Origin of the sequence: Mesorhizobium sp. M1334 (genome assembly GCF_040317995.1) — a bacterium.
Classification (GTDB): domain Bacteria; phylum Pseudomonadota; class Alphaproteobacteria; order Rhizobiales; family Rhizobiaceae; genus Mesorhizobium.
Map to the genome: position 1 here is coordinate 502,547 of NZ_JAMYLM010000002.1, position 107,692 is coordinate 610,238.

The 107,692-nt window shown below is 62.6% G+C and carries 120 protein-coding genes, 2 tRNA genes and 4 pseudogenes (2 of these 126 cut by a window edge); 58 read left to right on the forward strand and 68 right to left on the reverse strand.

All coding sequences use genetic code 11. The features are described 5' to 3' along the window. On the reverse strand, positions 1-1,003 hold the 5' portion of the coding sequence (gene aroB, locus NKH17_RS05890; RefSeq protein WP_352899425.1) for a 3-dehydroquinate synthase. The gene continues 140 nt to the left of window position 1, outside the view; the window shows 1,003 of its 1,143 coding nt (coding positions 1-1,003); its start codon is at positions 1,001-1,003; its stop codon lies off the left edge, out of view. Then, positions 1,000-1,602, reverse strand: a complete 603-nt coding sequence (locus NKH17_RS05895; RefSeq protein ID WP_254816620.1) for a shikimate kinase — start codon at positions 1,600-1,602, stop codon at positions 1,000-1,002. The genes aroB and NKH17_RS05895 overlap by 4 nt, the downstream gene beginning before the upstream one ends. Positions 1,603-1,763: 161 nt before the next feature. Between NKH17_RS05895 and NKH17_RS05900 the strand changes: the two genes are divergently transcribed. The 5 genes from NKH17_RS05900 to NKH17_RS05920 all read left to right on the forward strand — a co-directional run bounded on the left by NKH17_RS05900 (position 1,764) and on the right by NKH17_RS05920 (position 5,690). Beyond that, positions 1,764-1,913, forward strand: a complete 150-nt coding sequence (locus NKH17_RS05900) for a hypothetical protein (protein WP_023677884.1) — start codon at positions 1,764-1,766, stop codon at positions 1,911-1,913. Further along, complete coding sequence (locus NKH17_RS05905; protein ID WP_352899428.1) at positions 1,910-2,827, forward strand: site-specific tyrosine recombinase XerD; 918 nt, start codon at positions 1,910-1,912, stop codon at positions 2,825-2,827. The genes NKH17_RS05900 and NKH17_RS05905 overlap by 4 nt, the downstream gene beginning before the upstream one ends. A 99-nt stretch (positions 2,828-2,926) precedes the next feature. Further along, positions 2,927-3,877: an acetyl-CoA carboxylase carboxyltransferase subunit alpha gene (locus NKH17_RS05910; protein WP_352471457.1), complete on the forward strand. Its 951-nt coding sequence runs from the start codon at positions 2,927-2,929 to the stop codon at positions 3,875-3,877. Between the two features lie 209 nt (positions 3,878-4,086). Next, positions 4,087-5,415: a L,D-transpeptidase family protein gene (locus tag NKH17_RS05915; RefSeq protein ID WP_352899431.1), complete on the forward strand. Its 1,329-nt coding sequence runs from the start codon at positions 4,087-4,089 to the stop codon at positions 5,413-5,415. Between the two features lie 5 nt (positions 5,416-5,420). Beyond that, positions 5,421-5,690, forward strand: a complete 270-nt coding sequence (locus NKH17_RS05920) for a sulfurtransferase TusA family protein (protein WP_352899434.1) — start codon at positions 5,421-5,423, stop codon at positions 5,688-5,690. A 38-nt stretch (positions 5,691-5,728) separates the two neighbouring features. Here the strand turns inward: NKH17_RS05920 and NKH17_RS05925 are convergent, their stop codons facing one another. Continuing rightward, positions 5,729-6,862: a CobW family GTP-binding protein gene (locus NKH17_RS05925; protein WP_352899437.1), complete on the reverse strand. Its 1,134-nt coding sequence runs from the start codon at positions 6,860-6,862 to the stop codon at positions 5,729-5,731. Positions 6,863-6,866: 4 nt separating this feature from the next. Beyond that, positions 6,867-8,045, reverse strand: coding sequence for a D-alanyl-D-alanine carboxypeptidase family protein (locus NKH17_RS05930; RefSeq protein WP_352899443.1), 1,179 nt, complete (start codon positions 8,043-8,045; stop codon positions 6,867-6,869). A 270-nt stretch (positions 8,046-8,315) separates the two neighbouring features. On the opposite strand from NKH17_RS05930, the gene NKH17_RS05935 reads away from it, so the two are divergent. After that, positions 8,316-9,479 carry a M20 aminoacylase family protein gene (locus NKH17_RS05935; protein WP_352649282.1) on the forward strand — a complete coding sequence of 388 codons (1,164 nt, stop codon included), beginning with the start codon at positions 8,316-8,318 and terminating at the stop codon, positions 9,477-9,479. Positions 9,480-9,494: 15 nt separating this feature from the next. Here the strand turns inward: NKH17_RS05935 and NKH17_RS05940 are convergent, their stop codons facing one another. The 3 genes from NKH17_RS05940 to NKH17_RS05950 form a co-directional block, all read right to left on the reverse strand. Beyond that, entirely contained in the window at positions 9,495-9,785 is a 291-nt protein-coding gene (locus NKH17_RS05940) for a hypothetical protein (RefSeq protein ID WP_352649281.1), read from the reverse strand. 136 nt (positions 9,786-9,921) lie between these two features. Continuing rightward, the gene (locus tag NKH17_RS05945) at positions 9,922-10,446 is read right to left on the reverse strand and encodes a hypothetical protein (RefSeq protein WP_352476237.1); all 525 of its coding nucleotides are present in this window, start codon (positions 10,444-10,446) and stop codon (positions 9,922-9,924) included. A gap of 127 nt (positions 10,447-10,573) precedes the next feature. Further along, the gene (locus NKH17_RS05950; RefSeq protein WP_352801865.1) at positions 10,574-10,900 is read right to left on the reverse strand and encodes a DUF1330 domain-containing protein; all 327 of its coding nucleotides are present in this window, start codon (positions 10,898-10,900) and stop codon (positions 10,574-10,576) included. 173 nt (positions 10,901-11,073) lie between these two features. On the opposite strand from NKH17_RS05950, the gene NKH17_RS05955 reads away from it, so the two are divergent. Continuing rightward, positions 11,074-11,766 (forward strand): winged helix-turn-helix transcriptional regulator, encoded by a 693-nt coding sequence (locus NKH17_RS05955; protein WP_352457625.1) that lies wholly within the window; start codon positions 11,074-11,076, stop codon positions 11,764-11,766. Positions 11,767-11,811: 45 nt separating this feature from the next. Here the strand turns inward: NKH17_RS05955 and NKH17_RS05960 are convergent, their stop codons facing one another. Further along, positions 11,812-13,074, reverse strand: a complete 1,263-nt coding sequence (locus NKH17_RS05960) for an ISNCY family transposase (RefSeq protein ID WP_352902485.1) — start codon at positions 13,072-13,074, stop codon at positions 11,812-11,814. A gap of 93 nt (positions 13,075-13,167) precedes the next feature. Here NKH17_RS05960 and NKH17_RS05965 point away from each other — a divergent pair. Beyond that, positions 13,168-13,244: transfer RNA gene (locus tag NKH17_RS05965), tRNA-Arg, on the forward strand. Between the two features lie 309 nt (positions 13,245-13,553). Here NKH17_RS05965 and NKH17_RS05970 read toward each other — a convergent pair. Both NKH17_RS05970 and NKH17_RS05975 read right to left on the reverse strand, forming a co-directional pair. Next, a pseudogene (locus tag NKH17_RS05970) lies at positions 13,554-13,975 on the reverse strand (RidA family protein). A 109-nt stretch (positions 13,976-14,084) separates the two neighbouring features. Continuing rightward, positions 14,085-14,933: pseudogene (locus NKH17_RS05975) on the reverse strand (SDR family oxidoreductase). Between the two features lie 97 nt (positions 14,934-15,030). Between NKH17_RS05975 and NKH17_RS05980 the strand changes: the two are divergent. After that, entirely contained in the window at positions 15,031-15,933 is a 903-nt protein-coding gene (locus NKH17_RS05980) for a LysR family transcriptional regulator (RefSeq protein ID WP_352902487.1), read from the forward strand. Between the two features lie 192 nt (positions 15,934-16,125). Here NKH17_RS05980 and NKH17_RS05985 read toward each other — a convergent pair whose 3' ends face one another. Continuing rightward, positions 16,126-16,509 (reverse strand): VOC family protein, encoded by a 384-nt coding sequence (locus NKH17_RS05985; RefSeq protein ID WP_352902489.1) that lies wholly within the window; start codon positions 16,507-16,509, stop codon positions 16,126-16,128. A gap of 224 nt (positions 16,510-16,733) precedes the next feature. On the opposite strand from NKH17_RS05985, the gene NKH17_RS05990 reads away from it, so the two are divergent. The 3 genes from NKH17_RS05990 to NKH17_RS06000 all read left to right on the forward strand — a co-directional run bounded on the left by NKH17_RS05990 (position 16,734) and on the right by NKH17_RS06000 (position 22,169). Then, positions 16,734-19,010, forward strand: coding sequence for a hybrid sensor histidine kinase/response regulator (locus tag NKH17_RS05990; RefSeq protein WP_352970345.1), 2,277 nt, complete (start codon positions 16,734-16,736; stop codon positions 19,008-19,010). A gap of 387 nt (positions 19,011-19,397) precedes the next feature. Next, positions 19,398-21,143 (forward strand): adenylate/guanylate cyclase domain-containing protein, encoded by a 1,746-nt coding sequence (locus NKH17_RS05995; protein WP_352476231.1) that lies wholly within the window; start codon positions 19,398-19,400, stop codon positions 21,141-21,143. 444 nt (positions 21,144-21,587) lie between these two features. Beyond that, entirely contained in the window at positions 21,588-22,169 is a 582-nt protein-coding gene (locus tag NKH17_RS06000) for a dienelactone hydrolase family protein (protein WP_352902493.1), read from the forward strand. 304 nt (positions 22,170-22,473) lie between these two features. Here NKH17_RS06000 and NKH17_RS06005 read toward each other — a convergent pair whose 3' ends face one another. Beyond that, positions 22,474-23,430 (reverse strand): alpha/beta fold hydrolase, encoded by a 957-nt coding sequence (locus tag NKH17_RS06005; protein WP_352902496.1) that lies wholly within the window; start codon positions 23,428-23,430, stop codon positions 22,474-22,476. 205 nt (positions 23,431-23,635) lie between these two features. Here NKH17_RS06005 and NKH17_RS06010 point away from each other — a divergent pair, with 205 nt between their 5' ends. Continuing rightward, positions 23,636-24,628 (forward strand): hypothetical protein, encoded by a 993-nt coding sequence (locus tag NKH17_RS06010; RefSeq protein WP_352902497.1) that lies wholly within the window; start codon positions 23,636-23,638, stop codon positions 24,626-24,628. Position 24,629: 1 nt separating this feature from the next. Beyond that, positions 24,630-26,105 carry an FAD-dependent oxidoreductase gene (locus NKH17_RS06015; protein ID WP_352902500.1) on the forward strand — a complete coding sequence of 492 codons (1,476 nt, stop codon included), beginning with the start codon at positions 24,630-24,632 and terminating at the stop codon, positions 26,103-26,105. Between the two features lie 24 nt (positions 26,106-26,129). On the opposite strand, the gene NKH17_RS06020 is transcribed toward NKH17_RS06015, so the two are convergent. Together NKH17_RS06020 and NKH17_RS06025 are read right to left on the reverse strand one after the other, a co-directional pair. Then, the gene (locus tag NKH17_RS06020; protein ID WP_352902502.1) at positions 26,130-26,600 is read right to left on the reverse strand and encodes a YbhB/YbcL family Raf kinase inhibitor-like protein; all 471 of its coding nucleotides are present in this window, start codon (positions 26,598-26,600) and stop codon (positions 26,130-26,132) included. A 49-nt stretch (positions 26,601-26,649) separates the two neighbouring features. Further along, positions 26,650-27,087: a DUF2267 domain-containing protein gene (locus tag NKH17_RS06025; RefSeq protein WP_352505043.1), complete on the reverse strand. Its 438-nt coding sequence runs from the start codon at positions 27,085-27,087 to the stop codon at positions 26,650-26,652. Positions 27,088-27,159: 72 nt separating this feature from the next. Here NKH17_RS06025 and NKH17_RS06030 point away from each other — a divergent pair, with 72 nt between their 5' ends. Next, complete coding sequence (locus NKH17_RS06030; protein WP_352902505.1) at positions 27,160-27,774, forward strand: Hsp20/alpha crystallin family protein; 615 nt, start codon at positions 27,160-27,162, stop codon at positions 27,772-27,774. Positions 27,775-27,850: 76 nt separating this feature from the next. On the opposite strand, the gene NKH17_RS06035 is transcribed toward NKH17_RS06030, so the two are convergent. Next, positions 27,851-28,279 (reverse strand): CBS domain-containing protein, encoded by a 429-nt coding sequence (locus tag NKH17_RS06035; RefSeq protein WP_502895512.1) that lies wholly within the window; start codon positions 28,277-28,279, stop codon positions 27,851-27,853. Positions 28,280-28,565: 286 nt separating this feature from the next. Between NKH17_RS06035 and NKH17_RS06040 the strand changes: the two genes are divergently transcribed. The 3 genes from NKH17_RS06040 (at position 28,566) to NKH17_RS06050 (ending at position 30,611) form a co-directional block, all read left to right on the forward strand. Beyond that, the gene (locus NKH17_RS06040; protein ID WP_352902507.1) at positions 28,566-29,324 is read left to right on the forward strand and encodes a phosphoribosyltransferase; all 759 of its coding nucleotides are present in this window, start codon (positions 28,566-28,568) and stop codon (positions 29,322-29,324) included. Then, complete coding sequence (locus NKH17_RS06045) at positions 29,311-29,988, forward strand: dienelactone hydrolase family protein (protein ID WP_352476221.1); 678 nt, start codon at positions 29,311-29,313, stop codon at positions 29,986-29,988. Before NKH17_RS06040 ends, NKH17_RS06045 begins: the two co-directional genes overlap by 14 nt. 122 nt (positions 29,989-30,110) lie before the next feature. Beyond that, a complete protein-coding gene (locus NKH17_RS06050; protein WP_254816596.1) occupies positions 30,111-30,611 on the forward strand; it encodes a DUF6496 domain-containing protein in 501 nt (166 codons plus the stop codon). Between the two features lie 74 nt (positions 30,612-30,685). Here NKH17_RS06050 and NKH17_RS06055 read toward each other — a convergent pair. The 3 genes and pseudogenes from NKH17_RS06055 to betI all read right to left on the reverse strand — a co-directional run. Further along, positions 30,686-30,858, reverse strand: a pseudogene (locus NKH17_RS06055) (aspartate aminotransferase family protein); the annotation flags it as partial. Positions 30,859-30,885: 27 nt separating this feature from the next. Next, the gene (locus NKH17_RS06060; RefSeq protein WP_352902510.1) at positions 30,886-32,187 is read right to left on the reverse strand and encodes a flavin monoamine oxidase family protein; all 1,302 of its coding nucleotides are present in this window, start codon (positions 32,185-32,187) and stop codon (positions 30,886-30,888) included. 76 nt (positions 32,188-32,263) lie between these two features. Then, a complete protein-coding gene (gene betI, locus NKH17_RS06065; RefSeq protein ID WP_352902518.1) occupies positions 32,264-32,959 on the reverse strand; it encodes a transcriptional regulator BetI in 696 nt (231 codons plus the stop codon). Positions 32,960-33,312: 353 nt separating this feature from the next. Between betI and NKH17_RS06070 the strand changes: the two genes are divergently transcribed. Further along, positions 33,313-33,573 carry a hypothetical protein gene (locus NKH17_RS06070; RefSeq protein ID WP_352902512.1) on the forward strand — a complete coding sequence of 87 codons (261 nt, stop codon included), beginning with the start codon at positions 33,313-33,315 and terminating at the stop codon, positions 33,571-33,573. Positions 33,574-33,615: 42 nt separating this feature from the next. Here the strand turns inward: NKH17_RS06070 and NKH17_RS06075 are convergent, their stop codons facing one another. The 4 genes from NKH17_RS06075 to NKH17_RS06090 form a co-directional block, all read right to left on the reverse strand. Then, the gene (locus NKH17_RS06075; RefSeq protein WP_352737986.1) at positions 33,616-34,674 is read right to left on the reverse strand and encodes a dipeptidase; all 1,059 of its coding nucleotides are present in this window, start codon (positions 34,672-34,674) and stop codon (positions 33,616-33,618) included. A gap of 184 nt (positions 34,675-34,858) precedes the next feature. Further along, the gene (locus tag NKH17_RS06080) at positions 34,859-35,158 is read right to left on the reverse strand and encodes a GNAT family N-acetyltransferase (RefSeq protein WP_352687334.1); all 300 of its coding nucleotides are present in this window, start codon (positions 35,156-35,158) and stop codon (positions 34,859-34,861) included. After that, complete coding sequence (locus NKH17_RS06085; protein WP_352902514.1) at positions 35,151-35,786, reverse strand: alpha/beta hydrolase; 636 nt, start codon at positions 35,784-35,786, stop codon at positions 35,151-35,153. Before NKH17_RS06085 ends, NKH17_RS06080 begins: the two co-directional genes overlap by 8 nt. A 10-nt stretch (positions 35,787-35,796) precedes the next feature. After that, complete coding sequence (locus NKH17_RS06090; protein WP_352476214.1) at positions 35,797-36,729, reverse strand: VOC family protein; 933 nt, start codon at positions 36,727-36,729, stop codon at positions 35,797-35,799. Between the two features lie 209 nt (positions 36,730-36,938). Here NKH17_RS06090 and NKH17_RS06095 point away from each other — a divergent pair, with 209 nt between their 5' ends. After that, the gene (locus NKH17_RS06095; protein ID WP_352902516.1) at positions 36,939-38,531 is read left to right on the forward strand and encodes an alkaline phosphatase family protein; all 1,593 of its coding nucleotides are present in this window, start codon (positions 36,939-36,941) and stop codon (positions 38,529-38,531) included. A gap of 51 nt (positions 38,532-38,582) precedes the next feature. On the opposite strand, the gene NKH17_RS06100 is transcribed toward NKH17_RS06095, so the two are convergent. Continuing rightward, entirely contained in the window at positions 38,583-39,941 is a 1,359-nt protein-coding gene (locus tag NKH17_RS06100; protein ID WP_352476211.1) for a PRC-barrel domain-containing protein, read from the reverse strand. A 254-nt stretch (positions 39,942-40,195) separates the two neighbouring features. Between NKH17_RS06100 and NKH17_RS06105 the strand changes: the two genes are divergently transcribed. After that, positions 40,196-41,116 carry a diacylglycerol/lipid kinase family protein gene (locus NKH17_RS06105; protein WP_352898269.1) on the forward strand — a complete coding sequence of 307 codons (921 nt, stop codon included), beginning with the start codon at positions 40,196-40,198 and terminating at the stop codon, positions 41,114-41,116. A 44-nt stretch (positions 41,117-41,160) separates the two neighbouring features. On the opposite strand, the gene NKH17_RS06110 is transcribed toward NKH17_RS06105, so the two are convergent. Next, entirely contained in the window at positions 41,161-41,334 is a 174-nt protein-coding gene (locus NKH17_RS06110; RefSeq protein ID WP_352898266.1) for a hypothetical protein, read from the reverse strand. Positions 41,335-41,477: 143 nt separating this feature from the next. Between NKH17_RS06110 and NKH17_RS06115 the strand changes: the two genes are divergently transcribed. Further along, positions 41,478-43,004 carry a sensor histidine kinase gene (locus NKH17_RS06115; protein ID WP_352898263.1) on the forward strand — a complete coding sequence of 509 codons (1,527 nt, stop codon included), beginning with the start codon at positions 41,478-41,480 and terminating at the stop codon, positions 43,002-43,004. 42 nt (positions 43,005-43,046) lie between these two features. On the opposite strand, the gene NKH17_RS06120 is transcribed toward NKH17_RS06115, so the two are convergent. Further along, on the reverse strand, positions 43,047-43,526 hold the full coding sequence (locus NKH17_RS06120; RefSeq protein WP_352898260.1) for a hypothetical protein: 480 nt from the start codon (positions 43,524-43,526) through the stop codon (positions 43,047-43,049). 10 nt (positions 43,527-43,536) lie between these two features. Continuing rightward, positions 43,537-43,863 (reverse strand): ElaB/YgaM/YqjD family protein, encoded by a 327-nt coding sequence (locus NKH17_RS06125; RefSeq protein WP_254816582.1) that lies wholly within the window; start codon positions 43,861-43,863, stop codon positions 43,537-43,539. 283 nt (positions 43,864-44,146) lie between these two features. On the opposite strand from NKH17_RS06125, the gene NKH17_RS06130 reads away from it, so the two are divergent. Beyond that, the gene (locus NKH17_RS06130) at positions 44,147-44,467 is read left to right on the forward strand and encodes a response regulator (protein WP_502894191.1); all 321 of its coding nucleotides are present in this window, start codon (positions 44,147-44,149) and stop codon (positions 44,465-44,467) included. 29 nt (positions 44,468-44,496) lie between these two features. On the opposite strand, the gene NKH17_RS06135 is transcribed toward NKH17_RS06130, so the two are convergent. Both NKH17_RS06135 and NKH17_RS06140 read right to left on the reverse strand, forming a co-directional pair. Beyond that, positions 44,497-45,048 carry a sigma-70 family RNA polymerase sigma factor gene (locus tag NKH17_RS06135; protein WP_023678544.1) on the reverse strand — a complete coding sequence of 184 codons (552 nt, stop codon included), beginning with the start codon at positions 45,046-45,048 and terminating at the stop codon, positions 44,497-44,499. A 3-nt stretch (positions 45,049-45,051) separates the two neighbouring features. Then, positions 45,052-45,255 (reverse strand): NepR family anti-sigma factor, encoded by a 204-nt coding sequence (locus NKH17_RS06140; RefSeq protein WP_023678543.1) that lies wholly within the window; start codon positions 45,253-45,255, stop codon positions 45,052-45,054. Positions 45,256-45,470: 215 nt separating this feature from the next. Here NKH17_RS06140 and NKH17_RS06145 point away from each other — a divergent pair, with 215 nt between their 5' ends. From NKH17_RS06145 to NKH17_RS06170, 6 genes and pseudogenes are all read left to right on the forward strand, one after another. Next, complete coding sequence (locus NKH17_RS06145) at positions 45,471-46,265, forward strand: response regulator (protein ID WP_352898257.1); 795 nt, start codon at positions 45,471-45,473, stop codon at positions 46,263-46,265. A 239-nt stretch (positions 46,266-46,504) separates the two neighbouring features. Beyond that, positions 46,505-46,669 (forward strand): DUF1328 domain-containing protein, encoded by a 165-nt coding sequence (locus tag NKH17_RS06150; protein WP_023678541.1) that lies wholly within the window; start codon positions 46,505-46,507, stop codon positions 46,667-46,669. A gap of 192 nt (positions 46,670-46,861) precedes the next feature. Beyond that, positions 46,862-47,896, forward strand: a complete 1,035-nt coding sequence (locus NKH17_RS06155) for a sensor histidine kinase (protein ID WP_352898255.1) — start codon at positions 46,862-46,864, stop codon at positions 47,894-47,896. Positions 47,897-48,026: 130 nt separating this feature from the next. Next, a complete protein-coding gene (locus NKH17_RS06160) occupies positions 48,027-48,197 on the forward strand; it encodes a hypothetical protein (protein ID WP_254816578.1) in 171 nt (56 codons plus the stop codon). A gap of 53 nt (positions 48,198-48,250) precedes the next feature. Beyond that, positions 48,251-48,457 (forward strand): annotated as a pseudogene (locus NKH17_RS06165) (hypothetical protein); the annotation flags it as partial. Between the two features lie 82 nt (positions 48,458-48,539). Next, a complete protein-coding gene (locus NKH17_RS06170; protein ID WP_006328050.1) occupies positions 48,540-48,785 on the forward strand; it encodes a YMGG-like glycine zipper-containing protein in 246 nt (81 codons plus the stop codon). A 99-nt stretch (positions 48,786-48,884) separates the two neighbouring features. Here the strand turns inward: NKH17_RS06170 and NKH17_RS06175 are convergent, their stop codons facing one another. From NKH17_RS06175 to xylF, 4 genes are all read right to left on the reverse strand, one after another. Beyond that, positions 48,885-50,507 carry a CHASE domain-containing protein gene (locus tag NKH17_RS06175; RefSeq protein WP_352898252.1) on the reverse strand — a complete coding sequence of 541 codons (1,623 nt, stop codon included), beginning with the start codon at positions 50,505-50,507 and terminating at the stop codon, positions 48,885-48,887. 129 nt (positions 50,508-50,636) lie between these two features. Beyond that, the gene (locus tag NKH17_RS06180; protein ID WP_254816576.1) at positions 50,637-51,437 is read right to left on the reverse strand and encodes an ATP-binding cassette domain-containing protein; all 801 of its coding nucleotides are present in this window, start codon (positions 51,435-51,437) and stop codon (positions 50,637-50,639) included. A gap of 15 nt (positions 51,438-51,452) precedes the next feature. Beyond that, positions 51,453-52,817 (reverse strand): sugar ABC transporter permease, encoded by a 1,365-nt coding sequence (locus tag NKH17_RS06185; RefSeq protein WP_352898250.1) that lies wholly within the window; start codon positions 52,815-52,817, stop codon positions 51,453-51,455. Between the two features lie 143 nt (positions 52,818-52,960). Then, the gene (xylF, locus tag NKH17_RS06190; protein WP_352898248.1) at positions 52,961-54,001 is read right to left on the reverse strand and encodes a D-xylose ABC transporter substrate-binding protein; all 1,041 of its coding nucleotides are present in this window, start codon (positions 53,999-54,001) and stop codon (positions 52,961-52,963) included. A gap of 283 nt (positions 54,002-54,284) precedes the next feature. Between xylF and NKH17_RS06195 the strand changes: the two genes are divergently transcribed. After that, the gene (locus NKH17_RS06195) at positions 54,285-55,529 is read left to right on the forward strand and encodes an ROK family protein (protein WP_352898245.1); all 1,245 of its coding nucleotides are present in this window, start codon (positions 54,285-54,287) and stop codon (positions 55,527-55,529) included. Between the two features lie 9 nt (positions 55,530-55,538). Here NKH17_RS06195 and phoB read toward each other — a convergent pair whose 3' ends face one another. The 6 genes from phoB to pstS are packed head-to-tail and all read right to left on the reverse strand — an operon-like array spanning position 55,539 to position 60,747. Then, positions 55,539-56,228, reverse strand: coding sequence for a phosphate regulon transcriptional regulator PhoB (gene phoB / locus NKH17_RS06200; RefSeq protein WP_031212149.1), 690 nt, complete (start codon positions 56,226-56,228; stop codon positions 55,539-55,541). A gap of 16 nt (positions 56,229-56,244) precedes the next feature. Continuing rightward, positions 56,245-56,952 (reverse strand): phosphate signaling complex protein PhoU, encoded by a 708-nt coding sequence (gene phoU, locus NKH17_RS06205; RefSeq protein WP_254816572.1) that lies wholly within the window; start codon positions 56,950-56,952, stop codon positions 56,245-56,247. A gap of 32 nt (positions 56,953-56,984) precedes the next feature. Continuing rightward, the gene (gene pstB / locus NKH17_RS06210; protein ID WP_254816571.1) at positions 56,985-57,788 is read right to left on the reverse strand and encodes a phosphate ABC transporter ATP-binding protein PstB; all 804 of its coding nucleotides are present in this window, start codon (positions 57,786-57,788) and stop codon (positions 56,985-56,987) included. Beyond that, complete coding sequence (gene pstA / locus NKH17_RS06215; protein WP_023720929.1) at positions 57,785-58,636, reverse strand: phosphate ABC transporter permease PstA; 852 nt, start codon at positions 58,634-58,636, stop codon at positions 57,785-57,787. The genes pstB and pstA overlap by 4 nt, the downstream gene beginning before the upstream one ends. Before the next feature lie 3 nt (positions 58,637-58,639). After that, entirely contained in the window at positions 58,640-59,629 is a 990-nt protein-coding gene (pstC, locus tag NKH17_RS06220; protein WP_254816570.1) for a phosphate ABC transporter permease subunit PstC, read from the reverse strand. Between the two features lie 59 nt (positions 59,630-59,688). Next, positions 59,689-60,747 carry a phosphate ABC transporter substrate-binding protein PstS gene (gene pstS, locus NKH17_RS06225; protein WP_352476192.1) on the reverse strand — a complete coding sequence of 353 codons (1,059 nt, stop codon included), beginning with the start codon at positions 60,745-60,747 and terminating at the stop codon, positions 59,689-59,691. 653 nt (positions 60,748-61,400) lie between these two features. Here pstS and NKH17_RS06230 point away from each other — a divergent pair. Beyond that, positions 61,401-61,754, forward strand: coding sequence for a hypothetical protein (locus tag NKH17_RS06230; protein ID WP_254816568.1), 354 nt, complete (start codon positions 61,401-61,403; stop codon positions 61,752-61,754). Between the two features lie 84 nt (positions 61,755-61,838). On the opposite strand, the gene NKH17_RS06235 is transcribed toward NKH17_RS06230, so the two are convergent. Then, positions 61,839-62,810 carry a DUF2865 domain-containing protein gene (locus tag NKH17_RS06235; protein ID WP_352801832.1) on the reverse strand — a complete coding sequence of 324 codons (972 nt, stop codon included), beginning with the start codon at positions 62,808-62,810 and terminating at the stop codon, positions 61,839-61,841. A 327-nt stretch (positions 62,811-63,137) separates the two neighbouring features. Between NKH17_RS06235 and NKH17_RS06240 the strand changes: the two genes are divergently transcribed. Continuing rightward, positions 63,138-63,353, forward strand: coding sequence for a hypothetical protein (locus tag NKH17_RS06240; protein WP_352649246.1), 216 nt, complete (start codon positions 63,138-63,140; stop codon positions 63,351-63,353). A gap of 34 nt (positions 63,354-63,387) precedes the next feature. Here the strand turns inward: NKH17_RS06240 and tolA are convergent, their stop codons facing one another. From tolA to NKH17_RS06260, 4 genes are all read right to left on the reverse strand, one after another. Further along, positions 63,388-63,792, reverse strand: a complete 405-nt coding sequence (gene tolA, locus NKH17_RS06245; RefSeq protein WP_352801830.1) for a cell envelope integrity protein TolA — start codon at positions 63,790-63,792, stop codon at positions 63,388-63,390. Positions 63,793-64,148: 356 nt separating this feature from the next. Further along, a complete protein-coding gene (locus tag NKH17_RS06250) occupies positions 64,149-65,012 on the reverse strand; it encodes a glutathione S-transferase family protein (RefSeq protein ID WP_352898237.1) in 864 nt (287 codons plus the stop codon). A 27-nt stretch (positions 65,013-65,039) separates the two neighbouring features. After that, the gene (locus NKH17_RS06255) at positions 65,040-65,621 is read right to left on the reverse strand and encodes a VOC family protein (protein ID WP_352801826.1); all 582 of its coding nucleotides are present in this window, start codon (positions 65,619-65,621) and stop codon (positions 65,040-65,042) included. A 405-nt stretch (positions 65,622-66,026) separates the two neighbouring features. Next, positions 66,027-66,467 carry an SRPBCC family protein gene (locus tag NKH17_RS06260; protein ID WP_023678521.1) on the reverse strand — a complete coding sequence of 147 codons (441 nt, stop codon included), beginning with the start codon at positions 66,465-66,467 and terminating at the stop codon, positions 66,027-66,029. Positions 66,468-66,576: 109 nt separating this feature from the next. Here NKH17_RS06260 and NKH17_RS06265 point away from each other — a divergent pair, with 109 nt between their 5' ends. After that, the gene (locus NKH17_RS06265; RefSeq protein ID WP_352801824.1) at positions 66,577-67,644 is read left to right on the forward strand and encodes an adenylate/guanylate cyclase domain-containing protein; all 1,068 of its coding nucleotides are present in this window, start codon (positions 66,577-66,579) and stop codon (positions 67,642-67,644) included. A gap of 514 nt (positions 67,645-68,158) precedes the next feature. On the opposite strand, the gene NKH17_RS06270 is transcribed toward NKH17_RS06265, so the two are convergent. The 3 genes from NKH17_RS06270 to NKH17_RS06280 all read right to left on the reverse strand — a co-directional run bounded on the left by NKH17_RS06270 (position 68,159) and on the right by NKH17_RS06280 (position 69,111). Further along, positions 68,159-68,233 (reverse strand) — tRNA-Glu (locus tag NKH17_RS06270). Positions 68,234-68,323: 90 nt separating this feature from the next. Then, complete coding sequence (locus tag NKH17_RS06275; RefSeq protein WP_352801777.1) at positions 68,324-68,731, reverse strand: VOC family protein; 408 nt, start codon at positions 68,729-68,731, stop codon at positions 68,324-68,326. Next, positions 68,728-69,111 carry a fimbrial protein gene (locus tag NKH17_RS06280; RefSeq protein ID WP_254816559.1) on the reverse strand — a complete coding sequence of 128 codons (384 nt, stop codon included), beginning with the start codon at positions 69,109-69,111 and terminating at the stop codon, positions 68,728-68,730. Before NKH17_RS06280 ends, NKH17_RS06275 begins: the two co-directional genes overlap by 4 nt. Before the next feature lie 26 nt (positions 69,112-69,137). Here NKH17_RS06280 and NKH17_RS06285 point away from each other — a divergent pair, with 26 nt between their 5' ends. The 3 genes from NKH17_RS06285 to NKH17_RS06295 all read left to right on the forward strand — a co-directional run bounded on the left by NKH17_RS06285 (position 69,138) and on the right by NKH17_RS06295 (position 72,192). Next, on the forward strand, positions 69,138-70,178 hold the full coding sequence (locus NKH17_RS06285) for an RluA family pseudouridine synthase (RefSeq protein ID WP_352801775.1): 1,041 nt from the start codon (positions 69,138-69,140) through the stop codon (positions 70,176-70,178). A 187-nt stretch (positions 70,179-70,365) separates the two neighbouring features. Beyond that, positions 70,366-71,277, forward strand: a complete 912-nt coding sequence (gene rpoH, locus NKH17_RS06290) for an RNA polymerase sigma factor RpoH (RefSeq protein ID WP_352898232.1) — start codon at positions 70,366-70,368, stop codon at positions 71,275-71,277. Positions 71,278-71,658: 381 nt separating this feature from the next. Continuing rightward, complete coding sequence (locus NKH17_RS06295) at positions 71,659-72,192, forward strand: hypothetical protein (RefSeq protein ID WP_352898229.1); 534 nt, start codon at positions 71,659-71,661, stop codon at positions 72,190-72,192. Between the two features lie 200 nt (positions 72,193-72,392). On the opposite strand, the gene NKH17_RS06300 is transcribed toward NKH17_RS06295, so the two are convergent. The 4 genes from NKH17_RS06300 to NKH17_RS06315 form a co-directional block, all read right to left on the reverse strand. Further along, on the reverse strand, positions 72,393-73,265 hold the full coding sequence (locus NKH17_RS06300) for an MBL fold metallo-hydrolase (RefSeq protein ID WP_352898226.1): 873 nt from the start codon (positions 73,263-73,265) through the stop codon (positions 72,393-72,395). A gap of 152 nt (positions 73,266-73,417) precedes the next feature. Next, a complete protein-coding gene (locus tag NKH17_RS06305; protein ID WP_254816555.1) occupies positions 73,418-74,077 on the reverse strand; it encodes a peroxiredoxin in 660 nt (219 codons plus the stop codon). Positions 74,078-74,364: 287 nt separating this feature from the next. Next, complete coding sequence (locus NKH17_RS06310) at positions 74,365-74,730, reverse strand: cell division protein ZapA (RefSeq protein ID WP_254816554.1); 366 nt, start codon at positions 74,728-74,730, stop codon at positions 74,365-74,367. Between the two features lie 4 nt (positions 74,731-74,734). Beyond that, complete coding sequence (locus tag NKH17_RS06315; RefSeq protein ID WP_006200774.1) at positions 74,735-75,007, reverse strand: DUF4164 domain-containing protein; 273 nt, start codon at positions 75,005-75,007, stop codon at positions 74,735-74,737. A 260-nt stretch (positions 75,008-75,267) separates the two neighbouring features. On the opposite strand from NKH17_RS06315, the gene tkt reads away from it, so the two are divergent. The 3 genes from tkt (at position 75,268) to NKH17_RS06330 (ending at position 80,530) form a co-directional block, all read left to right on the forward strand. Continuing rightward, positions 75,268-77,259: a transketolase gene (gene tkt, locus NKH17_RS06320; protein WP_352896429.1), complete on the forward strand. Its 1,992-nt coding sequence runs from the start codon at positions 75,268-75,270 to the stop codon at positions 77,257-77,259. Positions 77,260-77,417: 158 nt separating this feature from the next. Further along, complete coding sequence (gene gap / locus NKH17_RS06325; protein WP_023678507.1) at positions 77,418-78,428, forward strand: type I glyceraldehyde-3-phosphate dehydrogenase; 1,011 nt, start codon at positions 77,418-77,420, stop codon at positions 78,426-78,428. A gap of 218 nt (positions 78,429-78,646) precedes the next feature. Further along, complete coding sequence (locus NKH17_RS06330) at positions 78,647-80,530, forward strand: potassium/proton antiporter (protein ID WP_352805066.1); 1,884 nt, start codon at positions 78,647-78,649, stop codon at positions 80,528-80,530. Positions 80,531-80,702: 172 nt separating this feature from the next. On the opposite strand, the gene NKH17_RS06335 is transcribed toward NKH17_RS06330, so the two are convergent. Next, positions 80,703-81,620: a polyprenyl synthetase family protein gene (locus tag NKH17_RS06335; protein ID WP_352898217.1), complete on the reverse strand. Its 918-nt coding sequence runs from the start codon at positions 81,618-81,620 to the stop codon at positions 80,703-80,705. A 79-nt stretch (positions 81,621-81,699) separates the two neighbouring features. On the opposite strand from NKH17_RS06335, the gene NKH17_RS06340 reads away from it, so the two are divergent. The 3 genes from NKH17_RS06340 (at position 81,700) to NKH17_RS06350 (ending at position 83,381) form a co-directional block, all read left to right on the forward strand. Next, positions 81,700-82,458, forward strand: a complete 759-nt coding sequence (locus tag NKH17_RS06340) for a biosynthetic peptidoglycan transglycosylase (protein ID WP_352650819.1) — start codon at positions 81,700-81,702, stop codon at positions 82,456-82,458. Between the two features lie 139 nt (positions 82,459-82,597). Then, positions 82,598-82,780, forward strand: a complete 183-nt coding sequence (rpmF, locus tag NKH17_RS06345; protein ID WP_006203806.1) for a 50S ribosomal protein L32 — start codon at positions 82,598-82,600, stop codon at positions 82,778-82,780. 199 nt (positions 82,781-82,979) lie between these two features. Beyond that, the gene (locus NKH17_RS06350) at positions 82,980-83,381 is read left to right on the forward strand and encodes a hypothetical protein (RefSeq protein ID WP_023720966.1); all 402 of its coding nucleotides are present in this window, start codon (positions 82,980-82,982) and stop codon (positions 83,379-83,381) included. A 10-nt stretch (positions 83,382-83,391) separates the two neighbouring features. On the opposite strand, the gene NKH17_RS06355 is transcribed toward NKH17_RS06350, so the two are convergent. The 3 genes from NKH17_RS06355 to NKH17_RS06365 all read right to left on the reverse strand — a co-directional run bounded on the left by NKH17_RS06355 (position 83,392) and on the right by NKH17_RS06365 (position 84,752). Next, positions 83,392-83,823 carry a GlcG/HbpS family heme-binding protein gene (locus tag NKH17_RS06355; protein WP_352650780.1) on the reverse strand — a complete coding sequence of 144 codons (432 nt, stop codon included), beginning with the start codon at positions 83,821-83,823 and terminating at the stop codon, positions 83,392-83,394. 97 nt (positions 83,824-83,920) lie between these two features. Then, complete coding sequence (locus NKH17_RS06360; protein ID WP_352650781.1) at positions 83,921-84,151, reverse strand: hypothetical protein; 231 nt, start codon at positions 84,149-84,151, stop codon at positions 83,921-83,923. A 76-nt stretch (positions 84,152-84,227) separates the two neighbouring features. Further along, positions 84,228-84,752, reverse strand: coding sequence for a winged helix-turn-helix transcriptional regulator (locus NKH17_RS06365; protein WP_352650783.1), 525 nt, complete (start codon positions 84,750-84,752; stop codon positions 84,228-84,230). 96 nt (positions 84,753-84,848) lie between these two features. On the opposite strand from NKH17_RS06365, the gene NKH17_RS06370 reads away from it, so the two are divergent. Then, a complete protein-coding gene (locus NKH17_RS06370; protein WP_352650785.1) occupies positions 84,849-85,700 on the forward strand; it encodes an alpha/beta fold hydrolase in 852 nt (283 codons plus the stop codon). Positions 85,701-85,749: 49 nt separating this feature from the next. Beyond that, positions 85,750-86,406, forward strand: coding sequence for a glutathione S-transferase family protein (locus tag NKH17_RS06375; RefSeq protein ID WP_352650787.1), 657 nt, complete (start codon positions 85,750-85,752; stop codon positions 86,404-86,406). 143 nt (positions 86,407-86,549) lie between these two features. Here NKH17_RS06375 and NKH17_RS06380 read toward each other — a convergent pair whose 3' ends face one another. The 3 genes from NKH17_RS06380 to NKH17_RS06390 all read right to left on the reverse strand — a co-directional run bounded on the left by NKH17_RS06380 (position 86,550) and on the right by NKH17_RS06390 (position 88,406). Continuing rightward, positions 86,550-86,837, reverse strand: coding sequence for an ArsR/SmtB family transcription factor (locus tag NKH17_RS06380; protein WP_254816544.1), 288 nt, complete (start codon positions 86,835-86,837; stop codon positions 86,550-86,552). 31 nt (positions 86,838-86,868) lie between these two features. Next, a complete protein-coding gene (locus NKH17_RS06385) occupies positions 86,869-88,116 on the reverse strand; it encodes an MFS transporter (protein WP_254816543.1) in 1,248 nt (415 codons plus the stop codon). A gap of 95 nt (positions 88,117-88,211) precedes the next feature. Next, a complete protein-coding gene (locus NKH17_RS06390; RefSeq protein WP_352650789.1) occupies positions 88,212-88,406 on the reverse strand; it encodes a DUF1192 domain-containing protein in 195 nt (64 codons plus the stop codon). Between the two features lie 124 nt (positions 88,407-88,530). On the opposite strand from NKH17_RS06390, the gene NKH17_RS06395 reads away from it, so the two are divergent. The 3 genes from NKH17_RS06395 to NKH17_RS06405 all read left to right on the forward strand — a co-directional run bounded on the left by NKH17_RS06395 (position 88,531) and on the right by NKH17_RS06405 (position 90,848). Further along, positions 88,531-89,541 (forward strand): NAD(P)H-quinone oxidoreductase, encoded by a 1,011-nt coding sequence (locus NKH17_RS06395; RefSeq protein WP_352650790.1) that lies wholly within the window; start codon positions 88,531-88,533, stop codon positions 89,539-89,541. 128 nt (positions 89,542-89,669) lie between these two features. Next, positions 89,670-89,810 (forward strand): DUF1127 domain-containing protein, encoded by a 141-nt coding sequence (locus NKH17_RS06400; RefSeq protein ID WP_023720976.1) that lies wholly within the window; start codon positions 89,670-89,672, stop codon positions 89,808-89,810. 342 nt (positions 89,811-90,152) lie between these two features. Next, positions 90,153-90,848 (forward strand): DUF1013 domain-containing protein, encoded by a 696-nt coding sequence (locus tag NKH17_RS06405; protein WP_254816540.1) that lies wholly within the window; start codon positions 90,153-90,155, stop codon positions 90,846-90,848. Between the two features lie 107 nt (positions 90,849-90,955). Here NKH17_RS06405 and NKH17_RS06410 read toward each other — a convergent pair whose 3' ends face one another. The 3 genes from NKH17_RS06410 to NKH17_RS06420 all read right to left on the reverse strand — a co-directional run bounded on the left by NKH17_RS06410 (position 90,956) and on the right by NKH17_RS06420 (position 92,404). Then, positions 90,956-91,675 carry a helix-turn-helix transcriptional regulator gene (locus NKH17_RS06410; protein WP_254816539.1) on the reverse strand — a complete coding sequence of 240 codons (720 nt, stop codon included), beginning with the start codon at positions 91,673-91,675 and terminating at the stop codon, positions 90,956-90,958. An 18-nt stretch (positions 91,676-91,693) separates the two neighbouring features. Next, on the reverse strand, positions 91,694-92,095 hold the full coding sequence (locus NKH17_RS06415) for a hypothetical protein (protein ID WP_352476167.1): 402 nt from the start codon (positions 92,093-92,095) through the stop codon (positions 91,694-91,696). A 141-nt stretch (positions 92,096-92,236) separates the two neighbouring features. Beyond that, positions 92,237-92,404 carry a hypothetical protein gene (locus NKH17_RS06420; protein WP_254816537.1) on the reverse strand — a complete coding sequence of 56 codons (168 nt, stop codon included), beginning with the start codon at positions 92,402-92,404 and terminating at the stop codon, positions 92,237-92,239. A 203-nt stretch (positions 92,405-92,607) separates the two neighbouring features. Here NKH17_RS06420 and NKH17_RS06425 point away from each other — a divergent pair, with 203 nt between their 5' ends. Continuing rightward, positions 92,608-92,769, forward strand: a complete 162-nt coding sequence (locus NKH17_RS06425; protein ID WP_008873884.1) for a hypothetical protein — start codon at positions 92,608-92,610, stop codon at positions 92,767-92,769. Between the two features lie 114 nt (positions 92,770-92,883). On the opposite strand, the gene NKH17_RS06430 is transcribed toward NKH17_RS06425, so the two are convergent. The 7 genes from NKH17_RS06430 to NKH17_RS06460 form a co-directional block, all read right to left on the reverse strand. Continuing rightward, positions 92,884-93,615 carry an SGNH/GDSL hydrolase family protein gene (locus NKH17_RS06430; protein WP_352476166.1) on the reverse strand — a complete coding sequence of 244 codons (732 nt, stop codon included), beginning with the start codon at positions 93,613-93,615 and terminating at the stop codon, positions 92,884-92,886. Positions 93,616-93,701: 86 nt separating this feature from the next. Next, the gene (locus NKH17_RS06435; RefSeq protein ID WP_254816535.1) at positions 93,702-94,439 is read right to left on the reverse strand and encodes a DUF899 domain-containing protein; all 738 of its coding nucleotides are present in this window, start codon (positions 94,437-94,439) and stop codon (positions 93,702-93,704) included. 151 nt (positions 94,440-94,590) lie between these two features. Next, the gene (locus NKH17_RS06440) at positions 94,591-95,616 is read right to left on the reverse strand and encodes a class I fructose-bisphosphate aldolase (RefSeq protein ID WP_352476164.1); all 1,026 of its coding nucleotides are present in this window, start codon (positions 95,614-95,616) and stop codon (positions 94,591-94,593) included. 140 nt (positions 95,617-95,756) lie between these two features. Beyond that, on the reverse strand, positions 95,757-96,953 hold the full coding sequence (locus tag NKH17_RS06445; RefSeq protein ID WP_352476163.1) for a phosphoglycerate kinase: 1,197 nt from the start codon (positions 96,951-96,953) through the stop codon (positions 95,757-95,759). A gap of 161 nt (positions 96,954-97,114) precedes the next feature. Beyond that, positions 97,115-97,969 (reverse strand): lytic transglycosylase domain-containing protein, encoded by an 855-nt coding sequence (locus NKH17_RS06450; protein ID WP_352476162.1) that lies wholly within the window; start codon positions 97,967-97,969, stop codon positions 97,115-97,117. A gap of 4 nt (positions 97,970-97,973) precedes the next feature. Continuing rightward, positions 97,974-99,227: a flavodoxin-dependent (E)-4-hydroxy-3-methylbut-2-enyl-diphosphate synthase gene (gene ispG / locus NKH17_RS06455; protein WP_352801750.1), complete on the reverse strand. Its 1,254-nt coding sequence runs from the start codon at positions 99,225-99,227 to the stop codon at positions 97,974-97,976. 207 nt (positions 99,228-99,434) lie between these two features. Further along, a complete protein-coding gene (locus NKH17_RS06460) occupies positions 99,435-99,614 on the reverse strand; it encodes a YdcH family protein (RefSeq protein WP_254816530.1) in 180 nt (59 codons plus the stop codon). Between the two features lie 239 nt (positions 99,615-99,853). On the opposite strand from NKH17_RS06460, the gene NKH17_RS06465 reads away from it, so the two are divergent. Then, positions 99,854-100,057, forward strand: coding sequence for a YdcH family protein (locus NKH17_RS06465; protein WP_023678480.1), 204 nt, complete (start codon positions 99,854-99,856; stop codon positions 100,055-100,057). Between the two features lie 32 nt (positions 100,058-100,089). Here NKH17_RS06465 and NKH17_RS06470 read toward each other — a convergent pair whose 3' ends face one another. Then, positions 100,090-100,893 (reverse strand): IclR family transcriptional regulator, encoded by an 804-nt coding sequence (locus NKH17_RS06470; RefSeq protein ID WP_352805043.1) that lies wholly within the window; start codon positions 100,891-100,893, stop codon positions 100,090-100,092. 128 nt (positions 100,894-101,021) lie between these two features. On the opposite strand from NKH17_RS06470, the gene NKH17_RS06475 reads away from it, so the two are divergent. From NKH17_RS06475 to NKH17_RS06515, 9 genes are all read left to right on the forward strand, one after another. Next, entirely contained in the window at positions 101,022-101,903 is an 882-nt protein-coding gene (locus NKH17_RS06475) for a transporter substrate-binding protein (protein ID WP_254816528.1), read from the forward strand. 68 nt (positions 101,904-101,971) lie between these two features. After that, on the forward strand, positions 101,972-102,637 hold the full coding sequence (locus tag NKH17_RS06480; protein WP_352714346.1) for an amino acid ABC transporter permease: 666 nt from the start codon (positions 101,972-101,974) through the stop codon (positions 102,635-102,637). A gap of 1 nt (position 102,638) precedes the next feature. Then, positions 102,639-103,289, forward strand: a complete 651-nt coding sequence (locus NKH17_RS06485) for an amino acid ABC transporter permease (RefSeq protein ID WP_254816526.1) — start codon at positions 102,639-102,641, stop codon at positions 103,287-103,289. A 4-nt stretch (positions 103,290-103,293) separates the two neighbouring features. Continuing rightward, entirely contained in the window at positions 103,294-104,088 is a 795-nt protein-coding gene (locus NKH17_RS06490; protein ID WP_254816525.1) for an amino acid ABC transporter ATP-binding protein, read from the forward strand. Positions 104,089-104,122: 34 nt separating this feature from the next. Further along, positions 104,123-104,581, forward strand: a complete 459-nt coding sequence (locus NKH17_RS06495; RefSeq protein WP_352504994.1) for a RidA family protein — start codon at positions 104,123-104,125, stop codon at positions 104,579-104,581. 26 nt (positions 104,582-104,607) lie between these two features. Next, positions 104,608-105,813 carry an aminotransferase class V-fold PLP-dependent enzyme gene (locus NKH17_RS06500; protein WP_352801744.1) on the forward strand — a complete coding sequence of 402 codons (1,206 nt, stop codon included), beginning with the start codon at positions 104,608-104,610 and terminating at the stop codon, positions 105,811-105,813. A gap of 166 nt (positions 105,814-105,979) precedes the next feature. Then, on the forward strand, positions 105,980-106,927 hold the full coding sequence (locus NKH17_RS06505; protein ID WP_352801742.1) for a metallophosphoesterase family protein: 948 nt from the start codon (positions 105,980-105,982) through the stop codon (positions 106,925-106,927). Positions 106,928-106,938: 11 nt separating this feature from the next. Further along, positions 106,939-107,286: a cupredoxin domain-containing protein gene (locus tag NKH17_RS06510; protein WP_352898198.1), complete on the forward strand. Its 348-nt coding sequence runs from the start codon at positions 106,939-106,941 to the stop codon at positions 107,284-107,286. Between the two features lie 25 nt (positions 107,287-107,311). Further along, positions 107,312-107,692 carry the 5' portion of a sigma-70 family RNA polymerase sigma factor gene (locus tag NKH17_RS06515; RefSeq protein WP_352801740.1) on the forward strand. The gene runs 180 nt beyond the window's last position, so only the first 381 of its 561 coding nucleotides appear in the window; the start codon lies at positions 107,312-107,314; the stop codon falls past the right edge of the window.

Below are 107,692 nucleotides of genomic sequence, written 5' to 3' on the forward strand. Positions count from 1 at the left end.
TCTTGTCCTGGGTGATGAAGGAGAACAGCTGCTCGGCGTCGGGCAATTCGCCCGGAATGTCGGCCATGCGCCAGGGCAGGCCGACGGCGCGAAGATGCGCCTCGACGCGCGCCGCATCGTCGGGGCTCGCCAAATTGAGCCTTGAGGAAAAGCGGTGCGCCAGCGCCATGCCGATGGCGACGCCTTCGCCATGCACGAGCCGTGCGCCGTCATAGCCGGTCGCCGCCTCCAGTGCATGGCCGAAGGTGTGGCCGAGATTGAGCAGGGCGCGGTCGCCGGTCTCGAACTCGTCGCGGGCAACGACGTCGGCCTTGGCACGACAGGCCTCGGCGATGGCGGCAGCCCGCTCCGGCCCGCCGGCAAACACTTGGCGCCAGTTTTCTTCCAGCCAGGCGAAGAACTCCGGCCGGTCGATCAGCCCGTATTTGGCCAGTTCGGCATAGCCGGCGCGAAACTCGCGGATCGGCAGCGTGTCGAGCACTTCGGTATCGGCCAGCACCAGCTTGGGCTGGTGGAACACCCCGACGAGGTTCTTGCCGCGCTTGCTGTTGATGCCGGTCTTGCCGCCGACGGAGGAATCGACCTGCGCCAGCAGCGAGGTCGGAACCTGCACGAAATTCATGCCGCGCCGCGCGATGCCGGCGGCAAAGCCGGCCAGGTCGCCGATGACGCCGCCGCCGAGCGCGATGACGACGTCGCCGCGCTCCAGCTTGGCGGCCAGCACGCCGTCGACCACCTCTTCGAGGTGCGCAAAGCTCTTGGTCTTTTCGCCTGGCGGCAGCGTGATGGCGGCATGTTGGATGCCACCGCTTGCCAGGCCGGCCGCAAGCGTTGCGAGATGCGCGCTAGCGACGTTTTCGTCGGTGACGACCGCCGCCCTTGTGCCCGGCAGACAGCGCGAAATCTCGGCGCCGGCACGTGACAGCAGGCCGGGGCCGATCAAAATGTCGTAGGCACGCTCGCCAAGCCCGACTTCGACAGAGACCGTTGCATCAGCGCTCACGACCGCACCTCATCGATGTCGGCAACACCGAGATGGGCGCGCAGCGCGTCCACCACCTCGGCAGCAATGATCTCCTTGCGGTCGTCGCGGGTCGGCACGGTGACATCGGCCGCGGCGTAAACCGGGTAGCGTTCCGCCATCAGCCGTTCCAGCACGGCGCGCGGATCGGCGCTTTTCAGCAGCGGCCGGTTCTGCTTCTTGGAAACGCGCTCCATCAACAGATCGATTTCGGCCTTCAGCCATACCGAAACGCCATGGCTGGCGATCGCCTCGCGCGTCTGCGCGTTCATGAAGGCGCCGCCGCCGGTCGACAGCACCTGCGGCCCGTGCTCCAGCACACGCAGGATGACGCGCTGCTCCAGTGCCCGGAACTCCGCCTCGCCATAGCGCTCGAACAGGTCCGGGACGCTCATGCGCGAAACAGTTTCGATCTCCTGATCGCTGTCGATAAAGGGCAGCGCCAGCATCGCCGCCACCTTGCGGCCGATGGCCGTCTTGCCGGCGCCCATCAGCCCGACAAAGACGATGGAACGGCCGCCCAGCCGGCCGAGCAGCGCGGCATGGCTCTCGCCCGGAGGATTTGCTGGTAGCGCGTTCATGCTTCTAGGGCCTCTTTGCCGGCGTATCGACATCAAAAGCCTGTTTACGTCAAGCGTAACGCACCCAAGACCGGATATGGCTTCTCCCTTGAATTGCCCGGATTGGCGTCTCATAAGGACACAGGGTTGGAAATGCAGAATAAGACGACGGGCGAAAATTAATGCCAACACTGTTTCGCTTTGTCGTGACGCTCGCGATTCTGGCCGGCATTGTCTATGGCGCGATGTTCGCCTTGGTCATGTTCGTCGAGCCGAGAAAGGCGGAAATGAGCGTGCGTATCCCTCCGGAAAAGCTCAATCCGAAAAAATGAACAGCGCCGCCCGCATCGAAGCCTTCCTGGAAATGATGAGCGCCGAGCGCGGCGCCGCCGAAAACACGCTTTCGTCCTATCGCCGCGACCTCGAGGACGCTTCCGCCGGGATCGCCGGCGGACTTGCCGGTGCCACCAGCGCCGACATCCGTGCCTATCTCGACGACATCGCCGCGCGCGGCTTTGCCGCCACCTCGCAGGCGCGCAAATTGTCGGCGATCCGGCAGTTCTTCAAGTTCCTCTATGCCGAGGGCCTGCGCGGCGACGATCCGACCGGCACGCTGGACAGCCCGAAGAAGGGCCGGCCGCTACCGAAAACGATGAGCGAAGCCGACACCGGCCGGCTGCTCGACCGCGCCGCGCAAGAGGCGAAGGACCCCTCCATGCATGACGGCGACACGCTCGCGGCGCTGCGCCTCCACGCACTGGTCGAGGTGCTCTACGCCACCGGCTTGCGCGTTTCGGAGCTGGTCGGCCTTCCTGTGACGGTGGCGCAGCGCGACGACCGCTTCTTCATGGTGCGCGGCAAGGGCAACAAGGAGCGCATGGTGCCGCTGTCGGCCAAGGCGCGCACGGCGATGCGGACCTGGCTTGCCGCACGGGCGGCGGTGCCGGCTCTTGCCGACAGCCCGTTCCTGTTTCCGGCCGCCGCCGACAGCGGCTATCTCTCGAGACAGGTCTTTGCCCGCGAGCTGAAAGCGCTTGCCGCGCGGGCCGGCATTGCCGCGGCGAATATATCGCCGCATGTGCTGCGGCATGCTTTCGCCAGCCATCTGCTGCAGAACGGCGCCGATCTCAGGGCCGTGCAGCAGCTGCTTGGCCACGCCGATATTTCAACGACGCAGATCTACACGCATGTGCTGGAGGAGCGGCTGATGCGTCTGGTCAACGATCATCATCCGCTTGCCGACTAGGCGTCATGTCGCTATGTGAGAACGACGTTCCACCGCGCCCAGCCTGCATTTTCAGGCTTGCGTCAGTCATTGCCTTCCGACTTGCCGGTCCGCCCAAGAATGTACAATTACCTCGATTTCGAAAAGCCTGTACAGGATCTCGAAGGCAAGATCCTCGAGCTGAAGAAGCTTGCCGAGAACGGCGAGGCGGTCGATGTCGGCGATGAGATCGCCCGTCTCGAGAAGCGCTCGCGCGATGCGCTGCGCGACGCCTACAAGGCGCTGACGCCGTGGCAGAAGGTGCAGGTGGCGCGCCATCCGGACAGGCCGCACTGCATCGACTACATCAAGGGCCTGCTTACCGATTTCACGCCGCTCGCCGGCGACCGCAACTTCGGCGAGGACCAGGCGATCGTCGGCGGCTTCGCCCGCTTCCGTGGCGAGCCGGTGGCGATCATCGGCCAGGAGAAGGGTTCCGACACGGCAAGCCGGCTGAAGCATAATTTCGGCTCGGTGCGGCCGGAGGGCTACCGCAAGGCGGTGCGGCTGATGGAACTCGCCGACCGCTTCCAGATCCCGTTGCTGACGCTAGTCGATACTGCCGGCGCCTATCCCGGCGTCAACGCCGAAGAGCGCGGCCAGGCGGAGGCCATCGCCCGCTCAACTTCGGCCTGCCTTGGCCTGAAGGTGCCGTCGATCTCGGTGGTGATCGGCGAAGGCGGCTCGGGCGGCGCCATAGCGATCGCCACTGCCAACCGCGTCTACATGCTCGAACACGCCATCTATTCGGTGATCTCCCCGGAGGGCGCCGCCTCGATCCTGTGGCGCGACACCACGCGGTCCAAGGATGCGGCGACCAATATGAAGATCACGGCGCAGGATCTGCTGGAGCTGAAGATCATCGACGCCATCATTGCCGAGCCGCTCGGCGGCGCCCATCGCGCCCCTGAAACGGTGATCGCCGCCACCGGCGACCTCATCGCCAGGACGATGAAAGAATTCTCCGGCGCCAACACCGACTTCCGCGAGCATCGCCGCGAGAAATACCTGGCGATGGGCCGCAATCTGTAACCAACCCAGTCACGCGGCCTGAAATGTGGCGGCGTGAACCAGTTTCGCCACAAAAATGCCGCTGCATTCGGCTCAGTGGGCTTGCCGTAAGGGGACGCGCCGCATGCTTGCGGTAAGGAATTTTCAAGGTTAACGGGCTTAGAGTCCGTCAGTGGTCGGTTTAGCAGCTGCGGCATCCGCGGCGCAGAGATGAAGCGATAGCCATATCCATGTTTGCCAAGCTTGCCCGCACCGGAGTTCTGATCGCTGCGATCGGCGTCGCCGGCTGCAATGACGCTTCGATGAAGGATTTTGCGCCGCAAGCCAACAAGCCGCTGCCGGACAAGATCCTGGCCGAAATGAAAGCCAAGGGCATGGTCCGCACCTCCTCGGTGATGGCCCGCATCTTCAAGGAAGAAGGCAAGCTCGAAATCTGGAAGGCCAAGACCAACGGCCGCTACGACCTGGTCGCGAGCTACGACATCTGCAAATGGTCGGGCAAGCTCGGCCCGAAATTCACCGAAGGCGACCGCCAGGCGCCGGAGGGCTTTTACACGGTCCGCCCGGCACAGATGAACCCGCGGTCGAATTACCACCTGTCCTTCAATATCGGCTACCCCAACGCCTATGACCGTGCCAATGGCCGCACCGGTTCCAACCTGATGGTCCATGGCGCCTGCTCGTCGTCTGGCTGCTATTCGATGACCGACGCGCAGATCGAGCAGATCTACGCTTTCGGCCGAGACGCCTTCCAGGGCGGCCAGACCGAGTTCCAGATCCAGGCTTTTCCGTTCCGCATGACTGCAGCCAATATGGCGCGCTATCGCAACGACCCGAACTACGAATTCTGGAAGATGCTAAAGGTTGGCTACGACAATTTCGAGGTCACCAAGGTGCCGCCGAAAGTCGACGTCTGCGAGAAGCGCTACGTGTTCAACCAGGTTGCAGCCGACGGCTCGACCTTCAATCCGACCGGCCCCTGCCCGCCGACCACCCAGCCCGATTCGCTGAAAAGCGCCATCAACGCCTATCAGAGCACCTATGAGGCGGCCTTCAACGGCGCCATAAAGGCCAGCGTGCCGGCGCCCAAGCCGACCATCGCCGGGATCAAGGAAGCCAGCATCGTTTCCGACTGGTCGAAACGGCGTGCGCGCGGCGAACGCGTGCCGATCGAGCCGCCCTCGCTCAACCCGGACGGCACGGTGACCGAAACAGCGCGCATGGGCCGCGTCGATTCGCCGGCGGGCCGCAAGATGGCGGCGCTCGACGCCGAAAAGGCTGCCCAGCAGAAGGCCGAGGAACAGCGGCTTGCCGCGATAGAAGCGGCGAAGGCAGCGAAAGCGGCAGCCAAGGCGCAAGCGCTGGCCGAGAAGGAAGCCGCCAAGGCGCAGGCATTGGCCGAAAAGGATGCTGCCAAGGCGGCGGCCGAAGCGCCTGTCGCGACCGCAACCGTCGCGCCATCCGCGGAGGCCGTTCCGGTCGCGGAAACGCAGGCTGCGGACGCCGAAAGCACGGCGACACGGCTGAAGAAGAAGCTGCTCGGCATGTTTGGCGGCTGAGGTTCATGCTTGAACAGGAAGATGGAGGCCAACAAGACAGGCCCTCAACCAGCCCCGCCGCCGTCTACGACCTCAAAGGCTTGAACTGTCCGTTGCCCGTACTCAAGGCAAAAAAGCGCCTGGCCGCAATGCAGCCGGGCAGCCGCTTGTGGCTCGAAACCACCGACCCGCTCGCCGTCATCGACATTCCCGCCTTCTGCGCCGAGAGCGGCCATCGGCTGATCGAAACGACGGCGATGGCAGGTGGCCACCGCTTCCTGGTCGAGCGCGGCTGAGCGCTTGATCTTCCCCCTCGAGGGGAAGATCAGCCGCTTCACCGCCCGGCGATGGCCAGCGGATTGCTCTCCAGTGCCGCCCGGTCCGGCGTGTCGATCGACGGCTGGTTGGTGAAGGCGGCGAACAGCCTGCGGACATAGTCTTCCGGCATGTCGAGCGTGATCAGCACCAGCCTGGTGCCGCGCTGGCTGTCCGGCCAGGCCGGCAGTCGCACCGGCGGATGCAGGATCTTCTGCACGCCATGGATAACCAGCGGACGCGACGGGTCTTCTGCAAGCTCGATGACGCCCTTCATCCGCAACAGGCGCTCGCCATGCGCCGAGCGCAGCAGATCGAGGAACATCTCGATTGCCGAAAACGGCACCGGCCCGTCATGAACCAACGAATGCGAACGCACGCGGGAATCGTGCCTATGGCCATGACCATGGTGATGGTGATCACCACCATCATGCCCGTCGTCATCATGCCCGCTGTGGTCATGCCGGCTATGGTCATGGTCGTGGCCGGCTTCTTCGCCCAGCCAACGCTGCACATCGACCGATTTGGTGGCCGGATTGTAGAGGCCGCAATCGAACAGGGTCGCCACGCTTGGCTGGCTCGCGTCGAGCACCACGGCGCCCGGGTTGAGCTGCCTCAGCCGCGCCCGCAACGCCTCGACATCGCCTGCATCCGTGGCCAGGTCGGCCTTGCTGAGCACGATACGGTCGGCGACCGCCACCTGCTTCACCGCCTCGACATGGGCATCGAGCGTCGTATTGCCGTTGACGGCATCGACCAGGGTGATGACGCCGTCGAGCCGGAAGGCCTGGACCAGGGCCGGGTGCGCCATGATCGACTGCAGCACGGGGGCGGGATCGGCGAGCCCGGTGGTCTCGACCACGACGCGGGCAAGCCGGTCGATGCGGCCGGTCTGCAGCCGGTCGACGAGGTCGGCCAGCGTGTCGACCAGCTCGCCGCGCACCGTGCAGCAGAGGCAGCCGTCAGAGAGCTGGATGATGCCGTCGGAGGCCTGCTCGACCAGGAGATGGTCGATCGCCACCTCGCCGAACTCGTTAATGATGACGGCGGTGTCGGCGAGCGCGGGATCCCGCAGCAGCCGGTTGAGCAGCGTCGTCTTGCCCGCACCGAGAAAGCCGGTGAGCACCGAAACGGGGATCGGGAAGCCGGCCATCAGGCTAGTTCAACGCCTTGGCCGGCTGCTGGACCTGCGCGGCAGTGGCGGATCCGGCCACAACAGGCTCGGCGCCGGCCGGCGCCGCCCGGTCCGGCCGCCATGTCGGCAGCGGCACGTCGGCATATTCCTGCCCGGAGGCGTCGAGCATCGCCTTCGGCTTCGGCCCCGTGGCGCCGCCGAGGCCGACGGCGATCAGCGTCGGCACATGGTCGAGCTTTTCCTGATAGGGCGACTTCGGCACGTCCTTGCCCTTGTCGCCGACGGCGGGTGCTGCTTCCGACTGCTCGTCGGCCGGCTTCTTCTTGCAGATTTCGTCATTCATATCGTTGGCCGACATAGTGTCGCCATAGGCGGGCAGCGCCGCGACCGTCAGCCAGCTCGGCGCCGGTGTTGCAAAGCCCTGGTCGAGCAGTTTTGCCGCCGTTTCGGCGCGGGTAATGGCTGACCGTTCGCCGAGCACTACGGCGACCAGGGTGCGGCCGTTGCGGGTCGCCGAGCCGATCATGTTGAAACCGGACGAGCAGACGAAACCCGTTTTCATGCCGTCGGCGCCCGGATAGCGGCCGATCAGGAGGTTGTAGTTGGAGATTGCCTTTTTGCCGACGGCAAGGCCTTCGATCGAGAACCAGGGGGCATATTGCGGAAATTCCTTACGGATCGCCATCACCAGCAAAGCGAGATCGCGCGCTGTCGTATACTGGTCCGGCGAATAGAGCCCGTTCGGATTGACGAAATGCGACCCGCTCATGCCGAGCCGCCGCGCCTCGGCGTTCATGCGTTCTGCAAAGGCTGCTTGCGAACCGCCGATATTCTCGCCGACCGCCATGGCGATATCGTTGGCCGATTTGACCAGCATCATCTTCAGCGCGTTGTCGAGCCGCATCACCGAGCCCGGCTTGAAGCCCATCTTGCTCGGCGGCTCGCCGGCCGAATGTTTCGTTACCTTGATCGGCGAATCGAGCTGGACCTCGCCCGCGGCAATCGCCCGAAACGCCACATAGGCGGTCATCAGCTTGGTCAGCGATGCCGGGTACCAGCGCCTGAACGCCTCCTGGTGCTGCAGGATCTTGCCGCTGTTCAGGTCGAACAGGATGGTCGGATTGGCCAAGGCAGGCCCGGCCAGCGTCGGAAGCACCACCGCGCCCGCCACCAACAGTTTGAGGAAATGCCTGTAGCGCATCATGAAAACCGAAATAGCCTCTTGCCGCAGTCGCACCTGGCTCCGTAAGATTTCGTTACACGATCGCCAGGATAATGGTCCGGCCCTCTGTTCCCGGACCACAGTCGCGGTGCTATTTACTCTATGTGACGTCAACATGGCAAAGTGCTGCCGATCACAATGTGGAAGCAGCAGCACAATGCAAAGCAGCGTGCATGGTTGCAAGGCAGCAGGCACAATTGCAAAGCAGCAGGCCAAGAGCGCCTGCTCCAACAGCGAAATGGAACCATCATGCCGATCCTGAACCGAGCCGCCGAAATGCAGGACGAGGTGGCCGGCTGGCGCCGCCATTTGCACCAGACGCCGGAGCTGAATTTCGACGTCTTCAAGACCGCCGCCTTTGTCACCGAGAAGCTCAAGGCGTTCGGCTGCGACGACATCGTGACGGGTTTGGGCAAGACCGGCGTCGTCGGCATCATCCGCGGTCGCCACGGCGGAGGCTCGACCATCGGCCTGCGCGCCGACATGGATGCCCTGCCGCTCAACGAGATCACCGGCAAATCCTATGCCTCGACGGTCCCCGGCAAGATGCACGCCTGCGGCCATGACGGCCACACCGCGATGCTTTTGGGCGCCGCCAAATACCTCGCCGAAACGCGCAATTTCGCCGGCTCGGTCGCGGTCATCTTCCAGCCGGCCGAAGAGGGCGGCGGCGGCGGCAACGAGATGGTCAAGGACGGCATGATGGAGCGCTTCGGCATCTCCAAGGTGTTCGGCATGCACAACATGCCGGGCCTGCCGGTCGGCCAGTTCGCCATCAGGCCGGGCCCGATCATGGCGGCGACCGCCGAATTCACCATCACCGTCAAGGGCCGGGGCGGCCACGCGGCGATGCCGCACGGCACCATCGATCCGATCGTCATCGCCAGCCAGCTCGTCGGCGCATTGCAGACGATCGCCTCGCGCAGCACCGATCCGGTCGAGGCGGTGGTCGTCTCCGTGACGAAATTCCATGCCGGCGACGCCTACAACGTCATTCCCGAGAGCGCCGAGATCGCCGGCACGGTACGCACGCTGAAGAAGGAGGTTGCCAAGAAGGCCGAAGAACGCATCCGCGCGCTTTGCCAAGGTCTGGGCGCTGCCTTCGGCGCGACAATTGAGGTCGACTACAACGCCAACTACCCCGTCACCTTCAACCATCCCGAAGAGACGGTCTTTGCCAGCGACATCGCGGCCGACGTCGCCGGCGACAGCCATGTGCACCGCGCCATCCAGCCGGTGATGGGCGGCGAGGATTTCTCCTACATGCTGGAAGCGCGGCCGGGCGCGTTCATCTTCATCGGCAATGGCGACACCGCCGGTCTGCACAACCCGGCTTACGACTTCAACGACGAGGTCATCCCGCACGGCATGAGCTATTGGGTGAAGCTGGCGGAAACGGCGCTGGCGGCGTAGCCGTTCGGCATTGGCTTACGGCCCGCTCTTCGGATCCTCGACCTCCAGCGCTTCCATGACCGGCGCCAGCTCGTTGTCGTCGGCGGGTTGCGGTTCTTCGCCTGTCCTCGCCTTCTTCAGGGCTGCCTCAATCGCCTCCTGGATGTTGCCGAGTTCGTCTTCGCGAACCTCGTGGCCATAGCCGGCAGCGTCGGCATCCTGCTCGAATTGCTGCGCCAGAACGGCGACGCTCACTTCGCTCTCGGTCGGCAAATTGCCGACATTCTCCTGCAGCCAGGTTTCAAAGAACTCTTTTGTGGCGCTCATGCGGGTCTCTCCTTCGGGACACTAAAGCGCGCTGGCATCCCGAAAGTTCCGCTATCTGAGCCGTCTTTGCGCCCGTTGCTGGCTGTCCCGCAATTCAGAGCGGCCAGGCGGCGATGGCGCCGCCTGGCTCGGCTGCTTACTGGCTGGCAGCAGTCGTCGGTTCGCACGACACGTTCGGGTTCATATCGGCGAACGCGCCGGTCGGGTTGCCCTTCCAGGCCCAGACATGCAGCTCGTAGAAAGGTCCGAGGCCATAGCGGTTGGGCGCGCTGTTGAAATTGAACAGATGTCCATCGAGCGAGGCCGGGCCTTTCGAGGTGATGTATTCGACCGCGATCAGTTTTAGCGTGCCGTCGGCCATCGGCTCGTACATGACGGCTTCAGGCTTGGCGACATCGACCGCGTCGTCCTTGAGGTAGCCGGGATTGACGTAGTGGATGCCCATGGCGCCGCCGGTGATGCCGCTGGCGCAAGGAATGGGCGCATAGCCCTCGGCGGTCGCCGCCGCCACATTCTCGAAGCGGCTGTTGGCGGCGCGCACCTTGTCGGCCAGCGGATTGGGACCGGAGGTGGGGGCTGCCTGATGCGCCTGCGCCAACGCAGTGCAGGCCGACAGCAGCGCCACGGCAGCGAGGAACTTGTTGCGAAAGTTGATTGTCATAGTCATTCCATTCTTCTTGAAAAGCACAGCCCGGCCGGCCGCCGGAAGTAAGGAGGTCCGGCAGGTGGGCGCTGTGGCTGTTGTTGCTGGGAGATCCCTGCCCCGATGCGCCGAATGCAGGGGGAGATCATCCCTTCGGCAAATACGGGATGGTTCCGGCCAGATCGGAATTGTCGATCATCTGGAAACGGCTGTCGCTACCGCCCTGACGGGCCGAAACGAAGGGTGCGTAGGCAGGATCGTCGGTAAAGGCGCGCGCCGCGGCCTCGGTCGGGAACGCCATCAAGGCAATCAGGGTGGTGTCGAGCGGCTTGCCTTCGAGCGTCTTCACATTGCCGCTGCGCGACAGATATCTGCCGCCGTGCTTGTGGACGAGGTCGTGGACCGACGCGGCATAGGCCGGCATCCACTTTGGGTCCCTCACCTTGATGTCTGCGATAACGTAAGCGGTCATGGGTTATGTCTCCTGGTCGTGCACAGGGGTATCCCGTGCAGCGGCAGAGGGGTCGCATGGCAGGGCCGGCGCCAGCCAGTCCGCCATCTGTACTGGGCCGGTACAGTTTCTGTACTCGCCGCGTTGCCGGGAAAGGCCTATGGTTCCGGCGGAGTTTGAGGGAAGGCAACATCGTGACCCAGTCCGGATACAAACAGTTCTGCCCGTTATCGATGGCCGCGGAGGTGCTGTGCACCCGCTGGACCATGGTTCTGCTTCGCGAATTGGTGGCGGGCTCGACCCGTTTCAACGATCTGCGCCGCGGCGTCCCCAAAATGTCGCCGACCCTTCTGTCGCAACGCCTCAAGGAACTCGAGCTGGCCGGGATCGTCGAGCGCAAGGAGGTACGCGGCGAGAAAGGCATCTTCGAATACCGGATGACCGAGGCAGGCAGGGATCTGCGTTCCGTCGTCGAGGCGATGGGTTTTTGGGGGCAGAAATGGGTCGAGTCGCGGCTGTCGCTGAAGAACCTCGATCCGTCGCTGCTGATGTGGGACATGCGGCGCAATCTCAACGCGTCGCCGCTGCCCGACGGGCGCACGGTGATACAATTTCTGTATCAGGAGCTCCCCGCCTCGAAACGGTCGTGGTGGCTGATCGTCGAGAAGCACGGCGAGGTCGACCTCTGCTGGTACGATCCGGGCTTCGATGTCGATCTCTACGTCTCGACCGACCTGCACACGATGACCGAAATCTGGATGGGGCTGATCACCGTCGAGAAGGCCGGGCCGAAAGTCATCTTGACGGGCGACCAGGATATCGCCCGTAAAATGCAGACCTGGCTCGGCCTGAGTCCGTTCGCGGTGGAGCCGAAGCGAGCGGCCTAACTGCCCCTGTCGGTAGCAAATCAAGTTGTCCGGTTTGGTAGCACATCATTTGTCCGCTTCAGTTTTGCGTCGAAGCGGTTCACGCGGCTTGCCCGGTGCGGCAGGTTTCTTGGATTGTGGCGCCGTCGGGCGTGTATCGGGCGATGCGGCGGGCCCGTGGAAGACCGCGAGCGTCCCATCGGGGTATTGCCTGACCTTGACCGCGGCTTTGACGAAGTGATGTCGGATCGGGCTGTGCGGGAGTTGTAATCGCATGCGCGCGAAGGCGAGTGTGTTGTCGCGGGCAACGACGCGCTCCTCCTCGATGCACAGGATCTGGGCCAGTTGCTGTGGGTCGGCGGCGACAAAGGCGCTGTCTTCGATCGCGGGCGGTTTGGCAAAGCGGGCATTGTGAGCTGGCAGATAGGTCTGCGCGATGAAGCGGTTGGCGGCCTGGATATCGGCAATGCCGGCCAGCGCCAGTTCTTTCGGCAGCCGATCCTGCAAGGTCGAGAACATCCGCTCGGAGCGCCCCCTGGCTTCAGGCGAATAGGCCGGGATATGCTCGATGCCGAGGTGCCGCAGCGCTCGCCCGACCTGGGTCAGCCGGCTCTTGTCGACCGCCTCACCGGCCTTGAGCGTCACGAAATAGTGGCTGCCGCGATCGCTGTAGAGGCTAGACGGCAATCCCTTGGCGACAAAAGTCTCCAGAAGTCCCTGAAAGCTCGACGCCGTGCCTTCCTCCTCAATCAGGAAGGCCGAATAGATCGTGCTCGTGGCGTCGTCCAGCGTCACGATCAGATCGAGCATCGGCTGACCCTCCAGCCAGGCATGCCGGCTGCCATCCTGGTGCAGCATCATCCCCTCACACGGCTTCCTTTCGCGTTTGCGCCGGTGAGCACCGCGCCACTTGGCTCGCTCCACCAGGCCCGCCGCGTGCAGCTGCGTCTTGATGAAGGTGTAGCCCCAGCTGAAGTCGTGATCGCGTATCAAGTGCTCGTGGAAATGCTTCACATTCCACCCCAGGTAACGATGACGATAAAGCTCCAGCATCTCCTCAATCGCTTCCGCAGGCACCCGACGCGTCGAAATCTTGCCCAGCCGGCGGTCGCGTAAGCCATCCTCCCCAGCCTCTTCGTACCGGTCGCGGTAACGTCGAAATTGCCGCTCCGACATGCCCAGCAACTCGCCTGCCTCCATCATCGAAAGATCGCCGCCATTCCAGCGCCTCAAAACGTCTCGAAACTTCTGCATTCTCCGGCCCTGTAGCCATGCCGTCCGTCTCATCCCCAGCCTCCCTTTGGCTGGCGATAAAACCGGACAACTCATGTGCTACCTAATCCGGACAACTCATCTGCTTACGACAGCGGCCTAACTGCCCCTTGGCGAAACGTCCCGAAGCGGTTATGTGTCGGGCCGCGTGGTCCCGTAGCTCAGTAGGATAGAGCGGCAGATTCCTAATCTGTAGGTCACAGGTTCGATTCCTGTCGGGATCACCAAAGTTTTCAATAACTTAGTGAATTGGTGCCGTACTTTTTTGCCAATTAGTACGGCACCTCGTCTATGGCACGAGCGCCGAGGGTTATTGGACCTCTGAGGAAGGTGATTGTCTACTGTTCGCACGAAGGGACGATCACGCTTGGCGGGTCAATTACAGCAATCGCCCCATCAAAACTCCCTTGCGGCTGATTGGAGTTAACGTCCGCTCCGGGTTGGGAGTTGATGGCAGCTATCCTTGAACCAGCCCCTTTGACCGAACGGTCTGAAATCGGCCCAAATCGCCGATGCAGAAATTGCAGTATGAACGATCATCGCTTGTCCGCTGGCTGACCGCTTGTCGTCAAAGGGATGCGGGCGATGACCTTGATCTCGAAATCGAAACCCGCGAGCCAGTTGACGCCCACCGCCGTCCAGTTCGGATAGGGAGGTGCGCCGATCTCTTCCGCGCGGACAGCCAGCACCGTTTCGATCTGTTCGTCCGGGTTGGTGTGGAAGGTGGTGACGTCGACAACGTCATCGAAGCTACACCCGGCGGCGGCCAAGACCTCACGCATATTGGCGAGGCCCGCCGAACCTGATCCTCGAATACGGGCTCAGGCGAGCCGTCCTGACGGCTCCCGACCTGACCCGACACGAAGAGAAGATCGCCAGAGCGAATGGCCGCGGAATATCGATGAATATCGTATAACGCGTGGCGTTTGGCCGGGAAAATGGCGTCACGTGCAGGCATTTCGTGTTCCTTTCTGTCTTAATAACGGCGCCGGGCCGGAGCCTGGGGCATCAACGGGCGGAGCTGCATGCCGGTGGCCTGCGGCTCTGGATCGGCGGGACAGGTTGGGTCACAGCCGCGCCAGCTCCTCGTCGGTGAAATCCGCCGCAACCGCGATGTCCTTCTGCCTGTCGAGTTCCTCGACGCGCCCGCCGAGTGCCTTGCGGATGCCGGCATAGGCCTCGGCACCAAGCACCAGCCGTTTCGGGAGCGGACCATCCTGATCGGCAAGCCGGATCATTGCGTCCGTCATGCGGTCGGGGTCGCCCTTAATCACCCATGAGACACCCAGCGCCTCGCGGATCTGACCGGCGGGTGTTCCCTCATAGGCCGCGAGCGGCTTGGTCCGCGCGAGATTGCCGCCGAACCCGGTCCGCGCCGGCCCAGGCTCCACAAGGCTGAATTCGATGCCGAAGGGAGCAGCCTCCTGCGCCACGGACTCGACGAATCCCTCGATACCCCACTTGGTCGCGTGATAGAGGCTGAAAGCCGGATAGGCGATCTGGCCTCCCTCGCTCGATACCTGTAAAATCCGGCCGCCACCCTAGCTGCGCAGATGCGGCACCGCCGCCCGGATGAGTGCGATCGAGCCGATGAGATTGGTGTCGATGATGTCCCGGACCTGCACATCGCCAGCCTCTTCAGCCGCGCCGAGCAGGCCATAGCCAGCATTGCTGACGACGATGTCGATCCGAGCGGATGCCGCGAAGGCGCGGTCGACCGCGGCGCGGACCGAGCTCTGGTCCCTGAGGTCCATTGCGACGATGCGGAGCCGTTCGGGGTAACTTGCACGCAGGTCGGGAAGTGCGTCCTCGCTGCGGCTGGCACCGACGACGCGGTCTCCCCTGATCAGGGCCTTCTCCGCCAGCAGCCGGCCTAGACCGGAAGACACACCCGTTATGAGCCAGGTCTTTTCCATTTCTCATTTCTCCAATTGATCCAGGCAGGAGATAGGGCAGTCGCATTGCGCGCATTAGCCGTTGAAATCGGCATGGGATAATGCAAGATCCCCATCAATGCCCCGCCCGTCGCTCAACGATCTCACCGCCTTCGTCGCCGTTGCCACACACCGCGGCTTCCGCCGCGCAGCGGACGAGATCGGCACGGCACCTTCCACATTGAGCCATGCGATGCGTGCGCTCGAGGAACGCATGGGCGTGCGACTTCTGAACCGCACCACACGCAGCGTCTCGCCGACAGAAGCCGGGTTCCGGTTGCTCGACCGTCTTCAGCCGGCGCTCGCCTCGCTGGACGAGGCGCTCGACAGCGTCGCGGGGTTCCGGGGCAATGTCGCGGGCACGGTCCGCATCAACGCACCGCGATTGGTGGCCGGGCTTCTCGTTCGCCGGGTCCTTCCGCAGATGGCGGAGCGCCATCCGGACGTGACCGTGGACATCGTCGTCGAGGGGCGGCTCATCGATATCGTGTCCAGCGGGTTCGATGCCGGCGTACGCCTCATCACATCAATTCCCAAAGACATGATCGCCGTGCCGTTTGCACGCGCGTTGACGTTCATCTGTATCGCGTCGCCCGCCTATCTCGATCGCTTCGGGGAGCCGGGAACGCCCGAGGAATTGCAACGCCACCATTGCATCGGCCACCGTATGCCCAGCGGCAAGCTCTATCGATGGGAGTTCGAACGCGCAGGCCAGGAACTGGTGATCGGGGCAAACGGCCCCATCGTCCTTGATGACGAGGAACTGATGGTCGAAGCCGCAATAGAGGGTCTGGGCATCGCCTATGTGGCGGATTGGGCCGCCGAAGCGGCGGTGTCCGATGGCCGGCTACGCAAGGTCCTGACCGCGTGGACGCCAGCACCGGAAGAAGTTGCGGTCTACTACCCCGGACATCGAGCCGTACCGCCCGCACTGCGAGCTTTTCTCGACGTAGTCAAAGACCTGCGGAAGAAAGAACCTTAACTGGATCACGAAGCCGACGCCCTCGCGCGGAACAGCCGCTCTGCGGACAAAGCTATCCTCGCCACCGGTTCCTTGGCCATACGCGTCTGACGTTAGTCCGTGTGTCTGAGCTCGGCTGTGTGGGCGCCTACCCACTGCGTAAGACATGGCGCAGGACAAGGACGCCTTTGACGCTAACTCCTTGGCCGATAATCAGGCGGTGACTGGCTGCATCAGTTCGAAGATGTTGCCCCAAGGATCGGAGAAGAACGCGATGCGACTGCTGATCGCCGGAACATCGAATGGCTCATGCACGATTTTCACGCTACGGCGCTTCAACTCGGCAACGGCCTTGTCGACGTCCTCCAGGCGAAGACAAAGGTGATGCCACCCCGACAGGCCGAGGCTGGCGCCAAGATCCGCGTATACGGGGCGCTCGGCAGCGCCGGGGCCTGCCAGAAGTTCAAGGCGGAAGCCGTCATCCACTGCCGGCGAAAGAAAGACGAAGGTCATATCGTCGCCAGAAGGTACGGTATCCACGACTCTGAAATCCAGCTTTCCGGTGTACCACGAGATCGCGGCATCGCGGTCAGGCACTCGGAGCAAAGAAGGGTCGCATCAGGTCATAGCGCGAACGGCAGGTTTCGAAAAGCGCCATGAGGGTCAGCAAATGGCGCTCCTTGTCCTGCTGGTGCAAGCGTTTCCCCACCCCCGCACCGTACTGCGGTCGGATTCAGGCATCTTGCCGGAACTCACGATAATCGTCATCCTTGCCAGCCCGACGGCCAGCGTTCCGACCGGTCGTCACGGAGTGCCCGCCCTTGCAAGAAGACGATGACGGAAACGCATTCCAAGAGGCGATCCTCGCTTCGGTGGTTCGCTCATCGCTCGACTGCGTGATCGTCACGGACGAAGCCGGATTGGTTGTGGAATTCAACGCGGCGGCCGAGGCGACCTTCGGCTATTCGCGCGCTGAAGCGGTCGGCAGACAGATCTCGGAGCTCATTGTCCCGCCGCATCTGCGCAAGGCGCACGCAAACGGGCTTGCCGCCTATCTTGCGGGTGGCGCCCCGCGGTTGCTCGGGCGTCGCACAGAGCAGACTGCCATGCGAGCGAACCGCACCGAGTTTCCGGTGGAACTCACGATCACCGAAGCCCGGAGCGGCAAACGTCGTTTCTTCACGGCGAGCTTGCGCGACCTGTCGCAGCGCCACGCTGCCGACGCAGCTCTGCGTGCCAGCGAAGCCCGCTTGGCGGCATTCATGAAGCATGCTCCCGTAGGCATGTACCTGAAGGATACCGACGGACGCTATCTGGTCGCCAATCCGGAAATGGGAAAGGTCTTCGGCCGGCCAGCCGAGAGCGCGATCGGACTAAGCGCGGCCGACATTTTCGGGCCGCAGGAGGCCGCGATGATCGCGGAAAACGATCGCCGCGTGCTGGAATCGGGACAGGCGATTGCAATCGAGGAATTTCTAAGCAACGCGGTCGATTATGCCTGGAGCCTTGTCGTTCGCTTTCCCGTGCTGTGGGCCGATCAGCAACAGGCGCGCATCGGCGGCTTCGATATCGACATCACCGAGCAGAAGCGCGCGGCCGAGCGCCTGCAGCAAAGCGAGCGGCGCTTCCGAGACCTCACTCACCATCATCCGGTTCCGGTCGTGTTCATAGACTCGCGAACGAGGCACCTGATTACCGCAAATCCCGCCTTCCGCGAGATCATGGGTATAGGCCCGCGTGACGAGGACCGCTTCCGCCAGCACCGCTGGTTCGCCACACGGGAAGACTATCGGCGCCTCAAGGCCCTGTCACGTCAGCAGCCGCGCGCCGACGGCGTGGAGGCTCAACTTCGGCGTCTGGACGGCTCCGTGTTTCCCGTGTCGCTGAGTTGGCGCCACATCGAGATGGACGACCGACCGGTGATCGTCGGCAGCATTCTTGATCTCACCGCAACCAAGGCGGCTGAAGCCGAACTGGCGCGGTCGCGCGAGGCATTGGCGCAGAGCGAGCGGCTCAATGCACTTGGTTCGCTGCTTGCCGGCGTTTCGCACGAACTCAATAACCCCTTGGCGGTCGTCGTCGCGCAGGCCCAGTTGCTGGAAGAATTTCTAGCCGGAACCGCCCACGCACAGCGGGCCGGCAAGATCAGACTCGCCGCCGAGCGCTGCGCGCGCATCGTGAAGACTTTCCTGGCAATGGCGCGACAACGCCAGCCGGAGCGCCGCAGTACCGACGTCAACGATCTGATCCGCGCAGTTCTTGACATCGCCGGCTACGGTTTGCGCACGGCAGGCATCGAGGTGCAATGCCGGCTCGCCGAGGCCCTGCCGCCTTTGGAAGTCGACCCTGACCAGATGCATCAGGTGTTCTATAACCTGATCGTCAACGCGCAACACGCCCTGCAGGAGATACCGGCACCGCGGCGGATCGAGATCGAAACGTCGCTTGAAGGCAATGACCTCCAGATCGTGATCGCCGACAATGGCCCCGGTGTGCCCGCCGAGATCCGGAACCGCATTTTCGATCCGTTTTTTACCACTAAGGCTCAGGGTGCGGGCACCGGGATCGGGCTCGCTTTCTCGCTCGGCGTGGTGCAGTCGCACAATGGACGGCTGACCCTGCTTGACCGTGCGGACGGCGCGCATTTCCGGTTGCTGTTGCCGGTGGAGGCCTGCACTTCGTCAGATTCAATCGAAGGTGTTGCGGCTCACTCGGTCGCGGACATCGGTTGTACCGCCCTTGTGGTCGATGACGAGCGGGAGGTTGCCGAAACGGTGGCAGAACTACTAGAGGCTGAAGGTTTTGCCGTCAGGATCGTCGAGGACGGCGCCGGCGCCAAGGCAGCGCTGATGAGTGCTGTTTTCGATGTGATCTTTTGCGATCTGCGGATGCCGAACATCGACGGCCCCGCCTTGTTCGACTGGGCCTGTCAGGCAACCCCGGGCATGGCGGAGCGATTCGTTTTCGTTACCGGCGACACGCTCGGCGGCGCTGCGGCGCGCTTCCTAGAACGGGCCGGTCGACCAGTTGTCGAGAAGCCATTTTCGCGCGATTCTATCCGCCGGGCACTAAGCTCGTTGGCAGACGTTCCGCGCTAGCCAAGCGCGAACGTCTGGTGATGCCCGATGCGCTTAGTAGGCATCTCGCTGTTACATCGCGGTGACAAAAGCACCGCCACGGTGGCGTCAACCGGTTACCAAGGGCAGTAAATATCTCCGGCCTTCTGGGAGGAGTGGCGTGTCAGCGTCCCCAGAGGCTGCGTGGGCGTATCGCCGGTTGGCTGTTAGCGCGGCGACTGGATCGCTCCACGCCTCGCAAGCGGGATAGCGAAATCTCGTGAAGGCAAAGTCGAGCTGCGTTTTCCGTTCTGTATCGGCGACCGGCGGCGACTGGGAGAGACGGATACCATGCACATGGGGCGTCTGGAAGGTGCCAGGACATGGACGCGGGGCGGCCCGCGCGCAGGCGCTTGGTCGAGCGGTGCAATGACCACGCAGCGCCACCTCGCAGCGATCATGGTTTGCGACGTGGTCGGCTATTCGCGCCTGACGGAGCGCGACGAGCGCGGTACGCTCGAGCGGCTGAAGATCTACCGCAAGGACCTGCTCGAACCGCTGGTCTCTGAGCACCGGGGTCGGATCGTCAAGCTCACCGGCGACGGCATGCTGTGTGAGTTCGCGAGCGTCGTCAACGCGGTGGCGTCGGCGATGGCGATCCAGCAGGCCCTGGCAGAACACGAGGCGGAGATGCCCGAGGAAGAGCGGATTCGCTTTCGCATCGGCGTCAATCTCGGCGACGTGGTCTGCGAGGAGGACGGCGACCTCTACGGCGACGGGGTCAATATCGCAGCCCGCCTCGACGGCATCGCCGACCCCGGCACCGTGGTCGTCTCAGGCACCGCCTACGACCACCTTCAGGGCAAGCTCGACTGCAGCTTCACGCCGCTCGGCAATCTGCGCCTCAAGAACATCGAGCGGCCTGTGCGCGCCTACCGCGTCGAGACCGACGCCGGCGCCTCGGTGGCTGCATCGCCTCCGCTGCCCGCGAAACCCTCGATCGCGGTTCTGCCTTTTACCAACATGAGCGGCGATCCCGACCAGGAATACTTCGCCGACGGACTGGTGGAGGACATCATCACGGGATTGAGCCGGGTGAACTCCTTCTTCGTGATCGCCCGCAACTCGTCCTTCACCTACAAGGGCCGGGCGGTGGACCTGCGCCAGGTCGGGCGCGAGCTGGGCGTCCGCTACGTGCTCGAAGGCAGCATCCGCAGAGCAGGATCGCGGGTGCGCATCAGTGGGCAGTTGGTGGACGCGATCAGCGGACACCATGTCTGGGCCGACCGCTTCGAGGGCGACGTGAGCGACATCTTCGACCTGCAGGACAAGGTGACCGAGAGCGTCGTCGGCGCTGTCGAACCGAGCATCCGGCTGCAGGAGATCAAGCAGGCGCGCATGAAGCCGACCGACTACATCGGTGCCTACGACCTCTACCTTCGTGCGCTGCCGCGCTTCTACAGCATGACGCGCGAAGGCTTCGCCGACGTGCGCCGGCTCACCAACGAGGCGCTCAGCATCGACCCAGACTTCACCCTGGCGAAGGCACTCGGTGCCTATATCCGCAGCCTGTCGGTGAGTCAGTGCTGGCACGAGCCCGACGATATCCGCGTCGCCGTGCGCATGGCCCGCGAGGTGCTGGCGGACGCGCGAGACGACCCGACAAGCTTGCGTTTCGCCGCGCAGGTCATCGCCTACAGCGCCAAGGATTACGAGACGGCGCTGGACACGATCGAACGGTCCCTGCTCCTCAACCCCAATTCGGCGCAGGGCCATACGGGCAGCGGCTGGGTGAACGCCCATTCCGGCCACCCCCTCGTTGCGATCGAGCACTTCCACAGGGCGATGCGGCTGAGCCCGGTCGACCCCGAGAAGGGCATCGCGCTCTCCGGCATCGGGATGAGCTACCTGATGCTCGAACGCTACGAGGAAGCGCTTGCTTGGGGAGAACGAGCGCTGCGCGAGATGCCGAATTACGGCTCCTCGCACCGGGTGGTGATCATGGCGCTGGTCAAACTCAACCGGCTGGACGAAGCGCAGGCGGCGGCGCGGCGGCTGATGGAGGCGTTCCCGACCTACACGCTCGGCCTGCAGAAGCAGATCAACCCGTGGCGGGACAAGGTGTTCGCCGAGCACTATGTCGAAGCGTTGGGTATTGCCGGCGTGCCGGAGTGATCGTCGCGGTTGCAAAGATGCCCTCTCCTGCGCGTCACGTCCGGCCAGGCGACGCGCCCCTTGATCCCGCGTCGCTTCAGGAAGGATAGTTCTCTGGCCGGCTTGTCGAGGCGCGTAGAGCAGCTGTGAACAGCCGGCGAGCTCTAGTGGCACTTTCGTAGGATGGCGTTTCGTAGTGACCCCAAAATTGACCTTGGCGGAAATTCGAACCAAGACACTACCGCCGCGGTGCGTCCGTCTGGCGGACGCAGGTAACGCCGGAAGCATTTTCGTCGCCGCCTATCTGTTGGTGTAGATCGGCCCTCGCGTCGTCACGCCGGGAAAAGACGATGCGCCGAGGCTTGTCATCATTTGGAAGTTCTTCGATGCACAGCGAAATCGCTTGCAGTTCTGCGAAGCGATTCGCAATTGTCGCCGCAATCCACGTCCCACCTGGAGGCTCCCATGGCCGAGGTCCTGCTGTTCCACCACGCACAAGGGTTGACTCCCGGGGTGCGCGCGTTCGCTGATGACCTGCGGGCAGCCGGGCACACCGTGCATACGCCGGACCTGTTCGACGGACGCACATTCCAGAGTATTGACAAGGGTCTCGCCTACATCGGTGAGATCGGGTTCGACGACATGCGGGAGCGCGGCGTCCGCGTCGCCGGCGAACTGACGCCCGAGCTCGTTTACGCCGGATTCTCGTTCGGCGTACTGCCGGCGCAGAAGCTCACACAGACACGACCCGGTGCCTGCGGAGCCCTGCTCTTCCACTCCTGTCTGCCGATTAGCGGCGAGTGGGCGTTCGGACCCTGGCCGGACGGCGTCCCGGTCCAGATCCACGGTATGGATAACGACCCGATCTTCATCGGCGAGGGCGATATCGACGCCGCTCGCGAGATCGTGGAGAAGGTCGAGGACGCGGAGCTGTTCCTCTATCCCGGCGACCAGCACTACTTCGCCGACAGCTCGCTGCCGTCGTACGACGCGGCTGCCAGCGCACTACTCACGCGGCGGGTGCTCGAGTTCCTGGACCGTGTCTGACCATGTCGGCGAGGGCCTTATTGAGGAGTATTGGCAGTTCTCGTCAAATCTCCATAGGGTCGAATTCGCGATCACCACCCGCGCGTTCGTTCCCTGGAGGGCTTCCGGACGCCGGCCCCGGCGCACGGCACCTCTCACAGAGGGCCGGCATCTCCTCCAAGATCTGGCAAGGCATTTACTCGAACAAGTGGCTGCTTTGGGGTCTCGGTGCTGGTTGCCGTGAATGTCAGCTACAGGCAGCGTAATATGCTGATGAAGGTACAAACTCCTAATCTGTAGGTCACAAGTTCAATCCCTGTCGGGATCACCACGTTTTCAACAGGTTACCTGACGGTTGCGTCGGTGCTCGGCTGTGAACGCGTGCGAGGAAGTCGCGCACCAACGCAAGCGCCTCATCGAAATGGGTTTCCAGTAGCCAGTGGCCGGCGCCATCGAGGAGATGGAGCTCTGCTTGCGGCAAGTCGCGCTTGTAGGCGCGGGCCGATGCGGCCGGCATGTAGCCATCCTTAGGACCCCAGACGATCAGTGTCGGTGGTTGCCGTTCGCGCAGATAAGCCTGGTATTTCGGGAACCAGGTGAGGTTTGCCTCCAGCTTCTCCATCAGGCCGACCGCGAGCCGCCGACGGGGCGGCGTGTCCATCAGAGGCCAATGGAGTTTCCACAGATCCGGTGGCACGCGCTCGGCCACGACCTCGCCAACCTCACCGATGAACTCGTGCCGGAAGCCCTCCTCGCTCACCGCTTCTTCCAGCGGGCGATGCTTGTCGGGCGTCTTGTCGTTCCAATACGCCTTGATGGCTGCGTATTTCGGGCCGAGCACGTCTTCGTAGATGTCGCCGTTCTGGATGATAAGCGCGGCAACGCGCTCCGGATAGGCGATGGCGTGGCGCAATCCGATCTGCGAGCCGTAATCGTGCAGCCAGAGCGCATAGTGGGACAGGCCGAGCGCGTCCGCGAAAGCCGCCAAAAACCCGGCATAGTTCTCGAAATCGTAGCTGAATGCAGCCATGTCGGGCGTAGCGCTATAGCCGAAGCCAGGAAAGTCCGGGGCGAACGTGTGCCAGCGATCGGCCAGTCCGGGCATCAGCCTTCGAAACTGATAGGAGGAACAGGGATAGCCGTGCGGCAGCAGAAGCACGGGAGCATCGGCCGGGCCTTCCTCGCGAAAGAAGACAGTAATTCCGTTAACTCTGATTTGGCGGTGTCGCAACTTTGCCTCCTCGATTGAAAGGCTCCGAAAATGACTGGTAACCTCCCGCATCCCGTTGTGAGCGCCTGGACCCGAAACTCATGATCAGGTCGAGGGTTCCCGGTCGCGGCGGTGGAAGCGACCAAGGAACCCCGCCGCCGATCAGATCGTTTGGCGATATCTGGCCAGATCAACCTGAGGCAGATATGCCGCATGCTCGCAATCGCATGGAACCGAACATCGGCAAAGTCTGCCGTGGAATTCGGGGCTTGGCGCAATGCTGCGTGACGTCGATTATGTCCTGCAAAAACTCGACTGGATGCGCGCCGAAGGCATCTGGCCCAACGGCTTGCGATATCTGTGGACCGATGCATTCGGGGTCGTGCTCTATGTCTCGCTTTATGCGGAACTTGGCGAAGAGCGCTGGCTGGACGAGGCCGAGCGGCTGGTGGTGGATGTCGAGCGTGTGCTCGGCCGGCGGCGCGGATTGAGGATCGGCGAAGCGCCGGATCGCGACGGCCAGTATTTCCACTATCTGGCGATGTGGCTGTTCGCCTTGGCGCGTCTCGGCGATCTGAAGCCGGAATACCGCGAGCGCGGCATTGCGCTGGCGCGGGCCATTCACCCGGCATTTGTGGTCCCCGGCCGCGGCGTGATCTGGAAGATGCAGGAGGATTTGAGCGGTCCTTACCCCGGCTACGGTCTCGGCAGCATGGATGCCTATGACGGCTACGTCTCTTATCGCATGCTCGACGAAGAGGAACTGGCGCCCGAGATCGCACAGATGCGTGAGCTGATGGAGCGCGATTGGCGCACACTCGACGTCGACCAGGACCTCGGCCTCGGCATGATGCTGTGGCTCGCCCATTTCTCTCCCGACGAGCCGTGGGCCGAGGCCCAGACGAGGCGTTCGCTGCGAACCCTGGAAACGATGTGGGTCGACCCGCCCGGTTATTTCAGCCGCGCGCCATGGCTGCGCGATACCAAGTTCGCCTTCACCAATTACGGCGTATCGCTCGGCCTGCAAGCCGCCGGCATCTGGCCGGGGCGTGTCGATAGGCTGAATGCCTTCTTCGAGGACTGGCGCTCCGGCGACGAATACGACCGCGAGGCGATCACCTGGGTGATGGCCTGCACCTCGCGCCTTCCCGGTGCTTTTCTGACCCGGGATGGCGGGACAATGACTGAAAGAAGCAACCAAGCTCGGGAACGTTCCCCTGCTGGCGCGGTTGTCGATGGAAGTGCATCGAGACGCAAGGAGCGCGGTTGAAATGGCCATTCTCTTGGGAAAACCGGGAAGCTGTTGGGTAGCGGCAGCCAGATCCACGAACTATCCCCAGCTCGAAGGTTCGATCCGTGCGGACGCCGTTGTCGTGGGTGCTGGAATTGTCGGGCTGACGACGGCGCTTCGCCTTTGCGAGGCAGGCCGGTCGGTGGTCGTCGTTGAAGGCCTGCGCACGGGCGGACAGGTGACCGGCCGCTCGACGGCCAAGATCACCACGCAGCATGCACTGATCTATCGTCATCTCATCGACACTGTCGGCCGGGAGTTGGCGCAGGTCTACGCCGATGCGAATTCCGCCGGCGCCCGACAGATCCGCGATTGGGTTCGCGAGTACGCCATCGCCTGCGATCTCGAGAGCAAGGACGCCTACACCTACACCTGCGATGAAAGCCGGCGCGCGGAGGTCGCGGCCGAGGCGGAGGCCGCGCGCCAGGTCGGGCTGGAGGCCGAGATCCTCGACCACGCGCCGCTGCCTTTCGAAACGGCCGCCGCGCTACGGTTTTCTGACCAGGCGCAGTTCAATCCGGCGATGTATCTGGTTGGCCTGGCGGAAGCGGTGACGGCCCGTGGCGGTCGGATCTTCGAAAACAGCCGCGCCACCTCGATCGACGAGGCAAGCCGCTGGCGCATCGTCACCGATGGCGGCGCCGTTGATGCCGGGCATGTCGTCGTCGCCACCAACATGACGGTGAAGAGCCCCATCGGCATGGCGAACCGGACGCAACCGCGCTGCCACACCGCCATGGCCTTTCGGATCGACGATCCCCTCACTGTCGACGGCATGTTCATCGGCATCGACGATCCGACGCATTCCATCCGCACGGGCCACGATGCCGAAGGGCCGCTGCTGGTCACGCTCGGCCCCAAGTTCAACACCGGCTGGGACGGCGACGTGGCCAAGCGGTTTGTCGAACTGGAAAAATGGGCAAGAAAGAACCTTTCGGTCGGCGACGTCGCGTGGCGCTGGTGCAATGAGGATTATGATACGGCCGACAGGATTCCATATGCAGGCGAGCCCGATCCCGCCAAGGCAGCCGGCTTCCACATTGCCACTGGCTTCAACGCCTGGGGCATCACCAACGGGACGGCCGTGGGCGCGATGATCGCCGACCTGATCTGCGGCCGCCCGAGCCCATGGCAAAAACTCTACGATCCGGCCCGGCCCTATCCTGAGGACTTCCACAAGAACGGCCGCAGTCAATCGATCGTCTCGAGCACCCACGACATTGCGCCTGGTATGGGGGGCGTGATCGTCAGGGGAGACGAAAAGATTGCGGCGTGGACAGACACCGAAGGTGCACTCCAGGCGGTTTCGGCGACTTGCACCCACAAGGGCTGCACCGTAACCTGGAACAATGCGGACCACACCTGGGATTGTCCCTGCCACGGCTCGATCTTCGCGGCCGACGGTTCGGTCATCCACGGCCCTGCCCGAAAACCGCTTGCCCAGATTACGTTGTGAAGGCGGCGACCGACGCCGCCCGCGTCACGCCGGCCGTTCGTAGGTTCCGACCAACTCCGTCTCCTCCAATGCGTGTTTCTGGGCTTGCTTCCAGACCTGATGCACGCCCGCCTGTCCCGGTACGCTGAGGCTCGGCACATCCAGCGCGGCCAGCCGGAAATGGTAATGATGGACGCCATGGCCTACGGGCGGCTGCGGGCCATCGTAATAGGCATTGCCGAAATCGTTGGTACCTTGCCTGAGTGCCGACGGACCGGGCTTGCCGTCTGCCGCCTCAGCGAGTTCACCGGCATCGGGCGGGATGTTGAATACCGCCCAATGTCCGAAAGTCCCGCTTGGCGCATCGGGATCCAGCACGACAAGAACAAGGCTCTTGGCATCATCCGGAACACCGGACCACTTCAATGGCGGCGAGACGTTCTGGCCGTCACGCGTATACCTTTCGGGAATTTTTCCGCCTGCCGGGAACGCCGGGCTGATAAGGGTGAGTGGCATTGCTGTTTCCCCAAGAAGATTGCGACCAAGAAACCCGCGCCGGCGCCGTTCACGCCGCTTGCTGAGCTTCGGCGACGCGTCTGATCTCTCCTGGCAGGGATTCCCAGACCTTGTGCATCTGTCCTTCTCCGACATGATGGGCAAGCACCTTGGACACGGCCCTGAATGCATCCTTGGAATCGACCGGACGGGTGAATTCAAGCTCCGCCTTGATCTTGGCCAGAAACTCGTCGAGCGACCGCACCTTCTCGGGGGCCTTGGAAGGTTGATATTGGTCATAGAAGGCGCCGCGCACCAGAATCGGCAGCTGCGAGCCGAGGTGGGCTGCAAGATCCGGCTGCATACGGTCGCGCAGGGCGTGCAGCACCGCTCCGAGAACGTGCCAGGCGACCTGCCGATCCGGTCCGATCTCGTCCATGATCTCGTCGAGCCAGATGTTCGTGGTCTGCAGTGTCTTGTCGAATACGTCGAGTCCGGTGGCGTTCATCGAATCCTCCTTCCGTTCAAATCCGATTACGGCGGATGTGACCAAACAGTCCTACCTGCCGGTTGTTCCCCGATGCGCATTCCGCGGTTTTTCGGACCGCCTTTCCCGGCCGGCGTGCGGAACATCCTCATGGGCGGACGAGTTTTATTTGCTGTCGCCGATCACATGGCGGCGAGCAATGCAAATAGGAAAAACAGGAGAAGAACCATGGCAAACCGTGACTTGGCGTCCTGGCCGCCATCCCGAAGTCTTTATCCATCCGGACGAGATCCGCTTACGTCATTCCACCGGCAGATCGATCGCCTGTTCGACGACTTCTTTGCGCCAATGGCCGAAGCGACTACGGCCGGCGATCTTTGGCCGAGCGTCGACGTATATGAAACAGACCAAGCCTATAAGGTCACCGCCGAATTGCCGGGGCTCGAGCAGAAGGACGTTGAGCTCAAGCTGCGCGACAACACCCTCTCCATCACGGGCGAGAAGCGTTCGGAGCACAAGGAAGGCGTTGGCGGCCGCACCTATAGCGAACGCAGTTATGGCCGGTTTCAGCGGACCATCTCCCGGGATGCGGAGGTCGATGCCGACAAGGTGCAGGCCACTTTCAAGAACGGCGTTTTGGCTGTCGCGCTTCCGAAGAACCCCGCAGCAAAGGACAAGACACGCCGCATTGAAGTGAAAGCGCGATAGTTGCCAAGCTGAAGGCTGCCTGAGCAGGCGGTGCTCAGCTAAACGGCGAGCGCGGTACAACCTGCGGGCAAGCGCCCTAGCGCCGGGGATTGTCCGTCGCCTCGGAAACGCCTTCGAGAGCGATTTTGGCGGCTTCCTCATCGGTCCGCCCGAGGTCGGCCAGGGCGATGACGCCGACGAGGCGCTTGTCGTGGTTGATCACCGGAAGACGACGCACCTGATGCTTGGCCATGATCTTCGCCGCATCGGTGATATCGGCGTCGTCGAAGCACCAATAGACATGCTCGGACATGACCTCGCGGACGGTCGTGTTGCCGGCTGAGCGCTCCTCGGCGACGCCGCGCATCACGATGTCGCGGTCTGTCACCATGCCGACCAGCCTGTCATTCTCGCCGACCGGAAGGGCGCCGAGATTGTCGGCCCGCATTTTCCGGGCGGCATCCCTAATTGTCGTGTTCGGGCCGACCAGTTCGGTCCGACGGCTCATGATCTCCTGAACTTGCATGGGATATTCCTCTCTCTGACTGCTGAGGCAACAAGCCGCCAACCGCGCCTGCTGCTGCGCATCGCGAGATCGCCAGCTATCCTGACGAGGCATGTACGGATCACGATCTTCTCGATCCGCGCGCGAACGCGCCTCCCGGCACCTCGCGATCGAAACTATTCTTGGAACGTCCCGGCAGCGAGCGAGTTCCAAAATGATACCGGTGCCGCAGCCATCCCACGGGATGTGGCCGCAGGTTGGTGAAAGAACATCCACCGGGAAAACAGATGCACGCGGATTGAAGGTCATGGCTGTCCTCTTTTCAGATCGCCGCGAGGCCGGGCGGCGGCTCGCCGGGGAGCTCGTTCGCTTTGCCGGCCGCGACGACGTGATCGTATTGGCGCTGCCCCGAGGCGGCGTGCCGGTCGGCTACGAGGTCGCGCAGGCACTCAAGGCACCACTCGACGTCTTCGTCGTGCGCAAGCTCGGCGTCCCCGGCCACGAGGAACTGGCCATGGGGGCGATCGCGCCCTCCGGCGTACGTGTCCTGAACGACGAAATCGTCAGCGGTCTCGCGATCCCGCCATATGTCATCGACGCGGTCGCAGCAAAGGAGGAAAAAGAGCTTCTGCGCCGCGAGCACCTCTATAGGGCCGGGCGACCCCCACCGCAGTTGAATGGACGGACCATTATCCTCGTGGATGACGGGCTTGCGACCGGATCGACCATGCGGGCCGGAATCAAGGCGCTGCGAAAAAACCACGCCGCCCGTAAGTCGCGGCCGTTCCCGTCGGTAGTCCCGACACTTGCGACGCGATGCGGGCGGACGCCGACGAGGTCGTTTGCGCGACGACACCAGAGCCGTTGCTCGGTGTCGGGCGCTGGTACGTGGATTTCTCGCAGACGAGCGATGAAGAGGTCCGCGCGCTCCTCGCCAGGTCCGTGCCCAAGCCTGCAGCTTCCGACAAGACTGCCGCTTCCGAAGAGGAGTTGGCTGGGCACGCGGGCGCGGGTCCGGCGCGCGGCACCAGATCGCCATAGCGGAGGTGGATATGGACCGGCATAGCGAGCACGTCGTTCATGTTCCCGCGGGGCCTGTCACGCTTGAGGGCAATCTTTCGTTGCCCCCGGATGCTCGCGGCCTCGTGCTCTTCGCCCATGGCAGCGGAAGCAGCCGCCACAGCCCGCGCAACCGCTACGTGGCCGCAAGGCTGAACGAGGCGAACCTCGCCACCTTCCTCGTCGACCTGTTGACGGCCGAAGAGGAGCGGATCGACCAGGTCACGGCCGAGTTGCGCTTCAATATCGGACTGCTCGCCGATCGGCTGGTCGGCGTCACGGATTGGCTCGCCGCCTCCCCGGACACGTCGGGGTTGCGTCTTGGCTATTTCGGCGCGAGCACGGGCGCCGGTGCCGCCCTGGTGGCGGCGGCCGAGCGGCCCGACCAGGCCGCGGCGGTGGTTTCGCGTGGTGGCCGGCCCGATCTCGCAGCGCTCGCCCTGCCGCGCGTCCGGGCGCCGACCTTGCTCGTCGTCGGAGGCGCGGACACGCAAGTGATCGCACTCAACCGCTCGGCTTTGGTGGCGCTCCGCGGCGAGAAGGAGCTCGCCATCGTCCCTGGCGCGACACATCTGTTCGAGGAGCCCGGCGCCCTGGACGAAGTCGCGGATCTCGCTACCCAATGGTTCTTGCGCCATCTGGTTTCGGACAGATCGGCGTCGACGTCCTGACAGCCGGGGCTTGGATCACCAGTCCCGGGATCATTTGCGTCCTCAACGCGTTATGATCCTCATAAGACCGCGCGCAGCTGCAACCCGAATGGCTGTCGCAACCCGTATGCGGGAGAAAGACAATGCCGGACAAGAAAACCATCGAGAAGGCCCGAAAGGACAAGCGCGAGGGCAAATCGCCGAGCACCCAGGCCGGCGAGTTCGTGCACGAGGAGATCGATAAAATCCGCCGCGGCGAGCACGGCGCGCGATCGACCCAGCAGGCCATCGCCATTGGACTTTCCGAGGCAAGACGCGCAGGCGTAGACCTGCCCCCGCCCAAAAAGGGCAAGGTGAAGGAAAGCACGCGCAAGAGCGCCGAATACGCCTATGAGGCCGGCCAGGGCGAACGCACGCCGAAACGCCGCCCGCGGGTCTCGAAAGCTGTCTCCAAGGTGCTCGAGCACGAGCCGAAGAGCACGGCGTCGCACGAGGCGCTCTCGCAGCAGGCCAAGCGTGCGGCCTCGCGCCGGACGGCTGAGGAGCGCTCGGCCGCCGCGAAGAAGGCCGCCGAGACGAAAGGCGCCAGCGGAAGGAAGCAGGCGGCGCAGAAGGCCGCCAGAACGCGGGCACAGCACGCATAGTTCAAGGCGGCAGTTCGCCTCCTGGAAACCCGATATGGCCCAACGGCCGGCGAGATCGCCGGTGATAAACGCCTACCCCGCCACACCCCTTCCCGGCGCAGATAGTCCATCGTGCGCGAAATGCCTTGGCGCAGGATCGACGCCATGTCGTCGATCTGCTCGCGCGTGATGATCAGCGGCGGGACATGACGCACATATTGATCAGCGGCCTGACCAGCAGGCCGAGCTCGCGGCAATGCGTGTCGATCCCGCTCGGCAGCTTGATCCGCCTCGCTTATGACCCCGAGGCTCTGCTGTCGATGGCCGACTGAATAATTTTTCGGGCAGCAATGCGGCCGGCGACGATGGCGCCCTCGACATAGCCCGGAAATGACGGCGACAGCTCCGACGAGGCAAAATGGACCGGCGGAGCGCCCGCACGGATAATGCGTTCGGCATCCGTTGCCGTCGCATCGACGATCAGATCGCTGTAACCGCCGCCGCTCCAGCGATCCCCAGTCCAGTCGCGATAACTGAGATCGATAATGCCGGCCGCCTCGATACCGAGCGCCTGTTCCAGCCTTGACGTCACCTTTGCGCGTAACGCCGCGTCGTCCAGATCCCGCCAGCGCTGCGCCAGCGGCCCGCCGATGAAGACGACAAGTGCTGCATGATCCTCGTCGCTGCTGGCATCGCAGGCAAAAAGCCCGTGCGGGTCGCGCCACATCACCATGCCGCTCAAGCCCCTGTCGCGCCAGAAAGCCTTGGGGTAGCGTACCAGCATCTTGATCACCGCGCCGCTTTGCCAGACGCCTAGGGCCGTCTTCAGCACAGCCGGCAGCGGCGGCACGAAATCCACTCTCGAGGCCATCATCGGCGGTACGGCGACCAGTACCGCTCGTGCCTCGATCGCGCCGGCAGGCGACACGACGCGAACCCCTCCCGGCCCGTGCTCAATGGCCTCGACAGCTGTATTCAGCCGCAGTCGATCGCCGAGATCCCGCGCAAGATCATCCGCCAGCGAATGCATGGTTTCGCCCATGAAATACTGCAGCTCCGACACCTCATTGGTGATGCGGCGATCATTGTCGATCAAGTACCACAGCGGCAGCCTTTCCATTGCCAGGCACCACAGGCCCTCGATCATCGACCGAAACGCGGCCTTCGCATCGTCGGGATCGGCCTGGCGATCGAGCCATGCCGCGACCGTCGAGCCGGCAATGGTCGGGTCGTTCGGTGCGATCGCGTTCATCCGCTCGCGCATTCGCATCGCGGTGCCGTAAGTGCGCCCGGCTTGCGCCTCGCCCATTCGCGGCTGCGTGACGAATTCGCCTGCGACATGGGTCTCGACCAATGTCTTGCCGCGCGCTCGTACCAGCGCCATTAATTCCGGCATGTCTTCGCACAAGAACTGGCCGCCGCTGTCGATCCGCTCGCCGAGCCCGTTCTGCACAGCTTCGACGCGGCCGCCGACACGGTCGCGGGCTTCGAGCAGCACGACATCGATGCCGGCGTGGTCCAATTCACGCGCGGCCGACAGGCCGGTGAAGCCGGCGCCGACGATCGCCACATCGGCTCGTTCGATCTTGAACTTCATTAGCCGGCCTTGATCTTCTCGAATGTCAGGGGCCGGATCATTGTCTTCATTGCTGGTCCACCCTCTTTTTGATGGTTCACGCCGGCCTGGCACCGCGGGCTGCGAAGTTCGGATAGTGCTTGGGGAATGCCGCAGACAGGAACTCATTCGCGGCCTGCAGCGCCGTCTCGCGTGTGGCGTCCTCGGTGCCCATCATCAAATGCAGCCACAGACCATCCAGCATGGCGCTGAGCGCTAGCGCCATGACTTGTGGCTCATAGGCATAGAAGCCGCTCTGCTTGAGCGCCGCGCAAAGATCGATGAAGATGTTCTGGTAGACGGCATCGCGTGCGCTGCTCAGCGCCTGATATTTCGGTCGCGATTTGGCCTCGCCCCAGAAGGCACACCAGGCAGCCAGCTTCCGCTTGTTGCAGATCGAGCGGTCGAAATCGGCCGCCACCAATGCCTGCAGCTGGCGGGCGGGATCATCGCCGGCCTTTTGCAAGGCGCTGCGCCAATGCGCCGAATACTCGTCATGCATGTACTGCAAAGTGGCGACGAGCAGCTTCTCCTTGCTCTCGAAATGGAAATTGACGATGCCGCGCGACAGGCCGGCGCCGTCGGCGACGTCGGCCATAGTCGTTTCCGAATAGCCGCGCTTGGCCAATGAATCGATAGTCGCTTCGATCAGTTGAACCTGCCTTGTCTCTTTCGACGCTTTGCGGCCGCGCTTATCGGAATCGCTTTTTCGCGCCGGTTCGAGGAGGGCTTCGCGCGCCTCTGTTGTCTTCATCGGGTAACGGTCTCCAGCATCGCCGGCTAGCCGACCGGCTTCGGCCGCGAAGATCAGTGGGGCGGTGTTTGCCACTGTCAAGCACCTTCTGCATGGCTGCCCATATTCGAATGTTCTCGTCGAGATTGCATCCTTGGAGAGAACGACGTCGAAGGCGCCATCGGCGAAAGGCAGCGATCCCGGCACGCGGACCAGATCAGCGCCGCCGAGTCCGCCTGCAGCGGACCTTGGGTCGAGATCTACGCCAGGCGCGAGCTGCAATATCAAAAGCTGCTGAAGCGTGCCAAACTGGTGCCGCGGCTGGTCATCAAGCTCGGCCGCCGCACTGCCAATCCGCCTGCGGATTTCTGAATATGACCGATGACATCGACAGTCACGAAATCGACGCTGAAGCCGCCGAACAGTGGCAGCTGGTCAACACGCCGCTCGGCGAAAAATGGTCGGGCCGCACCCGCTATGCCGCGGCCATGTTCTTCTACAAGCGCGGCGAGATGAGCGCTGAAACGCTGGAGGTCTACCGCATTTGTGCGAGGCTGGATTCGACCGATCCGCTGCCGATCATCCGCGACCGCGGCATTGGCCAGGACTGGCTTAAACGCATGGGTTTCGAATAGTCCGCCTCCAAACTGTGTTCCGGACAAGCCGGCATCACCCGCTTAGCCGATGGTCTTCTCCAAGATGCCGAGCCAGTTGCGATAGGCGATCTTCTCGATCAGCGCGCGCCCGAAGCCGCGCGCCGCGAAAGCGTCGAGCAATCTTGGCAGGCCGGCAACGTCGCCTATCACGGCCGGGATCATGGCGCCGTCGAAATCCGAGCCCAGGCCGACGCCGTCTTCGCCCAGCGCCTGCAGCAGCGAATCGACATGGCGCACCATGATGTCGAGGCTGGTGTCGGCGTTCATCCTGCCGTCCTCACGCAGGAACCCGGTGGCGAAGTTAAGCCCGACCATGCCGCCGGACTCGCGGATCGCGCCGAGCTGCCATTCGGTGAGGTTGCGCGAATGGCCGCAGATTGCGTGCACGTTGGAATGGGTCGCGACCAGCGGTGCGTCGCTGATCTCGACGACGTCGCGGAAACCTTTTTCGTTGAGATGCGAAAGATCGATCATGATCTTCAGCTGGTTGCAGGCTTTCACCAGCGCCTTGCCGGCATCGGTCAGCCCCGGCCCTGTATCGGGCGACGAGGGGAAGCGGAACGGCACGCCGTGGCCGAAGGCATTGGGACGGCTCCAGACGATGCCGAGCGAGCGCAGGCCGGCTGCGTGGAGAACGTCGAGCAGGGTGAGCTCAGGGTCGATCGCCTCGACCCCTTCGATATGAAACACCGCCGCAATCGAGCCTTGCGCCATCGCCTTTCTCACATCGCCGGCGCTGCGGCAGACGGTAAGCGCCGAAGCCCGCTCCAGCCTGAACAGGATCGAGGCCATCGCTACGGTGGAGTTGAGCGCATCGGCGCGCGGAACCTCGGGCGGCAAGGGCTCGCTGTCGCTCGGCGCCAGGGGCACCGTACCGCGTTTGGATTTCTCGGCAGGCGGCGGGAAGATCGCGAACATGCCGCCGGCAAATCCGCCTTTCTTCGCGCGCGGCAGGTCGATATGGCCACCCGGTGTCCCCTCGACGAACAGCTTTTCGACATCCGCATCCTTCGACTGGTAGAGCCTGAGCAGCGTGTCGTTGTGGCCGTCGAAGACGGGAACGAGATCGGATTCGGTCATGGGGGGCCATTCGGTTGAAGTGGTCGGGCGCAGAAGGCGAGCCGGTTGTTGCCAATACTTAGGCAAGACGGGCGCTCTGCGCAAATCCCGCATGTTTGCCTTGTGTTTGTAAGCCGCCAATGGTCGAAGGGGCACGCGGTAAAGCCGCGCACCCTTTCTCTGTCATTCATCGAGGGGCTGTCTCTTACCGCTTCAGCACGTCCGCCCATTCCGGATGGCGGCGGAACTGAGCATTGGCGAACGGGCAAAGCGGGATGATCGTCTTGCCCGCCGCACGCGCATCCTCGACGGCACGGGTGACCAGGCGAAGTCCCGCGCCCTGGCCGCGAAATGCATCCGGCACTTCTGTATGGTCGATGATGATCTGGTGCTCGCCGATCTTGGTGAAGGTCATCTCCGCCTCGGCGCCGTCCGGCCCACGCAGGAAGTAGCGGCCCTTCGAGCCGCGGTCCTCCAGTTCAATTTCCGGCAATAGGTCAGACATGGCTTGCGGTCCTTTCATCCGACGCCACGGCGAACAGCTGCCGCGCCGCCTCGATCTCGCCCGGCCGCACCTCATGGCCGCCGTCATGCCACTCGACTGTGACATCGGCGCCATCGGCGCGCAAATAGGCTTCGAGCCGCGCCGTCAAATTAGGCGGACAGATCGGGTCTCGCCTGCCGGCGGTGACCAGGATGCGGCTGCCGCCAAGGCTGCCCCTGACCTCCGGCTGGAACGGGATCAGCGGATGCATCAGCACCGTTGCGTCGAACAGCGACGGCTCGGCAAACAGCACCGAGGCCAGGATGTTGGCGCCGTTGGAATAACCGAGGCCTAGCACCGAAGATGGCTTTGCCGCCTCGACATGCGCCTTGACGAAGCCGGCCATCTTGTCCGTCGCTCGCGTGAGGTCGCCGATGTCGTAAACGCCCTCGCCGGTACGACGAAAAAAGCGTGCGGCGCCTTGTTCCGAGACATCGCCCCGCGGGGCAACGATCGTTGCTTGCGGCGCAAGATCGCGCCCAAGCGACAGAAGCTGATCCTCGTCGCCGCCAGTGCCATGGAAGACGAAGAGCAACGGTCCGCCCGGCGAACCGGGCAGCACCTTGTGAATATACGAATCCTTGCTCATAACCTTGCCCTCAGTCTTCCAGTTTCTGCAGATGCTGCTCGAGATAGGGCCGCAAATGCTGGTGTTGCGACGGCAGTTTCAGCGCCTCGCCGAGATGGGCGGTATCCTCGTCGCGGTCGAAGCCCGGCTCGTTGGTGGCGACTTCGAACAGCACGCCGCCCGGTGTGCGGAAGTAGATCGCCCAGAAATAATCGCGGTCGATCACTGGCGTCACCTGATAACCTGTATCGAGCAGCGCCTTGCGCACTTCGAGCTGCTTGGCGCGGTTCTCGACGGCGAAAGCGACATGGTGGACAGAGCCGGCGCCGAGATTGGCGAAGCCGGCCCCTGGCAGCGATTCGATATCGACCACATCGGCGCCGTTGCCGTTCTTCACCGCCAGCCGCCTGACGTTGCCGGATTTGTCGACCTCCTCATAACCCATGAATTTCAGCAGCTCTTCGGTGGCGCCGCCATCTTTCAGCCTGAGCGACACCGAGTGGAAGCCGCGGATCGCCTCGTCGGTGGGGATGCCACCCTTGGCCCATGGCGCACGGCTGTCCGCTCTGTCCTCGACCAGCGCAAACCCGTCGCCGTCGGGACCGGCGAACGCAAGGCGCTTCTCGCCGAACGTCTCCTCGCGGGACAGCCCGGTGACACCTTGCTCGGCAAACCGTTTCTCCCAATAGCCGAGCGTGCCCTCGGGCACCGAATAAGCGGTGGTGCCGACTTCGCCGACTCCATGGCGGCCTTTGCCGATGTTCGGGAACGGGAAGTAGGTCATCACCGAGCCGGGCGTGCCGACCTCGTCGCCGTAATAGAGGTGGTAGACGTCGGGTGCGTCGAAATTGACGGTTTTCTTGACCCGCCGCAGGCCGAGCGTCCCGGTGAAGAATTCATTATTCTGGCGCGCATCGCTGGCCATCGAGGTGACGTGATGCAGGCCCTTGACCTGGTCGAGCATGTCTGTTGCTCCTTTCCTTGTGTCGGTGCGGCCCTTGCCGCTGTCCACGCGAATATGAGCATCCGCCTCCTGGCCGCAAAGGCGGCAAACACAGAATGGACTGTGCTGTTAAAGTGAACGATGAAGCAGGTTCTGTTCACCATTCGGCAAACTGGACCGGCTTGCATACGCGCCGAAATTGCGCTCCATGAGCGACGCATGTAGCCAGCATGAGGATACAGCGGTTGAGTGGAAAACGCCCCAACATTCTCCTGATCACCTGCGACCAATGGCGCGGCGGCTGTCTGTCAGCTGCTGGGCACAAGGTGGTAAGGACGCCGAATGCCGACGCGCTGGCTGCCGAGGGCGTTTTGTTCCGGAAGCACTATGGCGGCGCCGCACCTTGCTCGCCGGCGCGCGCCTGCCTCTACACCGGCCTTTACCAGATGAACAATCGTGTCTGCCGCAACGGCACACCGCTCGACGCCCGCCACGGCAACATAGCGCTCTGGGCGCGCGCCCTCGGCTATGATCCGACGCTGTTCGGTTATACCGACACCGCGCGCGACCCGCGCACGCTGGCGCCTGGCGACCCGCAGCTGAAGAGTTATGAAGGCGTGCTGCCGGGCTTTACCGTGCGCCAGCTTCTGCCCGAGCACCAGAGGCCCTGGCTGTCATGGCTCAAGGCGCGCGGCGTCGATGCCGGCGCCGGCTCCCCCGACATCCACCGCCCGGCGGGCGAAATCCTGGAAAACGACGGCGAGATCAGCAACGCCCCGCCAGCCTATTCGAAGGATGAGACGCCGTCGGCCTTCCTGGCTGGCGAATTCATCCGCTGGGTCGGCGAGCAGGAGCACGATGCGCCGTGGTTCGCGCACCTTTCCTTCATCAGCCCCCATCCGCCCTTCATCGTGCCGGCGCCTTACAACACCATGTACGATCCGGCCGTGGGCCCAGCTTTTGACCGCGCCGAAAGCTGGCAGGCCGAAGCAGCAAGCCACCCCTATCTCGCCTATGAATTAGACCGGCAGGAACGGTCGAAATTCCGCCCCGGCTCGGAGGGTAAGGTGCGCGACTGGAGCGACGATAGTTTTCGCCGCATCCGGGCGCTCTATTACGGCATGATCTCGGAGGTCGACGCGCAGCTTGGCCGTGTCTGGCAAGCGGTCAAGGCGGCCGATGCATGGGACGACACCGTCATCGTGCTGACCTCAGACCACGCCGAGATGATGGGCGATCATTTCATGCTGGGCAAGGGCGGCTTCTTCGACGGCAGCTTCCATATTCCGCTGATCATTCGCGATCCGCGCCGCCGCAAGGCTGCCGGCAGCAGTGTCGACCGCTTCACCGAGGCAGTCGATTTGGCACCGACCTTGCTCGAGCTCACTGGGCTCGAGCTCACCGGCGGCGAAGTGCTGCCGCATCTCGACGGCCGCTCGCTGGCGCCTTTCCTGGGCGCAACGGAGCCGGACGATTGGCGCGATGCGGCGCATTGGGAGTTCGATTTCCGCTCGATCGCCGATGGTGATGCAGAACGCTATTTCAGTATCGGTCCGCGTCAGTGCAATCTCGCCGTCATCCGCACCCAAAAGTTCAAATATGTGAATTTCGGGGGCGGCCTGCCGCCCTTGCTCTTCGACCTGGAAAAAGATGCCGGCGAGCTGACCAACGTCGCTGACGACCCAGCCTATCTGCCGGTGCGGTTGGAACTTGCCGAAAGGCTGCTTGCCTGGCGGGCCGAGCATCTCGACCAATCTCTGGCGCTCGCCGAATTGACGGACAATGGCGTTGCCGGCCATGTCGCCGGCTTTCCCTCGACATAAACAAAGCCCGCGCCGTTGCCGGCGCGGGCGTCTCTGTCGACCTGTGTGCTGCTAGCGCATGATCATGCGCTGTTTGTCGCGGTTTTGCGCATAGCTGGCCTTGTCATAGGGGGCCTGCGCTTCGAGCTGCTCCTTGGTGAAGTTCGTGTAGAGATAGCGCTTGCCGTTCTTGTCGGTCATGAATTTCAGGTTGTCCATGCCGACCGCCACCTCCTTCTCGCCGACACCGAGGAACCCGCCGACATCGATAATGACTGCATCGACCTTTTTATCGGCGCCCAGCACGATATCGCCGATCTCGCCGACGTTGACATCGTTGGCGCCGTAAACGGTCGTTCCAACCAGATCCTCGGCCCGGATCTGGCCGATCGGCATTTCAGTCAACGTCGACTTGTCGATCGACCCGGTCTTGGTCTGGTCGGCCGTTGCGGGCGCTGGGGCGTTTTGAGCCGTCTTGCCGGCCTGGTCGGCGTTATTGGTCGTCGCAGTGTTGTTGGTCGACGCGGTGTTGCTGGCCATCACGGTAGGCGTGACGGTGGCAGGCGCATTGGCATCGTTCGAAGCAGTGGATGCCGGCGCCGGATCATAGGCCTTGCGGTTGAAGTCCGGCTGCGCCTGCAGCTCTTCCTTGGTGGTTTGCGCGACCAGCCAGCGATCGCCGTTCCTCTCGGCCCACTGCGCCTTGTCGAAATCATAGGCGACGTTCTTTTCGCCGATGCCGAGGAAGCCGCCGACGCCGATGATCAGCGATTGCGCTTTGGCTTCCTTGTTGATGACGATGTCGTTTACGTCGCCGATGTTTTGGGCGTCGTCGCCGGTGCCGTTATAGACGGTCTCGCCGATGATATTGGTGGCGAGATTGCCTTCGGCGCGCTTCACTGGCTCAGCCGGCGCGGCAGGCGCTGGCGTTGTATTTTGCGCGCTGGTGGAAGCCGAAGGGGCGGCGGGTGCCGCATTATCGGCCGAAGCTGGCGGCGGAGGCGGATCGTAAGGCTTCCGGTCGAAATCCGGCTGAGCCGTCAACTCATCCTTCGTCGTCTGAGCTATCAGCCAGCGGTCGCCGTTTTTTTCTGCCCATTGCATCTTGCCGTAGTCGAAGGCGACATTCTTGGTTCCGATGCCCAGGAATCCGCCGACGCCGATGACGACGGATTTTACCTCGCCGCGCTCGTCGAAGACGATGTCGCTGACGTTGCCGATATTCTGGGCATCTGCGCCGGTGCCGTTATAGACGGATTCGCCGATGATGTTGGTAGCAAGGCTGCCCTCGGCCCGTTGCACCGGAGCGGCTGGAGCGGGGTTCTCTACTGCGGGTGGCTGCGCCGGCGCCGGGGTCGTCGCCGACTGCGCAAAGGCACCCGTCGCAATCAATGTTGCGACTGCTGTCGTGGTTAAAAGGGTGCGGATCATCTTAGTGTCTCCTCGTCGGTGATTTCGTGCACGCCCTGCCCGACTGGCGTCACTGCGGGCGCAGCGTCTTCTGCATGTTCACAACGTTGTGACCACACTGTTGTTCCGAAAAAAGCCGTGGTGCACCCGGTACGATGTCAATGGTTCTCGGATTCACCGCGCTGGTCGAAAGGAACATTTTCTCGGCCGCGCCGTTCCATTCCCGGCTGGGACCCCGTCCCGGCCGGATAGGTGCTGGAAAAAATGGAACGGCCATGCGGTTTGCAGCGGTGCTGAACAAGGACGGCGGCACCCTGCGCACCATCGATCTTGAGGCCTTCGCCAGTCGGATGCGCAGCACGCTTGAGACTGCCGGCCACTCGATCGATATCGAAATCGTTGCCGGCAAAGATATCGTCGCCACACTGGACGGCGTAGCTTCCAGGCGCGGCATCGACGCCGTGCTGGCCGGCGGCGGCGACGGCACCATTTCGGCCGCGGCAGCCCGTTTGATGAATGGGGAGAAGGCACTGGCAATTCTGCCGGCTGGCACAATGAACCTTTTTGCGCGCGGCCTCGGTATTCCGCAGACCCTCGATGCGGCGCTGAAATCGTTTGCCGACGGCGAGGTGATAGCGATTGACATTGCAACAGCCAACGGCCGGCCTTTCGTGCATCAATTCTCGATCGGCATGCATGCCAGGATGGTGCAACTGCGCCAGAAGATGGAATTCGGCTCGCGGCTGGGGAAGATGCGTGCCTCGGTGCGAGCCGCTTGGGCAACGATCAACAACCCACCGGCAATGAACGTAACGCTGACGATCGGCGAGGCCGAGATCAAAACCCGGATCACCGGTATTGGCATCACCAACAATCTGTTTGGCGAGGGCCACCTGCCCTATGCCGATGATCCGGCAGGCGGCGTGCTGGGCATCTATGTCACCGTGGCACGGCGGCGCGGCGAATTGATCAGGTTCCTCTTTGACGTCGCCCGTGGGAAATGGCGCGGCAACGAGCATGTCGAAATCCATCAGGCAAACCGCGCCGTTTTGAAAATCCATTTGACGAACAGGAAAGTTCAGGCCGTCATGGACGGCGAACTGGTAAAGCTCGATCGCGAGACGACCGTCGAAATCCATCCGCGCGCGTTGAATGTTCTCGTCCCGGCGCGCGCCGCCGAGGCAAAGGTTGCCTGATGTGGGGTTGCGTGATGCGAGCTGGCACGAGCGATGGGGAGAACCTAGCCGCTGGGCGTGTTGCCCTGTTCGGTCTTCGGCGTCTCGATCATCCAGCCGTAGATTTCGGCGACGCCCCAGGCGATAAAAGCCAGCAGCAGCGCGGCGATCAGGATACGAAGGACATGCTGACCCCGCCGCCCTTGACGGGCTTTGTTTTCAGGAATGGTTTTTGGCATTGTCTGGCTCCATATTTGGCGCCGGCAGGCGTAACTGGCGGGGCGTTGGCTGGTAACGGTCCCCCGCAGCGAAAGTTCCGGCTCTGCAAGGCGGCAAACGGGCCGGTTGGCCTGATCAATCAAAGCCGGCCACTGGGGGCATAGTGGACGACAATAGCCAGAACACGCCGGGCCTGCCGGCCGATATTCGCCGTGTGGTGGGCGCAGCGGACCGTCTTGCCGTGCTGCACGGCCTCGACGCGCTGGACAGGGCTGCCGACCCTGATTTCGATCGCATCGGCGGTCTTGCCGCTTCGGCGATGCAAACGCCTGTCGCACTGATCACGCTGCTCGACGCCGAGCGGCAGTGGTTCAAGTCCTGTATCGGCCTCGACCAGACCGAAACCGCAACCGAGACATCGTTCTGTGCCTATGCCATCGCAGCCGGCAACGTGCCGATGGTGGTGGCCGACGCGGCGGCCGATCCGCGGTTCAAAGCCAATCCGCTGGTCACCGGCGAGCATCATATCCGCTTTTACGCAGGCGTGCCGATCATGATCGACGGCGCGCTGATCGGCACGCTGTGCGTGCTCGACCGGAAGCCGCACGCACATCCCTCCTCTGTCCAGCTCGACCAGTTGTCGGCGCTGGCTGGGCTCGCCGCCAGCCTGTTCACGCTGAAGGACGCAACCCGCAGCGCGGCGATCGCCAAGGCCGCATTGGTTCGAGAGGAAAAGCGGCGCGCTATCGCGCTCGATGCGGCTTCGCTTGCCAGCTGGGCATGGGATATCCGCAGCGACATGATCGACTGCGACGTCCTGCTGCCCGAATTGTTCAACCTGCCGAAGTCGAACAGGCTGAGGGCGCGCGACATCCTGACCGCCATCGACCCGCGCGACGTTCACCAGACCGAAACACGCTTTCGCGACGCGCTGACCGGCAGCGATGACTATTTTGGCGAATACCGTGTCAGAGGCCTCGATCCGCCACGATGGGTCGCAACGCGCGGCCGCGTCATAGAGCGCGACGGCGAGGGCAAGCCGACGCTGATCTTCGGCGTCAATTACGACATTACTGAACGCAAGCTAGGCGACGAACGCCAACGGCTGTTGCTGCGCGAGCTCAATCATCGCGTCAAGAACACGTTGGCAACTGTACAGGCGCTGGCCACGCAGACCGTTCGCCATGCCCGCCAGCCAAGCGAATTCCTCGGCGCCTTCAGCGCCAGGCTGCAGGCACTGGGCGTTGCGCACAGCCTGCTGTCGGACCGCGAGTGGCGCGGCATCGGCATCCGCGAGCTGGTGCAGATCGAGGTAAAGCCGTTCCAAGCCACCGGACAATCGCGGATGGCGATCTCCGGCGCCGATGTCTTGCTCTCACCCGACCAGGCAGTCGGACTCGGGCTGATCCTGCATGAACTGGCAAGCAACGCACTGCAATACGGGTCGCTCTCGGTTTCTTCCGGAAAGGTCGATCTCGATTGGAAGGTACAAGGCAGGAAGGGTGCGCGGCGTCTGTTGCTGGCCTGGCGCGAAAGCGGCGGACCGCGGGTTGCGCCGCCCGAACGCCATGGCTTCGGCTCGATCCTGATCCGCCGCAGCCTGGCCAAGGTCATTTCCAGCGAGGTGACCCATGAATTCCGGCCGGATGGCGTGGTCGCGGAAATATCGATTCCGCTCGAAGATTTGTAACGCCAGCATTTTGCGACCGGCGCCAGAATCGTTTGTCCCGAACTATTCGCGTTTGCCGGTATCCGGATCATCCGAGCCGCGCTTCACGTTCTCGCGGTAGATGGCGTAGGCAGCGAGTGCTATCGCCGGGCCGAGAATGGCGCCCAACCCGCCCTTCGCCAGGCCACCTTTGCCCTTGAGCAGCGCCGGCAGCACGGCGAGTGCCGCAGTGATGCCGATAGCCTTAATGTCGGCGTTGCGTCGCTTCGCCCGGCGCCTGGCGCGCGAGCCGGCCGACATGCGGTAGGCGAGCAGGATGAGACCGGCGATTGCCAGAAAGCCGATCCCGAAGCTCAGGCAAGCTGCCATCGGCCCATAGCGGGCCGCCGCCCAGATATAGGCCGCCCCGACGAGGAAGCCGAGGCCGCACAGCGCCGCGAGCGCTGCGACCGAATAGACAATCGCAGCGACGCGCACGCGTTGCACCGCCGCAATGGTTTCGCCCGAGGCAAGGCCCGAGATCAGCGATGCAAGCATTCCCATGCGTGCAGAACTAGCGGCGCGCGAGAAGCGCGAAGAGGAATCCGACGCCTGCGGCGATCGCTAGCGAAGTCACCGGTTTTTCGCGCATATGCGCTATCATCTGCGCCTCGATGTCCCTGGCGTTGGTGCGCAAGCTATCGAAGGCTGCCTCGCCCTGGGTTCGCAACTGCTCGACGCTTTCGGCGGCGACTCGCCGCGCTGCCCCGTAGCCATGTTCGCCAGTTTTGGCCAACAGCTTGGTAAGTTGATCGATGTCGGCCTTCAATTGTGCGATGTCGGCCTCAATATCGGAATTCGTGCGGGCTTCGTTCCCGGCCTTACCTGCGGCAGTCGCCATTGCTTCACTCTCCATGATTTTGCTCGGTCGAAACGCCCGACAGACCCCAAGGTTCCGGCACGAACCTCTTCTAACCCTATCTCCGGCAGCGCGCGTTGCAAATGCCTTGCATGGGCCGAGGCCGACGCATCCGCGCCGGCACGTCTTTTTTAAATGACAGCATGCCAAATAACGATCATGACTTCCCTCGTTTCACGATACGCATCTAAGGAGATATTGCTGCGTGCGCGCATCACTTGACGGTTTGCGGATTCTTATCCTGGAAGATGAGTTCCTGATTGCCATGGATATCGAGCAGCTTTGCCGCGACTACGGCGCGCTCAATGTGGTCATCGCCCGTGATCTGACCGAGATCGAACAGCAAGACGTTGCCGCGCAGTTCGATGTGGCCATAGTCGACCTCATGCTGAGCGGCGTTTCGACGCTCCAATTTGCATCGCGGCTGCGTGAAGCGGGCATCCCGTTCGTCTTCGCGTCCGGCTATTCGGATACGAACGAGATCAAGAAATCCTTTCCCGGCGTCAGACTGGTCACCAAGCCCTATTCGGGAGACGATCTCGTCGAGGCAGTGGCGGCGGCCTGCAGGCGAACGCCTCTCCGCTGAGGCGCGGAGCGGTTCGAACACGCCGCGCTTCACGCAGCCGTCGACCCGGTTACCTGAGCCGAAATTGCGTCCGGGCCATACTCGTCTTCACCGGAGATCTTCAGGATTTCCTGCAGCCGTGTGCGGGCGCGGCTGACGCGGCTCTTGATCGTTCCGACGGCGCAGCCGCAGATCTCGGCCGCTTCCTCGTAGGAGAAGCCCGACGCGCCGATGAGGATAATGGCTTCGCGCTGGTCTTCTGGCAGCAATTCGAGCGCGCCGCGAAAGTCTTCGAGGTCAAGCTGGCCGTGCTGGGCCGGGTGAACGGCAAGCCTGGCCGTCATGACGCCATCGCTATCCTGCACCTCGCGGCCGCGCTTGCGCATCTGCGAATAGAATTCGTTGCGCAAGATCGTGAACAGCCATGCCTTCAGATTGGTGCCGGGCTGGAAGCTTTCATGCTTGTCCCAGGCCTTGACCAATGTTTCCTGCACCAGGTCGTCGGCCTTGTCGGCGTTTTGCGTCAGCGACACGGCAAAAGCCCGCAGGCTCGGGATCGAGCCGAGCAAGTCGGTCTTGAAGCCCTGGGAGACGGCCGCCATGCCTCAGTCCTTCTTTTGTACAGGTTCGGCCTTTTCCAACTGGCTGAGCAGTTGGGCGAAGCGATCCGGCACATTGTCGGAGACCAGCTCGTCGTAGTATTGTTTGAGTTTGCGGCCGATTTCCGAGTTCGGCCCAAGCGGGTCGCGGGAAGCAGCCCGGCGCCCGTTGCCAACGCCACCCATGGTAGCTTTCGTCATGTTCTTCATTCGCCCTTTTGTCCCAGCCTTAAGCCGCCCTTCAACACATAACGCAAGGCAAGCGGCAGCCTCGTCTGGTTGCCCAACCCGCCCTTAAACGCCAGCCCATATACTTAGTTCCGCATGATCGGAACTTTTTCGCAGAACCTGCGTTTTCAACCTTGGGCCCTGCGAACCGTTTTTAGCTGTAACATGCATCACGTCATATGAGGGAGACGTCCAATATGAGCCTATCAGCAACCATCGCTCCGCACCTGCCGTTCCTGCGTCGCTTCTCGCGCGCTGTATCCGGATCGCAGGAGAGCGGCGACGCGCTGGTCGCCGCAATGCTCGAGGCCATCATTGCCGATGTCGACATCTTTCCGAACGCATCGAACGACCGCATCGCGCTCTACAAGGTCTTTGCCAAGCTCTTCACCTCAGTGGCCATTCGCGTTCCGCAGGAGCATGCCCAGTCGGCATGGGAACAGCGTGCCGCGGCCAATCTGAATGCAATTGCGCCTCGTCCCCGCCAAGCCTTTCTGCTGGTCGCGGTTGAAGGCTTCAGCGAAGACGAGGCGGCGGAGATTCTCGACGTCGACGAACAGGAATTCTCCGAACTTCTCGTGCAGGCGAGCAACGAGATCTCCCGCCAAGTGGCAACCGATGTGCTGATCATCGAGGATGAGCCGCTGATCGCCATGGATATCGAGGAAATGGTCGAAAGCCTCGGCCACCGCGTCGTCGGAACGGCGCGCACCCACGCCGAGGCGGTGGCGATGTTCGGCAAGACGCGGCCAAAGATGGTGCTTGCCGATATTCAGCTTGCCGACGGCAGTTCGGGCATCGCGGCCGTCAATGAGATCCTGTCGTCCACCTCGGTGCCGGTGATCTTCATCACCGCCTTTCCCGAGCGCCTGCTCACCGGCGAGCGGCCGGAACCGGCTTTCCTCGTCACCAAGCCGTTCAACCCGGATATGGTCAAGGCTCTTATCAGCCAGGCCCTGTTCTTTGACCGGCACGCGAAAGCCGCGGCATGAACATCGGGCGGCCGAGTTGCCGCCGCCAGGGTGTGGGATAGCCACTCCTCTTGGACCAGATGGGGCGTGACGCCGGCTTAACACACGACAGCCAACTGCTGCCGAACCTGACGAGGACCTTTTCGCACACATCGCAGCAATTCCGGCCGCAACGATTTTCAGCATCGTCTTTTTCGGGAAATGGTGGAACAAACGGAGGCGAATCACGTTTTCACCGCAGCATTGGAAGGAGATGGATCATGCTTTACTGGGCGCTCGTATTTCTAGTCGTGGCGATTATCGCCGGTGCGCTTGGTTTCGGCGGCATCGCTGGCACCTCGGCCGGCATAGCGCAGATATTGTTCTTCATCTTTCTCGCCTTCCTGATCATATCGCTAATTGCCGGCCTGATCAGACGGGCGTGAATGCGAAGCGGCCATTCAAGCGAACACTGGAAGCCGCACCCCTCAAACGGTTTCCAGCCACCGCCGGGCAGTGTCCTCTAACGGGATGCCGCTCGGCGGACCGCTTTTTAGGGCTTGATCCGCAGCTCCTCCTTTTGGAACCCATTTTACCCTGAGCCGTTCAGCTCGACGTGGGTTGAGCAAAATTGACCGATGCGTTCCAGAGTCGGAAAAATGAAAGACCGCGGCCAGAGTGATGAGATCATCGCTCCGCATCCCGCCGAAAGCGGAATGCAGCTTGGCCGAGCCCTTCTTCACGCTTTGCACAATGCCGGGGTTTCCGTTCTATACCAAGATCGCGAGATGAAAACTGTGTGGGCGCGCAACATGCGCGCACCATGGACTTCCGATGCCTCCGACAACAACGGCATCTTGCCGCCGGCGCAGGCAGAGCGTATCGGCGCTGCCAAGCACGACGTCATCGTCTCCGGCAATCCTCAACATCTCGAACTCAGCGTGCCGGCCGATGATGGCGCCCGCTGGTTTCAGGTGTGGATCGACGCCGACCGCAGCGACACCGGCGCGGTGCAGGGCATCGTGACCACAATGGTCGAAACAACCGAGCAGAAACGCCGGGAGCAGACGCTGAAGGCGCTGCTGCGTGAAGTCAGTCATCGCTCCAAGAACCTCTTGGCCATCATCCAGAGCATCGCCACCCAGACGGGCCGTTATTCCGGCAGCATTGACGATTTCCTCACGCGTTTCCGGGGCCGATTGCAGTCGCTGGCCTCCTCGCAGGACCTGGTCACGTCATCCAACTGGCGGGGCGCAGCGCTGCGGGAGCTGGTTTCCGGTCAGGTCGGCAGGTACGGCGCGGACCCCGTACACAGCCTGCGTTTCCGCGGCGCAAATCCATATCTCAACCCCAATGCCGCCTTGCACATCGGCTTGGCCATGCATGAGCTCGCCCTCAATTCGGTCAGCTATGGCGCGCTGTCGCGCAGCGACGGTTTCGTCGAGGTGACGGCCGATCTGACGGCAGCTTCCGCTGGCGAGCCTGCGCTGTCGCTGACATGGGCCGAAGTGATCGGAGCCAATGACAATCAGCGTAGCGAGAAGCGTTTTGGCAGCGTCGCGCTTGAACGCGTCGTACCCACATCGTTGAATGGAACGGCGACACTTGAGATCACCGGGAACCGCCTCGAATACCGCCTTGTCGTTCCTCACGGCAATTTCGAGACGGATTGAACGAGCGGCCGCCGCCGCGAGAAGGCTTCTGCGCATCGCCAACTTTAACCGACTGTTCACCATAAAGTCCGATCCTGTCCGACGTGTCGATCCATCGATTGAGTTTGGCACAAAATGAAAGGGATGGGCCTTGACGGCTGCCGACTTGAACAGACTGGAACAGGCCGCTCGCGTCTCGATGGGCGGTTTTCAGGATCCCGAAGCGTCCGCAGCGCCCGCGCCTCGTGCTTCGCCCCTCCGCTTCGCCGCCGTCGCGCTTATGGTCGCGATCGTCCTGACCGCCGCGTCCCAGCTGATCTGATCGAGCTCGCCTCTGCTTGATCGCTTTGAAACCACTGCCCGAGTGCTCGGCCGCGCCCATTCGCGGTCACCGACCTGCAGGGCCAGGCCCAACATCTCGTCGCCAGATGCCTTGCCGTCGATCCGGCGCTCGAGGACTATGACAGGATCGTCTGGAACGTGCGTCCCGACGGTACGCTCGATGCGTCCTTGGAGATTTCCGGGTTCGTGGTAGCATCGAACGGCGCACGCCCCGAAAAAGACTATCTTAATCAACAATGAAATCGTGCGGGCAAAGGCCGAACTTTCATGCTAAATGGCGGCTGGAGCTTATTAAAGTGAGGACAAAAGTGAGGATGACTCCATGCGGAAGATGATTATTGCCATGGTTGCCGTGGTTGCGGTCAGCGGCTGCACCACCACGGAAGAGAACGTGGGTATCGGCACTGTGGGCGGCGCGCTCATTGGTGGCGCTGTCGGCGGCGGCAAGGGCGCTTTGATCGGCGCCGGCGCTGGTGCGATTGGCGGTCTGCTGGTTCGCCGTCTGCAAAATGGCTACTGCCAATACAGAGATCGTCACGGCCGGATTTACACAGCTCGCTGCAACTAGTTTCGAGCTCCAGGCGAACAGCAAACGCGGAGGCAGGCCACCTGTCTCCGCGTTTGCCCTTTCAAAGCGCTGTTGCGACGCAGCCCACAAGATGGCGTTTCAGGCCGGCAGCGGAACCTTGATTTCCACGTTCAAGCCATCTTCGCGAAAATCGCGCCTGATTGTGCCACGCAACTCGCGTGTGATGTTGAGATCGATCAGTCTGGTGCCAAAACCGCTCTTTGCCGGTGTCGCGAGCTTCTTCTGACCGGCCTCGCGCCAGTTGAGAGCCAATGTCCGGGCGCCGCTACCTCCTTCGAGCGACCAGTCGACCTTCAGCGCACCGACTGAATTGCCGGCTTCGCCATGCTTCAGCGCGTTAGTCGCCAGTTCGTGAAAGACGAGGCCGAGTGCCTGCGTCGTCTTTTCATCGAGAAGAACCTGCGGTCCCGACAGCAGCCCTTCAGGAAGCTCACTGCCGAACACCTGGCCTAGCTCGATGCGCAGCAGGTCGCCGAGATCGGCTTTCTGCCAGCGTGAGCGCGTCAGCATGTCCTGGGAAGCCGCCATCGCCTGCAGCCGGGCCGAGAAAGAAGCCGAGAATTCCTGGACGTCGGTGGTGTGCGATGCTGTCTGGCGCGCGATTGCCAGCACCCGCGTGATCGAGTTCTTGATGCGATGCTTCATCTCTTGCAGCATCAGGTCTTTTTCCAGCAGGCTCTTTTCGGTCGTTTCGTGAAGCAGCGAGATCGCCTCATAGGCCCGCTCCTGATAGCGGGCCACCAGCGCGATGGCGCCCGCAAGCAGCAGTCCGAACAATCCGAGCATCACCGGGATGGCGCGCGAGGAAGGTTGCGAGAAAGCACTTGTCGGCCTGAACAGGACGACCCACGGCCGCCCGGCGACGGTGATCTTGCGGGTGACCAGCAGCCTGTCGCCGAGGCTCGAAACAGGCGGCGTTTCCGATTGGAACAGCAGGTTGTCGCTGTCAACTGTGCCGTCATAGATCTCGGTGTTGACCGGCAGCAATGGTGCCCGACTGAGCGCAGCCTGGAACAGGTCACGGGCGCGGAAGGCCGCATAAAGGAAGCCGGCAGTCGAGGATCTCGTCGCGTTCACGGCGTCCGGCGCGGTTTCGACATTGAGCCGGACGAAGACGAGGAACCCGGTAAAGGTCTGCGCGGCACCCGTATCCTTGCCGAGCTGCACGAGCCCGCTGGCGTGCTGCTGATCGTCGGCCATCGCCTTTTCGATTGCCTCGCGCCGCGCCGGCCCGGTGAACATGTCGTAGCCGATGCTGGATTGGTTGGACGGATCCAGCGGTTCGAACAGCACGATGGGCGTACGCCACGGTAAGTTCGTGTCGGGGTAGATCGGATGACTTGCGCCGTGATCGTGCAGGATGTCGCGCTCGACCGCCGCCTCGTTGCCAGTTTTCGCCAGGCGGAGGAAACCGATGCCGCGCAGGCCGGCGAAATTATTGTCGATGTCGAGCGCGTTGAAGAAAGCCTTGAACTCGCCTTGCGAGATACCGCCATTGCGCGCGTCGAACAGCGCTCGGGTCGAACGCAGCAGCGACAGGTCCAGGTCGATGCGGCTTTCGATCCGGTTAAGCGCGTCGTCCGCCGTCGCCTCGAATTTTATGCGGGCCGCCTCCTGGGTGGCAAAATAGGCAAAGCCCGCCATCGTCAGGCTGATCAGCGCGACGGCGATAAAAGCGACGGTCGGAAACAGCTTCTTCAATTGCTGATACGTCCCGTGGACGGTTCGGCATCTTTATGGGCAAGTCCCGACGCCAACACAATGGCCAGGCCAAAGCATGGTGACGGCTGGCACATTTTGGCGGCTTGTGATTAGCCGGCTAATTCTCGTTCATGCGGCGATCTTCAGCGCGCCCGGCCCCGGAATGGCGCCGGGTGGGCACTTGCCAAGGATGATCATGCCGAGCACTTCGTCCTGGGTGACGTCGGTTGTGCGCGCCGTGCCGACAACCCGACCGTTCTTCATGACGCAGACACGGTCGGCAAGCTCGAACACGTCGTGAATATCATGGCTGATCAGGAAGATGCCGATGCCGTCGGCCTTGAGCTGCTTGACCAGTTCGCCGACCTGCGCCGTCTCCTGCGGCCCGAGTGCCGCCGTCGGCTCGTCCATGATCAGGATGCGAGCATTGAACAGGATGGCGCGGGCGATCGCCACCGACTGCCGCTGGCCGCCCGAAAGCTTTACCACCGGCTCCTTGAAGCGTTGGAAACGCGGATTGAGCCTGCCCATCACCTTGCGCGCCTCGGCCTCCATGGCGACGTCGTCGAGCGTACCCCAGCCGGTCATCAGCTCGCGGCCGAGAAACAGGTTGGCGGCCGCATCGACATTGTCGGCCAGCGCCAGCGTCTGATAGATCGTCTCGATGCCGTACTTCTTGGCGTCGCGGGGGTTGGAGATCGAAGCCTCCTCGCCGTTGACGAAAATCTGGCCCGCATCGCGCTTATAGGCGCCGGACAGGATTTTTATCAACGTCGATTTGCCGGCACCGTTGTGGCCGAGCAAAGCCATCACCTCGCCCGGGAAAAGATCGACCGAGGCATCGTCGACGGCGCGAATGCCGCCGAAGGCGATCGAGATGTTGCGCATGTCGATCAGCGGCGTGCCCGTGGGAGCGGTCTTGTCGGCCATGATCGTTCCTCCTCCCTAAATGCGTTTGCGATAGACGGTATCGAGCCAGACCGCGAGCACCAGCACGGCGCCGACGACGATGCTCTGCAGCGGTGAATCGATGCCGAGCAGCACCATGCCGGACTGCAGTGATTGCATCAAAAGTGCGCCGAGCATGGCGCCGAGCACCGTGCCGGAGCCGCCTGCAAGTGACGTGCCGCCGATGACCGCGGCGGCGATGACCAGCAGTTCGTCTAGCGTGCCCAGCGCATTGGTCGACGAGTTCTGCCTGGCTGACGAGATCGCCGCGGCGATCGTCGCCAGCACGCCCATGATCATGAACACCTTCATGGTCACCCAACGCGTGTTGATACCGGCAAGGTTGGCGGCTTCCGGATTGCCGCCGATGGCGAAGACATAGCGGCCGAAACGGGTACGCTTGGTGATGAAGGTCATGATCAGCCCGACGGCCACAGCCATCAGCACGGGTATGGCGATGCCATGGGCGATGAACAGCCCGCCTTCGGGAACCGTTATATTGTTGGCCGCCGCGTATCTGTTCACGATGCCGACCGGCCAAGGATAGGAATTGGCGAGCCATATGGCGCCCATGATGACAGCGCAGGTGAGGACACCGAGGAACGTCTCGGCCCAGATCGGGCGCAACGGAAAGCGGAACCGCTTGCGCTGCACCCGCCCGTTGAGCAGCATGAACACAACCGCCAGGCACGCGATAATTCCGACGATCCAGCTCCATCGCGCGCCGATCGAACCCGCCGGCCCACCGCCCATCAGCTGGAACGTGGCATCAAGCGGCGCAATCGTCTGACCGCTGGCGACCCACCATGCGGCACCCCGCCAGACCAGAAGGCCGCCCAGCGTCACGATGAAGGCCGGCACCTCGAGATAAGCGATGATGTATCCCTGGAACGCTCCGATAAGAAGGCCGAGCGCCAGGCCAATGGCCAGCGCCAGGATCCAGATCCAGGGGTTGCCGAGTTGCAGACCGATCATTCGCACCAGGAAATGCACCTGCGCAAAGCCCATGACCACGCCAATCAGGCCTTCGGCGGAACCGACCGACAGGTCGATATTGCGCATGACGATAACCAGCACCATTCCGGCGGCCATTATGGCCACGGCGGAAGTCTGCACCGAGAGGTTCCAGAGATTGCGTGGCGTCAGGAAGGTCCGGCTGTCGAAGTCGAACGGATTGACGCCGAGCCGTACGCTGGAAACGACATGCAGCCCGATCCAGATGACCAACAGCGCGCCGATCATGCCGAGCATACGGGTGTCGATCTCGGTTGCCTTGAGAAACCGGGCAACGATGCCGAGCTCGGATTCCCGCGCCCGGTCTGCCGTGCTGTCGACCGGCGTGTTGGAAGTCGTGTCGGTCATCATGTTTCTCCCGCCGGGTTGCCGTCTGCCGCGGATGCCGGAAGCAGCCTAGAAGTTATCCGCCGGAAGCGGAAAAACAATTCTTTTTGAAAAAACGCCGCGGCATTACAGCCGCGGCGTTCTCTACGCTTGGAAACGACGGATCAGTTGCAGACCGCAACAGTGCCAGCCGCCACGCCGGCGCAGACCTCTTCTTGCTTGATCCAGCCGGCGTCGATGACGACGTTGAGGTTATCCTTGGTGATGGCGACCGGAGTCAGGAACAGCGACTTGACCGTGTTGCCGCCGGGCGTGGTGAAATCCTTCACGCCGGCAATGTCGGTCATCTGCTTGCCGTCGGCAAGCTGCGAGGCGATCTCGGCGGCGTTCTTACCGAGCTCGCGCGCGTCCTTCCACACCGACACGGTCTGTGTGCCAAGCGCGATGCGGTTCAGCGCGGCGTGGTCGCCGTCCTGGCCGGAGACCGGAACCGATCCGGCCAACCCTTGTGCTGTCAGCGCGGCGACGACGCCACCGGCGGTGCCGTCATTGGCCGCGACCACGGCATCGACCTTGTTGTCGTTGGCGGTCAGGAACTGTTCCATGTTCTTCTGAGCGTTGGCCGGCAGCCAGCCGTCCGTATAGGCCTCGCCGACATTCTTGATCTTGCCGCTGTCGATGGCCTCCTTCAGCACCTCCATCGAACCGGCAAACAGGAAATCGGCATTCGGATCGGAACCCGAACCCTTGATGAAGACGTAGTTGCCTTCCGGCTTCACCTTGAAGACTTCGCGGGCCTGCATGCGGCCGACTTCCTTGTTGTCGAAGGTCAGATAGAACACGTCCTTGTTCTCGATCAGCCGGTCATAGCCGACGACCGGGATGCCTTCGTCCAGTGCCTTCTGCACGGCCGGCCCGATGGCCGAGGCATCCTGTGCCAGGATGATCAGCGCATTGGCACCCTGCGAGATCAGGCTCTCGACGTCGGTGAGCTGCTTGCCGGGGTTGGACTGTGCGTCGGCGGAAATATACTTGTCGCCGGCGGCCTCGATGGCCGCCTTCATTGCGGCCTCGTCGGTCTTCCAGCGCTCTTCCTGGAAGTTCGACCAGGAAACGCCGATGACCTTGTCTTTCGCCTGCGCCACCGACGCCAGCGCCAGCGTCATGGCGACACCCGCCAGAATGGCGGTCGTGAATTTCTTCATCATATCCTCCCTGCGCCGCGTACGGCGTGACCAATTGCTCAACGACCAGCTTAGAAGCTCTATTTTTTCGAGCCTCGAAAAAATACTGGCCCGATCTCCGGCTGCTGTCAACATCGATTCTGATGGATTTTGATGACTGTGCGAGTTTTTTCGAGCGCCGGAATAAACGATGACAGCGCCACCTGCATCTGACACTATTTGCCGCATCCGACACTATTTGTCGGACATTACCGACGGCTTCCGGTTCATGAGCGGCCGCGGCAACCGGGAGGAAAGCAAAACGATGTCGGTCGGAATCCGCCACGACGATTTGCGCCGGCGCAACCGGGCGATGGTGATCTCGGCGGTGCGCCGGGCCGGCCAGCCGTCGCGTACGGAGATCGCAGCCACCACCGGCCTCAGTCATTCAACCATATCGGCGATCTCCTCCGACCTGATACGGGAAGGCATCCTCGCCGAGAGCAAGGCAAGTGAGGCCGTTTCGTTGAAACGCGGTCGTCCGCAGGTCGGCCTCGCCCTCAACCCGGAAGCGGCGGCGGTGCTGACCGTGGTGTTGTCACTGAATTTCCTGTCGGCCGCCATTATCGACTATGCGGGACAGGTGGTCGCCGAGGAACAGCGCCGGCTGGACACGCTGACCATGCCGCGCGACGAGCTGATCCGCGAATGCATGGCCATCGTCCGGCGCCGGCTTGAGGACCCAGACCTTGACGTCCGCAGTGTCGCCCGCATCGCCCTGGCGATTCAGGGCATTACCGACTCCCCTGCACGCGCCATGCTGTGGTCGCCGATCACGCCGCAGACCGACATCGCCTTTGCCGACCTGCTGGAAGACGAATTCGGCATCCCGGCCACGGTGGAGAACGACTGCAATATGATGGCGGTGGCTTTGCGCTGGCGCGATCCGGATCGCTATCGCGACGACTTCATCGCCATCCTGCTTTCGCATGGCATCGGTATGGGGCTTGTGCTGAAGGGCGAACTGTTCACCGGGACGCATTCCTCGGGCGGCGAATTTGGCCACATGATCCATCATCCGGGCGGCGCGCTCTGCCGGTGCGGGCGGCGCGGCTGCATCGAAGCCTATGCCGGCAACTATGCCATCTGGCGCAACGCCAGGCAGATGAGCGAAGACAGCGAACCGGTCGCCGACGTCAGCGACGCCGACATGCGCGCGCTGGCCGCCCGCGCGCGCGAGAAGGATGGGCCGGAACGCGAGGCCTACCGCAAGGCCGGCGAAGCGCTGGGTTTCGGTCTCGGCTCGCTGTTCGCGCTGATCGATCCGGCACCGGTCGCGATGGTCGGCGCCAGTGCCGCCGCCTTCGATCTGATCGAGCCGGCCTTGCGCAAGGCCATCGCCCAGACCGCCGGCGGCCAGCACTCGGGCTCGATCTCCTTCGATACCGAGCCGAACGAATTGCCGCTGATCCGCGAAGGCTGCGCGATGCGGGCGTTAAGCTTCGTCGACCAGGAGATTTTCGCGCCGGGCGCGCAAATGAGGCCCGGCGTCAGAAAGAACGTCGCCTGACCAGGCGGGTCAATCTTCCCGGATCGCGTAACCGGCACCGCGGATGGTGCGGATGACATCCGGCATGCGGCCGTTGTTGACGGCCTTGCGCAGCCGCCCGACATGCACGTCAACGGTGCGTTCGTCGATATAGATCGTCTCGCCCCAGACATTATCGAGCAACTGGCTACGCGAGAAGACGCGGCCCGGATGCCGCATCATGAACTCGAGCAACCGGAATTCGGTCGGCCCGAGCCGGATCTCGCTCTTCTTGCGATAAACCCGGTGCGATTCGCGATCGAGCACGATGTCGCCGACCTTCAGCACGCTGGACAGCACTTCCGGCTTGGCGCGGCGCAGCAGCGCCTTGACCCTGGCCATGAATTCCGGTGTCGAAAACGGTTTGACCAGATAGTCGTCGGCGCCGGTCGAAAGACCGCGCACCCGGTCGCTCTCCTCGCCGCGCGCGGTCAGCATAATGATCGGCAGCCGCTCGGTTTCGGGGCGCACCCGCAACCGGCGGCAGAGCTCGATGCCGGAAACCGCTGGTATCATCCAGTCGAGCACCAGAAGGTCGGGCACATTCTCCTGCAAACGGATCTCGGCTTCGTCGCCACGTGTCACCACCTCGACCTGGTAGCCTTCGGATTCGAGATTGTAGCGGAGCAGCACGCCCAACGGCTCCTCGTCCTCCACCACCATTATGCGTGGTGCGATCATCGGCTGGGCACCCCCATCATGTCACCGGTGCGGACATTGTCGTTTCGTCCTGCTTCGGACGATTGACCGGCAATTGCTCGCCGGTCAGCACATAATACGCATTTTCGGCGATGTTGGTGACATGGTCGCCGATCCGCTCGAGATTCTTGGCGCAGAACAGCAGATGCGTGCAAGCGGTGATGTTGCGCGGATCTTCCATCATGTAGGTCAACAGCTCGCGGAACACGGACGTGTATTTGACGTCGATACGCTCGTCGGCGGCACGCAGCTTGGCCAACGCGGCCGCATCGCCTGCAGCATATTCCTCGATGACGCCCTGCACCTGAATGAGCACCAGCTGCGCCATCGCATCGATGGAATGCGAAAGGTCGCGCGGCGTGACGCTGAGGCCGACCGCGCTCACACGCTTGGCGATGTTCTTGGCAAGGTCGCCGATGCGTTCGAGGTCGCCGGCCATGCGGATCGCTCCGACGACATGGCGCAGATCGTGAGCCATTGGCTGGCGCTTGGCGATCAGGGTGATGGCGCGGTCGTCCAGTTCGCGTTGACGCGCGTCCATGATGGCGTCGTCGGAGACGACGCGTTGCGCCAGCACGTTGTCGGAATTCAACAGGGCCTTGGTCGCCCCGCCGACCATCGAACCGGCGAGGTCGGCCATGTCGCGGATCAGCTTGCTGATCTGCTCGAGATCCTCGTCGAAAGAAGCGACTGTGTGTTCGCCCATGGTCCTGTCCTCATATGCATGATCGGAACGGCTCAGCCGAAGCGGCCGGTGATGTAGTCCTGCGTGCGCTTCTCGCGGGGCGACGTGAATATCTTCTCGGTCCGGTCGAACTCGACCAGTTCACCCAGATACATGAAGGCGGTCTGGCGCGACACGCGCGCCGCTTGCTGCATGTTGTGGGTGACGATGACGATCGTGTAGTCGGCTTGCAGCTCGTCGATCAGTTCCTCGATCTTGGCCGTCGACAGCGGGTCGAGGGCCGAAGCCGGTTCGTCGAGCAGAATGACTTCCGGCTTCACTGCCACGGTGCGGGCAATGCAGAGCCGCTGCTGCTGGCCGCCGGACAGGCTCAAGCCGCTGGCGTTTAGCTTGTCCTTGACCTCGCTCCACAGCGCGGCCCGCTTCAACGCTTGCTCGACGCGGCCGTCCATCTCGGACTTGCCGAGATTCTCGTAGAGCCTGACGCCGAAGGCGATGTTCTCATAGATCGACATCGGGAACGGCGTCGGCTTCTGGAATACCATGCCGATCTTTGTCCTGAGGAGGTTGAGATCCTGCGACCGGTCGAGAATGTTCTTGCCGTCAAGCAGCACCTGGCCCTCGGCGGTCTGTTTCGGGTAGAGCTCGTAGATGCGGTTGAAGACGCGCAGCAGCGTCGATTTCCCGCAACCCGAAGGGCCGATGAAGGCCGTGACGCTGCGCTCGGGCAGCGACAGGCTGATGTCCTTCAGCGCCTTGCTCTGGCCGTAGTAGAAGTTGAGGTTCTTGACCTCGATCTTCGTCTTCTCGGTGACCGTTTCGGTCATCGTCATGTCTGGGGACAACATCTGTGTCATCTGTCCTCTCTGCGTCCGGTAAGGCTGCGGGCGAGGATGCTCAAGCCCAGAACCGTCAGGGTGATTATGAGTGCGCCGGTCCACGCCAGTTGCTGCCATTCCTCGTAAGGGCTGAGAGCGAACTGGAAGATGGTCACCGGCAGGCTGGCCATCGGCGCGTTGATATTGCTGCTCCAGAACTGGTTGTTGAGCGCGGTGAAGAGCAGCGGCGCCGTCTCGCCGGAAATGCGTGCTATCGCCAGCAATATGCCGGTGACGATGCCGGACAATGCGGCGCGGTAGGCGACCGAACGGATCACCACCCAGCGTGGTGCGCCGATCGCGGCACCGGCTTCACGCAACGCGTTCGGCACCAGGTTGAGCATGTCTTCAGTGGTGCGCACGACCACCGGAATGACCAGGATGGCAAGCGCCACGGCGCCGGCAATGGCCGAGAAATGTCCCATTGGCCGCACCATCAATTCATAGACGAACAAGCCGATGATGATCGACGGCGCCGACAACAGGATGTCGTTGATGAAGCGGACGACGGTAGTGATGCGCGAAAAGCGTCCATACTCGGCCATGTAGGTTCCCGCCAGCACGCCGATCGGCGTGCCGACGACAACGGCGATGATCGTCATCAGCAGGCTGCCCGCGATGGCATTGAGCAGGCCGCCGGCCTCGCCCGGTGGTGGCGTCATCTCGGTGAAGACCGCGAACGAAAGCCCGGCTGTGCCCTTGTAGACCAACGCACCGAGGATGAGCGCCAGCCAGGCAAGCCCGATGCCGGCGGCGACGACGCAAAGCGCCATCATCACCGAATTCCTGGCTTTGCGGCGGCTGTGGAGCGATGAGGATGTCGACATCGGTCAGGCTCCCGTACGGGCGTCGATCCGCATCAGCATATAGCGGGCGGCGGCAAGGATCAGGAAGGTGATGACGAACAGGATCAGGCCGAGCGCGACCAGCGAGGAGGTGTAGAGGTCGCCGTCGGCCTCAGTAAATTCATTGGCGATGGTCGCCGAGATCGTCGTGCCCGGTGCGAACAGGGAGGCACTGATGCGATGCGCGTTGCCGATGACGAAAGTCACCGCCATGGTTTCGCCGAGTGCCCGGCCGAGGCCAAGCATGACGCCGCCCATGATGCCGATGCGGGTATAGGGAATGACCACGCGCCGGGTCACCTCCCAGGTCGTGCAACCGATGCCGTAGGCCGACTCCTTCAGCACCGCCGGCACCGTATCGAAGACATCCTTGGTGATCGAGGTGATGAAGGGCAACACCATTATGGCGAGGATCAGCGCCGAGGTCAGAAGGCCGATGCCGTAAGGAGGGCCGGCGAAAAGGCTGGATAGTCCCGGCACGCCGTGGAAGATGTTGATGATGAAGGGCTGTATCGTCGTCTGCAGGAATGGCGCGAACACGAACAGGCCCCAGATACCATAGATGATCGAGGGAATGCCGGCCAATAGCTCAACCGCTATGCCGATCGGGCGCCTGAGCGGGCGCGGGCAGAGCTCGGTGAGAAAGATAGCAATGCCGATGCCGATCGGAACCGCGATCAGGATGGCGATGGCCGCCGTTACCAGGGTGCCGTAGATCGGCGCCAGTGCGCCAAATTTTTCCGTGACCGGATTCCAGCTCTCAGTCGTCAGGAAAGAAAAGCCGAAGGACGACAGCGCCTGCCATGAGCCGGCAAACAGCGAGATCGCGACACCGCCGAGGATGACCAGCACAAGGATTGCGGAAGCGCGGGTGAGTCCGCGAAATATGGCATCTGTGAGCGCGAAGCGCCGCACCGTAGCGTCCCTGGCCCGGGCTGCTGCAGATGATGGCATGGCATCGGAAGCGATGGTCATTGGGTCCTCGCGATTAAAGGCAACAGGGAGGGCGCCGTCGACGCCCTCCCTGGAGGAGATTACATAGCCGAGTAGAGCGGCTTGCCATCGTCGCCGACGACTTCCTTGGCCCACATGGCCTTGACGCTCTCAACCACCTTGTCGGGCATCGGAACGTAGTCCAGCTCGCCGGCCATCTCGTCGCCCTTGTCATACGCCCAGGCGAAGAATTTGAGCGCTTCGCCGGTGGTCGCGGCGTCGTCCGGCTTCTTATACAGGAGGATCCACGTCGCCGCCGTCATCGGCCAGGACTCGGCGCCCGGCTCATTGGCGAGGATCACCCCATAGCCCGGCTGCGAGCTCCAGTCGGCATTGGCCGCTGCCGCCGAGAACGCGGCTGCGGTGGGCTCGACCTTCTTGCCGTCCTTGTTGATCATGTCGGTGTGGGTGAGCTTGTTCTGCTTGGCGTAGGCGTATTCGACATAACCGATCGCGCCGCCGGTCTGGGAGACGTTGTTGGCAACGCCCTCATTGCCTTTGGCGCCGATGCCGACCGGCCATTCCACGGCCTTGTCGACGCCAACCTTTTCTTTCCAGTCCGCGCTGACGTCGCCGAGGTAATAGGTGAAGTTGAACGTCGTGCCCGAACCATCGGAACGGTGAACGACCGCGATCGCTTGCGAAGGCAGCTTGACGTCGGGATTGAGCTTCTTGATCGCCTCGTCATCCCAGCTCGTGATCTTGCCGAGGAAGATGTCGGCCAGCGTCGGGCCGTCGAGAACCAACTCGCCCGGCTTGATGCCTTCGAGATTGACGACCGGAACGATGCCGCCCATCACCATCGGGAACTGAGCCAGTCCGGACGCTTCAAGCTCGTCGCCCTTGAGCGGCGCATCCGAAGCGCCGAAGGTAACGGTCTTGGCCTTGATCTGCTTGATACCGCCGCCGGAACCGATCGACTGGTAGTTGAGGCCAACGCCGGTGTCTTTCTTGTAGGTGTCGGCCCACTTCGCATAGATCGGGTAGGGGAAGGTGGCGCCGGCGCCGGAGATGTCCGCGGCGAGCGCGGAGGACAGGGTGAGGGTGGTCGTCGCCGCCATTGCAATCGCAACGGCCGCCGAGCGGATGAAATGTCTCATGTGGCCTGCTCCTGTTCGGAATATGGTCTCTCGGCGCCATTCCTCCGGCGCCCGCTGAGGCCAATAGCCCCCGATTATTACAGTCGCATGACAGTTTCATGTCGCTCCGGTAACGTCGTCCAGCCGGGTTAAGAAGGAGCGGCCGCGGGCTTTGTCGGCATGGGCCGCGGTTTGCCGCTGGAATCAGCAGCTTGCGTGATTTCCGGCCGGCATCGTCGGCTCGGCGATCGCAGCCACCGGCTTTAAAAGAAAAAAACCGGACGGGAGCGCGTTGCATGCAGCCAGAACGTGTCATGGCCGCGCCATCGCCGAAACAGGTCCGTTGGGGTAAATCTGACCCTGTTTCTTGCCGGCGGTCGCTGCTCCCGCCCGTAACTGGAGGAGCGGAACTTCGAACATCCCATTGTCGCCACTGAGCGCGGCTTTGGTATGGTGCGATCGCACCATGGCCTTACGCTGGAAGCGTTGACGAATCGCAAGTTTCTAACTCGCGCTGGATCCCCATTCGCGCCCGACTCGGCGCTCGATCTTCGAGCAAGGCCTTCGACGGGAAGCGCGACGACTTCTACTTCACGGTATCTACTCCCTTCGCCCTATTCCGCCGGTTGTCGGTTAGGCCGAAGCGGCGTTATAAGCTTGCAGGGGTATTGCTGATGTCTCGACGGATTCTGCCTGTCTTTCTGTGCCTGGCGCTGCCTCTGGGAAGCGGCTGCGCTCGCAGCTATGACGGCACCGTGATCATTCCCAAGCCGCTCGATGTTCGCCGGTTCTGGGACCGGCCTTCGCCGCAGGCGCAAGCCGAACAGTCGCAACTGGAGACCGACGTCTTTCCAGTGGCGCCGCAAACGACGAAAAGGCCGGCGATGCGCAGGAATGCAGCTTCCGTTGCAGCGCCACGGAGGAGGGCCACCAACAACCCACCCGTGCTGTCGCCGGAGCCGACGAAGGCGCTAACTTGCAGGAACGTCAGCGAGCCCGGCAAACGTGCCCGCATGGTCTGCGAATAACCAGCCGACGTCGGTCGACGGCCCTACGCCTCGAAGCGGCTATCCGGTCAAAAGTTCGCCGTCTCGGAACATCGCCCGCCTAGGTCAGTTCGCCGGGAAAAAGGCCGGCCCGACCACTCTCACCGGCCGCGCGCCGATCGCCCTTTCGATCGACTGATGCTGGGCAGCGCCTTGCACCTCGGCAACCGGCGTTTTTGCCTCTGCAGGAACGGCACCGGCGGTTTCGATCCCGGATTCAGGAATTTCCGCGACGATGCCAAAATCCGGTTTTGCCGTCGGCAAAGGAATGATGGCGTTGGTCATGTTGGCCGGTGTCACGGTTCGTGCCCTGAGTTCGGCGACGCGCCGATAATAGCGCTTGACGTCGCAGGCCTTGAAGTTCGCGTCGTCGCGGTACCGGAACGCGGCAGGTAGCTCCACATAGGGTTTTCCCGACTGGAGCGCGACCATCTCTTCAGTCTCGCGAGTAGCGTCGCTCAGCGTGTAGAGGTCGACGCCGGCATCGTCGCAGATATAGCGGCACTGATCGACCGTTTCCTTCAGATCGTCGCTCTTGGCGAACTGCGATTTTGGCGCGGGGAAGAAATATCCGTCCGACAAGCGAACGCAAAACAGCATCCGATTGCCGCCCATTGTTGCGCCTGCGAACTGGGGTTTGGCTACTGTGCGCTGCTGCGCCGGCTGTTTCTTGGCAGCGGGGGCGGCGCAGCCCAGCGCGACAAACCTGGCCTTCAATCCGGACGTGTCCCTGCCCGAATTCGACAGTCTGGCGATCTGGCGTTGCACCTCCGCCTTGCTGGCGACCAGGTCGGCGCAGGGGTTGAAGAAGAAGCCGGCCGTTTTCGCCGTGCATCGGCGCTGTCTCTCCAGCCTTTGAATCGCGGCGAGTTGCCGGCGCAGTTGCGCAAGCTCGGGGCTGGTCCCGCCGCTGCGCCCCGCCGAAAGCAATTGGCTCCTGACAGCACCGCAGCTATCCGCGTAGGAGAAGGATGTGCCGAGCGCAATGGCTATTGCCGACACCAGCATCAGAATCGTGAGGAGCCAGAAGCGTGTCATTGGAACGACCATTGTCCTTGTTGCACCGAGAACAGGATTTCTTTGTCGAGTATGGATAAGTTCTGGCTAAATCAGTTTTATCTAATTGAAGTAGACCACACGACCATCGGAGACTTAAGTTCTAGTGTAGTACATCCACTCGCGTGAATTCAATATTACATTTTTATTTCAAGATTGAGACGAACCGGCAGCAACGACGCCCGCCACGGCGAAACTTTGAAGCGCGCGGCTGGTTCCGCACCGCGATCAATCCGGCGTTACCGGCCGGCCGTTGCTGAAACCTTAGCCCCAGGTTCGGCGTTGAGCGTCCAACGGAGGAGACCGCAAATGTCGATCCACTTCACTGTCGCGGGGCTGACCAGGAATCTGTTCCATTCACTTGGGTTGGACCATGAACGCGTACCAAGGCCACTCGACCACGAGCAGAGGCTTTTGCTGGAGTGCTATCTCGCCGGCCAGATTCCGGAATCGGCCTGGAGCGACTATGTCTTCGAGATGCCGGAACTGGCGCGACATGTCGAGGCCAGACGAAGCCGCCACTAGATCCCGAAAAGTGGAATCCGGTTTTTGGAAAAGATCAAGGCGAAGCCTTCACTCGCGGTGCAGCCTGTTCTTGTTTGGGCGAGTTGAATTGCAGAGTGAACACCTTGCCCGGGATGCCTTCGGCCAGCGCCGGTGAAAAGCTCAACGGCAGGCAATGGTCCACGGCCGCGACCGCCGCGTCGACAAAAGCTTGGCGCGCCTTCTCCTCGCCGGCGACGCGGATGGCGGTCGGCTTGGGCCGGCCGATCAGCGTGCCATCGCGCCTGAAGCTGAAGCTCAGGGTGACGGTGGAATTCCCGGCATTCGCCGGAGGGGTCCAGCACGCCTGGATGGCAGCCCCGACCTCGGGCATGGTGTTGAGCGTCGCTGCATTCGATTGACCGGTTGCGCCCACCAGCATGGCGCCTGCGATCACGATCATTCCAGCAATGCTTTTCATGGCAGGGCCTCTGTCCTTGAACCGCCCTCGAGGACGGGACGAACTTCGATGGTAGGGCCGACAACGGCGATGACAAGATGGCGGCGACGCGTTTCATCAGCCATGCAGGCGTCGTGAAACGCCGTCTGGCGCAACTTCGGCAGGGGCTGAAATAAGCAAAAGGCCGGCGCGCAGCCGACCTTTGCTTCCCTTCCGCGCCAGTACATCCGTGGTCGCGGGCTGGAGGTGGATTCAGTAGAAAGGGTTTAGGTTAACGAAACCTTAAGCTCCCCACATCGTGCAAACAGGGGAGATTAAAATCCCCAGTTCATTACCGGCTCCTGCAGACGTGCGGACGACCGCTATTGGCATGTGCCTCAGGCGTTGGCCTGCGACCTCACATAGGCGATATAGCCGCGCACGTCGCCGGCCGGCTCGGCATAGGCCTTGCCGAGCTTCTTCTCGATCGCCGCCATATAGTCTTTTGCCCATTGGGGCAACGCGTAGTCGATGACGGCGAGGAACTCGAGCGTCGCCGCCAGACGGATGTCGGCGATCGACGGGTCCTTGCCGCCGATGAACGGCTTGCCGTTCCTGAAGAAGGAGTGAAACACCTCCAGCGGCTCGGCTATCGCTTCCATAGCGGCCTTCTGGGCTTCCGACTTCTTGTCGGGATGAGCGTCGCTGTGGCCGACCTCGCCGGCATATTGCGGGAAATTCAGTGCAGGATAGGTGGCGCGCGCCACATAGGGGTAGAGCGTCCCGATCAGGTAGAACATGGCGCTGTCGATCATTGCCCGCTTGGCCGGCGCCTTGGGATATAGTTTCTCCAGGCCGTGCTTGTTGGCGAGGTACTGCATAATGGCGCAGCTTTCCCACAAGACACCTCTCGGCAGGCCCTTGTCCTCGATCATCGGCGTCAAATGGGCCGGGTTTCGCGCCATATATTCGGGCGAGCGCGTGAGGCCCCATACGTCGGTCTCGGAATGGTCGAGCCCGGCCGCGCGCGCGAACACCCGAACGCTCATATTGTTGACGCTCGGCTTCAGCATGCTGAGCGTGAGCGCCGGCTTTTTCGCCGGTTTCGCCTTGGTCTTCGCGACCTTTTTGGCGGAGACCTTCGTCGCCGGCTTTGCCACTTTCGCCGCTGACTTGGCGGCGGCTTCGGCCGCCGGCTTCGCTCCTGGCTTGGCTGCCTTGGCCGCGGGCTTCTTTGCACTCATGGTTGCTGTCTTTGCCATTATATCCTCCCTTTGTTCGGCGTGCCGTCAGTACGGATTTTTCGGTGCGCGATCCTCCGACAAGGTCGTGCGCGAACGCTCGACAAGCGCCTGGATCGCATCGGCAAGGTGCACCTCGGCGATGTTGTAGTCGCCACGCGCGACACGCAGCTTGTGCGCCTCCATCAGCACGTCGGCATGGCTGAAGCCGGCCGGCGGCTCGAAGCGGTAGGAGGCGAGTTCGATCAGCAGGCCGAGCGGATCCTCGAAATAGATCGAGTCCATGAAGCCGCGATCCTTGACGCCGCTGTGCTTGATGCCGCGCTCGTCGAGCCGGGCGACCGCCTGCAGGAAGGTGACGCGCGACACCGCAAACGCGATGTGATGCACGCAGCCCGTATCGGTCGGCGTGCGCCGTTTCTCCGGCGTGCGGCTCTCGTCGGTGAAGACGGTGATCAGCCGGCCATCGCCCGGATCGAAATAGAGATGGCTTTCGGTGGCTTTGTCGAGGTTGGGCTGCTCGAAGATGAAAGGCATGCCGAGCACGCCCTCCCAGAAATCGATCGAGGTCTGACGCCCGGCGCCGACCAGCGTGATGTGATGAACGCCTTGTGACTGCAGCTTCTGCATCTGACTCCTCCCGGCCACGCCGTCTTGCAGCCGAACGGAAGTTCGGATGCCCAGTCGCGCTTGGATCAGCGCCCGGCATGTGATCGCGCCCGGCCTCGCTCGCCTTCGCTCCGCATTCCGCATCCTGCAGGAGTGCGGCCGGAGCTTTGATGAACGGATGCTAGTTCAATCCGAGGCGTTGCGCCAGAAGCGCTGAGTTTCAAGAACTCCACGCAGGCGCCAAGAGCGCGGACGCCTTCGCCGAGCTCGCCGAAACGATCCGTGGCCGGCAGCTGTAATGGTGCGGCTGCCCGCAGGTCGCTGGGTTTCCCGAGCGGCCGGTTTGGCGACGGCAGGTCAAAGGGGCCTCGTTGACGCATGCCGCGCCTGGTTCGGATTACGGGCATCCGTGGCCCTAGATGAAAATCACATATTCTTCATCGGCACATCGGGATCGACATGTCCCCCATCGGCAGTGATCTTCAGCCTTGAGAGGTAGTGCTCCCATCCCCTTCGGTGGCTGTCACGCTCCTTTGCGTTCGGCAGTCCGCTATGCGTGAAGCGGATCAGTGTCCCCGCATCCCTCGCGATCAGGTCGATCTCGACATGGCTGGAGCCGGGCGGCACGGTCTCGTTGTCTTCCCAGCCAAAACTGTAGGCGAGACGGTGGACCGGGATCACCTCGGTGAACTCACCGCGCGCCATGTGGCGACCACCGACATTGACGAGGAACAGACCGCCCGGCGATGCATCCAAATTCGCTTCGGTCCCGATCCATCGCACGATCTGGTCCGGATCCGTCAAAAGCGCGAACACGGTCGCTTGTGGCGCCGCGACCTCAATCTCTGTGTAAACCGATTCCGCCATCGCTCACTCCAGGTCACATCCGCATCGAATGCCGTGCAAGCGAATATGGGGAGTTGCAAGAAGATGTTCGAGGCGTAAGCATAAGCCGGTGCCGAGTGATCTTCTACCGATGCTTCTCGCAAACTCGCTTTCATTCCTTCTGGACGACGCCGCGCATATTGGCGACGGTGGCCGACTTCTATTGCAGCTCTCAACGCATTTGATGGAAGACGGCTTGCCGATCATCGCCGGCGCACTGGCGCAGGATGCTCCCGACCCGATTATCTCACGCCGCATCTGGCTCTGGCGAGCGCCTGGGGGTGAAGTGGTCGAGGCTTTGGGGATAGGCGCCGACCGCCAGAATGCCGATCCCCGGCTCGTGCTGCGGGAGTGGCTTGGCACGACGCGGGCGATCGTGTTCGACGAGCGAGCGGGCGGTGTCGCACCGACTTTGGTGTGGGCGTTCGACCATACTCCGGATGATGCGCAGTCAGAGCTGCTGCGGCAAATCTCCCGGTTTGCTGCGGCTCCGATGACCGCACTCGCAGAACGGTCCGCGAAACGCGCATTGCTCGAAGCATATTTGGGAAAGCGCAGTGCAGCACATGTGCTCAACGGTCATTCTCGTCGAGTAAGGGGAGAGACGATACGGGCTGCGCTTCTGTGCGCGGACCTTCGAGGTTTCACTGATCTATCCGAGGTTTATGATGCAGACGAGATCGTATTGGTACTTGATGCCTGGTTCGATTGCGTCGCCGGCGCGGTGCACGCATTTGGTGGTGAGGTTCTCAAGTTTATAGGTGATGGCGTCCTCGCGATTTTCCCGATTGGCGAGCGCGATGCAAATGCCGCATGTGACGCTGCGGTCCGAGCCGTGAAGGCTACGCGCGCCGGGATAGATCATCTCAACCAAACTCGGCGCCGCAATGGCGGCCCCGAGCTCGGATATGGCATTGGCCTGCATGTCGGCGAGATACTCTGGGGGAATATCGGCACTGCCGGCAGGTTGGACTTCACCGCGATCGGCAAGGCTGTAAATCTTGTCAGCCGCATCGAAGGGCTGTGCAAGCCGTTGGGACGGACGGTGCTCGCGTCGACAGTGTTCGAGGCAGAAACTACCGAGCCGATGATCGCCATGGGCAGTCATCCGCTCGGAGGAATAGCAGGCGCGCAAACGCTTTTCGGCTTGCCGGAATAGATCGAATGGTTGAGCGCGCCGTGGATGTGCCGTTCGCAGCATATCTTAGTATCGTGCGAAGCCATGACTGAGAGAAATTCGAACGGCAAAGAAGCTACGATACTGCAACTGGAGTATGGCGGGTTTAGAGCCCAGCCATGCGCGTCGCGCGCAGCTTCGCTGGCCGGTGCTAAGGGCCGAGTATTCCCGGCATCCACCCTTCAAGGGAGAGGCGCCTTCGCCGAGCTCGCCAAAACGATCCGCCGCCGGCAGCTGTAGCTCAGGTCGGCTCCAGGCAGTGCCGACCAGCGTGATGGACGCCTTGCGATTGTAGTTTCTGTATCTGGGTCCCCCCGCGTGGCATCGACTGCCCTGGTCAGCGCGACGTTCTGCGCGCCGCTAAGCGGTGCCTCAAGACCCATGATGCAATGCTAATGCAATCAGCTCCGCTGCGCCAGAAGCGGCAATGAGCCAAACCCGCCGCGACCTAAGGCGATGGATCGGATTGATGGTTTGCCGAGAGCTTGGAGAGACTTGGTACGCCCAAGGGGAATCGAACCCCTGTTCCCGCCGTGAGAGGGCGGTGTCCTGACCGCTAGACGATGGGCGCGTTCAAGAACCGGCGATATAGGCTGACGGCTGGGAAAAAGCAACTAGGCTCAGGGCCACTGCTCGCACAGACGAAAAATCCGCTGCAAGCCTATCGTTTTGGCTCGATCAGGTCCCAGAGATTTCCATAAAGGTCGGCGAAGACCGCGACCGTGCCATAAGCCTCATGGCGTGGCGCTTCGCGGAACTTGACGCCTTTTTCGAGCATCAGCGCATGGTCGCGTGCAAAATCGTCGGTTTCGAGGAACAAAAAGACCCGCCCGCCGGTCTGGTTGCCGACGGCGTGCCTTTGCGCATCGCCGGATGCTTCGGCGAGAAGCAGCCGCGCGCCCTGCCCTTTGCCCGGCGTGATCGTGACCCAGCGTTTGCCGCCGCCGAGATCGATATCTTCGGTGAGCACAAAACCCAGCCGGTCGACATACCAGGAAATCGCCTCGTCATAATTTGCGACGACAAGCGCGACCGTGGCAATGCTGCGGTGTTCGGCAAAACCGGTCATTTGTTCCTGATCGCAAAACGGCCGACGATGCGGCGCTCGGTAATGTCATAGACGAAGATGGCGCGGCTGCCGTCGGGCAGCTCGGCGTCGATCGAAAGGTGATTGCCGGAGAGCGATTGGCTAATCACCCTGGCGCCGACCGGCAGCACGATGTCGCCGTTGACCGGTTCGCCGATCGGCACCTGGAAGTCACTGGTCAACGGCGGGGCGGCAGGCGGCGCGTTGCGCGCTTTGTAGACAAGTGCTGCTATCACCACCATAAGGGCGAGGAACAGCAGGCCGAGATTGATGGCGACGAAGCGGACGAGCTTCCTCCGCACCTTTTCGACCTCGGGGTCGAGTGGCTTTTCCTCGTCTTCGTCGGCAAGCGGCCGGGCCATGGCAGCAGATTCCGGAACTGTTTTCGATGAGCGCTCATAACGAAGAGGTCAGACAATTAATAGGGGCCGGATCGATCGTGCTGGAGGCGGGCGCCGATGCCGCCGGCCAGCGGCTCGACCAATGGTTGGCGGCCAGGCTCGGCCCCGACATGTCGCGCAGCCGGGTGCAGATGCTGATAAAGCAAGGCGCGGTCAGGATCGGCGGCAGGCAGGTCGAAGAGACGAAGCGCAAGATGGCACAAGGTGACAGCGTGTCGGTCGACATGCCGGAGCCTGAACCGGCGGCGCCGCAAGGCGAAGATATTGCGCTGGACGTCCTCTACGAGGACAACGCGCTGATCGTCATCAACAAGCCGGCCGGGCTGGTCGTACATCCCGGCGCCGGCAACTGGACCGGTACGCTGGTCAACGCGCTGATCCATCATTGCGGCGACAGCCTGTCCGGCATCGGCGGCGTGAGACGGCCGGGCATCGTCCACCGCCTCGACAAGGAGACCAGCGGCGTCATGGTCGTCGCCAAGACCGACCGCGCCCACAAGGCGTTGTCGGAGGCCTTTGCCGACCACGGCCTGACCGGCGATCTCGAGCGGGCCTATCTGGCGTTGGTCTGGGGCATACCGGCAAGGCCGACCGGGACGGTCGACGCGCCGCTCGGCCGCGCCGCCGACCGGGTACGCCGTGCCGTGGTGCCGCAAGGCCGCGACGATGCGCGCCATGCCATAACGCATTTCACCGTCGTCGAGCGCTTTGGCGAGCAGCAGCAGGAATTCGCCACGGCGAGCCTGGTCGAATGCCGGCTGGAAACCGGTCGCACCCACCAGATACGCGTCCACATGGCCCATATCGGCCATCCAGTGATCGGCGATCCCGAATACGGCCAGGCTTTCCGAACCAAGGCCAACCGGTTGCCCGAGCCGCTAAGGAGCAAGGTAAAGGCGTTTCCGCGACAAGCTTTGCACGCCCGCCTCCTTGCATTTCGCCATCCCGATACCCATCTAACGATGAGGTTCGAAGCAGCGATACCGTGGGACATGGAGGAACTCGTCGACGGCTTCCGCAAGCTCTGAACCAACCACCTGAAAACCTGACCGGCGTTGTTCACTTCAGCGTGACACACTGTTTCGTGCTGAACAAATGCCTGTCTTTCTGGTTTTGTTCCTATATATGTCGGTTGGCGCGAATGTGCCTTTGGCATTCGCGCCACATGCCCGCCGCGTTTCGGGGGCATCACTCCAATAGAGAGGGGGCGCTATCATGGCCCAGTCATTACCCAGTATCGTTTCCGGCGAAGGCGGTCTCAGCCGCTACCTGGAAGAAATCCGCCGCTTTCCGATGCTTCAGCCGCAGGAAGAGTACATGCTCGCCAAGCGCTACGCCGAGCATGAGGACACCACGGCTGCGCACAAGCTCGTCACCAGCCACCTTCGGCTCGTCGCCAAGATCGCCATGGGCTATCGCGGCTACGGCCTGCCGATCGGCGAGGTGATCTCGGAAGGCAATGTCGGTCTGATGCAGGCCGTCAAGAAATTCGAACCGGAGCGCGGCTTCCGTCTCGCCACCTACGCGATGTGGTGGATCAAGGCCTCGATCCAGGAATACATCCTGCGCTCGTGGAGCCTGGTCAAGATGGGCACCACCGCCAACCAGAAGCGCCTGTTCTTCAACCTGCGCAAGGTGAAGGGCAAGATCCAGGCGCTCGATGAAGGCGATTTGAAGCCCGACCAGATCACCGAGATTGCCACCCGGCTGAACGTCTCGGAAGCGGAAGTCGTGTCGATGAACCGCCGTCTGTCGGGCGACGCCTCGCTCAATGCGCCCATCCGGGCCAGTGAAGGCGAGTCCGGCGAATGGCAGGACTGGCTGGTCGACGACCACGAAAGCCAGGAAGAGATGCTGATCGAGCAGGACGAGCTGGAAAACCGGCGCGGCATGCTGTCCGGCGCTCTTGCCGTGCTCAACGACCGTGAACGTCGCATCTTCGAGGCGCGCCGCCTCGCCGATGAGCCGTTGACGCTGGAAGAGCTGTCGGCCGAGTTCGATATCAGCCGCGAGCGGGTGCGGCAGATCGAGGTGCGCGCCTTCGAGAAGGTGCAGGACGCGGTCAAGGCCGCGGCCAAGCGCCAGACGCAGGCGTTGCGCACGATTGAGGTGCAGCCGGCTGCGTAGGCCTCCAAGAGAACCAAAAAACGGCGGCGTCAGGTAACTGGCGCCGCCGTTTTTCTAAAGCGCGTCGCGTTCGACCGGCCTTGTGCGATGCGCTTAGATCCTTGTTTATGAATGTCGTTATCGCAACACCGCTGCACGCGGATGTCCGATCCGCCGCCGTAACTGCCGTAGCCTCGCTATGGCGTCCGCAGACGATCGCATTGATAACGGCATTACAGCAATTTTCCCCAAGCCCTGAAGACCGTAACGCTGCAAGCTGTGGCGTCGATATTCCGGCGCCGACCGGCGCATTCCACAACCCGGCGCTCGCTGCAAGTGGCGCGATAACGGGCCGCCGATAACGGGCCGCTGGGGCTGCCTCAGGCAGTTGGAGCTCGTCTGTTGGAAACGAAAGGCAGTATGACGATGACGATTTCCCCGTTTCTGACCGCTCTTGGATCCGAAGGTCCCCCAGCCGATCGGGCGAAAGACATGGCCCTCTATGGATGGCTAATTGGAAGCTGGGAAATGGACTCGGTCCGCTATCTCGACGACGGCACAATCCAGAAATGGGATGGCGAATGCCATTTTGGCTGGGTGCTCGAAGGCCGCGCGATTCAGGACGTTTGGATCAGGCCCAAGCGCCCTGCGCCGTCCACGATGTACGGCACGACCCTGCGCATCTTCGACCCTGGGATCGATGGCTGGCACATCATATGGAACGACCCGCTCAACCGGGATCACTCGCGCCAGATCGGCCGAGCCGAGGGTAAGGACATTGTCCAGCTCGGCGATGACTCGCGCGGTCTGAAAACTCGTTGGCGTTTCACAGAGATCACTGCCAACAACTTCCATTGGATCGGCGAGGAAAGATCTTCCGAGGGCGACCCTTGGCAAATCACGTATGAACATTTAGCCTGCCGAACAAAACCCTGACGCTGAGTAAACACCTAGCTGGCGTTCTGCGCCGCTCCTCATCCGGCTGCCGCCACCGCCTTCCCGCATGGACCTATCGGATTCAAACATCGCAAAAATCGAATCAGGATCAATAACGATCAATAACTTGGATGACCGTCGCAGAACGATGAGGGCGGCGCCAAGTTTGGATGGCACTGTAGTGCCAGCGACCCATCTCCTCACAGGCAATCGAGCGGAAACTTCAGATAGCGCCGCCCGTTGGATTCCAGTTCCGGCAGGCGTCCGCCGTTCATGTTCACCTGCAGCGCGTGCAGGATAAGCCGCGGCATCGGCAACGTCCTGTCGCGGGCTTGGCGGAGCGCGACGAAGTCGGCTTCCGTCTTGCCGCCGGCAACATGGATGTTGCCGGCTTTCTGCTCCGCGACCGTGCTTTCCCACCGCGCTTCGCGACCGCCCGGCTGGTAGTCGTGACCGACGAACAGACGTGTCTCGTCCGGCAGCGCCAGGATGTCCTCGATCGAACGCCAGAGCCGCTCGGCACTGCCGCCCGGAAAGTCTGTCCTGGCGGTGCCGCTATCCGGCATGAACAACGTGTCGTGGATGAAGGCGGCGTCGCCAATGACGTAAGTGATCGAGGCCAGTGTGTGGCCCGGCGAGAACAGCACTCTCGCCGGAAGGCCGCCGACCGAAAAAGTTGCGCCGTCGGCGAATAGCCTATCCCATTGCGAACCGTCGGCGGAGAATTCCGGCCAGTTGTAGATCACCTTCCACAATTTCTGGACGTCGATGACCTTTTCGCCGATTGCCGTCGGCGCTCCGGTTCTCCCCCTCAAATAATGGGCGGCGGAGAAATGATCGGCATGCGGATGCGTGTCGAGGATCCACTCGACCTCCAGCCCGCTTTCCCTGACGAAGTCGAGCAGGGCGTCGGCGTTCTTCGTTGCCGTTGCACCGGACCTTTCGTCGAAGTCGAGCACCGGATCGATGATGGCGCATTTGCGGGTCGCCATGTCGGCGACCACATATTGGACGGACCCGCTCGGCTCGTCATAGAAGCCGGTGACCTGCGACCTGGCCGATAATGCGTCCAATCCCAGCCTCCTTCGCCCCTCACCACGGCAGGAAGGATTTTCTCTGCCACGGCAAATGAAAGGCATGGTTGTCCGTCAACCAGGCGCCGTCAAGCACCCCATGCTCATAGGATCAGGAAAACCGAAAATTTCTCCGTGCCGCCCCTGCCTGCTCAGGCGGAAGGCTGCTTGGTCTTCCTGAGATATGGCAGGATCGTCTCGTAGGCACCGAAGCGCTTGATGGCATCCTCATTGGAGACGGCAGCGGTGATGATGACGTCCTCGCCCTGCTTCCAGTTCGCCGGCGTCGCCACCTGGTGCTTGGCGGTCAGCTGCATGGAATCGATGGCGCGCAGGATTTCGTCGAAGTTGCGGCCCGTCGTCATCGGATAGGTGAGAACCAGCTTGATCTTCTTGTCGGGCCCGATGACGTAGACCGAACGCACCGTGGCATTGTCCGCCGGCGTGCGGCCTTCCGAGCTCTCGCCGGCACCCGCCGGCAGCATCTCGTAAAGCTTGGCGACCTTGAGATCCTTGTCGCCGATCAGCGGGTAGTTCAGCGAATGGCCGGTCGCGATCTTGATATCGTTCTGCCACTTTTCGTGGCTTTCGACGGGATCGACCGAGATGCCGATGATCTTGACGTTGCGCTTCCTGAACTCGCCTTCGAGCCCGGCCATCGTGCCGAGTTCGGTCGTGCAAACCGGCGTAAAGTTCTTCGGATGGCTGAACAATACCGCCCAGCCGTCGCCGATCCATTCATGGAAGCTGATCGGTCCTTGCGTGGTCTCCGCGGTGAAGTCCGGTGCGATGTCGTTGATGCGAAGGCTCATGGCGTGTCCCTACCTGTTTGGCTTGCCGCTGGCATTGAACGCCCCACCGGCGTTGCTTGCATTTCTAACACTGCGGCGTCATCCTTCAAGTGGCTGTTGACGCTAGGATAGTGGCCGGCCTCAAAAAAATTTTTGTCACTTAGGCGGGAAATACAGCAGTGATTTCCGCGCTGGCGAAAAAGCACCGGAGGTTGGTTAAACGTGCAGGCATTTCCGCCGATTGTTCGGCTCATATGTTGCCCATTCCGCCGTTAAGTGGCGTCGGGTCGATGAGGCGACGCGACGCGCTACGCCTTGTTCACTGCCAGCGTCGTCGCCAGGTCTTCCATGCGCTGGGCCAGCGCGCCGAGCGCTCCGGTCAGCACGGAATCGTTCTTATCGGCCTTGGTCAGTGCATCGTCGCGCGTCTTGCGCAGCGTCAGCACTTCGCTTTCCATGCCCTTGACGCGCTTTTGCAGTTCCGAAAGCTCGTCCATGACCATGATGCCGGCCATCACGGTCAGCCGCTGGTCGCCGATCTCGCCAAAAGAATCCTTCAGATGCGAGACATAGCGGTCGAAGCGCTCGGCAAGATCGATCAGATGCTCTTCCTGGCCCTCGTCGCAGGCCATCCGATATTGCTTGCCGTCGATGGAAACCGTGACTTGTGCCATTAACCTACCTGTCCAGTACCGCGCGGATGGTCTCCATGGCTGTCACCAGCCTTCGCGACACTTCTTTGTTGGCATCTTCCAGCCGTTCGGCGCGAGCTTCGGAATTGTCGAGCTCCTGCGCCAGCCGCGAGCGGTCGGCGTTCATCCGCTGCACTTCGGCCTCGGCTTCCGAATAGTCCCGCTCGTGCTCGAGCTTGGCCGCGACGGCGTTTTCCAGCCCTTCGATGGCCTTACCCAGCCTGGCAATGACTTCCTTGAGGGTCGTTTCCCCGGTCATGGCTTTCGTCCTGCGCCCTGCCCATCACCGAATCATCCACGTTCAGAACGCGTTATCCCTGAAACATTACCCGTCGTGTGAACCGCACGTCAATAAAGCTGTCGCGACTGTCCCCTGCTAACGCTAATGTAAGTCGCGCATGGCCATCACAAGACCGGCAAAAGCACACCGATTTGTTGACTAAAAGGCCGCGCCTGCTATGTGTCGCGCACCCTTTTCAAGGGCTTTCCCAAGGCCCAAACCCCCATTTTGGAGGAAGTATGACCTCGCGCGAACAACATGACCGGATGGCCAATGCGATCCGTTTTCTCGCCATGGACGCCGTCGAGAAGGCAAATTCCGGCCACCCCGGACTGCCCATGGGCTGCGCCGACATCGCCACGGTGCTGTTCACCCGCTTTCTCAAATACGATCCGAAAAACCCGCATTGGCCGGACCGCGACCGCTTTATCCTGTCGGCCGGCCACGGCTCGATGCTGCTTTACTCGCTGCTCTATCTGACCGGCTACGAAGACATCACCATCGACCAGATCAAGCAGTTCCGCCAATTGGGGTCGAGGACGGCGGGCCACCCGGAATACGGCCATGCCGCCGGCATCGAGACGACGACCGGCCCACTCGGCCAGGGCCTTGCCAATTCGGTCGGCTTCGCGCTCGGCGAGCGCATCATGAATGCCGCTTTCGGCAAAGATCTCGTCGACCACTACACCTATGTGCTGGCCGGCGACGGCTGCCTGATGGAAGGCGTATCCCAGGAAGCCATCGCGCTTGCCGGGCATCTGAAGCTGAACAAGCTGATCGTCTTCTGGGACAACAACAACATCTCGATCGATGGCCCGGTGTCGCTCGCCGATAACACCGATCAGGTCGCCCGCTTCCAGGCGTCCGGCTGGAATGCCAGCCATATCGACGGCCAGGACCCGGAAGCGATCGCCTATGCCATCGAAGCGGCCCGCCACTCCGACAAGCCGACGATGATCGCCTGCAAGACGACGATCGGCTTCGGCGCGCCGACCAAGGCCGGCACCAACAAGGCGCATGGCTCGCCGCTCGGCGCCGAGGAAATCGCCGGCGCCAGAAAATTCTTCGGCTGGGATTATCCGCCCTTCGAGGTTCCGGCCGATATCCTCGACGCATGGCGTACCGCCGGGCGGACCGGCGTCAAGGCGCGCACCGACTGGGAAAGCCGGCTTGCCAAGGCCGACGCCAAATTGCGCGCAGAGTTCGAACGCCGCATCAGTGGCACGCTGCCGGCCAACTTCGACGCCGTCATTGGCGATTACAAGAAGAAGCTCGCCGCCGACAAGCCGAAGGTCGCCACCCGTAAGTCATCGGAAATGGCGCTGGAGGTCATCAACGGCGCCGTGCCCGAAACCATCGGCGGCTCGGCTGATTTGACCGGCTCCAACAACACCAAGACCAGCCAGACCAAGAACATCACCGCCGACGATTATGGCCAGCGCTATGTCCACTACGGCATTCGTGAGCACGGCATGGCGGCAGCGCTCAACGGGCTGACGCTGCATGGCGGCATTATCGCCTATGGCGGCACTTTCATGTGCTTTTCCGATTATGCCCGTCCGGCGATGCGGCTTGCTTCGCTGATGGGCATCCGCTCGATCTTCGTCATGACCCATGATTCGATCGGCCTTGGCGAAGACGGCCCGACCCATCAGCCGGTCGAGCATCTGGCAGCACTTCGCGCCATCCCGAACCACAATGTCTTCCGCCCGGCCGACGCGGTCGAAACCGCGGAATGCTGGCAGTTGGCCATTGAGTCGGAAAAGACGCCTTCGACATTGGCGCTGACCCGGCAAAACCTGCCGACGGTACGCAACGACTTCGTTGCGGAAAACCTCAGCAGCCGCGGCGCCTATGAACTTGCCGCCGCCAGCGGTGAAGCCGCGGTGACGATCTTCGCTTCGGGCTCCGAGGTCGAGATCGCGCTGGCCGCCCGCGAGGCGTTGGAAAAGCACGGCCACGCGACCCGCGTCGTCTCGGTGCCGTGCTTCGAATTGTTCGATAAGCAGAGCGCCGACTATCGCAGCAGAACGATCGGCAATGCGCCGCTCAAGATTGCCATCGAAGCCGGCATCCGCCAGGGCTGGGATCACTTCATCGGCACCGACGGCATCTTCATCGGCATGACCGGCTTCGGCGCCTCCGGCACTATCGAACAGCTCTACCCGCATTTCGGCATCACCGCCGAAGCAACGGTGAAGGCGGCGGAAGCCCGTCTGCACGGCAAATGAAGGTGAGCCCCGACCGGCAAAGGCTGGCATAGCGGTTTTGCCGGGCGGTGGAGCATTAATCGATTTAAATCCAAGCCTCGGCGGCTGGATTCTTTGCCCGTCCGCCGTTATGAAGCTGCGGACTTGATCTTCGGCCTCCAACTCCCAGGGAGAGAACAATGACCGTCAGAGTTGCCATCAACGGATTCGGCCGCATCGGCCGAAACATTCTGCGCGCCATCCATGAATCCGGCCGCAAGGATATCGATGTCGTCGCGGTCAACGATCTCGGCCCGGTCGAGACCAACGCGCATCTGCTGCGCTTCGACAGCGTGCATGGCCGCTTTCCGCATGAGGTGACGGTTGACGGCGACCAGATCATCGTCGGCAAGGAAAAATTCAAGGTCACCGCGATCAAGGATCCGACGCAACTGCCCTGGAAGGAGCTCGGCATCGACATCGCGCTCGAATGCACCGGCATCTTCACCGCCCGCGACAAGGCCGTCGCCCATCTGACCGCCGGTGCCAAGCGCGTTCTCGTCTCCGCTCCGGCAGAGGGCGCCGACCTCACCGTCGTCTATGGCATCAACCACGACAAGCTGACCAAGGATCACATCGTCATCTCGAACGCCTCCTGCACCACCAACTGCCTGGCGCCGCTGGCGGCCGTGCTGAATGAGGCGGTCGGCATCGAAAAGGGCATGATGACGACGATCCATTCCTACACCGGCGATCAGCCGACGCTGGACACCATGCACAAGGACCTCTACCGCGCCCGTGCTGCCGCGCTGTCGCAGATTCCGACATCGACCGGTGCCGCCAAGGCCATCGGCTTGGTACTGCCCGAGCTCAAGGGCAAGCTCGACGGCATCTCCATCCGCGTGCCGACGCCGAACGTTTCGCTCGTCGATTTCAAGTTTATCGCCAAGCGGCCGACCACCGTCCAGGAGATCAATGACGCGGTGATCGCCGCTTCAAACGGCAAGCTGAAGGGCATCCTCGCCGTTACCCGTCACCCCAATGTTTCGATCGACTTCAACCACGATCCGCATTCTTCGATCGTGGCGCTCGACCAGACCAAGGTCATGGACGGCAACTTCGTTTCGGTGCTGTCGTGGTACGACAATGAGTGGGGCTTCTCGAACCGCATGGGCGATACCGCCGTCGCCTTCGGCAAGACCATCGCCTGATCGCAGAACCATCTTCTCGACCTGGAAGACGCCCGGCTCAGTCCGGGCGTTTTTCGTTGCAGCACGAACCGCCAACGCACGCTCTGCTGCTCGGGGATGCCAAAACTTTCGACGATCGGCAGCGTGGGGCAAAAAGCCACGCTGCTGCCTTGCAGCGGCCATGTCTTCGCCCCACTCTCCCGTGATGCCGGAGCATATCGACTAGGGGCGACCAACGAATGGAGCATGGTATCTATCTGGTGACGCTTGTTGGAGCAGCACTTGTCGTTGCCGCCGCGTTTTCGAGCTTGATCGCCTTCCGTTTCGGCGCCCCTCTCCTGCTGCTGTTTCTCTGCATCGGCCTCGCTACCGGAACCGACGGTCTCGGCATCCACTTCGACAACGCCCGAGTTGCTTATTTTGCCGGCTCGTTGGCGCTGGCGGTCATCCTTTTCGATTCCGGCTTCGGTACGCCGCTCAACGCCTTGCGGCAGGCGGCCGGGCCGGCGCTGTCGCTGGCGACATTCGGCGTCCTTTTGACCACCGGACTGTTCGGCGCCGCCGCCTATTATCTGCTCGACCTGACCTGGTTGGAATCCTTCCTGCTCGGTGCCGCCGTCGCCTCGACCGACGCCGCGGCGGTGTTCTTCCTGCTGCGCGCCGGCGAGATCAATTTGCGCGAGCGCGTGCGGTCCACGCTCGAGGTGGAATCCGGCACCAATGACCCGATCGCCATCTTCCTCACCATCACGCTGGTCGAGGTCATCGCCGCCAACGCCCACCCCGAGGCAAAGGTGCTGGTTACCGATCTTGCCGTCGGTTTCCTGGTCAACATGGGCCTCGGTGCGGTCATCGGCATTCTCGGCGGCATGGCCATTGTGCGTCTTGTCGATCGCCTCAATCTCGATCACGGCCTGTTGCCGATCTTCGTGCTGACGCTGTCGCTGATGGTGTTTGCTGCCGCCGGCGCCGTCGGCGGCTCCGGCTTCCTGGCGGTCTATCTCGCAGGCCTGATTGCCGGCAATTCCGATATCCGGGCCGTCACCATCCTCAAGCGCTTCCAGGACGGCATGTCGTGGCTGGCGCAGATCATCATGTTCCTGATCCTCGGCCTGTTCGCGACGCCTTCGCAGTTTCCGGCGATCTTGGTGCCGGCAGTGCTGCTCGGCCTGTTCCTGATATTTGTGGCACGGCCAATCGCGGTCTGGCTGTGCCTGGTGCCGTTCCGCCTGCCACGCCCGGAAGTCGCCTTTGTCTCATGGGTTGGCCTGCGTGGCGCCGTGTCGATACTGCTTGCCATCACGCCGCTGCTCGGCGGCCTGGAGAACGGCCGCCTCATCTTCAACACCGCCTTCATCATCGTGCTGGTCTCGCTGATCATCCAGGGATGGACCGTCGGGCCGCTGGCGCGCCGCCTCGGCCTTATCGTGCCGGCCCGCCTGGGACCGCTCGACAAGGTCGAATTGGAACTGCCGGGCTCCGCCCATCATGAGCTTCTCGCCTACCGCGTGGCACCCGGCAGCCCGGTGGCGCGCGGCGAACGCATTCCGCGCTGGGCGCGGCCATCGCTTGTGTTGCGCGACGGACGCTCAATGCGCTTCCAGGATATGGGCCGGCTGGCGGCCGGCGACCACGTCTACATCTTTGTGCCGGACCGCTATCCGCGCCTGCTCGACAAGCTGTTCGCCAGCCGTGCCGTGGTCGATCCCGAGGATGCCGACTTCTTCGGCGCCTTCGCTGTCGATCCGTCACGCTCCGCCGAGGAACTGGAGACCGCCTATGCACCGGGCCTGACCGAAGCGGAACGCAAGCTCAGCATCGGCGACCTGGTCACTACGCGGCTCGGCGGCCACGCCGAATACGCCGACCGCGTGCTGCTCGGTCCGATCGAGTTGATCGTGCGCGACGTCGACGACAAGGGCAGGATCACCGGCCTTGGCCTGTCCTTCGAGCCGACCGCGCCGGTGGCGCGCGTTCCGGTGTTCCTCAGCGCCGGCGAAATCCGCGACCGCCTCGCCGCCTTCATCCGCAACCGGCGCAAGCCGGCCGAAGCGCAGCCGGCGGCAGCCGAGCTGGAACCGGTTCCGCAGCCCGTGGCGGAAAAGGCAACTGGCGAAGGCTGACCGCTGTCGACGCTAGCCGCGGAACCCTGCCGCCGAGGGCTGAAGAATGGCCCGGCAACTGGCGTGGCGAGCCATATGGTCCGACATCGCCGGAGTCGCGATCGACTGCTCCAAGGCATCTGGCCGAACAGTCGGCAATTCTCCGTGACTGTACGGCGCCATGGGGGCGCTTTTAATTGTTGCGGGCCGCTACGAACTGCGCCGCTTGTTTCAGAAGCGCGGCTTGTGCGCCAAAAGGCTCGAGCAGCGCATGAGCCTGGTCGACGAGGCCCTGGAGCTGGTCCCGCGCCCAGCCCGGTCCGTGCAGCGCGACCAGCGTCGCCTTGCCGGCCGCGGCATCCTTGCCCGTGGCCTTGCCCATCTGATGCGCGTCGGCGGTCAGGTCGAGCAGATCGTCGGCAAGTTGAAAGGCAAGCCCGATCGCCGAACCAAATTCGGCCAGCCTTTCGCGGTCGCCCGACGGCGCGCCGGCAAGGATGGCTCCCGCTTCGCAGGCAAAGCGGATCAGCGCACCGGTTTTCATCGCCTGAAGCCGGATGATGCCGGCCTCGTCCGGCCGGCTTTGTTCGGCCTCGAGATCGAGCATCTGGCCGCCGACCATGCTTCCCGCCCCGGCGGCACGGGCCAGTGCCAGCACCAGCGCTGCCCTGCGCTCGGCCGGCAGCATTGTCGCCTCGTCGGCAAGGATGTCGAAGGCAAGCGTCAGCAGGGCGTCGCCCGCAAGAATGGCGATCGCCTCATCGAAAGCCCTGTGCACGGTCGGCTGCCCGCGGCGCAAATCGTCGTCGTCCATGGCCGGCAGATCGTCATGGATGAGCGAATAGCAGTGCACGCATTCGAGCGCCGCCGCCACGCGCAGCGCCGCCTCGCCATCGGCTGAAAACAGTGCAGCACTTTCCATAACCAGGAAGGGACGCAGTCGTTTGCCGCCGTTCAGCACGCCATGTCGCATTGCCGCCATCAGGCGTTCGGGCCGCGCGACCTCGCCCGAAAGCGTGCGTCCATCGAGCAACCGTCTCAGCAGCGCCTCAAGTGGAACTGCCCGGGCAATAAGTGCGGCTTCGAACGCCATTTGGTCGTCTTTCGTCATGGTCGGGAGCGGTAGCCGACACTCAGACGTTGCGCAAGAAGCCAAGCGCCATTATGCCGGGGGCAGGGAGTAGCGCGGACTGGATGGCTTGGCGGAACCGATCGTCGATCACGAAACCGAAGGGTTGGACATGGCAAGACCGAGACGCGGCAGCCGCATCGGTCTTCAACGCTGGGTCCGGCGCGGCATCGCCGTCGCCGTCGTGCTGGCGCTGGTGCCGGTGGTGCTGACCTTCCTGTACCTGCCGTCATTCGTGCATCCGGTGTCGACATTGATGCTGAAGGACCTGGCGACGTTTTCCGGCTACGATCGGCGCTGGGTTTCCATCGACGAGGTCGCGCCGGTGCTGGCATATTCGGTCATCATGTCGGAGGACGGGCAGTTCTGTTTCCATCGCGGCGTCGATCTGGGCGAGCTGCGCGGCGTCGTCGACGATGCGCTCGCAGGCGAGATGACACGTGGCGCCTCGACCATCACCATGCAGACGGTAAAGAACCTTTATCTATGGTCGCGGCCGTTGGGCTCGGTCCGTAAGGTCGTCGAACTGCCGCTGGCCGTCTATTTCGATGCGGTGCTGTCGAAACGGCGGATCATGGAGATCTACCTCAACATCGCCGAATGGGGACCGGGCGTCTACGGCATCGAGGCCGCCGCCCAGCATCATTTCGGCGTCTCGGCAAAACAGCTGTCGCGCCGGCAGGCAGCGCTGCTTGCCGTCACCTTGCCGAACCCGATCGTGCGCAATCCAGCGAAGCCCGGGCCAGGACTGAGGCGGCTTGCCGCGTTGATCGAGCGGCGCGCGGGCCGCGCCGGCGCCTATGTCGGTTGCCTGCGATAGTGTCAAAAAAAAACACGGCGACGCTGGCCAAAACGCCATCGGGCGTGTATAGGCAGCCGACTTTCTCAGATTCCGGCCCCTGATGTGGCCCTTTCACGAGGGCCTCCGGGGCGTTTTGACCATGTAGTGGAGCATATCCATGGCCGTTCCGAAACGAAAAACCTCTCCGTCGAAGCGCGGCATGCGCCGTTCCGCCGACGCACTGAAGGCCCCGACCTATGTCGAGGACAAGAACTCCGGCGAGATGCGCCGTCCGCACCATATCGACCTGAAGACCGGCATGTATCGCGGTCGCCAGGTTCTGGAGCCGAAGGAAAGCTGAGAGAGCTTTCGACGGTTTATGGGTTGCGAAACGACCGGCCATTGGCCGGTCTTTTTGCGTTTGCGACAACTGATCGTATCAGCCGGGCCTGACATTGTTGTTTCACGCCGTCTTTGTCCGTGTTTATCGGTCGCACGAAAATTCTTGACGGCGAACGCCGGGCGCACTCTACAAAGATCAGTCCAACCGGAGCCGCCACATGTTCGGTGCCATCCCGCTGCTGATCGTGCCTTTCATCCTCTACAATCTCGGGCTTCTAGGAATATTCGGCAGCGGCGACGATCCGTGGGCGACCGAAATGTTTTCGGTCCGGATGATGTCGGGTGGCGTGTTCTCGATGACCCTCGGCGATCTCATCGTGCTGATCGCACTGATCTTCTTGTTCGTCGAAGTGGTGAAGTCGACGCGTACGACAAATGCCTCGATCATGGACCACCTTTTGTCGACCTTCGTCTTTGTGGCCTATCTAGTCGAGTTCCTGCTGGTGAAGGGCGCCGCCCATTCTGTTTTCTTCACACTGATGGTCATAGCGCTGATCGACGTGCTGGCCGGCTTTTCGGTGTCGATGCGGTCGGCCAGCCGCGACATCAATATGAATTAAGGATCCCGGCTCAGCCCGGGTCGGCGCTAAAGCCAGCCGCCTCGATGCCGGCGATGGCTGCCGTTTCGTCATTGTCGGACGTGTCGCCGGAAATGCCGACGGCGCCGATGATCGTGCCGGCCTCGTCGCGGATCAGCACGCCGCCGACGACCGGCAGGACGCGCCCGCCCGACACGTCGGAGACGCCGGCGATCAGATGCGGGCGCTCCTTGGCGAAGGCTTCCACCCGGCGCGAGCCCATGCCGATAGCGAGCGCGCCATAGGCCTTGCCGGCCGACATTTGCGGACGCAGGAACGACGCGCCGTCCTGACGCTGGAACGCGACCAGATGGGCGCCGGCGTCGAGCACCGAGACGCCAAGCGGCCTGAGCTTGAGCTCGGCACCCTTGGCAAAGGCGGCGGCGATGATTTCAAGGGCTTTGTCGAGCGTCAGTGCGGTCATGGCCGTCTCCTAAACGCCAGTTATCAACCGGCAGAACAGATCGCGGTGAAACTGTTTCGCGTACGAAAGGAAGCAGTGGGATCCAGGGAGCGCCGGCTTATTTCTTCTTGGCGCGAGGCTTCTTCACCGGCACCGGAGGCGCATTGGCCAGGTCTTCCGCTTCCTTGGCGAGGCGCAGCGCCCGCAGCTTGTTGGTTTTGGCTTGGCGCGCGTCGCTCTCGGCGACATATTCCGCCATCGCCTTCTGGCGCACCGTGGCTGCCTCTTCCTGTTTCTTGAAACGCAAATCGGCCCGCGCACGGGCAGTGTCCTTAGAGTTCTCGACCAAGAGCGTTATCCCATCCCGTAAATTATCTTCAGTCCTTTGATAGCAGAGCCAGCCCGCAATTGGGAAAATAAGTTGGTCATGGCGCTGGATCGCAGCCGACTCGCTCCGCCTTGCGGGCGATCACCGCATCGTATCCGGCCTGCAAGATCGCGCGGACAGTGGGTCCAGTTGGCGCGGGAGATGTGCCCAGATGCTCGTAGCGCAACTCGTTCATGAACTGCTCCCACATCGGCGGGCCGCCTTTTTCCAGAAGCTCGGCACGGATCGAGAGCTCGTCGCTGACCGGCAGCCAGACGCGGCCCCAGGCGCCGAGATGGGCCAAGATCGGCACCAGCGTAATCGCCATTTCGGTCAGGCTGTAGATCGCCTTTTGCTTGTGGGAGGGATCGCCCGTCTTGGTCAGCATGCCGAGCTCCATCAGCCGCTTCAGCCGGTCGGCGAGGATGTTGGAAGCGATGCCCTCCATCGAGCCGTTGAGCAGTTCGCGAAAGTGGCGTCTGCCGCCGAAGATGATGTCGCGAAGGATGATCAGGCTCCACCGGTCGCCGAACACTTCGAGCGACAGGTTGATGGGGCATCCGGACCGGCGATCGATGTTCATGCGAATCTCCAAAACCGGTTGCATTATTGTATCGGTTTTAATATCGTGCAACTGATTGTAAATTGCAACCAGATTGGAAGCCCACGGAGGAGAGCCATGAAAAGCGCCGGACACCCCGAAATCGTATCCCAGACCTTCGGCGACCCGGCCCATCCGGCGGTGTTGTTGATCATGGGCGCGATGGCTTCCATGCTTTGGTGGCCCGAAGCGTTTTGCCGGAAGCTGGCCGGCGAGGGTCGCTTCGTGATCCGCTACGACAATCGCGATACCGGCCGTTCGACCAAATACGCGCCGGGCGAGCCGCCTTATACATTCGACGACATGGCGGAGGATGCTATCCGCGTCCTTGACGACCATGGAATGCGAAAGGCGCATATGGTCGGCATGTCGATGGGCGGCATGATCGCGCAGCTCGTGGCGTTGAAATACCCGTCGTGTGTCACTTCGCTGACGGTGATCAGCAGCTCGCCCTTGGGCATCGATACGTCGCATCTGCCCGGAACCACCGAGGCCTATAGGAGACATTCGGCCGAAGGCGCGAAGGTCGACTGGGCGAACCGGGGCCAAGTGGTCGATTTCATCGTTAAGGACGCGCATGCGCTCACCGGTGCGGCGCACTCTTTCGACGAGCAGCGAACACGGGCTTTCGTCGAAGAAGATTATGACCGGTCCGGCGGTTTTCTAAGTGCGACCAATCATTTCATGCTCAAGAGTGGCGAAGATGGGAGCGGCGAGGACTGGACCGGTCGGCTGCGCGACATGAAAATCCCGCTCCTTGTTATCCACGGCACCGACGATCCCATCTTTCCAGTCGAGCATGGCGCCGCTCTTGCCGACGCGGTCGCCGGTGCAAGGCTGCTCCGGATCGAGGGCGGCGGCCACGAGCTGCATCCCGACGACTGGGCCGCGATCATCGATGCCATCGTCGCCCACAGCCAGGCCAGATAGTTATCCGACCCCGACGCCGCGAGACAAACAACCCAAGGAACGACAAACAATGTCCCTGATTATGCACCTTCATCCACTGGCCTCCTTCTGCTGGAAACCGCTGATCGCGCTCTATGAGAACGGCACGCCATTCACATCCGTCGTTGTCGATCTCGGCAATGAACAGTCGCGCGCGGCGTTTCTGAAATTGTGGCCGCTCGGCAAGATGCCGGTGCTGCGCGATGAAGCGCTGGACCGGACCGTACCGGAATCGACGATCGTCATCGAATATCTCAACGCGTATTATCCTGGGCCAGTCGAACTGATCCCCGCCGATTTCGATCTCGCTCGCCAGACCCGGCTCGCCGACCGCTTCTATGACTTCTACGTCCAGGAACCGATGCAGAAGATCGTTGGCGACCGGCTGCGGCCGGAGGGCAAGACCGATCCGTTCGGCGTCGAGCAGGCCCGCGCCCAGCTGCGCAGCTCCTACGCCATCATTGAACAGGACATGCAGTCGAGGACATGGGCGGTGGGCGCGAGCTTCACCATGGCCGACTGCGCTGCCGCCCCCGCGCTGTTCTACGCCAACAAGGTCGAGCCGTTCGGAGACGAATATCCTGCGGTCAGGCGCTATCACGACCGGTTGCTGCAACGCCCCTCGGTTGCCCGTGTGATCGAGGAAGCGCAGCCTTATTTCAAGCTCTTCCCCTACAACAATGGCTAGAGTGGTTCATCGTTTCACGGAAACGCCGGACCGCTCTATCTCTTTTGTTTTTGCGCAACTCCGGACGGAAAACCGTTTCACACTTTTTCCTGGATTGCTTTAGGCCTGAAGCTGCATAGTTGCCGACGTGCTGACGACGCCCTTCAGCTTCCGGATGAACCGAGCTGCTCCGCATCCCAGAACTGGTCGAGCCAGATGTTGAGCTTCAGGAAGCCGGCGTTGCTGACCGTATAGACGCGTCTGGTGCCTTCCGGCTTGGCGTTGACCAGTCCGGCATCAAGCAGCACCTTCAGGTGCTGCGAAACGGCCGGGCGGGACACCGGCAAGCCGGATGCCAATTCGTTGACGGTCTTCGGTCCGCGCCGGAGCTCTTCCAAGAGATGGCGCCGGTTGGGATCGGCAATCGCCATGAAGGCGTCGGAAAGCATCATGCCTTATTTGTGGGGCAAAGCGCCTCGAATCTCAACCGTCGGTTTCAGCTTTTCTGCGCGGGTCGAGCCGCAACGCTTCCGGCGTTACCGAGCGATCGGCCGGCTGGGTCTTGAAGGCATCGCGGCCTTCGATCGGCACCGGCGCGCGACGGCTGATGCGCAGCAGCGTGTAGCCGGCCAGGCAGAGATGCGCGAGCGCAGTGGCCAGGAACAGCCCCTCGGGGCGCATCCAGCCCATCAGGCCGGCGGCCAGCAGCGGACCGATCATCGTGCCGAAGCCATAAAGCAGCAGCAGGCCGCCCGACACTTTGACGAAGTCCTCCGATCGCGCATGGTCATTGGCATGCGCCACCGCGATCGAATAGAGCGTGTAGGCGAAGGCGCCGTAGGCGGCGGTGCAGACGATGACGAAGACGCCTGAGCGCGGTTCGAACAGGAAGATGGCGATGGCGAACAGCGCAGCGCCGAAAGCCGCGCCCGCCAGCACGAAACGACGGTCCGTCGTGTCGGAGAGCCGCCCGGCCGGAAGCTGCATGGCGGCGCCAGCGATGACCACCAGGCTCATCATCAGCGCGATCTCGGCCGTCGAGATGCCGATGCGCGCTCCATAAACGGCACCAAGCGTGCCCCAGGCGCCGTTGGCGATGCCGATCAGCACGCAGGCGATCGCCGAGACCGGCGAATTGACATAGAGACCTTTGACGTCAAGCGACACGTCCTGCAGCGGCTTGGGGTGCGACGCCGTCGAGACCGCCGTCGGGATCAGCGACAGGCAAAACAGAATGCCGGTGATCATGAACAGCGACGCCGATTTCACATCGCCGCCGGCCACGATCATTTGACCGCCCATGATCGAGGCATAGGTGACCATCATGTAGAGGCCGAAGACGGTGCCGCGGTTTTCGTTGGTGGCCTTCTCGTTCAGCCAGCTTTCGATGACCATGAAGGCGCCGGCCATGGTGAAGCCGGTGAAGGCGCGCAGCAGGATCCAGGTATATTCGTCGATGATCAGGCCGGTGAGGAGTGCGACGATCGCCCCAGATGCGGCAAAGGCGCCGAAAGCCCTGACATGACCGGCGCGGCGCACGATGCGTGGCGCAAAGAAGCAGCCGGTGACGAAGCCGCCGGCCCAAGCCGTGCCCATCAGGCCGAGCGATGCTGTCGAGAAGCCCTCCACCTGGCCGCGCAGCGGCAACAGCAGCCCGTGCAGCCCGGATGCCGCCAGCAGGAACGCGGTGCCGCGCAGCAGCGAGAGAATCGGTCTGTAGCTTGCGAACATTTTTCAATCCGGCTGGGGTTTAAGGCACAAGTCTGGAGACAGCGGCATTCGGGCTTTTCGGCGGCGTGCCCGAGCTTTTGGAATTACCCGCCGCACTATCCGCGGCGAAACAGCGCCTCTGCCGCCGACTTGGTGGAGCCCTTGGTCTTGAGCTCGGCCTCCAGCCGGGCGATCTCGTCGCGCAGGATGCCGATCCGCTCGGACAATTCATCGACGGAAAGCAGCGACAGATCCTGCCCGATCTCGTGCGGGCGCGCTTTCTTCTTGGGTTCGTCGTCGAAGACCGCCATCGTCGCTGCTCCGTGATTGCCCATTTGCCTGATTTGCCAATGAGCATACATAGGGCAGGGGTATGGATGCAAATGGCCGGCAACAGCTGGCGCGAGAAACCGGCGAAACACGACGGGAAAACTCATGGCGAACGCACAGAAAATTCCGGCCAAGATGATGGCGATCGCCATATCGGAACCGGGCGGGCCGCGGGTGCTGAAACCGGAAACCCGCGACGTGCCGGTTCCCGGTCCCGGCGAGATCCTGATCCGGGTGCGTGCCGCCGGCGTCAACCGGCCGGACGTGCAGCAGCGCAAGGGCGCCTATCCGCCACCGCCGGGAGCATCGGATCTGCCGGGCCTGGAAGCGGCGGGCGAAGTCGCCGCCCTCGGCGACGAGATATCACGCTGGCGCGTCGGCGACCGGGTCTGTGCGCTGACCGCAGGCGGCAGCTATGCCGAATATGTCAGAGTGCACGCCGGCAGCGTGCTGCCGCTGCCCGCCGGCTTTACCTACACCGAAGCGGCGGCGCTGCCGGAAAACTACTTCACCGTTTGGCACAATGTCTTCGAGCGCGGCGGCCTGAAGAGCGGCGAGACGCTGCTCGTGCATGGAGGCTCGTCGGGTATCGGCACGACGGCGATCCAGCTTGCTGCCGCTTTCGGCGCCTATGTCATCACCACCGCCGGGAGCAAGGAGAAATGCGACGCCTGCCTCAAGCTCGGTGCCGACCGGGCGATCAACTACCGCGAGGAGGACTTCGTCGCCGCAGTCAAGGAGGCAACCGGCGGCAAGGGCGCCAATGTCATCCTCGACATGGTCGGCGGCGACTATGTGGCGCGGAACTATGAGGCTGCAGCCATGGAAGGCCGCATCGTCCAGATCGCGACGCAGGGCGGAGCGGTGGCGAGCGCCGATTTCTTCAAGATCATGGCAAAGCGGCTCGTGCATACGGGATCGCTGCTCAGGCCACGCACCGTGGAGTTCAAGGCGGCAGTGGCGGCGGCACTGGAGGCGCAGGTTTGGCCGCTGCTCGGCACGCGCAAGGTTGCGCCGGTGATGGACACGATCTTCCCGCTCAAGGAAGCCTGGCGGGCGCATGAGCGGATGGAGGAGGGTGAGCACATCGGCAAGATTGTGCTCGATGTCGCCTGACGGCAAACAGGCTGAACGAAAGCTTAATGGTGCAATGCAACAAACGCATTGCGGCCATGCAAAAGCGTCTGTTCAATTTTTCATCGCCGATGCCTACTTACGCGGCATCGAAACGATGGAGGACTACCATGAACCCGATCCGCGCTTTCCGTAACTGGCGCATGTACAACGAAACCGTGCGCGAACTGAACCGGCTGAACGCTCGTCAGCTCAACGACCTCGGCATCAACCGCGGCGACATCGAGAGAATCGCCCGCCAAGGGCTTTGATCTCGAGCACGATCCCGCCCGAAGACCGGGCGTTGCTTTTCCGTAACGCCGACCCGCGGTTCGGGATCAAGCCTTAGAAGCCAGAGCCGCAGCAGACGGATTTCCGTCGCCGGTTCCGAGCCCGCCCGACCTTGGTCTGGCGGGCTTTGTCTTTTTGAAGCTTTCGACTGCATGGCGTCATCTGCCGATCCCGTCGCGGTCTGCCGGCCGTCCTTGACACGCGCCTCCCAAAAACATTGCGAAACGGCGAGCGAGCGGTTATATAGACCGCGATTTTCCCATTTTGGTGGCTCTAAACCACCGCCCGCGCGGGAACGCGGGCGAACGAGAAGGATTTTTGTGATGGCCAATACGCTGCTGATGCCAAAGGCGACCGCCGTCTGGCTGGTTGACAACACAGCGCTCTCCTTCGAGCAGATCGCGCAGTTCTGCGGACTGCATCCGCTTGAGGTCAAGGCGATCGCCGACGGCGAGTCGGCGCAAGGCATCAAGGGCATGGACCCGATCATGACCGGCCAGCTAACTCGCGACGAGATTGCGCGCGCCGAGAAGGACCCGAACCACCGACTGAAGCTCTCCGATCCCAAGGTGCGTGTGCCGGAATCCAAGCGCAAGGGTCCGCGCTACACGCCGCTGTCGAAGCGCCAGGACCGGCCCAACGCCATCCTCTGGCTGGTGCGCAACCATCCCGAGCTCAAGGATGCGCAGATTGCCCGCCTTGTCGGCACGACGAAGTCGACGATCGACCAGATCCGCGACAGAAAGCACTGGAACTCCGCCAATCTCCAGCCGATGGATCCAGTGACGCTCGGCCTGACGTCGCAGATCGACCTCGATATGGAAATCAACCGCGCCTCGCGCGGCCGTGAGCAGGCGCAGCCGGTCGGCGATACGCTGCTGCCGGCCGCCTTGACCGAACGACTGGTGCCGGCGCCGGAAAAGCCGAAAGACGAGGACCAGGAACTCGACGCCAACGCCGTCTTCGCCAAGCTTTCGGCGCTAAAGTCGAAGGACAAGGATGCCGACGAAGAGGAGTAGGCATCTCGCATCCAAAACAAAACGCCCGCTTTCAAGCCGGCCGAATCGGCGGGGTTTGTCAGCGGTCTGAGACCGCTTTCAAGCGGGCTTTTTTGTGATCTTCCGTGTCAGCTCCGCGCCGCCCGGTCCGGCGCCATGCCGTAATCCTCGCTGCGCTCCACCGCGCGATAGAAATCGGCGAGCTGCTTGCCGCGCTCCGGCTTGAAGGTGCGGCCGGCGATGACCACCGAGGCGATGCGGTCAATGCGGAAAGCGCGGAAATCGCTGCGCATCTCGCACCAGGCGACCAAGGTCCACACCTTGCCCCAGAACCACAGGCCGAGCGGGCGGATGTCGCGCGCGGTGCTGCGGCCGGCCTCATCCGAATAGTCGATGGTCAGCACCTGACGTTTCTCGATGGACCGCTCGATCAGGTCGATGGCTTCGCGGGCGGCATCGCTTACCACCCACATCGGCGTGTGGATCTCGGTACGGGCGATGCGGTCCTTTTCGGCGTCGGGCAACACGGCGCCTATCTTGACCAGCGCCTCGTCGGCGGCTCGTGCCATGGCCGCGCCGCCAAAAGCGCGCACCATGCGGGCGCCGGCGACCAGCGCGACGATCTCGTCACGCGTGAACATCAGCGGCGGAAGGTCGAAACCCTCCCTCATCATGTAGCCGACACCGGCCTCGCCGTCGATCGGCACGCCGGTCGACTGCAGGTCGGCGATGTCGCGATAGATCGTCCGCTCGGAAACCTCGAGCCACGTGCCCAGCTTCTGGGCAGTGACCAGACGGCCACCACGCAGATGCTGCACGATCTGGAAGAGCCTGTCGGCGCGGCGCATCGTATGGACCCTCGGCGTCTATCGTTCCAGCCCTTCGCGCTTGCGCTGCGCGGCGACGAAGGCCGCGCCGAAGGACAGTTTCCTCGTTGTCGGCATGCTTGCGTCGAGCACCCGCCAGAACGGCGCAATGTCGCTCAGCGCCATGCCACGCTCAAGATCCTCGTTGGCGGCCTCGGCGACAGTGCGCAGATGATAGCCGATGGTGACCGGACATGTCACCTCGGCACCGTGCTCGATGGCGAGAACGGTGCGCAAAGCGCGGATATCCATGCCTCCGGGGATGGAGCGGATGAATGCATCGACCTGGCGAGCTGTAGGAACCAGCATCGGCTGCCCTTCGACGACGTCGCCGATGGTGCGTGGCGACGGTTTTATGCCGTTGATGCCAGGCATGTTCAGCCTGTCGCTCCAGCTTTTCATCGATCGTCCTCTCAGCCATCCGTCTCCGGCGGCCATCGCACTATGGCACGAGCCTCCTGACACCATACTGTCAGGAGGCTTCAGCATGCTCATTTCAGCTCGTCGCCAGGTTGCATCCAAACGCCACCCAGAAAGCTTGCCTTAATTGCCGCCATTGCGGCGGTCGCCATACATGTCCGGCCAACCAATATCCTTGCGGATGTCCGCCGGCAGGGTATTCATGAACCGCTGGGTGCGGATCTCATTGCGCATCGTCCGGATCTTGCCGACATAGTGCTGCACGCTACGCAGAATGGTAAAACCGTTCATGGCTGGTCTCCTCTCTTTCGATGCAGGCACTATCGCACACCCCTGCTGACAGCAGTCTGTCAGGAGGGTGCGTCTCTCCTGACCGGCGTTTTGATTTGTCGACCGAAGTGATCAGGCAGTGCTGAAAAGAGGCCTGCCACACTGGAAAGACGGCGATCGCGGAGCCGCTTTGACAGCCAGCCGCGATGCTGATCAAAGGCGGCATGTCGAAACTTCTCGCGCTCGTCATCATCGCCATGATGGTCATCCAGCTCATCAAGCCGCTCGGCTGGCCCGGGCTGAAGCGGCGCAGCGATTTCTGGAAGCTGGCGCTGCTGGCGATGGCGGCGATTTCGATTACGGCGGTGCTCGGGCACTGGACGTGATGCATGTCGCGCAAAGTGTGCAGCGGTTTTGCGACAACGACATGCATAGAAACAGGACCTGAAGCACGTCGGATGAGGCCAGTCGAACGCGACGCGCTTTGGTGCCGGCGGCCGCTACGCGACGCCCGGTTCGTTGCCGAGCACCAGGCTGACCAGATGTTCCGCCCAGGCTCGATAGCCGGCTTCCGAAGCATGAAAGCCATCCGATGCGAAGCCGGCATCAGCATCGGTGATCGGCAGGCGGGGCGCCGGTATGGCGCCACGCTCGAGGCAAAGGCGCGCGCCCATCCGGTTCATTTCGACGGCACGGATTTCGAGAATCTTGCCGAGCAGCGGCGGCATTGCCGGCGCCCGGGTGAACTCAAGCACCGGCGACCACACGACGCGCGCCTCCGGCCATTTGGCGCGCAGCGCGTAAAGCAGGCCGCCAAACTCGCGCTTGAACCGCGGTACCGAATGAAAATTCTTGGTGTCGTTGGTGCCGATCGCCAGCACGATATGCGTCCACGGATCGGCCGATAGGTTGGGCAGCACATGATCGCGGATCTGGCCGGAGGTTGCCGAGTTGAAGCCGGCTGCCCGCCAGCGCACGATGCGGCCGGTGCGTTGCGCAATCAGAACGGCCAGTTGCGCGGCCAATCCGTTTTCGGAATTGCCGATGCCTACCGAGGCGGCGGAGGAATCGCCAAGCACCAGAACCGAGATTGCTGGCGTCAGGCCAGATATCTCGTGCATGACCGGACCTTGTGCCGGCAGCATGCGGGTGGTGCGGCGACGCACGCCAAGTCCTTGCCAGACATAGACCGGAAAGGCGAACCAGGTGAGAAGGGTCGGAAAGCGCCGCATGGCAAGTCCCTTTTAGGGCATAGCGAACAGCACTTAGCGCATGTTGCATTGGAGGTGAACGACCTTACAGTGACACCCTTGTCGCCTCAATGGCAGCAGTCATGTGTCCCGGATTGATCTTCGTACTCGTCATGCAGCCGCACCCAGTCGACGAGGCTATGATGCGGGCCGGTTTCGTTGCGACCCTTCGGCGTCAGGTCGAGATAATGATAGGCGCCGATCAGCGGATCGCCGCCTCGGGAGCGCAAGACGAAGGTCAGGAAGATGTCGCCCTTCTCGTCGCGATAGAACACGCTGGCGCCGGGAAGGTCTTTCGAGTTTCGCGCACGCCGCTCGAAATTGTAGGTCGTATCGCCGGCCGCGATCTGCTTGTCCGTGAATGACACCTGCATATCGAAGTTGAAGTCCGAGGCGTAGGACGACACCCAGTCGAATTTCCAGCCCATACGCTGCTTGTAGGGCAGCAATTCGGCCAATGGCGCCCGCGCTACCACGACAAGTGAGACATCGTGGTGCCTGAGATGCTGGTTGGCGCCGTCGATATGATCGGCAAGGAATGAGCAGCCTTCGCAGCGATAATCGGCGCCCGGCCCGAACATGAAATGGTAGACGATCAGCTGGCTGTTGCCGCCAAACAGGTCGGGCAGTTTCTTTGGCCCTTGCTCGGTCTCGAAGACGTAGTCCTTGCGGATCTTCAGCCACGGCAATTCGCGGCGTTCGGCGGCAACACGATCGCGAAAGCGCGTCAATTCCTTTTCGCGCGCCAGATGCGCCTTGTGCGCCTGAAACCAGTCTTCCTGCGAAACGATCTTGTTGTTTGGCATAGGTCTGCTCCTCTTTTCACGGAGGACGTTCGGCAGCGAGCAATACCGACACCCGGCTGCATTTCAGTTGCAAGAAATTGCAGCCCTTGCTGCTTTCAAACAAAAACCCGGGCACGTGGCCCGGGTCGGGAGAAACGCAAGATGTCTTCGGTCAGGCGGCTTGCTCAAGCTTCGGCTGCCATTGTCCAAGCGCCGCCAGATGGTTCATGTGGGCGCGATGGGCGAAGGCGGCCTGCGCGGCGGCGACGTTCGCTGCCTTGCCGCCCCAGGCCTTCTGCGGAGCGGCCTGCAAGGCGCGGCCATAGGAGAAGGTCAGCTTCCACGGATGCGGGCCGACGGCGTTGATGGCATTGAGGTTGGCGGTCGCCTCCTCGTCCGATTGTCCGCCCGAAAGGAAGGCGATGCCTCCAATCGCCGCCGGCACCGTCTCGCGGAACAGTTTTATGGTCCTTTCGGCAACTTCCTCGGGGCTGCTGACCTTGCCCGATTTCTTGCCGGCAAGGACCATGTTCGGTTTCAGGATGGTGCCTTCGAGCGCGACGCGGGCCGCATAGAGCTCGGTGTACAACTTTGTCAGTGTCGCCTTGCTGATCTCGTAGCACGTGTCGATGTCGTGGGCGCCGTCCATCAGCACCTCCGGCTCGACGATTGGCACGATGCCGGCTTCCTGGCAAAGCGCGGCGTAACGGGCGAGCGCATGGGCGTTCGAGCCGATCGAGGTGGCGGAAGGCACGCCCTTGGAGACATCGATGTCGATCACCGCGCGCCATTTGGCAAAGCGGGCGCCGAGCTTGTAATAGTCGGCGAGGCGTTCGCGCAGGCCGTCCAGGCCTTCGGTGATGGTATCGCCGGGAAAGCCGGCCAGGGGCTTGGCACCGGCGTCGACCTTGATGCCGGGGATGGCGCCTGATGCCTTGATGATGTCGACCAGCGGCGTGCCGTCGGCCGCCTTCTGGTGGATGGTCTCGTCATAGAGGATGACGCCGGAAATGTATTTGGTCATTGCCTCGCTGGCGCGGAACATCATCTCGCGATAGTCGCGCCGGCTGTCGGCGGTCGACTCGACGCCGATGACGTCGAAGCGTTTCTTGATGGTGCCGGAGCTTTCGTCGGCCGCCAGCAAGCCTTTGCCATCGGCCACCATCGCGGCGGCAATGTCCTCGAGACGTTCGCTCATCGTGCTTCTCCTGAAAGAATTGATCCGTGCCCAGCAGACCACCAGAGCAACGCAGGTTCAAGTCGAACCATTTCGTCAAACGAGCGCGAATCGATTGAAAGTCGCGGGCGCACTCCTTCGCGCTGCTCTTGCGGTCGCGCTCAGCGCTTCAAGACGTCGACGCCGGGCAACGGCTTGCCTTCCATCCATTCGAGGAAAGCGCCGCCGGCCGTCGATACATAAGTAAAATCATCGCTGACGCCGGCATGGTTGAGCGCCGCCACCGTGTCGCCGCCGCCAGCGACCGAGACCAGTCTGCCGGCCTTGGTGCGCGCTGCCGCGTGCTTGGCCGTCGCCACCGTTGCGTGGTCGAATGGCTCGATTTCGAAAGCGCCGAGCGGCCCGTTCCAGACCAGCGTCGCGGCGCGGTCGATCCATTCGGCAATGGTCTTCACGGTTTTCGCGCCGACATCGAGGATCATGCCGTCGGCCGGCACGTCTGCTATGGCGACGGTCTCGTTGGCGGCGCCGGCCCTGAACTCCCTGGCGACGACGCCGTCGGCGGGCAGGATGATGGCGCAGCCGGCCTCGGCCGCCTCGATCATGATCTGCTTGGCGGTGGTCGCGAGATCATGCTCGCACAAGGATTTCCCGACGTCGGTGCCGCGCGCCGCTAGAAACGTATTGGCCATGCCGCCGCCGATGACCAGCGCGTCGACCTTCTTCACCAGGTTCATCAACAGGTCGATCTTGGTCGAGACTTTGGCGCCGCCGACGATGGCGACAACCGGACGGACTGGATTGCCAAGCCCCTTTTCCAGCGCATCGAGTTCGGCCTGCATGGTGCGCCCAGCGAAGGCCGGCAGCACATGCGCCAACCCTTCTGTCGACGAATGGGCACGGTGCGCAGCAGAGAAGGCGTCGTTCACGAAGATGTCGCCGTTAGCGGCGAGCTTTTCGGTGAAGGCCGGGTCGTTCTTCTCCTCGCCCTTGTGGAAGCGGGTGTTCTCGAGCAGCAGCACGTCGCCGCCGTTCATGGCAGCAACGGCATTTGCGGCCTTGTCGCCGATGCAGTCGGCGGCAAAGCCGACGGGGCGGCTGAGCACGTCCGCCGTCGCCCTGGCAATCGGCTCGAGCGAGAATTCGGGCACCGGTCCATCCTTGGGCCGGCCGAAATGGGCAAGCAGGATGACCTTGGCGCCCTTGCCGGAAAGCTCGGCGATGGTCGGTGCAATGCGCTCGATACGGGTGGTGTCGGTGACCTTGCCCTGGGTGACGGGGACGTTGAGGTCGACACGCACCAGCACACGCTTGCCGCTGATATTGCCGATGTCGTCCAGTGTCTTGAAGCCGGCCATGCTGATCCCTTTCGCGAAAAATCGCGGGGACCTTACCCCGCATCGACGACGATGCAAGACCTGGTTAACGGTTCACCAAAAATATGATTCACGTGTCGAGGACGAAGTGCCCACGGGGAGCAAGATGGCAGCAATGGCGCGAAAACGCACCGACATATGGCTTACCGATTGCGCACCACGATGCATGCGCCGCCCACGCTGTGCAGTTTCTGGCAAATATCGTCGGCCTTGGCTTTGGTGTCGGCGCCGATCCGCACCGCATAGATGCCGCGCCTGCCGATCGGTGTGCGCACCCGGCTGACCACCGGATCGCGACCGCTGAGCAAGGCTGGAAACCTGCGCTTGACGTTGCTCCACTGATTGAGCGCCGCGGCGCGACGGAAATTGCCGGCCACCTGCACGCCCCACGGCTTGATGTTGATCGACGACATCGGCACGGTTCTGGACATGATCACCGGCAGCTCGCGGCAAGCGGCAGCGAAAGTCGCCTTCTTGTCGAGCGGCCGGATGACGCCGGCGTAGGCGGCATCGGTGAACCTGTCGGCCGGCTCGCCCATGACGTCCAGGACGTAGCTTTCGGTCTCCATCGGGAGGAATCCGCCGGAATTCAGCCAGCGCGTCACCCGGCTCTCGCCGGCATTGTATGCAGCTGCGGCGAGGCCCAGATTGCCAAAGCCGGTCTTCATTTCGGCGAGATATTTTGCCGAGGCCGGGATAGCCTGCTCGATATCGAACGAATTGGCGAGCCCGCGCATCTTGGCGGTACCCGGCATGAATTGGGCGATACCCTCCGCGCCGACGGGGCTGACCGCGTTGGGATCGAAACGACTCTCCTTCCAGATCAGCCGGGCAAAGAAATCCCGGGGCAGGCCGTTCTGGTCGGCATGCGTCTCGATAAGATCGCAAACTCGATCGATCAGCTTCTGCTTGGCGGGCCGCGGCGGATCGGCCTGGACGGCCGCCGCCCAGCCCAGCCCGGAAATGACAACCAGCGTCGCCCCAAGCAAACGCCGCATCGAACTACTCCGCCGCGGCTTTGCCGTGTTGCCCAAACCGCCGTTCGATGTAGTCGGAAACCATTTTCTCGAAATCCGCGGCGATCGACGGGCCGCGCAGGGTCGCCGCCTTCTTGCCGTCGACGAACACCGGGGCGGTCGGCGTCTCACCGGTGCCGGGCAGCGAAATGCCGATATCGGCGTGTTTGGATTCGCCCGGACCGTTGACGATGCAACCCATCACCGCGACCTTGAGGTTCTCGACGCCGGGATATTGTTCGCGCCACACCGGCATGTTCTTGCGCAGGTCGGCCTGGATGTTCTGGGCAAGCTCCTGGAACACGGTCGAGGTTGTGCGCCCGCAGCCCGGGCAGGCGGCAACGATCGGCACGAACTGCCGGAAGCCCATGGTCTGCAACAGCTCCTGCGACACCTGCACCTCGCGCGTGCGGTCGCCGTTTGGCTCCGGCGTCAGCGAGATGCGGATGGTGTCGCCAATGCCCTGCTGAAGCAGGATGCCCATGGCCGCGGACGAGGCGACGATGCCTTTCGAGCCCATGCCCGCCTCCGTCAGGCCGAGGTGCAGCGCATGGTCGGAACGGGTGGCAAGCTCGGTGTAGACGGCGATCAGATCCTGCACGCCGCTGACCTTGGCCGACAGGATGATTTTCTCGCGGGCAAGGCCGATCTCTTCAGCCATTTCGGCCGACAGGATTGCCGACCGCACGATTGCCTCGCGCGTCACTTCCTGGGCGGTCAGCGGAAAGCCCTGGGCCTGGTTGTCGTCCATCAGCCGGGTCAGCAGCTCCTGGTCGAGCGAACCCCAATTGACGCCGATGCGTACCGGTTTGTCGTATCGGATCGCCATCTCGACGATCGCGGCGAACTGCCGGTCTTTCTTGTCCTTGAAGCCGACATTGCCGGGATTGATGCGGTATTTGGCCAGTGCCTCGGCGCAGGCCGGGTGGTCGGCCAGGAGCTTGTGGCCGATATAGTGGAAATCGCCGACCAGCGGCACGTCGATGCCGAGTCGTTCCAGCCGCTCGCGGATGGCCGGCACGGCGGCAGCGCTTTCGTCGCGATCGACGGTTATGCGCACGATCTCGGAGCCGGCGCGATGCAGCGCCGCCACCTGTGCGACCGTCTGATCGACATCGGCCGTGTCGGTGTTGGTCATTGACTGGACGACGACCGGCGCGCCGCCGCCGACAATCACGCCGCCGACATCGACACCGATCGACCTGCGGCGTGGGAAGGGTGAGGAAAAATACCCGGTCATGCCGGCTGCCTTTAATCTTGAAGGTCCGGGCATGAGGTGGAGGAGCAAAGATGGCTTGTCAATGGCGACTGGCGCGCAGGCCTAGCAAATCGGAAATGACAAGACGGCAGCTTGCCGCAAATCCACATGCATTTCCGGCAGCATAGCGATATGCCACCGGAAAGAGACGCGCGCCGGGCGGCGCGCGCTCCTAGTCCTGGAAGGGCTTCAGTGCGTCGTCGGTTTCGCCTTCAGTTTTTCAATCTCGTCCTTGAGCGCCAGCTTGCGCCGCTTGAGATTCACGATTTCGAGGTCGTCTACCGATGGATGCGCCATCGCATCGTCGATTTCCCGTTCGATGTCGCCGTGTTTCCGCTGCAGCTCATCAAGATGGGATGCAAGAGACATGATTGGTTCTCCCTTTCATGGTTTCCTCGATTGCAGCCGCCAAGGCACGTCCACCGCAGGCTCGCTTCTGTGACGGCATAATGACAGTGTGCCACCATCGAGCACCGATGTCGAATGCTGCGTGGTAGCATTCCACGACAATGTGAAATGTGGTATGGGCTGCGCGCCGGTGCAAGAAGGCCCCGGTCCCGCCCAATCAGGCCCAGTGTTTGGGCGCCGCAGACGTGCAGACGGTAAAAATGTCCGATCAGGAACAGGCGGATATCCGCCTCGAATATTCCCGGCTGAAGCAGGAACACGCCGATTTCGACGCGGCCATCAATGCGATGATCGCCATGAATTGCGACCCGCTGCAGATCCAGCGCATGAAGAAAAAGAAGCTTTTCCTGAAGGACAGGCTGATGGCGCTGGAAGACAAGATCATTCCAGACATTATTGCTTGAACGAACGCCGGCGCCGGCCTGCTGGAAAAGCGCTATGCCGCGATCGAAAGCCGTGCGGCGCGCTCGCGCAACAGCGCTATCAGGTCATCGGTCTTTTCGGTCGAGGTATCGATGGGAACCACCAGGCACATCGTCGCCTCGACCCTGCCCGGCGCGGAAAAGACCGGCGCGGCCAGGCATTTCGTGTAGGCATCGACAAGGCCGGAGGTGACGCAGTAGCCGGCCGACTTGGCGACGGCGATGTCGGCTATGAAATCGTCGAGCCGCAACCTGCGGCCGTCCGGCAGCACGAGATCGTCTTCCGAGACCATATCCTCGATCGCCGCCCTGTCGAACCCGGCGAGGAGCAGCCGCCCGGAAGCTGTCCAGGGAAGCGGTATTTGCAGACCCGTCGCCGAACTGATCCTGAATGGCCTCGTTCCCGGACTTGAATGGACGATGGTGTAGCGGCCGCTTTGCAGCATGCACAGCTCCGAGGTCTCGCCGGTCTCGCGCGACAGATGGTCGACTTCCTGGCGCCCTCGCCTGAGCAGGTCGTTGCCCCGCACATAGTCCATTCCGTAGAGATAAAGCTTCTTTCCGAAATAGACCCGATTGCCGTCTCCAGCCATCTCAAGCAGGCCTGCGTCGACCAGCGAGCGCACCAGCGTATAAGTCGTCGAACGCGGCGCGTTCACTCCTTTGGCAAGATCGCCAACGCCGATCGCGCGCTGGTTAGTGTGGAGAAACTCCAAAATCTGGAGAACCCGGTTGAGACCCTTCTCCCGAGAGCCTGAGGTCTTGTCTTCGTCCAGTCCGACGTCCGGTCGAGCGGCCAATGCATTGCCATCTTGCATTATCGATCCCTGATGTTAATCTGTCTTGTACAGAGTACAGGCGTCTCTTGTAAGAGACAATTACATCAGTTGCAACCGATGCCTGTATCGCTGGTCCAAAGGGGAACACAACACGAAAGGAGGTCGCCGTGAACGACACATCCAAAAGGCGTGAATTTCTGAAACTGGGAATGGCCGGGCTTGCAACGGCCGGAGTTATGAGCGCCGCTACCGCGGTCGACGTTCAGAAAGCGGCGGCCCAGGCAGCGCCGGACAGCCTGCTGCGCACCGTCCTCGAGCGCGGCAAGGTGATCGTCGGCACCGGCAGTACCAATGCGCCCTGGCATTTCGAGAACGACGCCGGCGAACTGGTGGGCATGGACATCACCATGGGTCGCATTCTCGCCAAGGGGCTTTTCGACGACCCGACCAAAGTCGAATTCGTCATGCAGGATCCGGCTCAGCGCATTCCGAACGTGACCACCAACAAGGTCGACATCACCATCCAGTTCATGACCATGACCGCCCAGCGCTCGCAGCTGATCCACTTCTCCAGACCCTACTACGTCGAAGGCATCGCCTTGCTGACCCTTCCGAACGCCGAAAACAAGACCTTCGACAAGCTGCTTGCCGCCGGTTCGGCGACCCGGATTTCCATCCTGCAAAACGTCGATGCCGAGGCAAATGTGCATATCGTCCTGCCGGAGTCGCAGGTGATGCAGATAGACACGCAGGCCAACGTGCTGCAGGCCCTGGAATCGAAGCGCGTCGACGCTGCCGCGGTCGATCTGTCAACGGTCCGCTGGCTCGCCTCGCGCAATCCGGACAAATACTTCGATGCCGGCAAGAGCTGGTTCTCGATGCTTTATGGCGCCGCACTGCGGCAGGGCGACCTCGACTGGCTGACCTTCGTCAACCAGACCTTCACCATCGCCATGTTCGGCCATGAAACGGCACTCTACGACGCTGCGTTCAAGGATTATTTCGGACAGGAGCCGCCGGCCCGCCATCCCGGTTTCCCGGTCATCTGATGCAAGCAGGCGGAAGGACAAACGTGCTTCCGCCCCCCTCTCATCACAGCCCTCTATGACGGGGATGCATGGGTTATACCCTCAACTTCAACCTGATCTGGCGGCATTTCGACAAGCTCTGGGGCGGACTGCTGTTAAGCCTCGAACTGGCCGTCATCTCGATCGCGATCGGCATCGTCATCGGGCTCGTTCTGGCGGTCTGGTACGTATCGGCCGGACGTGCGGTGCGGACCATCATCGCGGGCTATGTCGAGTTCATCCGCAACGTGCCGCTGATCCTGCTCGTCTATCTGGTCTTCTACGGCCTGCCGACGGTGGTCGACATTGCCTACAGTGCGCAAACCTCATTTATTGCCACGCTATCGCTCTACAGCGGCGCCTACCTGGTCGAGGTGTTTCGCTCGGGGCTCGAGGCGGTGCCGCGCGGACAGCTCGACGCCGGCAAGGCAATCGGCCTGACGCCATGGCAAAGGCTGCTCCACGTGCGCCTGCCGACGATGCTGCGCATAACCCTGCCGGCGCTTTCCAACACATTCATATCGCTCTTCAAGGACACGTCCGTGGCATCGGTCATCTCGGTACCCGAGCTCACCTACGGCGCCCAGTGGATCAACTTCAACACGTTCCGCATTGTCGAGGTCTATCTGGTGGTGACGGCGATGTACCTGTTGACCGGCTATGCACTGCTTTTCGCGTTGCGGCTGGTCGAGCGCCGGTTCAAGGCGGCGCGCTGAGATGCTGAGCCAGATCATTTACGCCTTGCCGTTCCTCGCCGAAGGCTTTGCCGTGACCTTGTGGGTGTCGCTGCTGGTCGTGGTGCTATCGCTCATCGCCGGCGTGCTGATGGGCGTCGGCCTTGTCTACGGACCGGCTCCGCTGCGCTGGGCAGTGCGCATCTTCAGCGACACCATACGCGGCATTCCGATCCTGGTGCTGATCTTCTTCGTCTATTACGGCCTGCCCGCGGTGGGGCTGCATCTGGAATCCTTTTGGGCGGCCGTACTCGCCCTCACCCTGTTCAAGACCGCACAGGTGGTCGAATATCTGAGGGGCGCCGTCGGCTCGATTCCCAAGGGTCAGTCCGAGGCGGCGATGGCGATCGGACTGACCTTTCGCCAGCGGCTGGCCTACGTCATTTTTCCGCAGGCGTTCAGACGCTTCCTGCCACCCTGGATAAATGGCGTGACCGACGCGGTGAAGGGCAGCGCGCTGGTCTCGCTGCTCGGCATCACCGACCTGATGCAGGCAATCAACCAGGTCATCGGCCGCACCTATGAGGCGATGCCGCTCTACATTCTCGGTGCGCTCGTCTACTTCGCCGTCAACTACGCCCTCTCCTTGGCCAGCCGGCGGCTGGAGCAGCGTTTCTCATTCATCCGGGAATAGCAAGATGTCCAATGCCCCGCACCAGAATCCGGCACTTCTCGATGTCTCCGAGGTTTCCAAAGCCTTTGGATCCGTCGAGGTCCTGCGCTCCGTCAGTCTCAAGGTGACACGCGGCGAGGTGGTGACTGTCATCGGCCCTTCCGGCAGCGGCAAGACCACGCTGCTGCGCTGCGTCAACTTCCTAGAGAGCTACGACAGCGGCTCGATCCGTATCGATGGCAAGGAGGTCGGCTATCGCGAGACGGGAACACGCCAGCGACGCAGCGAGCGCGACCTGGCGGCGATGCGAGCCGAGACCGGAATGGTGTTCCAGAGCTTCAATCTGTTTCCGCATTTGACTGCCGCCGGCAACATCATGCTTGGCCTGCGCAAGGTGCGCGGCAAGAGCAATGCCGAGGCCCGCACCATTGCCGAGCACTGGCTCGGCCGGGTCGGCCTCGCCCACAAGGCCGATAGCCTGCCGGCCGAGTTGTCCGGCGGCCAGCAGCAGCGCGTCGGCATCGCCCGCGCCGTGGCGATGGAGCCGAAGATACTGCTTCTCGACGAGATAACTTCGGCGCTCGACCCCGAACTGGTTGGCGAGGTGCTCGAGGTCGTTCGCAGCCTTGCCGAAGACGGCATGACGATGCTGATGGTCACGCATGAAATGGCTTTTGCACGCGATGCATCGAGCCGCATCGTTTTCATGGCGGACGGCGGCGTCAGCGCCGTCGGACCACCCGCCGAGATTCTGGCGGCGGGGTTCGACAATGAACGCCTTCGCAGCTTCCTGGCGCGATTTCGCGCCTCGCATTTTTGACATCGGACGGCGAAAGCTGTCGCAAGGAGCTTCTATGACGCCTTACATCCGGCTCGCGGAATTGGGCCTGACACTGCCCGAGCCGCCGAAGCCCATCGCCAACTTCGTCACCTATGCCGAGAGCGGACGGCTGATCTTCCTCTCCGGCCAGGGGCCGTTGCGCGCCGACGGCGCGCTCTGCACCGGCAAGGTCGGCGACGACGTCAGCGTTGAAGAGGCCTATGGGCATGCGCGTCTGACCGGCCTAAACCTGCTCGCGGTCATGCATGCGGCGGCCGGCGACCTCGGCCGCATCGTGCGCGTCGTCAAGCTGCTTGGCTTTGTCAATGCGACGCCGACATTCAGCGAGCACCCCAAGGTGGTGAATGGCTGTTCCGATCTTTTCGCCGCCGTCTTTGATAAGATCGGCGGACATGCCCGCTCGGCAATCGGTGTCGGCTCGCTGCCGGGCAACATCACAGTTGAAATCGAGGCGGTCGTCGAGATCGCCTGAAATCGTTCGAAACAGGATCTGCAGAGATGACGACCTATGCCGCTGACCGTTCCAACACGACAATCCGCGAACGGCTTGGCCTTCGCCCGATCATCAACGTTTCCGGTACGATGACGGCGCTCGGCGCTTCGATTATCGTGCCAGAAGCGATTGCCGCAATGTCGGAAATCGCCTCGCAATGGGTCGAGATGGACGATCTGCAGCGCGCCGCAAGTACTGTGATTGCACGCCTGACCGGCGGCGAGGCCGGCTTCATCACCGCGTGCTGCGCCAGCGGCATAACCATGGCGATTGCCGGCGCGATGACCGGAACCAGCCTTCTTGCGATCGAGCGGCTGCCGGACGACATTGAGGGCGTCAAGTCGGAGGTCATCGTCCAGCTCGGTCACATCGTCAATTACGGCGCGCCGATCGACCAGTCGATCCGGTTGGCCGGGGCGAAGACAATACCCGCCGGCACGGTCAGCGTGACGCAGGATTATCATGTGCGCGACGCGATCCGCGACCGCACCGCGGCCGGCCTCTACGTGGTTGCGCATCACACGGTGCAATACGGCATGCTTTCGCTCGAGGAGTTCTGCGAGATCTGCCACGCCAAGGGCGTGCCGGTGATCGTCGACGCCGCCTCCGAATACGACCTGCGCGGCTTTCTCGCACGCGGCGCCGACATCGTCGTCTATAGCGGGCACAAGTTCCTCAGCGGACCGACAAGCGGCATCGTGACGGGGCGCAAGGATCTGGTGCGGGCCGCCTATCTCCAGAATCGTGGCGTTGCGCGGGCGATGAAGGTCGGCAAGGAAAGCATTGCCGGCACCATGGCGGCCCTGGAAGCCTGGGAGCGGCGCGACCATGCCGGCATTCGCAAGCGGGAGGAAGCGGCTTTGCGTCTGTGGAAAGACGCATTGGATGGACTGCCCGGTATCGCCTCGCATATCATTCCCGATCCGACTGCCAATCCGCTCGACCGCCTGCAGGTGTTTGTTACGCCTGAAAGCAGGTTCACCGCCGCCGGCCTTGCCTCGGCGCTGGCCGCGGGCTCGCCCCCTATCATCGTGCGCAACCACGAGGTCGAGCGCGGTCACTTCTTCCTCGACCCATGCAATCTTCATCCCGGCGAGGCGGAGATCGTCGCCGAAAGCCTGCGGGCGGTGCTGAGTGCTGCCGATCGGCCCGCGGATGCGATGAAACCCGCTCGCAAGCAGTCCGCCGGGGCCTTGCGCTGGCCGGACTAGACATCGCCAGAACGTGGTCGAGCCAGTGCCTTCCAGCGCCGGCTTGGCATCGGGCCATTACGCCATCACGGCACTGTGAATGACTTTTTGGTCGTCGGGCGGAATAAACCACCCCGCCCATTGGTCTCCCAAGCAGACGCCATTTCCGGCGTTGCAGGAGACCGGTATGACCCACCACCACGACAATGAAGCTGACGGCATCAGCCGCCGTCATGCACTGGAATGCATGATCTGGGCCGGCACGGGAGTGCTGTGGACGATTTCGGCCGGCGTGCCGGTTTCGCTCAGCCTGCTCGGCGCGGCGCAAGCCGCAGAAGCCTTGGCCACCGGCTTCACTTTCCTCCAGATCTCCGACAGCCACATCGGCTTCGACAAGGCTGCCAACCCGCACGCCATCGACACGCTGAAGGAGGCCATCGGCAAGATCCAGGCGTTGCCGCAAAAGCCCGCTTTCATGATCCACACCGGCGACATCACCCATTTGTCGAAAGTCGCGCAGTTCGACAACGCTGCCCAGATCATCGGCGGCGCAGGCTTCGACGTACATTATGTGCCCGGTGAGCACGACCTGATCGATGACGGCAATGGCCAGGCCTATCTCGACCGCTACGGCAAAGGCACCAAGGGCGCCGGCTGGTATTCGTTCGACCAGAACGGCGTCCATTTCATCGGGCTGGTCAACGTCGTCAACCTGAAGGCTGGAGGGCTGGGCAATCTCGGCGCCGACCAGTTGGCATGGTTGGCCGATGATCTGAAGGCGGTCACCGCCTCGACGCCAATCGTCGTCTTTGCCCACATCCCGCTATGGGCTGTTTATCCCGAATGGGGCTGGGGCACCGACGACGCGGCGCAGGCCTTGGCCCTGCTCAAGCGCTTCGGCTCTGTCACCGTACTCAACGGCCATATCCACCAGATCATGCAGAAGGTCGAAGGCAACGTTACCTTCCATACCGCGCGCTCGACCGCTTTCCCGCAACCGGCGCCGGGCACCGCAGCCTCACCCGGGCCTATGACGGTACCTGCCGGCCAGTTGCGCAGCCTGCTCGGCACGAGCAGCGTGACGCTCAAGCAAGGCGGGCAGGACCTCGCCATCATCGACAGCACGCTGGCTTGAGGAGAAATGCGATGATCCGCTTCCCATCCCGCGTCTTGGTCTTATCCCCTGTCCCGTTCGGTTTGGCGGCGATCCTGATAATGGTTGCCATGCCACTGAACGCAGCAGACCAGCCAATGGTCAAGATCGAGAACTTTGCCTTCACACCGGCGGTGCTGACGATAAAGCAGGGCACTACCGTGACCTTCGAGAATGACGACGACATCCCGCATCTGGTGGTCGCCAACGATGCCTCGTTTCGCTCCAAGGCGCTTGACACCGGTGACACATATGCCTTCACCTTCACCAAAGTGGGCGACTATGCCTATTTCTGCGGGCTTCACCCGCACATGCAGGGCAGGATCACCGTCGCTCCGTGAGGATTTTCGGAAGGTTCTGCCCGGGATGCCGGGCGATGCGACGGTGTTGAACCACGAGGCCGCGACCGAGCGCTTTCGCGAGGTGGTTCTGCCCCATCTCGCGGATGCGCTTGCGCTTGCCCGCTGGCTGACGGGCAACGCCGCCGATGCGGAGGATGTGGTGCAGGAGGCCTGTTTGAAGGCGCATGCGGGCATCGCCGGCTATGCCGGCGGCAATGCGCGCGCCTGGCTGCTGGCGATCGTGCGCAACGCCTCTTACTCCTGGCTGGCGCGCAACCGGCCGCGCAGTGTCGTCGCCGTCGGCGACCTGAGCGACCTCGATGACGTGACGGCTGCATATGTCGCCGGCCTGCCGGATACGGATAATCCTGAGGCAAGCCTGATCGCCAAGGCCGACACGGCCGCA

Bases quoted from the DNA above. Each gene is read 5' to 3' on its own strand.
- NKH17_RS05895 (WP_254816620.1), bottom strand. From the start codon at position 1,602: ATGAACGCGCTACCAGCAAATCCTCCGGGCGAGAGCCATGCCGCGCTG.
- NKH17_RS05900 (WP_023677884.1), top strand. From the start codon at position 1,764: ATGCCAACACTGTTTCGCTTTGTCGTGACGCTCGCGATTCTGGCCGGC.
- NKH17_RS05905 (WP_352899428.1), top strand. From the start codon at position 1,910: ATGAACAGCGCCGCCCGCATCGAAGCCTTCCTGGAAATGATGAGCGCC.
- NKH17_RS05910 (WP_352471457.1), top strand. From the start codon at position 2,927: ATGTACAATTACCTCGATTTCGAAAAGCCTGTACAGGATCTCGAAGGC.
- NKH17_RS05915 (WP_352899431.1), top strand. From the start codon at position 4,087: ATGTTTGCCAAGCTTGCCCGCACCGGAGTTCTGATCGCTGCGATCGGC.
- NKH17_RS05920 (WP_352899434.1), top strand. From the start codon at position 5,421: ATGCTTGAACAGGAAGATGGAGGCCAACAAGACAGGCCCTCAACCAGC.
- NKH17_RS05925 (WP_352899437.1), bottom strand. From the start codon at position 6,862: ATGGCCGGCTTCCCGATCCCCGTTTCGGTGCTCACCGGCTTTCTCGGT.
- NKH17_RS05930 (WP_352899443.1), bottom strand. From the start codon at position 8,045: ATGCGCTACAGGCATTTCCTCAAACTGTTGGTGGCGGGCGCGGTGGTG.
- NKH17_RS05935 (WP_352649282.1), top strand. From the start codon at position 8,316: ATGCCGATCCTGAACCGAGCCGCCGAAATGCAGGACGAGGTGGCCGGC.
- NKH17_RS05940 (WP_352649281.1), bottom strand. From the start codon at position 9,785: ATGAGCGCCACAAAAGAGTTCTTTGAAACCTGGCTGCAGGAGAATGTC.
- NKH17_RS05945 (WP_352476237.1), bottom strand. From the start codon at position 10,446: ATGACAATCAACTTTCGCAACAAGTTCCTCGCTGCCGTGGCGCTGCTG.
- NKH17_RS05950 (WP_352801865.1), bottom strand. From the start codon at position 10,900: ATGACCGCTTACGTTATCGCAGACATCAAGGTGAGGGACCCAAAGTGG.
- NKH17_RS05960 (WP_352902485.1), bottom strand. From the start codon at position 13,074: ATGAGTTGTCCGGTTTTATCGCCAGCCAAAGGGAGGCTGGGGATGAGA.
- NKH17_RS05980 (WP_352902487.1), top strand. From the start codon at position 15,031: ATGCCCCGCCCGTCGCTCAACGATCTCACCGCCTTCGTCGCCGTTGCC.
- NKH17_RS05995 (WP_352476231.1), top strand. From the start codon at position 19,398: ATGACCACGCAGCGCCACCTCGCAGCGATCATGGTTTGCGACGTGGTC.
- NKH17_RS06000 (WP_352902493.1), top strand. From the start codon at position 21,588: ATGGCCGAGGTCCTGCTGTTCCACCACGCACAAGGGTTGACTCCCGGG.
- NKH17_RS06005 (WP_352902496.1), bottom strand. From the start codon at position 23,430: ATGCGGGAGGTTACCAGTCATTTTCGGAGCCTTTCAATCGAGGAGGCA.
- NKH17_RS06010 (WP_352902497.1), top strand. From the start codon at position 23,636: ATGCTGCGTGACGTCGATTATGTCCTGCAAAAACTCGACTGGATGCGC.
- NKH17_RS06015 (WP_352902500.1), top strand. From the start codon at position 24,630: ATGGCCATTCTCTTGGGAAAACCGGGAAGCTGTTGGGTAGCGGCAGCC.
- NKH17_RS06020 (WP_352902502.1), bottom strand. From the start codon at position 26,600: ATGCCACTCACCCTTATCAGCCCGGCGTTCCCGGCAGGCGGAAAAATT.
- NKH17_RS06025 (WP_352505043.1), bottom strand. From the start codon at position 27,087: ATGAACGCCACCGGACTCGACGTATTCGACAAGACACTGCAGACCACG.
- NKH17_RS06030 (WP_352902505.1), top strand. From the start codon at position 27,160: ATGCGCATTCCGCGGTTTTTCGGACCGCCTTTCCCGGCCGGCGTGCGG.
- NKH17_RS06035 (WP_502895512.1), bottom strand. From the start codon at position 28,279: ATGCAAGTTCAGGAGATCATGAGCCGTCGGACCGAACTGGTCGGCCCG.
- NKH17_RS06040 (WP_352902507.1), top strand. From the start codon at position 28,566: ATGGCTGTCCTCTTTTCAGATCGCCGCGAGGCCGGGCGGCGGCTCGCC.
- NKH17_RS06045 (WP_352476221.1), top strand. From the start codon at position 29,311: ATGGACCGGCATAGCGAGCACGTCGTTCATGTTCCCGCGGGGCCTGTC.
- NKH17_RS06050 (WP_254816596.1), top strand. From the start codon at position 30,111: ATGCCGGACAAGAAAACCATCGAGAAGGCCCGAAAGGACAAGCGCGAG.
- NKH17_RS06060 (WP_352902510.1), bottom strand. From the start codon at position 32,187: ATGAAGTTCAAGATCGAACGAGCCGATGTGGCGATCGTCGGCGCCGGC.
- betI (WP_352902518.1), bottom strand. From the start codon at position 32,959: ATGAAGACAACAGAGGCGCGCGAAGCCCTCCTCGAACCGGCGCGAAAA.
- NKH17_RS06070 (WP_352902512.1), top strand. From the start codon at position 33,313: ATGACCGATGACATCGACAGTCACGAAATCGACGCTGAAGCCGCCGAA.
- NKH17_RS06075 (WP_352737986.1), bottom strand. From the start codon at position 34,674: ATGACCGAATCCGATCTCGTTCCCGTCTTCGACGGCCACAACGACACG.
- NKH17_RS06080 (WP_352687334.1), bottom strand. From the start codon at position 35,158: ATGTCTGACCTATTGCCGGAAATTGAACTGGAGGACCGCGGCTCGAAG.
- NKH17_RS06085 (WP_352902514.1), bottom strand. From the start codon at position 35,786: ATGAGCAAGGATTCGTATATTCACAAGGTGCTGCCCGGTTCGCCGGGC.
- NKH17_RS06090 (WP_352476214.1), bottom strand. From the start codon at position 36,729: ATGCTCGACCAGGTCAAGGGCCTGCATCACGTCACCTCGATGGCCAGC.
- NKH17_RS06095 (WP_352902516.1), top strand. From the start codon at position 36,939: ATGAGGATACAGCGGTTGAGTGGAAAACGCCCCAACATTCTCCTGATC.
- NKH17_RS06100 (WP_352476211.1), bottom strand. From the start codon at position 39,941: ATGATCCGCACCCTTTTAACCACGACAGCAGTCGCAACATTGATTGCG.
- NKH17_RS06105 (WP_352898269.1), top strand. From the start codon at position 40,196: ATGCGGTTTGCAGCGGTGCTGAACAAGGACGGCGGCACCCTGCGCACC.
- NKH17_RS06110 (WP_352898266.1), bottom strand. From the start codon at position 41,334: ATGCCAAAAACCATTCCTGAAAACAAAGCCCGTCAAGGGCGGCGGGGT.
- NKH17_RS06120 (WP_352898260.1), bottom strand. From the start codon at position 43,526: ATGGGAATGCTTGCATCGCTGATCTCGGGCCTTGCCTCGGGCGAAACC.
- NKH17_RS06125 (WP_254816582.1), bottom strand. From the start codon at position 43,863: ATGGCGACTGCCGCAGGTAAGGCCGGGAACGAAGCCCGCACGAATTCC.
- NKH17_RS06130 (WP_502894191.1), top strand. From the start codon at position 44,147: ATGGATATCGAGCAGCTTTGCCGCGACTACGGCGCGCTCAATGTGGTC.
- NKH17_RS06135 (WP_023678544.1), bottom strand. From the start codon at position 45,048: ATGGCGGCCGTCTCCCAGGGCTTCAAGACCGACTTGCTCGGCTCGATC.
- NKH17_RS06140 (WP_023678543.1), bottom strand. From the start codon at position 45,255: ATGAAGAACATGACGAAAGCTACCATGGGTGGCGTTGGCAACGGGCGC.
- NKH17_RS06145 (WP_352898257.1), top strand. From the start codon at position 45,471: ATGAGCCTATCAGCAACCATCGCTCCGCACCTGCCGTTCCTGCGTCGC.
- NKH17_RS06150 (WP_023678541.1), top strand. From the start codon at position 46,505: ATGCTTTACTGGGCGCTCGTATTTCTAGTCGTGGCGATTATCGCCGGT.
- NKH17_RS06155 (WP_352898255.1), top strand. From the start codon at position 46,862: ATGCGTTCCAGAGTCGGAAAAATGAAAGACCGCGGCCAGAGTGATGAG.
- NKH17_RS06170 (WP_006328050.1), top strand. From the start codon at position 48,540: ATGCGGAAGATGATTATTGCCATGGTTGCCGTGGTTGCGGTCAGCGGC.
- NKH17_RS06180 (WP_254816576.1), bottom strand. From the start codon at position 51,437: ATGGCCGACAAGACCGCTCCCACGGGCACGCCGCTGATCGACATGCGC.
- NKH17_RS06185 (WP_352898250.1), bottom strand. From the start codon at position 52,817: ATGACCGACACGACTTCCAACACGCCGGTCGACAGCACGGCAGACCGG.
- xylF (WP_352898248.1), bottom strand. From the start codon at position 54,001: ATGAAGAAATTCACGACCGCCATTCTGGCGGGTGTCGCCATGACGCTG.
- NKH17_RS06195 (WP_352898245.1), top strand. From the start codon at position 54,285: ATGTCGGTCGGAATCCGCCACGACGATTTGCGCCGGCGCAACCGGGCG.
- phoB (WP_031212149.1), bottom strand. From the start codon at position 56,228: ATGATCGCACCACGCATAATGGTGGTGGAGGACGAGGAGCCGTTGGGC.
- phoU (WP_254816572.1), bottom strand. From the start codon at position 56,952: ATGGGCGAACACACAGTCGCTTCTTTCGACGAGGATCTCGAGCAGATC.
- pstB (WP_254816571.1), bottom strand. From the start codon at position 57,788: ATGACACAGATGTTGTCCCCAGACATGACGATGACCGAAACGGTCACC.
- pstA (WP_023720929.1), bottom strand. From the start codon at position 58,636: ATGTCGACATCCTCATCGCTCCACAGCCGCCGCAAAGCCAGGAATTCG.
- pstC (WP_254816570.1), bottom strand. From the start codon at position 59,629: ATGACCATCGCTTCCGATGCCATGCCATCATCTGCAGCAGCCCGGGCC.
- pstS (WP_352476192.1), bottom strand. From the start codon at position 60,747: ATGAGACATTTCATCCGCTCGGCGGCCGTTGCGATTGCAATGGCGGCG.
- NKH17_RS06230 (WP_254816568.1), top strand. From the start codon at position 61,401: ATGTCTCGACGGATTCTGCCTGTCTTTCTGTGCCTGGCGCTGCCTCTG.
- NKH17_RS06235 (WP_352801832.1), bottom strand. From the start codon at position 62,810: ATGACACGCTTCTGGCTCCTCACGATTCTGATGCTGGTGTCGGCAATA.
- NKH17_RS06240 (WP_352649246.1), top strand. From the start codon at position 63,138: ATGTCGATCCACTTCACTGTCGCGGGGCTGACCAGGAATCTGTTCCAT.
- tolA (WP_352801830.1), bottom strand. From the start codon at position 63,792: ATGAAAAGCATTGCTGGAATGATCGTGATCGCAGGCGCCATGCTGGTG.
- NKH17_RS06250 (WP_352898237.1), bottom strand. From the start codon at position 65,012: ATGGCAAAGACAGCAACCATGAGTGCAAAGAAGCCCGCGGCCAAGGCA.
- NKH17_RS06255 (WP_352801826.1), bottom strand. From the start codon at position 65,621: ATGCAGAAGCTGCAGTCACAAGGCGTTCATCACATCACGCTGGTCGGC.
- NKH17_RS06260 (WP_023678521.1), bottom strand. From the start codon at position 66,467: ATGGCGGAATCGGTTTACACAGAGATTGAGGTCGCGGCGCCACAAGCG.
- NKH17_RS06265 (WP_352801824.1), top strand. From the start codon at position 66,577: ATGCTTCTCGCAAACTCGCTTTCATTCCTTCTGGACGACGCCGCGCAT.
- NKH17_RS06275 (WP_352801777.1), bottom strand. From the start codon at position 68,731: ATGACCGGTTTTGCCGAACACCGCAGCATTGCCACGGTCGCGCTTGTC.
- NKH17_RS06280 (WP_254816559.1), bottom strand. From the start codon at position 69,111: ATGGCCCGGCCGCTTGCCGACGAAGACGAGGAAAAGCCACTCGACCCC.
- NKH17_RS06285 (WP_352801775.1), top strand. From the start codon at position 69,138: ATGAGCGCTCATAACGAAGAGGTCAGACAATTAATAGGGGCCGGATCG.
- rpoH (WP_352898232.1), top strand. From the start codon at position 70,366: ATGGCCCAGTCATTACCCAGTATCGTTTCCGGCGAAGGCGGTCTCAGC.
- NKH17_RS06305 (WP_254816555.1), bottom strand. From the start codon at position 74,077: ATGAGCCTTCGCATCAACGACATCGCACCGGACTTCACCGCGGAGACC.
- NKH17_RS06310 (WP_254816554.1), bottom strand. From the start codon at position 74,730: ATGGCACAAGTCACGGTTTCCATCGACGGCAAGCAATATCGGATGGCC.
- NKH17_RS06315 (WP_006200774.1), bottom strand. From the start codon at position 75,007: ATGACCGGGGAAACGACCCTCAAGGAAGTCATTGCCAGGCTGGGTAAG.
- tkt (WP_352896429.1), top strand. From the start codon at position 75,268: ATGACCTCGCGCGAACAACATGACCGGATGGCCAATGCGATCCGTTTT.
- gap (WP_023678507.1), top strand. From the start codon at position 77,418: ATGACCGTCAGAGTTGCCATCAACGGATTCGGCCGCATCGGCCGAAAC.
- NKH17_RS06330 (WP_352805066.1), top strand. From the start codon at position 78,647: ATGGAGCATGGTATCTATCTGGTGACGCTTGTTGGAGCAGCACTTGTC.
- NKH17_RS06335 (WP_352898217.1), bottom strand. From the start codon at position 81,620: ATGACGAAAGACGACCAAATGGCGTTCGAAGCCGCACTTATTGCCCGG.
- rpmF (WP_006203806.1), top strand. From the start codon at position 82,598: ATGGCCGTTCCGAAACGAAAAACCTCTCCGTCGAAGCGCGGCATGCGC.
- NKH17_RS06350 (WP_023720966.1), top strand. From the start codon at position 82,980: ATGTTCGGTGCCATCCCGCTGCTGATCGTGCCTTTCATCCTCTACAAT.
- NKH17_RS06355 (WP_352650780.1), bottom strand. From the start codon at position 83,823: ATGACCGCACTGACGCTCGACAAAGCCCTTGAAATCATCGCCGCCGCC.
- NKH17_RS06365 (WP_352650783.1), bottom strand. From the start codon at position 84,752: ATGAACATCGATCGCCGGTCCGGATGCCCCATCAACCTGTCGCTCGAA.
- NKH17_RS06370 (WP_352650785.1), top strand. From the start codon at position 84,849: ATGAAAAGCGCCGGACACCCCGAAATCGTATCCCAGACCTTCGGCGAC.
- NKH17_RS06375 (WP_352650787.1), top strand. From the start codon at position 85,750: ATGTCCCTGATTATGCACCTTCATCCACTGGCCTCCTTCTGCTGGAAA.
- NKH17_RS06380 (WP_254816544.1), bottom strand. From the start codon at position 86,837: ATGATGCTTTCCGACGCCTTCATGGCGATTGCCGATCCCAACCGGCGC.
- NKH17_RS06385 (WP_254816543.1), bottom strand. From the start codon at position 88,116: ATGTTCGCAAGCTACAGACCGATTCTCTCGCTGCTGCGCGGCACCGCG.
- NKH17_RS06390 (WP_352650789.1), bottom strand. From the start codon at position 88,406: ATGGCGGTCTTCGACGACGAACCCAAGAAGAAAGCGCGCCCGCACGAG.
- NKH17_RS06395 (WP_352650790.1), top strand. From the start codon at position 88,531: ATGGCGAACGCACAGAAAATTCCGGCCAAGATGATGGCGATCGCCATA.
- NKH17_RS06400 (WP_023720976.1), top strand. From the start codon at position 89,670: ATGAACCCGATCCGCGCTTTCCGTAACTGGCGCATGTACAACGAAACC.
- NKH17_RS06405 (WP_254816540.1), top strand. From the start codon at position 90,153: ATGGCCAATACGCTGCTGATGCCAAAGGCGACCGCCGTCTGGCTGGTT.
- NKH17_RS06410 (WP_254816539.1), bottom strand. From the start codon at position 91,675: ATGCGCCGCGCCGACAGGCTCTTCCAGATCGTGCAGCATCTGCGTGGT.
- NKH17_RS06415 (WP_352476167.1), bottom strand. From the start codon at position 92,095: ATGAAAAGCTGGAGCGACAGGCTGAACATGCCTGGCATCAACGGCATA.
- NKH17_RS06420 (WP_254816537.1), bottom strand. From the start codon at position 92,404: ATGAACGGTTTTACCATTCTGCGTAGCGTGCAGCACTATGTCGGCAAG.
- NKH17_RS06425 (WP_008873884.1), top strand. From the start codon at position 92,608: ATGTCGAAACTTCTCGCGCTCGTCATCATCGCCATGATGGTCATCCAG.
- NKH17_RS06430 (WP_352476166.1), bottom strand. From the start codon at position 93,615: ATGCGGCGCTTTCCGACCCTTCTCACCTGGTTCGCCTTTCCGGTCTAT.
- NKH17_RS06435 (WP_254816535.1), bottom strand. From the start codon at position 94,439: ATGCCAAACAACAAGATCGTTTCGCAGGAAGACTGGTTTCAGGCGCAC.
- NKH17_RS06440 (WP_352476164.1), bottom strand. From the start codon at position 95,616: ATGAGCGAACGTCTCGAGGACATTGCCGCCGCGATGGTGGCCGATGGC.
- NKH17_RS06445 (WP_352476163.1), bottom strand. From the start codon at position 96,953: ATGGCCGGCTTCAAGACACTGGACGACATCGGCAATATCAGCGGCAAG.
- NKH17_RS06450 (WP_352476162.1), bottom strand. From the start codon at position 97,969: ATGCGGCGTTTGCTTGGGGCGACGCTGGTTGTCATTTCCGGGCTGGGC.
- ispG (WP_352801750.1), bottom strand. From the start codon at position 99,227: ATGACCGGGTATTTTTCCTCACCCTTCCCACGCCGCAGGTCGATCGGT.
- NKH17_RS06460 (WP_254816530.1), bottom strand. From the start codon at position 99,614: ATGTCTCTTGCATCCCATCTTGATGAGCTGCAGCGGAAACACGGCGAC.
- NKH17_RS06465 (WP_023678480.1), top strand. From the start codon at position 99,854: ATGTCCGATCAGGAACAGGCGGATATCCGCCTCGAATATTCCCGGCTG.
- NKH17_RS06470 (WP_352805043.1), bottom strand. From the start codon at position 100,893: ATGCAAGATGGCAATGCATTGGCCGCTCGACCGGACGTCGGACTGGAC.
- NKH17_RS06480 (WP_352714346.1), top strand. From the start codon at position 101,972: ATGGGTTATACCCTCAACTTCAACCTGATCTGGCGGCATTTCGACAAG.
- NKH17_RS06485 (WP_254816526.1), top strand. From the start codon at position 102,639: ATGCTGAGCCAGATCATTTACGCCTTGCCGTTCCTCGCCGAAGGCTTT.
- NKH17_RS06490 (WP_254816525.1), top strand. From the start codon at position 103,294: ATGTCCAATGCCCCGCACCAGAATCCGGCACTTCTCGATGTCTCCGAG.
- NKH17_RS06495 (WP_352504994.1), top strand. From the start codon at position 104,123: ATGACGCCTTACATCCGGCTCGCGGAATTGGGCCTGACACTGCCCGAG.
- NKH17_RS06500 (WP_352801744.1), top strand. From the start codon at position 104,608: ATGACGACCTATGCCGCTGACCGTTCCAACACGACAATCCGCGAACGG.
- NKH17_RS06505 (WP_352801742.1), top strand. From the start codon at position 105,980: ATGACCCACCACCACGACAATGAAGCTGACGGCATCAGCCGCCGTCAT.
- NKH17_RS06510 (WP_352898198.1), top strand. From the start codon at position 106,939: ATGATCCGCTTCCCATCCCGCGTCTTGGTCTTATCCCCTGTCCCGTTC.